General features: G+C 70.7%; 106 protein-coding genes and 2 tRNA genes (1 of these 108 only partly in view). 50 read left to right on the top strand and 58 right to left on the bottom strand.

The window, feature by feature from the left end:
- The 3 genes in view from ACFO0C_RS22420 to ACFO0C_RS22410 are tightly spaced (at most 1 nt apart) and all read left to right on the top strand, a layout consistent with a single transcriptional unit that may run on beyond the window.
- Positions 1-961, top strand: the 3' portion of a protein-coding gene (locus ACFO0C_RS22420) for an RNA ligase (RefSeq protein ID WP_378068629.1). The gene continues 107 nt to the left of window position 1, outside the view; the window shows 961 of its 1,068 coding nt (coding positions 108-1,068); the start codon falls outside the window, past its left edge; it ends in the stop codon at positions 959-961.
- Entirely contained in the window at positions 958-1,854 is an 897-nt protein-coding gene (locus ACFO0C_RS22415) for a phosphatase domain-containing protein (RefSeq protein WP_378068628.1), read from the top strand. The genes ACFO0C_RS22420 and ACFO0C_RS22415 overlap by 4 nt, the downstream gene beginning before the upstream one ends.
- A 1-nt stretch (position 1,855) precedes the next feature.
- Positions 1,856-2,473 (top strand): RNA ligase family protein, encoded by a 618-nt coding sequence (locus tag ACFO0C_RS22410; RefSeq protein WP_378068627.1) that lies wholly within the window; start codon positions 1,856-1,858, stop codon positions 2,471-2,473.
- Here ACFO0C_RS22410 and ACFO0C_RS22405 read toward each other — a convergent pair.
- From ACFO0C_RS22405 to ACFO0C_RS22385, 5 genes are all read right to left on the bottom strand, one after another.
- Entirely contained in the window at positions 2,457-3,617 is a 1,161-nt protein-coding gene (locus ACFO0C_RS22405; RefSeq protein WP_378068626.1) for a nitric oxide synthase oxygenase, read from the bottom strand. The two genes, ACFO0C_RS22410 and ACFO0C_RS22405, sit on opposite strands and share 17 nt — an antisense overlap.
- Positions 3,618-3,750: 133 nt before the next feature.
- Positions 3,751-5,748: a transcription termination factor Rho gene (gene rho, locus ACFO0C_RS22400; RefSeq protein WP_378068625.1), complete on the bottom strand. Its 1,998-nt coding sequence runs from the start codon at positions 5,746-5,748 to the stop codon at positions 3,751-3,753.
- A gap of 315 nt (positions 5,749-6,063) precedes the next feature.
- Positions 6,064-7,008, bottom strand: coding sequence for a homoserine kinase (gene thrB / locus ACFO0C_RS22395; protein WP_378068624.1), 945 nt, complete (start codon positions 7,006-7,008; stop codon positions 6,064-6,066).
- A gap of 20 nt (positions 7,009-7,028) precedes the next feature.
- Entirely contained in the window at positions 7,029-8,285 is a 1,257-nt protein-coding gene (locus tag ACFO0C_RS22390) for an MFS transporter (protein WP_378068623.1), read from the bottom strand.
- A 63-nt stretch (positions 8,286-8,348) separates the two neighbouring features.
- On the bottom strand, positions 8,349-11,609 hold the full coding sequence (locus ACFO0C_RS22385; protein ID WP_378068622.1) for an efflux RND transporter permease subunit: 3,261 nt from the start codon (positions 11,607-11,609) through the stop codon (positions 8,349-8,351).
- A gap of 153 nt (positions 11,610-11,762) precedes the next feature.
- Here ACFO0C_RS22385 and ACFO0C_RS22380 point away from each other — a divergent pair, with 153 nt between their 5' ends.
- Positions 11,763-12,242, top strand: a complete 480-nt coding sequence (locus ACFO0C_RS22380) for a MarR family transcriptional regulator (protein ID WP_378068621.1) — start codon at positions 11,763-11,765, stop codon at positions 12,240-12,242.
- Here the strand turns inward: ACFO0C_RS22380 and thrC are convergent.
- From thrC to argS, 4 genes are all read right to left on the bottom strand, one after another.
- Complete coding sequence (gene thrC, locus ACFO0C_RS22375) at positions 12,239-13,288, bottom strand: threonine synthase (RefSeq protein WP_378068620.1); 1,050 nt, start codon at positions 13,286-13,288, stop codon at positions 12,239-12,241. The genes ACFO0C_RS22380 and thrC overlap by 4 nt on opposite strands.
- 131 nt (positions 13,289-13,419) lie before the next feature.
- Positions 13,420-14,718, bottom strand: a complete 1,299-nt coding sequence (locus ACFO0C_RS22370; RefSeq protein ID WP_378068619.1) for a homoserine dehydrogenase — start codon at positions 14,716-14,718, stop codon at positions 13,420-13,422.
- Entirely contained in the window at positions 14,715-16,100 is a 1,386-nt protein-coding gene (lysA, locus tag ACFO0C_RS22365) for a diaminopimelate decarboxylase (RefSeq protein ID WP_378068618.1), read from the bottom strand. The genes ACFO0C_RS22370 and lysA overlap by 4 nt, the downstream gene beginning before the upstream one ends.
- Before the next feature lie 3 nt (positions 16,101-16,103).
- Positions 16,104-17,765, bottom strand: coding sequence for an arginine--tRNA ligase (argS, locus tag ACFO0C_RS22360; protein WP_378068617.1), 1,662 nt, complete (start codon positions 17,763-17,765; stop codon positions 16,104-16,106).
- An 86-nt stretch (positions 17,766-17,851) separates the two neighbouring features.
- Between argS and ACFO0C_RS22355 the strand changes: the two genes are divergently transcribed.
- The 3 genes from ACFO0C_RS22355 (at position 17,852) to ACFO0C_RS22345 (ending at position 19,468) form a co-directional block, all read left to right on the top strand.
- Entirely contained in the window at positions 17,852-18,646 is a 795-nt protein-coding gene (locus ACFO0C_RS22355) for a DUF3105 domain-containing protein (RefSeq protein ID WP_378068616.1), read from the top strand.
- A 3-nt stretch (positions 18,647-18,649) separates the two neighbouring features.
- Complete coding sequence (locus tag ACFO0C_RS22350) at positions 18,650-19,291, top strand: DUF305 domain-containing protein (RefSeq protein ID WP_378068615.1); 642 nt, start codon at positions 18,650-18,652, stop codon at positions 19,289-19,291.
- Between the two features lie 105 nt (positions 19,292-19,396).
- Positions 19,397-19,468 (top strand) — tRNA-Arg (locus ACFO0C_RS22345).
- Positions 19,469-20,054: 586 nt separating this feature from the next.
- On the opposite strand, the gene ACFO0C_RS22340 is transcribed toward ACFO0C_RS22345, so the two are convergent.
- From ACFO0C_RS22340 to ACFO0C_RS22330, 3 genes are all read right to left on the bottom strand, one after another.
- Positions 20,055-22,073, bottom strand: coding sequence for a capsular polysaccharide synthesis protein (locus tag ACFO0C_RS22340; protein ID WP_378068614.1), 2,019 nt, complete (start codon positions 22,071-22,073; stop codon positions 20,055-20,057).
- A 77-nt stretch (positions 22,074-22,150) separates the two neighbouring features.
- Positions 22,151-23,683: a serine/threonine-protein kinase gene (locus ACFO0C_RS22335; RefSeq protein WP_378068613.1), complete on the bottom strand. Its 1,533-nt coding sequence runs from the start codon at positions 23,681-23,683 to the stop codon at positions 22,151-22,153.
- Between the two features lie 91 nt (positions 23,684-23,774).
- Entirely contained in the window at positions 23,775-24,134 is a 360-nt protein-coding gene (locus ACFO0C_RS22330) for a nuclear transport factor 2 family protein (protein WP_378068612.1), read from the bottom strand.
- A gap of 62 nt (positions 24,135-24,196) precedes the next feature.
- Between ACFO0C_RS22330 and ACFO0C_RS22325 the strand changes: the two genes are divergently transcribed.
- The 3 genes from ACFO0C_RS22325 to ACFO0C_RS22315 are packed head-to-tail and all read left to right on the top strand — an operon-like array spanning position 24,197 to position 26,833.
- Entirely contained in the window at positions 24,197-24,655 is a 459-nt protein-coding gene (locus ACFO0C_RS22325) for a hypothetical protein (protein WP_378068611.1), read from the top strand.
- A 40-nt stretch (positions 24,656-24,695) separates the two neighbouring features.
- Positions 24,696-25,283, top strand: a complete 588-nt coding sequence (locus ACFO0C_RS22320) for a TetR/AcrR family transcriptional regulator (RefSeq protein WP_378068610.1) — start codon at positions 24,696-24,698, stop codon at positions 25,281-25,283.
- Complete coding sequence (locus ACFO0C_RS22315; RefSeq protein ID WP_378068609.1) at positions 25,283-26,833, top strand: MDR family MFS transporter; 1,551 nt, start codon at positions 25,283-25,285, stop codon at positions 26,831-26,833. The genes ACFO0C_RS22320 and ACFO0C_RS22315 overlap by 1 nt, the downstream gene beginning before the upstream one ends.
- 70 nt (positions 26,834-26,903) lie before the next feature.
- Here ACFO0C_RS22315 and ACFO0C_RS22310 read toward each other — a convergent pair whose 3' ends face one another.
- Positions 26,904-27,260, bottom strand: coding sequence for an STAS domain-containing protein (locus ACFO0C_RS22310; protein WP_364076990.1), 357 nt, complete (start codon positions 27,258-27,260; stop codon positions 26,904-26,906).
- Between the two features lie 295 nt (positions 27,261-27,555).
- On the opposite strand from ACFO0C_RS22310, the gene ACFO0C_RS22305 reads away from it, so the two are divergent.
- Positions 27,556-28,533 carry a helix-turn-helix transcriptional regulator gene (locus tag ACFO0C_RS22305; protein WP_378068608.1) on the top strand — a complete coding sequence of 326 codons (978 nt, stop codon included), beginning with the start codon at positions 27,556-27,558 and terminating at the stop codon, positions 28,531-28,533.
- Positions 28,534-28,540: 7 nt separating this feature from the next.
- Here the strand turns inward: ACFO0C_RS22305 and ACFO0C_RS22300 are convergent, their stop codons facing one another.
- The gene (locus tag ACFO0C_RS22300) at positions 28,541-28,870 is read right to left on the bottom strand and encodes a hypothetical protein (RefSeq protein ID WP_378068607.1); all 330 of its coding nucleotides are present in this window, start codon (positions 28,868-28,870) and stop codon (positions 28,541-28,543) included.
- 323 nt (positions 28,871-29,193) lie between these two features.
- A complete protein-coding gene (locus ACFO0C_RS22295) occupies positions 29,194-30,102 on the bottom strand; it encodes a Gfo/Idh/MocA family protein (RefSeq protein ID WP_378068606.1) in 909 nt (302 codons plus the stop codon).
- A 77-nt stretch (positions 30,103-30,179) separates the two neighbouring features.
- On the opposite strand from ACFO0C_RS22295, the gene ACFO0C_RS22290 reads away from it, so the two are divergent.
- Positions 30,180-30,545, top strand: coding sequence for a hypothetical protein (locus tag ACFO0C_RS22290; RefSeq protein WP_378068605.1), 366 nt, complete (start codon positions 30,180-30,182; stop codon positions 30,543-30,545).
- Positions 30,538-30,969: a hypothetical protein gene (locus ACFO0C_RS22285; RefSeq protein ID WP_378068604.1), complete on the top strand. Its 432-nt coding sequence runs from the start codon at positions 30,538-30,540 to the stop codon at positions 30,967-30,969. Before ACFO0C_RS22290 ends, ACFO0C_RS22285 begins: the two co-directional genes overlap by 8 nt.
- 202 nt (positions 30,970-31,171) lie before the next feature.
- Here the strand turns inward: ACFO0C_RS22285 and ACFO0C_RS22280 are convergent, their stop codons facing one another.
- From ACFO0C_RS22280 to ACFO0C_RS22255, 6 genes are all read right to left on the bottom strand, one after another.
- Positions 31,172-32,626, bottom strand: coding sequence for a glutathionylspermidine synthase family protein (locus ACFO0C_RS22280; protein ID WP_378068603.1), 1,455 nt, complete (start codon positions 32,624-32,626; stop codon positions 31,172-31,174).
- A 3-nt stretch (positions 32,627-32,629) separates the two neighbouring features.
- Positions 32,630-33,019 (bottom strand): hypothetical protein, encoded by a 390-nt coding sequence (locus tag ACFO0C_RS22275; protein WP_378068602.1) that lies wholly within the window; start codon positions 33,017-33,019, stop codon positions 32,630-32,632.
- A 48-nt stretch (positions 33,020-33,067) separates the two neighbouring features.
- Positions 33,068-33,829 carry a 3-oxoacyl-ACP reductase FabG gene (gene fabG / locus ACFO0C_RS22270; protein WP_378068601.1) on the bottom strand — a complete coding sequence of 254 codons (762 nt, stop codon included), beginning with the start codon at positions 33,827-33,829 and terminating at the stop codon, positions 33,068-33,070.
- A 62-nt stretch (positions 33,830-33,891) separates the two neighbouring features.
- The gene (locus ACFO0C_RS22265; RefSeq protein WP_378068600.1) at positions 33,892-35,538 is read right to left on the bottom strand and encodes an alpha-amylase family protein; all 1,647 of its coding nucleotides are present in this window, start codon (positions 35,536-35,538) and stop codon (positions 33,892-33,894) included.
- The gene (locus ACFO0C_RS22260) at positions 35,531-36,550 is read right to left on the bottom strand and encodes a hypothetical protein (protein ID WP_378068599.1); all 1,020 of its coding nucleotides are present in this window, start codon (positions 36,548-36,550) and stop codon (positions 35,531-35,533) included. Before ACFO0C_RS22260 ends, ACFO0C_RS22265 begins: the two co-directional genes overlap by 8 nt.
- Positions 36,547-36,897, bottom strand: a complete 351-nt coding sequence (locus ACFO0C_RS22255; RefSeq protein ID WP_378068598.1) for a PadR family transcriptional regulator — start codon at positions 36,895-36,897, stop codon at positions 36,547-36,549. Before ACFO0C_RS22255 ends, ACFO0C_RS22260 begins: the two co-directional genes overlap by 4 nt.
- Before the next feature lie 126 nt (positions 36,898-37,023).
- Here ACFO0C_RS22255 and ACFO0C_RS22250 point away from each other — a divergent pair, with 126 nt between their 5' ends.
- Positions 37,024-37,674, top strand: a complete 651-nt coding sequence (locus tag ACFO0C_RS22250) for a DedA family protein (RefSeq protein WP_378068597.1) — start codon at positions 37,024-37,026, stop codon at positions 37,672-37,674.
- A 1-nt stretch (position 37,675) separates the two neighbouring features.
- On the opposite strand, the gene ACFO0C_RS22245 is transcribed toward ACFO0C_RS22250, so the two are convergent.
- Positions 37,676-39,052: a carbohydrate-binding protein gene (locus ACFO0C_RS22245; RefSeq protein ID WP_378068596.1), complete on the bottom strand. Its 1,377-nt coding sequence runs from the start codon at positions 39,050-39,052 to the stop codon at positions 37,676-37,678.
- A gap of 126 nt (positions 39,053-39,178) precedes the next feature.
- On the opposite strand from ACFO0C_RS22245, the gene ACFO0C_RS22240 reads away from it, so the two are divergent.
- Both ACFO0C_RS22240 and ACFO0C_RS22235 read left to right on the top strand, forming a co-directional pair.
- The gene (locus ACFO0C_RS22240; RefSeq protein WP_378068595.1) at positions 39,179-40,333 is read left to right on the top strand and encodes a carboxylate-amine ligase; all 1,155 of its coding nucleotides are present in this window, start codon (positions 39,179-39,181) and stop codon (positions 40,331-40,333) included.
- Positions 40,334-40,602: 269 nt separating this feature from the next.
- Positions 40,603-41,823: a polysaccharide deacetylase family protein gene (locus ACFO0C_RS22235; RefSeq protein ID WP_378068594.1), complete on the top strand. Its 1,221-nt coding sequence runs from the start codon at positions 40,603-40,605 to the stop codon at positions 41,821-41,823.
- On the opposite strand, the gene ACFO0C_RS22230 is transcribed toward ACFO0C_RS22235, so the two are convergent.
- Complete coding sequence (locus ACFO0C_RS22230; protein WP_378068593.1) at positions 41,795-42,631, bottom strand: Fpg/Nei family DNA glycosylase; 837 nt, start codon at positions 42,629-42,631, stop codon at positions 41,795-41,797. The two genes, ACFO0C_RS22235 and ACFO0C_RS22230, sit on opposite strands and share 29 nt — an antisense overlap.
- 91 nt (positions 42,632-42,722) lie before the next feature.
- Between ACFO0C_RS22230 and ACFO0C_RS22225 the strand changes: the two genes are divergently transcribed.
- The 4 genes from ACFO0C_RS22225 (at position 42,723) to rocD (ending at position 46,276) form a co-directional block, all read left to right on the top strand.
- Positions 42,723-43,328, top strand: coding sequence for an ATP-dependent Clp protease proteolytic subunit (locus tag ACFO0C_RS22225; RefSeq protein WP_378068592.1), 606 nt, complete (start codon positions 42,723-42,725; stop codon positions 43,326-43,328).
- Between the two features lie 103 nt (positions 43,329-43,431).
- Positions 43,432-44,007, top strand: coding sequence for a hypothetical protein (locus ACFO0C_RS22220; RefSeq protein ID WP_378068591.1), 576 nt, complete (start codon positions 43,432-43,434; stop codon positions 44,005-44,007).
- A gap of 260 nt (positions 44,008-44,267) precedes the next feature.
- Positions 44,268-45,065 carry a dimethylargininase gene (ddaH, locus tag ACFO0C_RS22215; protein WP_378068590.1) on the top strand — a complete coding sequence of 266 codons (798 nt, stop codon included), beginning with the start codon at positions 44,268-44,270 and terminating at the stop codon, positions 45,063-45,065.
- Entirely contained in the window at positions 45,062-46,276 is a 1,215-nt protein-coding gene (gene rocD / locus ACFO0C_RS22210) for an ornithine--oxo-acid transaminase (RefSeq protein ID WP_378068589.1), read from the top strand. Before ddaH ends, rocD begins: the two co-directional genes overlap by 4 nt.
- Before the next feature lie 76 nt (positions 46,277-46,352).
- Here rocD and ACFO0C_RS22205 read toward each other — a convergent pair whose 3' ends face one another.
- A complete protein-coding gene (locus tag ACFO0C_RS22205; protein WP_378068588.1) occupies positions 46,353-47,501 on the bottom strand; it encodes an FHA domain-containing protein in 1,149 nt (382 codons plus the stop codon).
- Between the two features lie 141 nt (positions 47,502-47,642).
- Between ACFO0C_RS22205 and ACFO0C_RS22200 the strand changes: the two genes are divergently transcribed.
- Entirely contained in the window at positions 47,643-48,413 is a 771-nt protein-coding gene (locus ACFO0C_RS22200; protein WP_378068587.1) for a hypothetical protein, read from the top strand.
- Between the two features lie 17 nt (positions 48,414-48,430).
- On the opposite strand, the gene ACFO0C_RS22195 is transcribed toward ACFO0C_RS22200, so the two are convergent.
- The gene (locus tag ACFO0C_RS22195; RefSeq protein WP_378068586.1) at positions 48,431-49,471 is read right to left on the bottom strand and encodes a 1-acyl-sn-glycerol-3-phosphate acyltransferase; all 1,041 of its coding nucleotides are present in this window, start codon (positions 49,469-49,471) and stop codon (positions 48,431-48,433) included.
- On the bottom strand, positions 49,471-50,316 hold the full coding sequence (locus ACFO0C_RS22190; protein ID WP_378068585.1) for a patatin-like phospholipase family protein: 846 nt from the start codon (positions 50,314-50,316) through the stop codon (positions 49,471-49,473). Before ACFO0C_RS22190 ends, ACFO0C_RS22195 begins: the two co-directional genes overlap by 1 nt.
- A gap of 84 nt (positions 50,317-50,400) precedes the next feature.
- Here ACFO0C_RS22190 and ACFO0C_RS22185 point away from each other — a divergent pair, with 84 nt between their 5' ends.
- Both ACFO0C_RS22185 and ACFO0C_RS22180 read left to right on the top strand, forming a co-directional pair.
- Positions 50,401-50,763: a MerR family transcriptional regulator gene (locus tag ACFO0C_RS22185; RefSeq protein WP_378068584.1), complete on the top strand. Its 363-nt coding sequence runs from the start codon at positions 50,401-50,403 to the stop codon at positions 50,761-50,763.
- Entirely contained in the window at positions 50,745-51,092 is a 348-nt protein-coding gene (locus tag ACFO0C_RS22180) for a thioredoxin family protein (RefSeq protein WP_378068583.1), read from the top strand. The genes ACFO0C_RS22185 and ACFO0C_RS22180 overlap by 19 nt, the downstream gene beginning before the upstream one ends.
- Here the strand turns inward: ACFO0C_RS22180 and ACFO0C_RS22175 are convergent.
- The 7 genes from ACFO0C_RS22175 to ACFO0C_RS22145 form a co-directional block, all read right to left on the bottom strand.
- Complete coding sequence (locus ACFO0C_RS22175; protein ID WP_378068582.1) at positions 51,089-51,304, bottom strand: hypothetical protein; 216 nt, start codon at positions 51,302-51,304, stop codon at positions 51,089-51,091. The two genes, ACFO0C_RS22180 and ACFO0C_RS22175, sit on opposite strands and share 4 nt — an antisense overlap.
- A gap of 45 nt (positions 51,305-51,349) precedes the next feature.
- Positions 51,350-54,493 carry a cyclic nucleotide-binding protein gene (locus ACFO0C_RS22170; protein WP_378068581.1) on the bottom strand — a complete coding sequence of 1,048 codons (3,144 nt, stop codon included), beginning with the start codon at positions 54,491-54,493 and terminating at the stop codon, positions 51,350-51,352.
- A 229-nt stretch (positions 54,494-54,722) separates the two neighbouring features.
- Complete coding sequence (locus ACFO0C_RS22165) at positions 54,723-56,312, bottom strand: S1C family serine protease (RefSeq protein WP_378068580.1); 1,590 nt, start codon at positions 56,310-56,312, stop codon at positions 54,723-54,725.
- A 39-nt stretch (positions 56,313-56,351) separates the two neighbouring features.
- Positions 56,352-57,893, bottom strand: a complete 1,542-nt coding sequence (locus ACFO0C_RS22160; RefSeq protein WP_378068579.1) for a sensor histidine kinase — start codon at positions 57,891-57,893, stop codon at positions 56,352-56,354.
- Positions 57,894-57,958: 65 nt separating this feature from the next.
- Positions 57,959-58,672, bottom strand: a complete 714-nt coding sequence (locus ACFO0C_RS22155) for a response regulator transcription factor (protein WP_093619114.1) — start codon at positions 58,670-58,672, stop codon at positions 57,959-57,961.
- A 74-nt stretch (positions 58,673-58,746) separates the two neighbouring features.
- Complete coding sequence (locus ACFO0C_RS22150; protein WP_378068578.1) at positions 58,747-59,532, bottom strand: lysophospholipid acyltransferase family protein; 786 nt, start codon at positions 59,530-59,532, stop codon at positions 58,747-58,749.
- Positions 59,529-60,290 (bottom strand): GNAT family N-acetyltransferase, encoded by a 762-nt coding sequence (locus tag ACFO0C_RS22145; RefSeq protein ID WP_378068577.1) that lies wholly within the window; start codon positions 60,288-60,290, stop codon positions 59,529-59,531. Before ACFO0C_RS22145 ends, ACFO0C_RS22150 begins: the two co-directional genes overlap by 4 nt.
- Positions 60,291-60,383: 93 nt before the next feature.
- Between ACFO0C_RS22145 and ACFO0C_RS22140 the strand changes: the two genes are divergently transcribed.
- The 7 genes from ACFO0C_RS22140 to ACFO0C_RS22110 all read left to right on the top strand — a co-directional run bounded on the left by ACFO0C_RS22140 (position 60,384) and on the right by ACFO0C_RS22110 (position 70,242).
- On the top strand, positions 60,384-61,061 hold the full coding sequence (locus ACFO0C_RS22140; RefSeq protein WP_378068576.1) for a hypothetical protein: 678 nt from the start codon (positions 60,384-60,386) through the stop codon (positions 61,059-61,061).
- A 39-nt stretch (positions 61,062-61,100) separates the two neighbouring features.
- On the top strand, positions 61,101-62,021 hold the full coding sequence (locus ACFO0C_RS22135; protein ID WP_378068575.1) for an ABC transporter ATP-binding protein: 921 nt from the start codon (positions 61,101-61,103) through the stop codon (positions 62,019-62,021).
- The gene (locus ACFO0C_RS22130) at positions 62,018-62,824 is read left to right on the top strand and encodes an ABC transporter permease (RefSeq protein WP_378068574.1); all 807 of its coding nucleotides are present in this window, start codon (positions 62,018-62,020) and stop codon (positions 62,822-62,824) included. The genes ACFO0C_RS22135 and ACFO0C_RS22130 overlap by 4 nt, the downstream gene beginning before the upstream one ends.
- Positions 62,825-63,027: 203 nt before the next feature.
- Complete coding sequence (locus ACFO0C_RS22125; protein ID WP_378069118.1) at positions 63,028-66,741, top strand: multifunctional oxoglutarate decarboxylase/oxoglutarate dehydrogenase thiamine pyrophosphate-binding subunit/dihydrolipoyllysine-residue succinyltransferase subunit; 3,714 nt, start codon at positions 63,028-63,030, stop codon at positions 66,739-66,741.
- Between the two features lie 64 nt (positions 66,742-66,805).
- Positions 66,806-66,982, top strand: coding sequence for a DUF6104 family protein (locus ACFO0C_RS22120; RefSeq protein ID WP_173476669.1), 177 nt, complete (start codon positions 66,806-66,808; stop codon positions 66,980-66,982).
- 75 nt (positions 66,983-67,057) lie between these two features.
- Positions 67,058-69,130 carry a phosphate acetyltransferase gene (gene pta / locus ACFO0C_RS22115; RefSeq protein WP_378068573.1) on the top strand — a complete coding sequence of 691 codons (2,073 nt, stop codon included), beginning with the start codon at positions 67,058-67,060 and terminating at the stop codon, positions 69,128-69,130.
- Entirely contained in the window at positions 69,127-70,242 is a 1,116-nt protein-coding gene (locus tag ACFO0C_RS22110; protein ID WP_378068572.1) for an acetate/propionate family kinase, read from the top strand. Before pta ends, ACFO0C_RS22110 begins: the two co-directional genes overlap by 4 nt.
- On the opposite strand, the gene ACFO0C_RS22105 is transcribed toward ACFO0C_RS22110, so the two are convergent.
- Positions 70,231-70,392 carry a hypothetical protein gene (locus tag ACFO0C_RS22105; RefSeq protein WP_378068571.1) on the bottom strand — a complete coding sequence of 54 codons (162 nt, stop codon included), beginning with the start codon at positions 70,390-70,392 and terminating at the stop codon, positions 70,231-70,233. The genes ACFO0C_RS22110 and ACFO0C_RS22105 overlap by 12 nt on opposite strands.
- 125 nt (positions 70,393-70,517) lie before the next feature.
- Here ACFO0C_RS22105 and ACFO0C_RS22100 point away from each other — a divergent pair, with 125 nt between their 5' ends.
- On the top strand, positions 70,518-71,312 hold the full coding sequence (locus tag ACFO0C_RS22100) for an alpha/beta hydrolase family protein (RefSeq protein ID WP_378068570.1): 795 nt from the start codon (positions 70,518-70,520) through the stop codon (positions 71,310-71,312).
- 29 nt (positions 71,313-71,341) lie between these two features.
- Here ACFO0C_RS22100 and ACFO0C_RS22095 read toward each other — a convergent pair whose 3' ends face one another.
- From ACFO0C_RS22095 to ACFO0C_RS22085, 3 genes are all read right to left on the bottom strand, one after another.
- The gene (locus ACFO0C_RS22095; RefSeq protein WP_378068569.1) at positions 71,342-72,283 is read right to left on the bottom strand and encodes a zinc-binding dehydrogenase; all 942 of its coding nucleotides are present in this window, start codon (positions 72,281-72,283) and stop codon (positions 71,342-71,344) included.
- A gap of 76 nt (positions 72,284-72,359) precedes the next feature.
- Positions 72,360-73,691: an NAD(P)-dependent malic enzyme gene (locus ACFO0C_RS22090; RefSeq protein WP_378068568.1), complete on the bottom strand. Its 1,332-nt coding sequence runs from the start codon at positions 73,689-73,691 to the stop codon at positions 72,360-72,362.
- A gap of 144 nt (positions 73,692-73,835) precedes the next feature.
- On the bottom strand, positions 73,836-74,096 hold the full coding sequence (locus ACFO0C_RS22085) for a S24 family peptidase (RefSeq protein ID WP_378068567.1): 261 nt from the start codon (positions 74,094-74,096) through the stop codon (positions 73,836-73,838).
- Between the two features lie 133 nt (positions 74,097-74,229).
- On the opposite strand from ACFO0C_RS22085, the gene sodN reads away from it, so the two are divergent.
- Entirely contained in the window at positions 74,230-74,634 is a 405-nt protein-coding gene (gene sodN, locus ACFO0C_RS22080) for a superoxide dismutase, Ni (RefSeq protein ID WP_378068566.1), read from the top strand.
- A 136-nt stretch (positions 74,635-74,770) separates the two neighbouring features.
- Entirely contained in the window at positions 74,771-75,178 is a 408-nt protein-coding gene (locus ACFO0C_RS22075; protein WP_378068565.1) for an anti-sigma regulatory factor, read from the top strand.
- A 337-nt stretch (positions 75,179-75,515) separates the two neighbouring features.
- Here the strand turns inward: ACFO0C_RS22075 and ACFO0C_RS22070 are convergent, their stop codons facing one another.
- Together ACFO0C_RS22070 and ACFO0C_RS22065 are read right to left on the bottom strand one after the other, a co-directional pair.
- A complete protein-coding gene (locus tag ACFO0C_RS22070; RefSeq protein WP_378068564.1) occupies positions 75,516-76,208 on the bottom strand; it encodes a FadR/GntR family transcriptional regulator in 693 nt (230 codons plus the stop codon).
- A 38-nt stretch (positions 76,209-76,246) separates the two neighbouring features.
- The gene (locus tag ACFO0C_RS22065; RefSeq protein ID WP_378068563.1) at positions 76,247-76,621 is read right to left on the bottom strand and encodes a hypothetical protein; all 375 of its coding nucleotides are present in this window, start codon (positions 76,619-76,621) and stop codon (positions 76,247-76,249) included.
- A gap of 51 nt (positions 76,622-76,672) precedes the next feature.
- On the opposite strand from ACFO0C_RS22065, the gene ACFO0C_RS22060 reads away from it, so the two are divergent.
- A complete protein-coding gene (locus ACFO0C_RS22060; protein ID WP_378068562.1) occupies positions 76,673-77,623 on the top strand; it encodes a diacylglycerol/lipid kinase family protein in 951 nt (316 codons plus the stop codon).
- A gap of 412 nt (positions 77,624-78,035) precedes the next feature.
- On the top strand, positions 78,036-78,290 hold the full coding sequence (locus tag ACFO0C_RS22055) for a WhiB family transcriptional regulator (RefSeq protein ID WP_093619131.1): 255 nt from the start codon (positions 78,036-78,038) through the stop codon (positions 78,288-78,290).
- 415 nt (positions 78,291-78,705) lie between these two features.
- Here the strand turns inward: ACFO0C_RS22055 and ACFO0C_RS22050 are convergent, their stop codons facing one another.
- The 4 genes from ACFO0C_RS22050 to ACFO0C_RS22035 are packed head-to-tail and all read right to left on the bottom strand — an operon-like array spanning position 78,706 to position 82,032.
- Complete coding sequence (locus tag ACFO0C_RS22050; protein ID WP_378068561.1) at positions 78,706-79,431, bottom strand: sirohydrochlorin chelatase; 726 nt, start codon at positions 79,429-79,431, stop codon at positions 78,706-78,708.
- Complete coding sequence (locus ACFO0C_RS22045; protein ID WP_378068560.1) at positions 79,413-80,180, bottom strand: phosphoadenylyl-sulfate reductase; 768 nt, start codon at positions 80,178-80,180, stop codon at positions 79,413-79,415. Before ACFO0C_RS22045 ends, ACFO0C_RS22050 begins: the two co-directional genes overlap by 19 nt.
- Complete coding sequence (locus ACFO0C_RS22040) at positions 80,177-80,338, bottom strand: hypothetical protein (protein ID WP_378068559.1); 162 nt, start codon at positions 80,336-80,338, stop codon at positions 80,177-80,179. The genes ACFO0C_RS22045 and ACFO0C_RS22040 overlap by 4 nt, the downstream gene beginning before the upstream one ends.
- Positions 80,335-82,032, bottom strand: a complete 1,698-nt coding sequence (locus ACFO0C_RS22035) for a nitrite/sulfite reductase (RefSeq protein ID WP_378068558.1) — start codon at positions 82,030-82,032, stop codon at positions 80,335-80,337. Before ACFO0C_RS22035 ends, ACFO0C_RS22040 begins: the two co-directional genes overlap by 4 nt.
- A gap of 389 nt (positions 82,033-82,421) precedes the next feature.
- Between ACFO0C_RS22035 and ACFO0C_RS22030 the strand changes: the two genes are divergently transcribed.
- A complete protein-coding gene (locus ACFO0C_RS22030; RefSeq protein ID WP_378068557.1) occupies positions 82,422-83,915 on the top strand; it encodes a glycosyltransferase family 39 protein in 1,494 nt (497 codons plus the stop codon).
- 42 nt (positions 83,916-83,957) lie between these two features.
- On the opposite strand, the gene ACFO0C_RS22025 is transcribed toward ACFO0C_RS22030, so the two are convergent.
- Both ACFO0C_RS22025 and ACFO0C_RS22020 read right to left on the bottom strand, forming a co-directional pair.
- Complete coding sequence (locus tag ACFO0C_RS22025) at positions 83,958-85,502, bottom strand: sensor histidine kinase (RefSeq protein WP_378068556.1); 1,545 nt, start codon at positions 85,500-85,502, stop codon at positions 83,958-83,960.
- 26 nt (positions 85,503-85,528) lie between these two features.
- Entirely contained in the window at positions 85,529-86,563 is a 1,035-nt protein-coding gene (locus tag ACFO0C_RS22020) for an SIS domain-containing protein (protein WP_378069117.1), read from the bottom strand.
- A gap of 162 nt (positions 86,564-86,725) precedes the next feature.
- Here ACFO0C_RS22020 and ACFO0C_RS22015 point away from each other — a divergent pair, with 162 nt between their 5' ends.
- A complete protein-coding gene (locus ACFO0C_RS22015) occupies positions 86,726-88,267 on the top strand; it encodes a hypothetical protein (RefSeq protein ID WP_378068555.1) in 1,542 nt (513 codons plus the stop codon).
- 24 nt (positions 88,268-88,291) lie between these two features.
- On the opposite strand, the gene ACFO0C_RS22010 is transcribed toward ACFO0C_RS22015, so the two are convergent.
- Positions 88,292-88,513 (bottom strand): biotin/lipoyl-binding carrier protein, encoded by a 222-nt coding sequence (locus tag ACFO0C_RS22010; protein ID WP_360337668.1) that lies wholly within the window; start codon positions 88,511-88,513, stop codon positions 88,292-88,294.
- 125 nt (positions 88,514-88,638) lie between these two features.
- Here ACFO0C_RS22010 and ACFO0C_RS22005 point away from each other — a divergent pair, with 125 nt between their 5' ends.
- Complete coding sequence (locus ACFO0C_RS22005) at positions 88,639-88,713, top strand: 50S ribosomal protein bL37 (RefSeq protein WP_369700219.1); 75 nt, start codon at positions 88,639-88,641, stop codon at positions 88,711-88,713.
- Between the two features lie 44 nt (positions 88,714-88,757).
- On the opposite strand, the gene rsrA is transcribed toward ACFO0C_RS22005, so the two are convergent.
- The 5 genes from rsrA to ACFO0C_RS21980 form a co-directional block, all read right to left on the bottom strand.
- Complete coding sequence (gene rsrA / locus ACFO0C_RS22000) at positions 88,758-89,042, bottom strand: mycothiol system anti-sigma-R factor (protein ID WP_378068554.1); 285 nt, start codon at positions 89,040-89,042, stop codon at positions 88,758-88,760.
- A gap of 4 nt (positions 89,043-89,046) precedes the next feature.
- On the bottom strand, positions 89,047-89,844 hold the full coding sequence (locus tag ACFO0C_RS21995) for a sigma-70 family RNA polymerase sigma factor (RefSeq protein WP_378068553.1): 798 nt from the start codon (positions 89,842-89,844) through the stop codon (positions 89,047-89,049).
- Positions 89,845-89,919: 75 nt separating this feature from the next.
- Positions 89,920-90,528 carry an alpha/beta hydrolase family protein gene (locus ACFO0C_RS21990; RefSeq protein ID WP_378068552.1) on the bottom strand — a complete coding sequence of 203 codons (609 nt, stop codon included), beginning with the start codon at positions 90,526-90,528 and terminating at the stop codon, positions 89,920-89,922.
- 13 nt (positions 90,529-90,541) lie between these two features.
- Positions 90,542-90,937 (bottom strand): WhiB family transcriptional regulator, encoded by a 396-nt coding sequence (locus tag ACFO0C_RS21985; protein ID WP_378068551.1) that lies wholly within the window; start codon positions 90,935-90,937, stop codon positions 90,542-90,544.
- Positions 90,938-91,129: 192 nt separating this feature from the next.
- A complete protein-coding gene (locus ACFO0C_RS21980; protein WP_378068550.1) occupies positions 91,130-91,807 on the bottom strand; it encodes an SOS response-associated peptidase in 678 nt (225 codons plus the stop codon).
- Between the two features lie 193 nt (positions 91,808-92,000).
- Here ACFO0C_RS21980 and aroA point away from each other — a divergent pair, with 193 nt between their 5' ends.
- The 6 genes from aroA to ACFO0C_RS21950 all read left to right on the top strand — a co-directional run bounded on the left by aroA (position 92,001) and on the right by ACFO0C_RS21950 (position 97,449).
- Positions 92,001-93,293, top strand: coding sequence for a 3-phosphoshikimate 1-carboxyvinyltransferase (gene aroA, locus ACFO0C_RS21975; RefSeq protein WP_378068549.1), 1,293 nt, complete (start codon positions 92,001-92,003; stop codon positions 93,291-93,293).
- Positions 93,294-93,295: 2 nt separating this feature from the next.
- Positions 93,296-94,360, top strand: a complete 1,065-nt coding sequence (rsgA, locus tag ACFO0C_RS21970) for a ribosome small subunit-dependent GTPase A (RefSeq protein WP_378069116.1) — start codon at positions 93,296-93,298, stop codon at positions 94,358-94,360.
- A gap of 36 nt (positions 94,361-94,396) precedes the next feature.
- Complete coding sequence (gene hisN, locus ACFO0C_RS21965) at positions 94,397-95,197, top strand: histidinol-phosphatase (protein WP_378068548.1); 801 nt, start codon at positions 94,397-94,399, stop codon at positions 95,195-95,197.
- Positions 95,198-95,299: 102 nt separating this feature from the next.
- Positions 95,300-96,025 (top strand): anti-anti-sigma factor, encoded by a 726-nt coding sequence (locus tag ACFO0C_RS21960; protein WP_378068547.1) that lies wholly within the window; start codon positions 95,300-95,302, stop codon positions 96,023-96,025.
- A gap of 29 nt (positions 96,026-96,054) precedes the next feature.
- On the top strand, positions 96,055-96,612 hold the full coding sequence (locus tag ACFO0C_RS21955) for a DUF5709 domain-containing protein (protein ID WP_378068546.1): 558 nt from the start codon (positions 96,055-96,057) through the stop codon (positions 96,610-96,612).
- A 93-nt stretch (positions 96,613-96,705) separates the two neighbouring features.
- On the top strand, positions 96,706-97,449 hold the full coding sequence (locus ACFO0C_RS21950) for a family 16 glycosylhydrolase (RefSeq protein ID WP_378068545.1): 744 nt from the start codon (positions 96,706-96,708) through the stop codon (positions 97,447-97,449).
- Between the two features lies 1 nt (position 97,450).
- Here ACFO0C_RS21950 and ACFO0C_RS21945 read toward each other — a convergent pair whose 3' ends face one another.
- Both ACFO0C_RS21945 and ACFO0C_RS21940 read right to left on the bottom strand, forming a co-directional pair.
- Positions 97,451-98,686: a chitosanase gene (locus tag ACFO0C_RS21945; RefSeq protein ID WP_378068544.1), complete on the bottom strand. Its 1,236-nt coding sequence runs from the start codon at positions 98,684-98,686 to the stop codon at positions 97,451-97,453.
- A gap of 24 nt (positions 98,687-98,710) precedes the next feature.
- A complete protein-coding gene (locus ACFO0C_RS21940) occupies positions 98,711-98,935 on the bottom strand; it encodes a hypothetical protein (protein WP_378068543.1) in 225 nt (74 codons plus the stop codon).
- Positions 98,936-99,040: 105 nt separating this feature from the next.
- Between ACFO0C_RS21940 and malQ the strand changes: the two genes are divergently transcribed.
- Positions 99,041-101,038 carry a 4-alpha-glucanotransferase gene (gene malQ / locus ACFO0C_RS21935; protein ID WP_378068542.1) on the top strand — a complete coding sequence of 666 codons (1,998 nt, stop codon included), beginning with the start codon at positions 99,041-99,043 and terminating at the stop codon, positions 101,036-101,038.
- Here the strand turns inward: malQ and ACFO0C_RS21930 are convergent.
- From ACFO0C_RS21930 to ACFO0C_RS21920, 3 genes are all read right to left on the bottom strand, one after another.
- Positions 100,993-101,325: a hypothetical protein gene (locus tag ACFO0C_RS21930; protein ID WP_378068541.1), complete on the bottom strand. Its 333-nt coding sequence runs from the start codon at positions 101,323-101,325 to the stop codon at positions 100,993-100,995. The genes malQ and ACFO0C_RS21930 overlap by 46 nt on opposite strands.
- Positions 101,326-101,387: 62 nt before the next feature.
- The gene (locus ACFO0C_RS21925; RefSeq protein WP_378068540.1) at positions 101,388-102,551 is read right to left on the bottom strand and encodes a DUF1501 domain-containing protein; all 1,164 of its coding nucleotides are present in this window, start codon (positions 102,549-102,551) and stop codon (positions 101,388-101,390) included.
- Positions 102,552-102,649: 98 nt separating this feature from the next.
- Complete coding sequence (locus tag ACFO0C_RS21920; RefSeq protein WP_378068539.1) at positions 102,650-104,200, bottom strand: DUF1800 domain-containing protein; 1,551 nt, start codon at positions 104,198-104,200, stop codon at positions 102,650-102,652.
- Positions 104,201-104,282: 82 nt separating this feature from the next.
- On the opposite strand from ACFO0C_RS21920, the gene ACFO0C_RS21915 reads away from it, so the two are divergent.
- Together ACFO0C_RS21915 and ACFO0C_RS21910 are read left to right on the top strand one after the other, a co-directional pair.
- Positions 104,283-105,134 carry a spermidine synthase gene (locus ACFO0C_RS21915; protein WP_378068538.1) on the top strand — a complete coding sequence of 284 codons (852 nt, stop codon included), beginning with the start codon at positions 104,283-104,285 and terminating at the stop codon, positions 105,132-105,134.
- Between the two features lie 160 nt (positions 105,135-105,294).
- Complete coding sequence (locus ACFO0C_RS21910) at positions 105,295-106,209, top strand: translation initiation factor 2 (protein WP_378068537.1); 915 nt, start codon at positions 105,295-105,297, stop codon at positions 106,207-106,209.
- Between the two features lie 33 nt (positions 106,210-106,242).
- On the opposite strand, the gene ACFO0C_RS21905 is transcribed toward ACFO0C_RS21910, so the two are convergent.
- Both ACFO0C_RS21905 and ACFO0C_RS21900 read right to left on the bottom strand, forming a co-directional pair.
- Positions 106,243-107,454, bottom strand: a complete 1,212-nt coding sequence (locus ACFO0C_RS21905; RefSeq protein ID WP_378068536.1) for a TerC family protein — start codon at positions 107,452-107,454, stop codon at positions 106,243-106,245.
- 9 nt (positions 107,455-107,463) lie between these two features.
- Entirely contained in the window at positions 107,464-108,225 is a 762-nt protein-coding gene (locus ACFO0C_RS21900; protein ID WP_449191208.1) for a pentapeptide repeat-containing protein, read from the bottom strand.
- 225 nt (positions 108,226-108,450) lie between these two features.
- Between ACFO0C_RS21900 and ACFO0C_RS21895 the strand changes: the two genes are divergently transcribed.
- The 3 genes from ACFO0C_RS21895 (at position 108,451) to ACFO0C_RS21885 (ending at position 111,570) form a co-directional block, all read left to right on the top strand.
- Complete coding sequence (locus ACFO0C_RS21895) at positions 108,451-109,611, top strand: lamin tail domain-containing protein (RefSeq protein ID WP_378068534.1); 1,161 nt, start codon at positions 108,451-108,453, stop codon at positions 109,609-109,611.
- Positions 109,612-109,694: 83 nt separating this feature from the next.
- The gene (locus ACFO0C_RS21890) at positions 109,695-111,482 is read left to right on the top strand and encodes a sensor histidine kinase (RefSeq protein WP_378068533.1); all 1,788 of its coding nucleotides are present in this window, start codon (positions 109,695-109,697) and stop codon (positions 111,480-111,482) included.
- Between the two features lie 14 nt (positions 111,483-111,496).
- A tRNA-Met gene (locus tag ACFO0C_RS21885) sits at positions 111,497-111,570 on the top strand.
- Positions 111,571-112,404 lie beyond the last annotated feature (834 nt).

The raw sequence follows: 112,404 nt of genomic DNA, 5'->3' as shown, positions 1-112,404 counted from the left end.
CTACACCGAGGCCTGCCAGTACAGCGCGGCCTGGACGCCGGTGACGCTGGCCTGCCGCGGTCTCGTGGTGGACGCCGGCGGCCGGATCGTGGCGCGGCCGTTCCCCAAGTTCTTCAACCACGACCAGTCGCAGGCGCCCTCGCTCGACCCGGGCGCGCGGGTCACGGTGACCGACAAGGCCGACGGCAGCCTCGGTGTGATCTATCACGACGGGTCCGGTCTCGCGGTGGCCACCCGCGGGTCCTTCGCGTCCGACCAGGCACGGCACGCGACGGAGCTGCTGCGTACGCGCTACCCGTCCTTCGTACCGCCGGCGGGTCTGACCGTCCTGGTCGAGATCATCTACCCGGACAACCGGATCGTCATCGACTACCGGGGGCTCGACGACCTCGTGCTTCTCGGGGCGGTGGAGATCGCCACCGGCCGGTCGCACGGGCCGGAGGCGGTGCCGTCGTGGCCGGGCCCGGTGGTGGAGACGTTCGCGTACACCAGCTTCGCCGAGGCGCTGGCCGCCCCGCCGCGGGACGGCCGGGAGGGCCTGGTCGTCCACTTCACCGAGGCCGACCAGCGCGTGAAGATCAAATACGCGGACTACGTACGCCTGCACCGCCTGGTCACCGGGCTCACCCCGCGCAGCGTGTGGGAGATCCTCGCCAACGGCGGCGACCTGGGGGCGCTCACCGAGCCGCTGCCGGACGAGTTCCACGTGTGGGTGCGGGGTGTCGCCGACGGGCTGACCGCCGAGGTCGACGCGCGGGCCGCGGCGGTCGAGGCCGCTTACGAGACGATCATCACTTCGCTGCCGGAGGGCTGGAGCCGCAAGGACTACGCGGCGCAGGCTCTGCGCAGCGAGCACCGGGCCGAGCTGTTCCTGCGGCTGGACGGCAAGGACTACCGTCCCGGCCTGTGGCAGCGGGTCCGGCCGGCCGGCGGCCGGTCCGAGGGGGAAGACGATCAATGACGCGACTGCTCATCACCCGGGGCCTGCCGGCTTCCGGCAAGACGACGTTCGCCCGCAAGCTCCAGCCCGAGGTGGTCCGGGTCAACCGTGACGACCTGCGGCGGATGCTGCACGGGCGGCCGCTGTTCACGCAGCGCGCCGAGGCACAGGTCACCCAGGCCCAGCGGGCGGCCGTCGAGGCGCTGCTGCGTGCCCGCGGCAGCGTCGTCGTCGACGACACCAACCTGCGGGCCAGGACGGTCCGGGAGTGGGCCGAGATGGCCGCGCGGTACCACGCGTCGTTCGAGGTGCACGACTTCACCGACGTGCCGGTCGACGAGTGCGTGCGGCGTGACGCCGACCGGCCGGAGGACGTGCGGGTCGGCGAGGAGTCGATCCGCCGTATGCACGCGCGCTATCTGGCCGGGAAGAACCTGCCGCTGCCGATCCCGTTCGTCGATCCGGGCGGGCCGGGCGTGGTCTACCTGCCGGACCCGGAGCTGCCGGAGGCGGTGCTGGTCGACATCGACGGGACCGTCGCGCTGATGAGTGGGCGCAGCCCGTACGACTGGGGGCGGGTCGGTGAGGACGAGCCCAATCCGGCGGTCATCGCGGCGGTACGGGCGATGCACGCGTCCGGCCACGCGATCGTCTTCTGCTCCGGACGGGACGCGGTGTGCCGGCCGGAGACCGAGGCGTGGCTGGAACTGTTCGTCGGTGTGCCGTACGAGGGGCTGTTCATGCGGCCGGAGGGCGACAGCCGGAAGGACTCCGTCGTCAAGCGGGAGATCTTCGACCAGGAGGTCAGGGATCGATGGCGGATCGTGGGGGTGTTCGACGACCGTCAACAGGTGGTACGCATGTGGCGGCAACTCGGCCTGACGGTCTTCCAGGTGGCGGAGGGGGATTTCTAGGGTGAAGTACCCGCGGACGTTCCATCTGCCCGGCTCGCCGGGAGCGACGGCTGATGATCGTGTTCAGCATGATCTGTCCTGGCTGGACGGTGAGCTCGTCGTGACCGAGAAGATGGACGGCGGGAACCTCACCTTCACCCGCGACACCATGTTCGCCCGCTCGCTGGACTCCGGCACCCAGCCCTGGGACCGGCCGGCCAAGGCGCTGTGGGCGATGACGGCGTACCGGATACCCGACGACTGGCGTGTCTGCGGCGAGTCCATGTGGGCCCGCCGCAGCGTCGCCTACCGCGACCTGCCCGGCGTCTTCCTGGTCTTCGGCATCTGGGACGAGACGAACACCCTGCTCGGCTGGGACGACACGGTGGACTGGGCTCGCCGCCTGGAGCTACCGGTCGTCCCGGTCCTCTACCGCGGTGGCAGTCTCACCGAGGCCCGCGCCGCTTGGGGCGCCCAGCTCACCACCGAAGAGTCCGAGGGCTACGTGGTCCGCGCCGCCGGCCGCATCCCGGCGTCCGATTTCGATCACAAGGTCCTCAAGTGGGTCCGGGCCGGCCACGTCCGTACCGACGCCGCCTGGCGCCATCGCGACGACTTCGCCGTCAACGAGTTCGCCTAGGGCAGCCCTGGGCGAGGCTCGCCGCCTCGTCGTCGAGGTAGAACGCCGGCCGCTGGTCGAACTCGTCGTAGTAGCGGTGGAAGACCGGGGTGATGCCCCCGGAGATCGGTGGGACGATCCAGCTCCAGTCGGCCGGCACCCGGCGACCGGCCTTCTCCTCGTTGCGCAGGTGCGTGAGGAACCGCTGCGACTCGGTGTGGTGGTCGCTCATCTTGACGCCGGCCCGTTCGAAGCTGTGCAGGACCGCCAGGTTGAGCTCGACGAGGGCCCGGTCCCGCCAGAGTGTCGACTCCCGGCTGGTGTCCAGTCCCATCCGCGCGGCGACGAGCGGCAGCAGGTCGTAGCGATCGCCGTCGGCGAGGTTGCGGGCGCCGATCTCGGAACCCATGTACCAGCCGTTGAACGGGGCGAGCGGGTAGTGCACGCCGCCGATGGTGAGGCGCATGTTGGCGATCGCCGGTATCGCGTGCCAGCGCAGCCCCAGCTCGGCGAACCAGCCGAACTCGGGGTGGCTGAGCGGCACCTCACGGATCGCGCGCTCGGGCAGTTCGTAGACGCGTACCCCCTCGGCGGGCGTCTCGATGACCAGGGGCAGCACGTCGAACGCCTCCCCCTTGCCCTGCCAGCCGAAACCGCGGACCACCTGGGTGAACCCGACCTGCCTCGGGTCGCCGACCGCGCTGCCGTCCTCGGCGCGGTAGCCGGCGTAGCGGATCAGCTGCTCGTTCCAGACCCGGGCGTGCGGCTGGCCGGGCTGCGCCGCGGCGAAGACGCTGATCACCGGACGGATCTGACCGTCACCGGCGGTCTGCAGGTGCTGGACCAGCAGGGAGTAGATCTCGTCGGCGGTGCGGGCCCGGCGGCGATCCAGGACCATCAGGCTGCGCCAGTAGAGCCGCCCGATGCACCGGCTCGCGTTGCGCCAGGCCATCTTCGCACCGTGGGTCAGCTCGTCGGTGGTGTGCACGTAGGTGCCGGTCGCGGCGATCTGCGCCCGGATGATCGCCAGACGGGGCTCGACCGGCCCGAGACGGGGGTTCTCGAGGTAGCAGCCGCGCAGGAAGTCCTCGGCTTCACCGGGATCAACCGGTGAGCCCGGATCCCATGGCTCGGCCGGGCAGTCCCGGTAGCCGGGCACGATCATCGGGCGCCTCCGGAGTGTCGAGCGACGGGGATACCGGAGGTTCGCACGACCCTGGATGGGCCGAATCGGACAGGCGGTGCGACAAAAACGACGCAGCCCACCCGATTGGGTGGGCTGCGTCGTTTATGCGTGGTTACTCGCCAGGCGTGGACTTGGCGATCTGCATCAGGAACTCGATGTTGGTCCGGGTCTGCTTGAGCCGGTCCATCAACAGGTCCAGAGCAGCGCCGGACTCCAGTGAGCTGAGCACCTTGCGGAGCTTGTGGATGATCGCCAGCTCCTCCTTGCCCAGAAGGATCTCTTCCTTACGGGTGCTGGAGGCGGAGACGTCCACGGCCGGGAAGATCCGCTTGTCCGCGATCTTGCGGTCGAGCTTGAGCTCGGCGTTACCCGTGCCCTTGAACTCCTCGAAGATCACCGTGTCCATCATCGAGCCGGTCTCCACCAGCGCGGTCGCGAGGATGGTGAGCGAGCCACCGTTCTCGATGTTGCGCGCGGCGCCGAGGAAACGCTTCGGCGGGTAGAGCGCGGTCGAATCGATACCACCCGACATGATGCGGCCGGAAGCCGGCGCCGCCAGGTTGTACGACCGGCCGAGACGCGTCACCGAGTCGAGCAGCACGACCACGTCGTGACCCAGCTCGACCAGCCGCTTCGCCCGCTCGATGGCGAGCTCGGCGACCGTGGTGTGGTCCTGCGGCGGACGGTCGAACGTGGCCGCGATGACCTCGCCCTTCACCGTGCGCTGCATGTCGGTGACCTCTTCGGGCCGCTCGTCCACGAGCACGACCATCAGGTGGCACTCGGGGTTGTTGCGGGTGATCGCGTTGGCCAGGGCCTGCAGGACCATCGTCTTACCGGCCTTCGGCGGGGAGACGATGAGCGCGCGCTGGCCCTTACCGATCGGCATCACCAGGTCGATGATGCGGGTGGTGAGGATGTGCGGCTCGGTCTCCAGCCGCAGGCGCTCCTGCGGGTAGAGCGGGGTGAGCTTGTAGAACTCGGGACGACGGCGGGCCTCGTCCGGCTCCATCCCGTTGATGGTGTCGAGACGGACCAGCGGGTTGTACTTGTCCCGCCGCTGCCCGTCGCCGCCACCGTCACGCGGGGTGGACCGCACGGCGCCGGTCACCGCGTCACCGCGGCGCAGCCCGTACTTCTTGACCTGCGACATCGACACGTAGACGTCGTTCGGCCCGGAGAGGTAACCGGTGGTCCGCACGAACGCGTAGTTGTCCAGCACGTCCAGGATGCCGGCGACCGGGACGAGCACCTCGTCCTCTGCCACGTGCGGCTCCCGGCCCTCACGCTGGCCGCCGCTGCGCTCCTCGCGGGGGTTGTCGTCACGGTCACGACCGCGGCGACGGTCACGGAACCGGCTGCGCCGGCTCCGGCGGCCGCCATCACCGTCATCGTCCCCGTCGTCGTGACCCTGGCCGTCACGCGGGCCACGGTCGTTGCCGCGGTCGTCGCGCTGCTGGTTGTCACGCTGCTGGTTGTCGCGCTGACCGTCACGCTGCTGGTTGTCGCGCTGCTGACCGTCACGCTGCTGACCGTCGCGCTGGTTGCGCTGCCGGTCCCGGTTGCGCTCGGGACGCTCGCCCCGCTCGGGACGCTCGCCCCGCTCCGGGCGCTCGGTGGGCTCGGCAGCGGGCGCGGGCGCCTCAGCCGTCACGGCGGCGGGAGCCTCGGCTGCCGGAGCGGCCGCGGTCTCCTGCTGGCGCGGAGCGTTCTCCCGGGAACCACGCTCACGGCGGCTCCGGGACGGGCGCTCGGCCGGAGCGGACTCGGCCGGAGCGGCTGCGGTCTGCGGGGCCTCGGCCGGAGCGGCCTGAACGGGGGCCGGTGCGACGGCGTCGGAGCCGTTGGTGCGCGGGCGCGGAGCCGTCTCGGCTGCGGCAGCGGCGGGGGCGCCGCCGCTCTGGCGCTCGGTGATCGCGGCGATCAGCTCGCCCTTGCGCATCCGGGCGGTGCCGGAGATGCCGAGGGAGGCGGCGAGGCTCTGCAACTCGGGCAGCAGCATGGCGGACAGCCCGGTGCCGGCCCGGCGGCGCTTCGTAGCCGTCGCGGTGGTGCCTGCGCCGTCAGCGACGTCAGAAACACCCGACGTCACGTCGGTGGTGTCGCTCAATGGATTCCTTCCGTCGGAAAAAGCCCGAGTCCACCCGGAACTTGCAGCCTTGGGCCGGGTGCCCTCGGAACCCGCTTCGCAACAGCGGCGCGGGAGTTCGTGCAGCACGGCAGCTCGACGGTATCCCTGCCCGTCGACTGTCGGCGGGTAGGTCTCGGCGAGTGCAACGATCTATCGACTGCTGCCCGGCGTTTGCCTTGATGAGAATTGAGAAAGGCCAGAAGGCCCAGAAATCTCGGGGGTGCGCCGAACCGCTGAGATCGCTTGCTTCGCGGCTGTGCCAGGTCTTGAGCCGTGCTCAGAAGAAGAGCGTAGTCAACTCGTGCGACCTGCGGCAACAGGACCCCGCTCGGCGTGTTCCACCATACCCCCTTTCACACGAGCACCGGCGTCATCCACGCCCAGCACTTCGCTGTGCCAGTGCGCACCCGGCGCGAAATCGCCCGGGACCTCGGTCAGCGCCAGCACGGTCGGACCGGCACCGCTGACCACGGCGGCCACTCCGGCCGCACGGAGCGCCGCCACCAGAGCGGCCGTGGCCGGCATCCCCGCGGCACGATAGCCCTGGTGAAGCCGGTCCTCGGTGGCCGGGAACAGCAGCGACGGATCACTCGTGAGAGCGTGGGTGAGCAGCGCGGCCCGCCCGGCGTTGAACGCGGCGTCGTGATGCGGCACCTCGGCCGGCAACGCGGCCCGCGCGGACGCCGTGAAGCCCAGCTCCGCCGGAACGAAAACCGTCGGGCGCACGCCCTCGGCCGGGGTCAGCTTAACCGCCCGGGCACCACCCGGCTCGGTCCAGGCCACCGTGAACCCGCCGAGCAGGCACGGAGCGACATTGTCCGGGTGGCCCTCGATGCGTGCCGCGATGCGCAGCGCGGCCGCGTCGTCGATCAGGTCCAGGCCGCCGGCGATCAGACCGCGGGCCAGCTGCACCCCGCCGACGATCGCCGCCGACGAGCTGCCCATGCCACGGGCCTGCGGGATCCGGTTGACGCACTCGACGGCCAGGCCGGGCGGCCGCGCCCCCACCTCGTCGAAGGTGGTCAGCATCGCCCGGATCACCAGGTGGTCGGCGTCGGTCGGCAGCTCACCGGCGCCCTCGCCGCGCACGGTCACGACGAACCCGCCGTCGGTCACCCGCGCCGACAGATCGTCGTGGAGAGTCAGCGCCAGGCCCAGGGAGTCGAAGCCGGGGCCCAGATTGGCGCTGGTCGCCGGCGTGCTGACGGAGACCGTTTCGGTGACGAAGGTCAAGCCCATCGCCACATGCTAGGGCGTGATCATTTCGGCGGAAGCTCCCCGGTACCGGTAATCCCGAATGTCGGCTCGGCCGAGGGACGGAGCCGACGGGTGGCGATCCGCCAGCCGATCGCGTAGGTCAGGGTGATCGACGCGCACCCCGCGATGATCCAGGCCGGGTCGACGCGGTCGATCGCCGTGCCCGCGACCAGCTGGCTCACCGCGATCGCGAGCGTCGCCAGCATCATGTCGGTCGCGAACACCCGGCCACGCAGCGCGTCCGGCACCTCGCCCTGCAACGCGTAGTTGGACAGCACCCAGTTGCTGCCGCCGGCGAAGTGCGCGACGAAGACCAGCGCCGCCACCAGCGGGAACCACTGCGCGAACGCGACACCCAGGTAGCCGACGCCGTACAGGCCCATGGACAGCGCCAGGCCCGGCAGCAGCCAGGACGGCCGGTTCAGCACCGGGCGCATCACCAGCGGTCCGACCAGTGCACCGGCGCCGCGCAGCGCGAACAGCAGCCCGGCACCCAGCGCACCCACCCCGTGCGCCGCCGCGATCAGCGGGAACACGGTCAGCACCCCGTTGCCGAGGCCGACCGCGGACTTCACCGTCACCAGGGCGCGCAGCCGCGGCCGGGCGGCGATGTAGCGCAGCGATTCGAGGAGAGCGGCAAGGGCGCGGACCGGCTCGCCTCCGCCGCTGCGCGGCGCCTGCATCGGCCGTCGGATCAGCGTGGTGAGAAGGCTTCCGGTGAGCAGGCAGACGGCGGTCACAGCAAAGCAGATGTACGGGCTGAAAGCGCTGCTGACCACTCCACCGAGCGACGCGCCCACCACCGTCATGGTGCCCCAGGCGGAGCCCGCGATCGTGTTCGCCGCCGCCAGGTCCTCCGGGTCCACCAGGTTCGGCAGTGCCGCCGACGCCGCCGGGGAGTAGAACGCCTTCGACACCGCGATCGCCCCGACCGCGACAAGTGCCAGCGGGGCGGTGGCCTCGGAGCGGACCGCGAACAGCAGCAGCACCGACAGGAACGCCGCGGCGTTCGACACGATCAGGATCTTGCGCCGGTCCACCCGGTCGGCGACCGTGCCCGTCCACGGGAGCAGCAGCGCCAGGATTCCGGTGTCCACGGCCAGCACCATCGCGCCCAGGGTGCCGCCGCCGGTCAGCTCCGGGAGCAGTACGAGCAGCGGCACCATGACGAACCAGTCGGCGCCGAAGACCACCAGCTCGGCCGCGAACAGGCGGCGGAAGTCACGGTTGCGGGTAAGGACCGAGAAGGCTGCTGGCACGTACCGAACAATAACGGCGATGCCCGGCCCCACCGGGGACCGGGCATCGCTTCGCGTTACCGGCTACTCAGCCGGTTTGGCCGGCTTACGGGGCATCTTCAGGACCTCGAACTGGTCGGTGAACCCGCGCAGCGCGCCCCGGCTCTCCGACCGGGCCTCGTGCGCGCCACCGCTGGAGTCCGGCGCCGTCCCGGCCGGCACCAGGTCGTCGGCCGCGTCGTCGGCGGCGTGCTTCGGCGAGCCGGCCGCACCCTGCTTGCGCAGCCGCTTGGCCTGGCGCTTGGCCCGGCTCTTCTCCTTGCGGTTCTCCACCATGGTGTAGAGCGTCGGCACCAGCACCAGGGTCAGCAGCGTGGAACTGACCAGACCGCCGATCACCACGATGGCCAGCGGCTGCGAGATGAAACCGCCCTCGCCGGTGAGGCCCAGCGCCATCGGGATGAGCGCGAAGATGGTCGCGATCGCGGTCATCAGGATCGGGCGCAACCGGTGCCGGCCGCCCTCGATCACGGCCTCGCGTACGCCGTACCCCTCGGCCCGGTAATGGTTGATGAGGTCCAGCAGCACGATGGCGTTGGTCACCACGATGCCGACCAGCATCAACACACCGATCAGGGCCGGTACGCCGAGCGGGGTGCCGGTGATCAGCAGGAGGCCGATCGCGCCGGTCGCCGCGAACGGGATCGACACCAGCAGGATCACCGGCTGGAGCAGGCTGTGGAAGGTCGCGACCATGATGATGAAGACGATCGCGATGGCGGCCAGCACGGCCAGGCCGAGCTGCTCGAACGCCTCCGCCTGGTCGGCACCGACGCCGGCGATGGTGATCTCCGCGCCGGGCGGCGTCTCCAGGGCGTCCAGGGCGCTGGTGAGATCGGCGTTGACCTTACGGAGGTCGGAGCCGACGACGGCGCCGGTGACGCTGGCGGTGCGGTTGCCGTCGGTCCGGGTGATCGTCGGCGGACCGCCGACCTCCTTGACGTCGGCGACCTGGTCCAGCGGGACCACGCCACGGGGAGTGGTCAGCGGCAGGGCCCGCAGCGCGGCCGGGTCGGCCGGTGCCGAGCCGAACGAGATCACCACGTCCTCGCTGGCGCCGTCGACGCTGATCTGACCCGCCGGGACGCTGCGGAACATGCCGGCCACGGTCTGGCCGATCTGTGCCTCGGTGAGCCCGGCGGCAGCGGCGGCCTTGCGGTCGACCTCCACCTCGAGCCGCGGCACGCTGGCCACCAGGGTGGTGTCCACGTCGGTGACACCGGCGATGCCGGCCATCGCGGCCCGGACCTGCTCGGTGGTCGTCGCCAGCACCTCGTTGTCGGACGCGGAGACCTGCACGGCGAGCTGGCTGCTGCCCAGCCCCGAGCTCTCCTGACCGATCTTGACCTCACCGACCCCCACCAGCGCGGTGAACTGCTCGTTCAGCTCGTCGGTGACCTGCTCGGCGTCGGCGTCCTCGTCCAGCGCCACGTTGTAGCTGGCGGTGCCGGAACCGCCGCCACCGGCGAACGGGTTGGCCGAGTTGCCGCCGACGGTGACCTGGTAGGTGGTGATGTCGGCGCGGGCGGCGAGGACGCCCTCGACCTTCTTCGCCGCCGCGTCGGTGGCGGCCAGGCTCGTGCCGGGCGGCATCTCCTGGCTGATGGTCAGGCTGTCCTGGCCCGACTCGTCGAGGAAGTTGGTCTCCAGGCGGGTGGAGAGGGCGAACGTGCCGATCAGCACCGCGATGCCGATCATCACGGTGATCCAGCGCTTGGTGGTGGCGAACCGGATCACCGGCAGGTAGCCGCGCTGGAGCGGGCTGCGCAGTTCCTTCTCCTCGGCGGCCTTGCGGATCGCCTCGTTGTCGGCGCCCGCGGGCGGCGGCTTGAGGAACCAGTAGGCCAGCACCGGCACGATGGTCAGCGACACGAACAGCGAGGCCAGCAGCGCCACCGTCACGGTGATCGCGAAGGACGAGAAGATCTGCCCGACCAGCCCGCCGACCAGGGCGATCGGGGTGAAGACGGCGACCGTGGTGAGCGTCGAGGCGACCACCGCACCGGCCACCTCCTTGACCGCACCGAGGATGGCGTGCACCTTCTCCTCGCCGTACTCGAGGTGGCGCTTGATGTTCTCCAGCACCACGATCGAGTCGTCCACCACCCGGCCGACCGCGATCGTCAGTGCGCCGAGGGTGAGCAGGTTGAGGGTGTAGTCGCCGACCCACAGGGCGATCAGCGCGACCAGCACGGACAGCGGGATGGAGACCGCGGTGACCAGCGTCGAGCGGACGCTGAGCAGGAAGACCAGGATGACGATGACCGCCATCGCGAGGCCGAGCAGGCCCTCGGTGGTCAGGCTCTCGATGGACCGCTCCACGTAGGGCGCCTGGTCGGTGATGACCGTGAGCGTGGCGCCCGAGTCGGTCTGGAGCTCGGCGAGCATGTCGCGGACCGCGTGCGAGATCGAGACCGGGTTGCCGTCGGGACGGGCCGTCACCGCGATGCCGAGGCTGTCCACCCCGTCGGTCCGCGTATACGACTCGGCGGCCGGCAGCTTGCTCTCGACCGCGGCGACGTCACCGAGGCGGACCGGGCCACGCGAACCGGTGACGTAGACGTTCTCGAGCTGGTCGACCGTGGTGATCGGGGTGCCGACCTGCACGGTCAGCGACTTGTCGGCCTGGGTGACCGCGCCGGCCGGGATGGAGACGCCGTTGGCCTGGAGCACCGTGGTCAGCGACGCCGGGTTGACGCCGGCCGCGCCCATCTTCGCCAGGTCGGGCGTGATCACGACCTGCTTGGCACGGGCCCCGGTGATCTGGGTGTCGCGGACGCCCTCGATGCCGTTGAGCTCCGGCACGACGGTCTCGTTGAGCTTGCGGAGCAGGTCGGCCTCGTCGGTACCACCGGAGGCGGCCAGCACGATCGCCGGGATGTCGTCGGTGCCGCCGGCGAAGACCTGCGGGTCGACGCTCTCCGGGAGCTGCGCCTGGATCCGGTTGATCGAGGTGGTGACCTGGTTGACGGCGGACTCGATGTCCGTGCCGAACTCGAACATCACCACGACGCTGGACGCGTTCTCGCGGGAGGTCGACGTCACCGTGTCGATGCCGTCGATGCCTTTGACCGCGTCCTCGATCGGCTTCGTCACCTGTTCCTCGACCGTCTCCGGCGAGGCTCCGGGCAACACCGCGCTGACGAACGCGGCGGGCAACTCGATCGAGGGGAAGAGCTGCTGCTTGAGGGACGGGATCGCATAGAGCCCGAAGCCGCTGATCACGACCGCGATCAGGGCGACGAGACCTCGGTTGGCAAGGCTGAGCCGTGTCAGAGCTGACATGGGCGCTCCCCCGAGATTGGTTCGGTCGATACTGATAGTTTGCATGACACGAACAAATGGTTTTTCACCGGGGCCGCTGGTACCGTCCCGGAAACAGGAACGTGACAAAAGGAGCGGGCGCTGGGCCAGAAAGAGAAGCTCATCGCGGACATCATGGGTTCGTCGATCCAGCTCGAGCACCTGTTCGCCGACGACCGGTCGGACCCGCTCTTCTCGTCGCACCTGACGATGTCGCAGCTCAAGATCATGTTGCTGCTCTCCCGGCACGGAACGCTCGCCGGTGGCGAGCTCGCCCGGATGCTCGGCGTCGGCGCCGCCGCCCTCAGCGGCATGATCGACCGTCTCGTCGTGCAGGACCTGGTCACGCGCACGGAGGACATGAACGATCGGCGGGTTCGCCGGATCGGACTCACGAGGGCGGGCACCGAAGTCATCGAGGGCATCATCACGGCAGGAGTGGCGAAGCAGCGCGAACTCCTCAGCCGGCTCTCAGCGGAGGAACTCTCGATCGTGGCCCAGGCCATGGAGCTGTTGGTCCGCGAGGCGGGATGCCAGGCAGCTGAAGAGGCCGCAGCCAGTCTGTCAGACCATGCTGCGGCCGATCCGGAAACCGGTGAAACCCAGGCGCGTTAGGCCAGGTCGAGGGCCTTCGCGGCGGTGAGGGCGTCGTTCGGGATGACGGTCGGGGACGGGGCGGTCGAGATCGCCCACTCCGGGTCCTTCAGACCGTGGCCGGTCACCGTGCAGACCACCCGCGAGCCGGCCGGGATCAGCCCCGCCGCCGACTGCTGCAGCAGGCCCGCCACGCTGGCCGCGCTGCCCAGCTCGACGAAGACGCCGACCTCACGGGCCAGCAGGCGGTACGCGTTAAGGATGTCCCGGTCGGTGACCGCCGAGATCAGGCCACCCGACGCGTCCCGCGCGTCCAGCGCCTTGGTCCAGCTCGCCGGGTTGCCGATGCGGATCGCGGTGGCGATCGTCGACGGCTGCTCGACCACCGCGCCGTTCACGATCGGGGCCGCCCCGGAGGCCTGGAAACCGAACATCTTCGGCAGCTTCGAACTGTTCCCCGCCTCCTTGTCCTCCTGGTAACCCATCCAGTAGGCGGAGATGTTGCCGGCGTTGCCGACCGGCAGGCAGTGGATGTCCGGCGCGTCACCGAGCGCCTCGACGATCTCGAAGGACGCCGTCTTCTGCCCGTGCAACCGGAAGATGTTCACCGAGTTGACCAGGGCGACCGGGTAGTCCTGGGAGAGCTTCGAGGCCAGCGCCAGGCAGTCGTCGAAGTTGCCGTCCACCTGGAGCAGACGGGCTCCGTGGACCAGCGCCTGGGCCAGCTTGCCGAGCGCGATCTTGCCCTGCGGCACGAGCACCGCACAGGTGATGCCGGCCCGCGCGGCATAGGCCGCGGCGGAGGCACTGGTGTTGCCGGTGGACGCGCAGATGATGGCCTTCGCGCCGTCCTCGACCGCCTTGGAGACGGCCATCGTCATACCCCGGTCCTTGAAGGAGCCGGTCGGGTTGGCCCCCTCCACCTTGAGGTAGACGTCGGCGCCGACCCGCTGGGACAGCACCGGCGCCGGCACCAGAGGAGTGTTCCCCTCGTGCAACGAGACCACCGGGGTGGCGTCGGAGACCGGCAGACGGTCCCGGTACGCCTCGATCAAGCCCCGCCACATGGCCGTACTCCTCACCTACGTCGGGAAGTCGGGCACAGCGTGCCCGATCCATCCGGCCCCTGGGACCGGATGCCCATTATTCAGGACGATGACAGACGGCCTCGACATTGTCGCCGTCCGGGGGCCGAGCACTAGCCGGCTCCCCCCTCGACACGCAGCACGCTCGCGATCGACCGGACGATGTCCAGCCGCGACAGCGCCTCGACCGTGGCGGCCAGCGCCGCGTCCGGAGCACTGTGGGTGACGATGACCAGTTTCGCGTCGTCCTCCCGGCCGGACTGCCGGACCGTCGCGATCGACACCTCGTGATGGGCGAAGACCCCGGCCACGGTGGCCAGGACACCCGGCTTCTCGGCCACGTCGAGACTGATGTGGTAACGGGTCAGCGACTCGCCGATCGGGCGGACCGTCAACTCGGCGTAGTTGCTCTCACTCGGCGCGCGGGTCCCGGTCAGCTTGTTGCGGGAGGCCGCGACGATGTCACCGAGCACCGCGCTCGCGGTCGGGCGGCCACCGGCACCCCGGCCGTAGAACATCAGCGGACCGGCCGCCTCGGCCTCCACGAAGACCGCGTTGAAAGCGTCGCCGACGCTGGCCAGCGGGTGCGACAGCGGGATCATCGCCGGGTGCACGCGGACGCTCACCGAATCGGCGGTGCGCTGGGCGATGCACAGCAGCTTGATCGTGCAGCCCATCTCCCGGGCGCTGGCCATGTCACCGGCGGTCACCCCGGTCATGCCCTCACGGAACACGTCGGCGGCGGTGACCCGGGTGTGGAAGGCGAGCGAGGCGAGGATCGCGGCCTTCGCGGCGGCGTCGAAGCCCTCGACGTCGGCGGTGGGGTCGGCCTCCGCGTACCCCAGCTCGGTCGCCTCCTCCAACGCCTCGTTGAAGCCCGCGCCGGTCGCCGCCATCGAGGAGAGGATGAAGTTCGTCGTGCCGTTCACGATGCCGGTGACCGCGGTCACGCGGTCACCGTGCAGCGACTCGCGCAGCGGCCGCAGCAGCGGGATCGCACCGGCCACCGAGGCCTCGTAGTAGAGATCGGCACCGCCCTCGACCGCCGCGTCGTGCAGCGCCCCGCCGTCCTCGGCGAGCAGGGCCTTGTTGGCCGTCACCACGCTCTTGCCGGCGCGCAGCGCCTCGGTCAGCCAGGTCCGGGCCGGCTCGATGCCGCCGACGACCTCGATGACCACGTCCACGTCGTCGCGTTTGATCAGGCCCAGCGCGTCCGTGGTGAACAGCGACGGGTCGACCGGCAGGTCGCCGCGCTCCCGGCCGAGCCGCCGCACCGCGATGCCGACCAGTTCCAGCGGGGCACCGATACGGGCGGTCAGGTCCTCGGCCTGTTCGTGGAGCAGCCGAACCACTTCGGAACCGACGACTCCGCAGCCGAGAAGGGCCAGGCGGATCGACTTGACGGGGCTCATCCGACATCCAATGCAAGCAGGTCGTCCTCGGTCTCCCGCCGCACGATGACACGGGCGGCGCCGTCGCGCACCGCCACCACGGGGGGCCGAGGAACGTGGTTGTAGTTGCTGGCCATGCTCCGGCAATACGCGCCGGTCCCGGGGACCGCAATAAGATCTCCGGGCTGCACGTCGCTGGGCAGGAATTCATCCTTCACGACAATGTCCCCGGACTCACAATGTTTTCCCACAACGCGGGCGAGCAGCGGCTCGGCGTCACTGCGCCGGTTGGCCATCGTCGCCGAGTAGGAGGCGTCGTAGAGAGCGGTACGGATGTTGTCGCTCATCCCGCCGTCCACGCTCACGTAGGTGCGGATGCCGTCGACGTCCTTGACCGTCCCCACCTCGTAGAGCGTGAAGACCGCGGGGCCGACGATGGCCCGCCCCGGCTCGATCGACAGGTGCGGCTTGCGCAGCGAGGCCAGCTCGCACTCCGACTCGACGATCTTGTTGATCCGCTTGGCCAGATCGCCGGGCGTCGACGGGTCGTCCTGCGTGGTGTAGGCGATACCGAACCCGCCACCCAGGTCCAGCTCCGGCAGCTCCACCCCGCGCGCGTCCCGGATCTGCGCCTGCAGCTCCAGGATCCGCCGGGCGGCCACCTCGAACCCGCTGGTGTCGAAGATCTGGGAACCGATGTGCGAGTGCAGGCCGCGCAGGTCGAGCACGCCCTCGTCGAGAATCTGCGCCGCCGCCGCGAACGCAGCCCCGCCGGCCAGCGAGAACCCGAATTTCTGGTCCTCGTGCGCGGTCGCGATGAACTCGTGGGTGTGAGCCTCGACACCGACGGTGACGCGGAGCAGCACGCCGGGCCGCTTGTTCAGCTCTCTGGCCAGCTCACTCAGACGGGCGATCTCGTGGAACGAGTCCACGATGATCCGGCCGACCCCGGCGTCCAGCGCCCGGCGCAGCTCGGACACCGACTTGTTGTTGCCGTGGAAGCCGATCCGCTCGGGCGGGAACCCGGCCGCCAGCGCCACCGCCAGCTCACCACCGGAGCAGACGTCGAGGAAGAGCCCCTCCTCGTCGATCACCCGGACCACGGCCTTGCAGATGAACGACTTGCCGGCGTAGTAGACGTCCGCCTCGGCGAAGGCCGCCTTGAAATCGCGGCAGCGGGCCCGCAAGTCCTCCTCGTCGAGCAGATAGGCCGGCGTGCCGTAGTCGGCCGCCAGATCGGCGACGCTCACCCCGCCGATCTCCAGACCCCCGGCATCCGTCCTGGTCACGGTCCGCGGCCAGAGCTGCGGCACCAGGGCGTTGACATCCTCAGGGGTACGCAGCCAGGCCGGCCCGCGGCTGCCGAGGTCACCGTGCAGGGCCCCGGCCTCGTGTGCGCGCATGCCCTACATCCTCTCCGGCGCGGAGACCCCGAGGAGGTCCAAACCGTTGGCCAGCACCGTTCGGGTGGCCTCGGCCAGCCACAGCCGCGACTGGGCGAACTCGGAGGCCGGCTCGTCGCCCTTGGGCAGCACCTGGCAGGCGTCGTAGAACCGGTGGTAGTCGGTGGCCACCCGCTCCTCCAGGTAGACCGCGATCCGGTGCGGCTCGCGCAGCTCGGCGGCCGTGGCGACCACCGCCGGAAAGTCGCCCAGGGTCTTCAGCAGGTTGCGCTCGCGCTCGTGGGAGAGCAGCGCGGGGTCGTACCCCTCGCCGCGGTTGACCTTCTTCTCCTCGGCGTTGCGCAGCAGCGAACAGATCCGGGCATGCGCGTACTGCACGTAGAAGACCGGGTTGTCGCTGGAGTTCTTGGTGATCTCCTCGATGTCCAGCGTCAGCATGGAATCGGTGGAGGACCGGGCCAGCGAATACCGGGCGGCGTCCGGGCCGACCGCCTCGACCAGCTCGTCCAGCGTGATGATGTTGCCGGCCCGCTTCGACAGCCGGACCGGCTGGCCACCACGGACCAGGTTGACCAGCTGGCCGATCAGGATCTCGATGTTCTTCGCCGGGTCGTCGCCGGCACACGCGGCGATCGCCTTCAACCGGCCGATGTAGCCGTGGTGGTCGGCGCCGAGCAGGTAGATGCAGCGGTCGAACCCGCGCTCCCGCTTGTTGATGTAGTAGGCCGCGTCGGCCGCGAAATACGTCTTCTCACCGTTGGACCGGATCAGCACCCGGTCCTTGTCGTCGGTGAAATCGGTGGTACGCAGCCAGATCGCGCCGCCGTCCTCGAAGATGTGGCCCTGCTTGCGCAACTCGTCGATGGCGTGCTCGACCGCGCCGCCGTTGTGCAGCGTCTGCTCCGAGAACCAGACGTCGAAGTGCACGCCGAAGCGCTCCAGACTCTCCCGGATCTCCTTGAGCATCAGCTCGTAGCCACGGGCCAGGAAGATCGGCATGGCCTGCTCGGCCGGCTGCCCGACCAGGCCCGGGTCGGCCTCGGTGATCTCCTTGGCGATGTCGGTGATGTAGTCGCCGACGTAACCGTCCTCGGGGGTGGGCTCGCCGTTGGCCGCCGCGAACAGCGACCGGGCGAACCGGTCCACCTGCGCGCCCGCGTCATTGATGTAGTACTCGCTGGTCACCTCGGCACCGGCGGCGGCCAGCACCCGGCGCAGCGAGTCGCCGACCGCGGCCCAGCGGGTGTGGCCCAGGTGGATCGGGCCGGTCGGGTTCGCCGAGACGAACTCCAGATTCACCTTTTCGCCGGACAGGGCGTCGTTGTGGCCGTACGCTGAGCCGGCCTCGACCACCAGCCGGGCGAGCGCGCCGATCGACGCGTTGGTCAGGCGGATGTTGAGGAAGCCCGGCCCGGCGATCTCCACCGCCTCGATCCCGTCCCGGCGGCCCAGCTCCTCGGCGAGCCCCGCGGCCAGCTCACGCGGGGCGACGCCGGCCTTCTTGCCGACCTGCAGGGCCAGGTTGGAGGCGTAGTCGCCGTGCTCGGGGTTGCGCGGCCGCTCCACCGTCGTCGCGGCGGGCAGCAGCGCGACGTCGAGTCCGCGCGTCTCGAATACGGCACGAGCGGCTGAGAGAACGGTGTCAGCAAGGTTGGCGGGAGTCACTCAGCCATGCTATCGGGGGTAGACTTCGGCGTTCGGCGGCCACCCGAGCCCCGCCCCTTCCCGTTTTGACGAATCGACGAGGCACGATGAGCATGAGCACCCCGGGGCCCGAACGGGTCCCGTCCACCGTCAAGGTCGACAAGACCACCGGCCAGGGCAAGCCCCCGGCGGGTGGCTCCGGCGCCAACCGGCCCGGCGGTTCACGCCCGTCCGGCAACAAGGGTGGCAAGGGCAAGGGCCGCAAGCCGGTCACCCCGGTAAAGGTCGCAGGCGGCCGCAACTGGGGCCCGATCGCCGTCGCCGGTCTCGTCGTGGTCGTCGCGGTCGGGATCATCGGCTGGGGTGTGCTGGCCTCCGTCAAGACCGACAAGCAGAACGCCGTGCCGTGGGAGGAGCGGGCCGCCGCCATCACCGGCCTCGTCAACTACCGCGAGACCAACCCCGACCTGGTCAAGGGCAGCCAGCACAAGAGCGGCACCCTGACCTACGAGCAGTCCCCGCCGGTCGCCGGCGAGCACAACCCGACCTGGGAGAACTGCAACGGCGTCGTCTACACCGAGCAGATCCCCAACGAGCACGCGGTGCACAGCCTCGAGCACGGCACGGTGTGGCTCGCCTACCGCCCGGACCTGCCCGCCGACCAGGTGGCCACGCTCGCCGCCAAGGTCGAGGGCAAGGAGAAGACCATGATGAGCCCGTTCCCCGGGCTGACCAACGCCGTCTCCCTCCAGGCCTGGGGCTACCAGCTCAAGGTCGACACGGTGGACGACCCGCGGATCGACGAGTTCATCAAGTCCCTGCGGGTGAACGCGTCGATCGAGGGCCCGACCGCCCTCTGCGACCGTGGCGTCTCCGTCACCGGCAGCACCCCGCAAGGCTGATCCGTGTCCGACTCCCTGCCTGAGGGCGACCCCACGCCCGCGCCGTCCCGGTTCAGTTACTGGATCCCGGTGGCGCTGGTGGTGGGGCTTGCCCTCGGCGTCGCCATCGGCTTCCTGGTGCCGCGCGGGGAGGCTCTGCCCGCCGACGACTCCGCCGAGGCCGGCTTCGCCCGGGACATGACGACCCACCACACCCAGGCCGTCGAGATGGGGCTGATCGCGTACGCGCAGGCCTCCGACCCCGAGGTGCGGACCATGGGCGTCGACATCGCCCTCAACCAGCAGGGCCAGATCGGCATGATGCAGGCCTGGCTCCGCGAGTGGAATCTGCAGCCGACCGGCGACCAGCCCGCCATGGCCTGGATGCCGGACGGCGCGGAGAGCGTCGTCAACGGCCTGATGCCCGGGATGGCCACGCCCGAGGAGATGACGAAACTCCGCGAGTCGAAAGGCATCGAGGGCGACCGGCTCTTCCTGCAGATGATGATTAAGCACCACCTGGGCGGCGTCCACATGGCCCAGGAGGTCGTCGAGGTGAGCAAGGACGAGGAGGTCGTCGAGGCCGCGCAGCTGACCATCAACAGCCAGCAGCGCGAGATGACCGACATGAAGGCGCTACAGGAGAAGCTCGGCGCCGCCTCCTGACCAGGCATTACCGACGGGCCGCCGGGCTTACCCGGCGGCCCGTCCGTTTTCGGCGATACCGGTTGGCCCGTCCCGCAGGGGTACTGCTAGGCTCATCATCACTGAGCCCCCGTAGCTCAGGGGATAGAGCGTCGCCCTCCGGAGGCGAAAGCGCAGGTTCGAATCCTGCCGGGGGCACGAGCGACGAGTGATCTCTGTCCGCGGGAAGCGCGGACCTTGATCGCTCGTTTTCTTTTTCTGCTGTGGGGCCCGAGGCCCCAGACCCCGCGTCACGGCATGTTCCAGTGGCTGCTGTGCACCCGGGTTCTTACGCGGACATCGTGTTCGTCGGGGTGACTGCCGCGCATCCGGCAGGTCCGGCCCTGGTATCCCGGAACCCTCGTTGGCTCCGGCCATAAACGTTGATCGGCTTCGGGTCAGGGCTCGAACTGGGAGCCATCAGGACGGTCAGGCACCTCTCGTCGAATCTCGACAGGTCCGCAGGGGTCGTCGGTGGCGCCCAGGGAATGAAGAAGGGTTGCCAACCCGAGACCTCCGAAGAAGCCGTCAGCGACGGAGGTGAAAGCGCCTGGCCCGCCTCGGCGATAATTTTCGCGCATGGGTGCTGTACAGCATTGTTTACGGGGCGGCAAAGAGTCTGCCGGAACCAGTTCTCCCAACACAGATCGCTCATGCGATCAGGAGAGAATGGCGCACACCTTTTCAGGTGAGCTGGCTACCTGATCTGCACGATGCCGCTGTGCCGGGCGGGGCAGCCACGATGTCAGTGGTCGCCGCGGATGATGCGGGCCAGGTAGGACTCGCTGCCGCCGAAACCGGACGGGAGCTGGTGCCGGAGTTTGTGCACGAACGCGCCCTCCGTGATCGTCTGGAACATCTCCGGGTCGTACGGCCGGAGCAGCACCGACTGCAGCGCATGAGGTGGTGTCGCGTTGAGCCGGAGCCCGGACTCCCATTCGCCGCGGAACCGGTCGTCCAGGCGGTACAGCATCTCGAAGATGTGGTGGTGGAGCAGGAAGTCGACGATCTCCCCGCGTTTCTCCCACCACAGGAACGACGCGGCCCGCCACAGGTGCATGACGTAGCTGTCGGGCCGGCTCGCCAGGAACCAGTTGACCAGGTATGGGCCGGTGTAGTTGAACGCGAACACGCTGCCCTTGGCGAGTGCCCGGTCGATGTGCGGCCGCAGCGGCTCGGTGACCAGGCAGGTGGCGTCCACCCAGACGCCGCCGAACTTCTCCAGCAGCAGCATCCGCAGCAGGTCGGAGAAGTGGTAGTGGTCGCCCTCCAGTGCGGCGGCCAGGTCCTCCGGCACGTCGACGTACGCGCCGATCGTCGCCAGCGTCAGTTCGTGCACCGTCGAGTCCGGATTGTTGGCCCGCAGCGCGGCCAGGCAGGCCCGCACGACCGGCGGGGCGGCCTCGAAACCCTGCGCCCAGTAGACGAAGATCGGCTGGTCGAAGGTGGTCGGCACCGGCCGGGCCAGTCGCTGCTCGGCCTGCGTGCGGATCTGGCCGAGGTGCTCGGCGAGGAAGACGCCCAGTTCGCGGCGGGCGCCGAAGGACGTGACGTCGGAGTCGAGCAGGGCCGTCCCGTCGAACGGCAGTTTGGTGTCGTGGGCGAGTGCCGCGGCTGAGGCCTGCCGGCTGTCGTCGCGGCGTTTGAGCTTGTCGTAGGCGAGCGCCAGCGCGTAGCCCCGCTCGAACGCCTCCGGCCGTTTCGCCACCGCACCGCGCAGCAGCTGCTCGGCGGCCGCCCAGCGCCCCTCGGTGAGCGCGATGCGGCCCAGCTCCCAGGCTGCCTCGCCGTCCGGGTCGCCGGCCTTGACCACCTGGCGCAGCCCGGTGACGGCGGTCCCGGTGTCGCCCTCGGCCAAGGCCAGCCGGGCTGCGGCCAGCGGATCGCCGGCCACCAGCGCACGCAACGCCGCAACCTCATCGGGTGTCTGCGGAACGAAGCCGGACACCTGCCCAACGAAAGCGGACGCCAGCGGAACGAAGCCGGACGCCTGCGCGGAGCCGGACGCCTGCCCAACGAAAGCAGACGCCTGCGCAACTGAGCCGGACGCCTGCGCACCTGAGCCGGACGCCTGCGCAACGAAAGCGGACGCCTGAGGGAGGAAGGCCGACGCCGGCGGGACAAAGGTCGCGCGCATGGTCCGGCGTGACGGCGACGCGTCCGGCTCACCGGTCCACTCGTGGACGTACACGTCGTCGTCGGGGGTGGAACCGTCGAAGTGCCGGACCGGCGCCGTCGTGGCGGTGAGTGTGAAGTCGTACCAGATCGCCGCGCCCTGCCCGGCTCCGAGCCGGACCCGGACATCGCGGGCGCCGTCGGGGACGGTGAAGGTGATGTCGAGCCGGTGGTGCCCGTGCTCGTTGCGCGCCGGCCGGGAGCGGGCCGAGGCCGGCTCGTCGGTGGCCCATTCGGCGGCCAGCCGCGGCGGCGGGCCGGTGAGCGGTTCGGCCAGGAAGACCGACACGCTCGCGGTGTAGGTCCCGGGCGACGGGACGGTGCCGGCCGGGGTCACCGCGGCACCACCACGACCGGGAACGATCACCTTGAGGCCGGTCACACCGGGCCGGCCGGGCACCTCGGCGCGCTCGGCGGACACCGTCTCGGGCACGTCGACGCCGTCCGGGGCGACCCGGAAGCCGGGGTCGGGGGCGAGGTTGAGCAGCGACGGCGGAGTGGGGGCCGGCACGGGCTGCTGCTGCGGCGGGGTACGGCGGAGCACCGCCCGGAACCGGGTGAGCCATTCGTCGGGTGCGGTCGCCGTCATCGATGTCCCTTTCGCAGCGTGCCGCCGCAGTTTAGTCGGACATCCGACGCCGTCCGGCAGCGAGCGGACGAACGGAACTACAACGGCAGCACCACCGCGGACGGCTGCCCGCCGGCGCAGGTCACGGTCATCCGGTAGCGCGCCGTGTCACCGGCGAAGACCACGGCCACGGCGAGGTCCGGCCCCGGGTCGGCCCGCTCCACGACGAACCCGGCGCGCGGTTCCCAGGCGAGCAACTCGGCGCCGGCGGTCACGCATTTCGCCTGCACCGACCCGCCGGGCGACTCCAGACGGGTTCCCTCCGGCGGCCGCACCGATACGGACGGCGAGACGGACACCGTCGCACTCGGTTGTGGGGTGGTCTGTGAGGGCGCGGTCGATTCCGGGGCGCGCGACGGGGTGTTGCTGCTGGATCTGTTCGTGGGAGCCCGCTCGGGACGGCCCGTCGCCGTGGGTGAACGGGAGTGCGCCGGGGCGCCGGCATCGGCGGAATGCGTCACCGAGGGTGAGACGGCGGGCGGGGCGGCGACTCCGGGTGATCCGGCCGGGTCGCCGTCTCCGGCGGCGAGGGCCAACGGCACGACGGCGGCCAGCGTCGCGGTGACGGCTGCGGCGGACAGCCGCGCCTTCTTCGATGGATTCGGTACGCCCACCCGCCCCGTCCCCACGCGGGCAGCCGTTCCGCGCGCCCGTGGTGGAAGCGTCGTCCGGCCCTGGATCACGGGGCGGGTGTCCGCACCGGCTGCGAAATCGGGCGCGTCCGGCCGTACCGGATCAGGCTCGGTCGTGACGGCAGCGGCCTCGGCCGCGTCACCCAGCAGGTCTGCCACCTGCGCCGCGTCCGGCCGTGCGGCTGGGTCCTTGGCCAGACACCAGGTGACCATGTCGATGACCTCGGGCGGCACCCCGGGCTGGCCGCCCAGCGTGTCGGGCTCCTGGTAGACGTGCGCCTTGAGCATCTGGGTGGTGGTCTCGACGCTCCACGGCGCGACCCCGGCGAGCAGCCGGTAGAGCATCACGCCGAGCGCATAGACGTCGGAGGCCGGTTCGATGGCGCCGCCGGTGAGGCGTTCCGGCGCGAGGTAGGCGGGCGTGCCGAGCAGGGCGTCCTCGGGTGACGCGGGCCCGGCGACGGCCGCGATGCCGAAGTCGACGACCTTGGCCCCGGCCGGGGTGACCATGACGTTGGCGAGTTTGATGTCACGGTGCACGAGACCGTCGGTATGCGCGACGGCGAGGGCGGTGGCCACCTCGCCGCAGATCCGGAAGACGGTGCGCGGCGGAATCGGGCCGCGGGCGACACGTTCCTGGAGAGTGGGGCCGTTCACCAGTTCCATCACCACATAGGGGACCGGCTGCCCCTCTTCGTCGGACTCGCCGAAATCGTAGATCTGCGCGATGTTCGGGTGCGAGAGGGTCGCCGCGGCCCGCGCCTCGTGCAGGATCCGGGCCCGGAACCGATCATCACCGGCATAGCGTCCGGCCAGCACTTTCACCGCGACCGGGCGGTCCAGCACCTCGTCCAGCGCCCGCCAGACGACCGCCATGCCGCCACGGCCGAGTTCGTTCTCCAGCCGGTACCGGCCGCCGAGTTTCCGCTCCGCCTCCACCCGACGCAGTGTGCCTAAATACGCGCCGATCCGCACATCCGAGCACTCCTCCAATGCCATTCATGTTTCACGTTTCGCATTTCCTCCGCGATCATTCCCGCGGTTCCTGCATCCACCATTCGGTGAACTGGCGCGCCTGCCCGGTGAGGTCCAGGCGCAGCACCCACAGATTGCGGAAACTGCGCCGCGGATAGCAGGTGGACGCCTCGATCACCGACATCTCGCCGGTGACGATCAGCGGATGCCAGGCGAACTTCGTGCTGTGCGGCCGGTCCTGACGGTCCAGCCAGCCGGCGAGGATCGCCTCCCGGCCGATCCACGGTTTCGCGTAGGGCGCGGTGAAGTAGGCCGCGTCCTCGGCGAACAGCTCCCGGATGTCGCGCGGGTCGTTGGACTCCCACGCCTTGCGATATTTCTCCACCCAGGCGGTCACCGCGTCCAGGTCCGTCATGCCCGTCTCCCCTCCCGGTCCCCTCACCACCCTGCCAGGCCCGCGGCCGTAGGGTCTCCTCCATGACGGATAGCTGGCGGCATCTCCCCGCTCCGGCCCGCCCGATCGCGGCCGCGGCCACCGCCGGTGTCGAGGCGGTCCGGGCCGGCGATCACGCCGCGCTCGGCGAGGCGGTGGCCGATCTGGCGGCGCTCGACGTGGCGCGGACCGGGCTGGTGCTCGGTACGGCGGTCCGGTTGCTGCTGGAGGACGGGCATCCGGACGGGCTGGCCGCCGAGGACGTGCGGGCCGCCCTGGCGAGTTGTGTCCGGTCGTGGCCGGACGCCGATCCGCAGGTGGTGCTCTGGCTGCTGGCCGCGGCGCTGGGCGTGCTCGACGAGGACGGGGCACCGCCGCCGAAACCGGACGTGCTGGCCCGGCACGCCGCGGTGCTGCTGGCCGATCTGCTGGCCGGGCGCCCGATCGCGCCGTGGTGGACGGCGGCACTCGCCGAGATCGAGCGGGCCCAGCTCAACGATTAAAACTTTGCAGAAACTGCAAGTTTGGTTCTAACCTCTCCGCGTGCCCGTGGAGAACCCCACCCTGCCCGGACGCCGGGAACAGAAGCGCCTGCAGACCCGCCTCGCGCTGATCACCGCCGCGCTCCGTCTCGCCGACGAGCGCGGCGTCGACCGGATGACCGTCGACGAGATCAGCGCGGCCGCCGAGGTGTCGCCGCGCACGTTCTTCAACTATTTCGCCACCAAGGAGCACGCCCTCGTCGGCGACCCGCTGGAGGACTGCGCGGTCCCCGCCCTCGGGGACCTCCCACTGCTCGACGCCCTGCTGGACGCATTGCGGCCGACGTTCGAGCAGATTCAGCGCGACCGTGACCTGTGGCTGCTCCGGATGCGCGTGATCGCCGCCAATCCACAGCTGCTGCCTCTGCTCATCGCGGCCGCGTCCACCGCCGAGCAGCGACTGTCCGGGGCCATCGCCGCCCACGGGGGCCACCCCCCGGACCACCCGCGCCCGCAGGTCGTCGCCGCGGTGGCCAACGCCGCCGTCCGGGTGGCGCTGATCCGCTGGGCCGGGGCCGGCGACGCCCGCCCGCTGATCGAACACGTCCGTGAAGCCTTCGCCATCCTCCACGATCTGAAAGAAAGCTGATGACAGCAGTAGAACCCGAAACCGCCGAGGCCTCCGGCCGCATGTCCCACAAGGAGGTGGTGCAGGCGCTCTCCGGCCTGATGCTCGGCATGTTCGTCAGCATCCTGGCCTCCACCGTGGTCGCCAACGCCCTGCCCCGGATCATCGCCGACCTGGACGGTAGCCAGTCCGTCTACACCTGGATCGTCACCACCGAACTGCTCGCCATGACGGCCACCGTCCCGCTCTGGGGCAAGATGGCCGATCTCTACAGCAAGAAGCTGCTGATCCAGCTCTCACTCGGCCTGTTCGTGGTCGGTTCGCTGGTCGCCGGCCTCACCCCGAACGTCGAGGTGCTCCTGGTCAGCCGGATCATCCAGGGCGTCGGCGCGGGCGGCATGACCGCGCTCGCGATGATCGTGATGGCCGCGATGATCCCGCCGCGGGAGCTGGGCCGCTACTCCGGCATGTTCGGCGCGGTCTTCGGCGTCGCCACCATCGCGGGCCCGCTGATCGGCGGCGTCCTGGTGGACACGTCGTGGCTCGGCTGGCGCTGGTGCTTCCTGGTCGGCGTGCCGTTCTCGCTGATCGCGATCGCCCTGCTGCAGAAGACCCTGCACCTGCCGGTGGTCCGCCGTGAGGTCAGCATCGACTGGCTTGGCGCGCTGCTGATCACCGCGGGTGTCAGCACCCTGCTCGTCTGGTCCACCCTGGCCGGTCAGCACTTCGACTGGGCGTCCTGGCAGACCGCGGCTCTGGTCACCGCGGGCGTGGTGATCCTCGCGCTGGCCGTCTGGGCCGAGTCGAAGGCCAAGGAGCCGATCATCCCGCTCGGCATCTTCCGGCACCGCACGGTCACCCTCGCCATCGTCGCCAGCGTGCTGGTCGGTGTGGCGATGTTCGGCGGAACGGTCTTCCTCTCCCAGTACTTCCAGGTCTCGCTCGGCAAGTCGCCCACCGTGGCCGGGTTGATGGGCCTGCCGATGATCTTCGGGCTGCTCGTCTCGTCCACCGTGGCCGGTGCCCTGATCACCAAGTTCGGCAGGTGGAAGGCGTACCTGGTCGCCGGCTCGATCGTGATGACCGCCGGCATGCTGCTGCTCAGCACCATCGACGCGCACACCGCCGTACCGGTGATCTCGGCCTACATGGCGATCCTCGGTGTCGGGGTCGGACTGCTCATGCAGAACCTGGTGCTGGCCGCGCAGAACGACGTACCGGCGGCCGAGCTCGGCGCCACCACCTCGGCGCTGACGTTCTTCCGCAGCATGGGCGGCTCGATCGGCGTCAGCGCGCTCGGCGCGGTGCTGACCCATCGGGTCACCACGCTCTTCAGCGAGAAGTTCGGCGCCGCCGCCGGCGACGGCGAGGCGAAGGTCCCCGACCTGGAGACCCTGCCGCCCGAGATCCTCACGGTGATCAAGGAGATCTACGGTACGGCCACCGCCGACCTGTTCCTGGTCGGAGCGCCGATCGCGTTCCTGGCGGTGATCGCGGTGCTCTTCATCAAGGAGAAGCCGCTCTCCACCCTGTCGGGTGACGAGCGGCTCAAGCAGGAGTCGTTGCACTGACCCCGTCGTGGAGGCCGGTCGATGTCGGTCGGCCGGCCCTCCCCGCACGGGTGAATCAGGCCTCGGCAGGTCAGGACGGGCGCAGGCCCACCGACGTGCGAGGCGCCGGCGGCTCGGCACAACCGAGCAGGCCGACCAGACCGGACACCCAGAGCTGCCGGTAGACCGTGGCACTGGGGTGGCTGACCACCAGCTTCACGCCGCTCGCCGCGGCGGTGTGGAAGCAGGCGACCAGGATCCCGATCCCGATGCTGTCGATCAGCATGACCCGCTGGAGGTCCAGACAGATCCGGCTCGGCGTCATACCGGTCAGGACGTCGTTGACCGCGTCCCTCATGACGTGAGCGTTGTCCAGATCGATCTCGCCGCTAGGGGCGATCTCCACGGTGCCGTCGGCCAGCTGGCGGGTCGTGATCGGCAGATACACAGCTGCCCTCTTCCTGGCGTCCCGGCCTTCTGGGCCGACGCCGATCCTTCCGCGGGACACGGTGGCGCCGACCGGAGAAGAGGGGTCGTGCGCTGAGCGGCATTCGCGGGGAACGCCGACCGGAACCCGCGTTCCTACAACAATCCGCTGGTCTGCAAGTTACGCCACGTAGGCGCGGAACGCCAGAGTAGTTCATATGGCCGGAATGTGCTGGAACGGTCACTGCGTGGCGGGCACGTTGACTGTCTAACGACCTGACCGAATACTCACCGTATGCGTTGGGGCACAAGGCGGCATGGTTGATCCCCTGCCGCGCGCCGGTGCGGCGCCGGACACCGTCTACTTCGACAGCGTCGACGGCGATCGGGCCCGACAGGTCCTGAATCGTTTCTACCGCCCGGTGTCCGCCGACGGGGATCTCAAACTGGGCGTCGAGGTGATCCGACTCGGTCCGCTCACCGTCGGTCATCTCACCTTCGCCGGGAGCGCGACGCTGGACTTCCCGTCGCTGGCCGCCTACCACGTCACCGTGCCCACCACGGGGCTCGTCCGGGCGCGCCGGGACGAGCACGAGGTGACCGCCACGCCGGCCACCGCGCTGGCGTTCCGGCCCGGCGACCGGGTCCAGCTACGACCGGAACCGAACACCGCCGAACTCGACGTGCGGATCGGGAGCGCGGCACTCGAGGCGGAACTGATAGCGCTTCTCGGCCACCCGATCGACGGGCCGATCGACCTGCCGCCCTCCTTCGATCTCACCGAGGGCCCGGCGCACAGCTGGAGCCGGCTCGTCCGGCTGCTCCGCGACGAGCTCGACCACGAGAGCAGCCTGATCTTCGAACCGCTCATCGCGGAGCAACTGTGCAGCAGCGTGCTCAGCGGCCTGCTGCTCAGCGTGCCGCACCGGTACGCCGCCGAACTCGTCGCGCCGGCCGCCGCCGGGCCGCCCCGGTCCATCCGCCGGGTCCTCGACGCGATCTGCGACGAGCCGGAACGCGCCTTCACCGTCGGCGAGCTGGCGGCCGTCGCGGGCACGAGCGTCCGCTCGCTCCAGTCCGGGTTCCGCCGGCACGTCGGCAGCGCGCCCATGGCGTACCTGCAACAGGTCCGGCTGACCCGTGTCCACGAGACGCTCCGCACCGGCGACCCGGCGACGATCACCGTCGCCGACGTGGCACACCGCTGGGGGTTCGCACACCTCGGCCGGTTCGCGTCCGCCTACCGCAAGCGCTTCGGAGAGTCACCGTCGGAGACCCTGCGGACGACCACCTGAACGGGTGTCACTCCCCCGGGTCACCACAGCGCCGCGGCTGCGCCACCCCGTCGGCCCGGCGATCCGCGCCCGGCGCCCCGAACAGGTGCCCCCGTGGAGGGACCCAGTCACGCCAGGGGGCCAGCCGCGGCGGCACCGCGGCCGTCGCGCCGTCCCCGGCGGCACATTGCGCGCGCAGGAACGCCACGACGCGCTCGGCTGCCGCCCCGCCGTTCTCGGCCAGGCTCCGCAGCACCCTGGGGTCGGCGTCGTCACCCTCACGCAGCAGTGCGGCCAGGCCGGCCAGCGCCTGGACCACCTCGGAGGCGTCACGCTCGGCATCCCACACGCCGGTCACGCCCGCGCTCCCCCACGCCGGCCCGGCTCGTACATACCTCTGGCTGTGCGGTCGGTCATGCAGTGCATCCCCTCACCCCGACACGTACCCGGCAGCGTCGCGGGCCCGCGACGGCCACCACCGGGCGATTCGGCCCCCGGTGCACGTGACAAGGCGAAAATGTATTCGGCTCGCTACTATGCGTCCATCCGTAACGCGCAGGTTCTGTCCAGTTAGCGCTCAGTTCGACCGAGCCCCGATCAATACGCCCATTACCGCGCGTAGGCGACCGGGGATCTGATACCCACCGGGAGAGATCGACTCACCGTAACCACGAGATCGACTCAGCGATCGATCCGCCCGGACGTCACCGGCACGGTCGCCCGCTCGATGAGCGACCGCTCGGCGGCGGCCAGGATCGCCGTCACCGCGGCACCGAACCGGACGTCGCAGGCCGGCGACGGTCCGCCGGCCGCGGCGGCGAGCAGCTGGTCGAGAGCCCGGGCGAGCGCGTCCGGCGGCGACCATCGGCCGCACGGAACCTCCCGCACCCCGGCGTCACCGGAGAAGACGGCCTCCTCACGGGCCGCCGCAGCCGGCGCGTCCACCGCCAGGGCGAGCCGGCTGACCGCCCCGCCCTCGTGCTGGAGCAGCACGAACGTCAGGTCACGCGGACCGGCCACGGCGGTCACCGCGGTCACCGGGCCGAGCACCGGCAGCACCACGGCCAGCGCGTGCGGGCCGACGTCCCACAGGCCGCCGCGCTCGCGCCGCCACGGCGACGCGCCGAACGGGTTGTCCGGCACGAAGATCGAGCCGAGGTGGTCGATCCGCGCCTCGGCCCAGCCGCCGGCCGCCGCGGCCTCGGTCAGGAAGCCGTCCAGCTCCGGCGTGAACCGGCGGGTGAAGAACACCACCGAGGCCACGTCACCCGCCGCGGCGGCCAGGGCTTCGGCATCCTCGGTACGCAACGCGATCGGCTTGTCCAGCAGGAGGTGCTTCCCCGCCCGGGCGGCACGCAGGGCGATCGGCGCCTGCACGTCCGGCGGGAGCGCGATCGCGACCGCGTCGACGTCGGCGATCAGGGCGTCGACATCGGAGTAGGCGGGCACGTCGTAACGGCCGGCCAGGTCGGCCGCCTTCTGTGGATCACGCCCCCAGACGCCGGCGAACTCCACGCCGGAGTGCGCGGCCAGTGCCGGCGCGTGCGCCAGTTGAGCCCATGGTCCCGTACCGAAAAGTCCGAACCGCACCGGATCGCCCCGTCCTCGCGTTCTTGATCTCCGGGCCGGAAGTTACCAGGCCCGGAGGGCCTCAGTAACCTGGCCGGGTGAACGGAGCCCTGTCGACCGCGACGATCGTCGCCGCCCTCGTCCTGGCGGTCTGGTACCTGGTGAGGACAGCCCTCGACCGGGCACCGAACCGCGTCGATCTGATCGCCGCCGGGGTGCTCACCGCGCTCGTCGCGGTCCTCGTCGTGGTCGCCGTGGCCGGCCTCTTCGACGGCGAGCGCCCGGCCGACACCGCCACCTTCGCCGGCTATCTGATCACGACGATCGGGCTGGTCCCGACCGCGGCGATCCTCGCCAAGATGGAGCCCACCCGCTGGGGCAGCCTGATCCTCGGCATCGGCTGCCTGATCCTGCCCGTCCTCGTGCTGCGCCTGCAGCAGATCGCGTCGGTGACCGTTGCCTGACAACCCCTCCCCGGAGACCACCACCGTCCGCCCGGCCGACGCCGCCCTCGGCTCGGGAGTGGGCCGGGTCCTGCTGCTCGTCTACGGCGTCTTCGCCCTCTCCGCGAGCGCCCGGGCCCTGGTCCAGATCAGCACCCACTTCGCCGAGGCGCCGCTGGCCTACCTGCTCTCCGCCTTCGCCGGGCTGGTCTACATCGCCGCCACCGTCGGCCTGGCCCGTGGCGGCCCCACCGGCCGCCGCATCGCCCTGGTCAGCTGCACCATCGAGCTGATCGGCGTCCTCGCGATCGGCACCCTGAGCGTGGCGGACAGCGGCGACTTCCCGGACGCGACCGTCTGGTCGAACTTCGGCAGCGGGTACGGCTACGTCCCCCTGGTCCTGCCGTTCGTCGGCCTCTGGTGGATCTGGCGGCACAGAATCTGATTGCTTCGCTTCATCTAATTGCTCCGCTTCGCTCCGCGGCAAAACGCCTTGTAACCGGTGACGAGGCAGCCGGTTTTCCGACACCGCAAACCCCGCGGTGTCGGAAAACCGGTTGCCTCGTCACCGGCGGCGTTTTGCGGGCCGTTGGGTGACTACGCCCTCGCGGAGACCACGCGGCAAAACGCGGTCGCTCCCGCGCCGGTCAGCTGATCACGTGGGGGATGAAGTTGCAGGTGTTGGTGGTGACCAGGCCGGCCGTGCCGATCCCCTCACGGATGCCCATGCCGGCCGGCTCGCCGTCGATCAGCCACGCGCCGATCACCGGGTGGACGGTGCCCTCCAGCCCGTCGAAGGACGGTAGTTCGCACAGCTCCTGGACGATGTAGCGGCCGTCCGAGCCGTACTCGGAGGGCACGTCGGTCACCGGGACGCCGTCCCGGACCAGCGTGACCGACCCACCCTCGCGGCCCCAGACGGGTTTCTTCGCGTAGGAGGTCAGTTTCGCGGCGCCCGAGGACTCGGCGAAGTAGGCCGGCAGCAGGTACCTCCCCCGCTCCGGGTCGTCGCCGAAGAGTTTCCACAGGACCGGGAGCAGCGCCTTGTTCCCGAGCAGTGCGGCCTTGTACGGCGGCTCCATCCAGACGGTCCCGCGCTTCTCCGGATCGGCCATGTTGCGGAAGAAGGCCTTGCCGCCCTCCTCGTGCCAGAACCACTCCCACGGGTAGAGCATGAAGATGACGTCGATCGACTCGGCCTTGTGCTCCTGCCCGGGCCTGGGGACGAACAGCACCCGGTCACCGGCCACGTCCCACCCGATCTGGCTCATGGCGATCAGCTCGACCGGATAGCCCGCTTCCTCGGCGGTGGCCATCAGGTACGCGACGTTCATCCGATCCTCACCGGAGGTCTCGGACGTCTCGTACGCGAAGAAGATCTTGGGTTTCTCCGGCAGCCAGGGCCGGGCCTCCCGCAGTTTCCCGATGTTGCGCCGCCAGGCACCCGGGTCACCCGGCTCACCGGGCGCGTCCTCCCACCCGACGAGCCGCTCGTGGATCGAGTTCCACTGCCGCCACTCGTGCCCGGCGACACCGGTCTGGTCCATCCAGTGCCACTGGATGACCGCGGCCTCGATCAGCGAGGTCGGCGTCTGCGCGTTGAACTCGAGCAGCCGCGGGACACTGCCGGCCCCGTTGTACCAGAGGTCGAACCGGCCGTAGACGCTCGGTGACCAGTCCGGCGTCCCCATCGGCAGCCGTCCGTCCGGGTCCTTGTCCTGATGGGTCCACGTCTCGGCGTCACCGTCGAACCAGGTCCGGATGATCTGCTCGTGCGTGTACTCCGGGACGCCGATCCGGGTGAGGAAGCACGACTCGGCGGTGCAGATCGAGGTGAAATAGCCCTGGCGGCGGCCCTCGGCCGTGCGCCGTGGACACTGCTGGACGATCCAGTCGCCGGCCTCCAGGCACATGGCGTAGAGGGTCGTGCTCGCGGTCTCCAGCTCCTCGATCTCAGCCGCGGTGAAGTCGTAGTACGGCCCCTCCTGCCAGTACGAATACGTCGTCCCGTCGGGGAGGACGTCATCGTTGTAGGTCAGGCCGAGGCTGTAGTTGGTGAGCCGCCACCCGTCGCGCACCGGCCCGTGCGGAATCCGCCGCAAGTGTCAGCCCCCCGACGACGAACCGCTGCCGCCCTTGCCCACCACGCTGGTCTTGACCGTGCCGTTGCCGATCTTACCGCTGGAGGGCAGCCCGAACCGGGAACGCGAGGAAGCGTCGTTGTACGCGAACTTGGAGCCGCCGGCCGGCAGTGTCGACCCGACCGGGTAGCCCTTCTTGTAGCCCGACGAGTGCCAGATGAAGAAGCCGCCCCCACCGCCGCCGCCACCGTCGTCGTCACAGTTGTCCTCGTCGACGATCACTCCGTTGGCGTCGGCGCAGTAGAAGCCCTCGTCGACGTATTCATCGTTGTCGCACGCCGCCGTACCGCCCGCTGCCAGCAGGAGGAAGGTGCTGGTCAGCGACACGGTCCGGGAACTCATGCGTCGGTTCATGATTTCTTTGTAACTCTTCTCAGCAAGTTGCCAGCAACCATTAGCCTGTCAGTCCCTCGGCCCGCCGGCCACATAGACGACCTGACCGGAGACGAATCCGGCCCCTTCGCTGACCAGGAACGACACAGTATTCGCGACGTCCTCGGGACGTCCGGCCCGGGCGACGGGAATCTGACTCACGGTCGCCTTCTCGAAGTCGTCGAAGTCGACGCCGATGCGCGCCGCGGTGGCCCGCGTCATGTCGGTGACGATGAAACCGGGCGCGACCGCGTTCGCGGTGATCCCGAACTTACCCAGCTCGATGGCGAGGGTCTTGGTGAAACCCTGGAGGCCGGCCTTGGCGGCGGCGTAGTTGGCCTGGCCGCGGTTGCCGAGAGCGGACGTGCTGGAGAGGCTGACGACCCGGCCGTACTTCGCGGCGACCATGTGCTCCTGGACGGCCTTGGTGAACAGGAACGCGCCCCGCAGGTGGACGGCCATCACCGTGTCCCAGTCGTCCTCGGACATCTTGAAGAGCAGGTTGTCGCGCAGCACCCCGGCGTTGTTGACCAGCACGGTCGGCGCGCCGAGCTCGGCGACGGTCCGCTCGACAGCCGCCGTCACCTGCGCCTTGTCGGCCACGTCGGCGCCGATCGCGATCGCCGAGCCACCGGCGGCGACGATGGCGTCGACCGTCTCGGCGCCGGATTTCTCGTCGAGGTCGACGACCGCGACCGCCATCCCGTCGGCGGCGAGTTTGCGGGCGATCGCCGCCCCGATGCCGCGTGCGGCTCCGGTGACGACGGCGACACGACGTGCGGACTGCGACATTGCGGCCTCCGTGCTGCTGGCGAATGGTGATCCACGCTGCTCGGAGCCGATGCTAAACCGGGTCAGGCGGTTCTGCGCATCCGGATCCACCGGTATCCGTATCCGCCGACCTTGATCTTGTCCAGCCCGTCCGGCTCCGGGTACTCCTGGTCGGCGAGCACGTCGTTGGGGAACTCGGCGTCGCCGGCCAGGACGCTGAGGTCGACGACGGCCGATTCGTCGGTCAGATTGTGCACGAACAGCATGGTTCCGGTGTCGGCGTCGGCCCGGTGCGCCAGCACTCCGCGGGGCGCCGGGACGTCGACGTGTGTGCAGGTTCCGTCGCCGATCTCGGGCGCTTCCCGGAGCGTCCGGATCATCCGCTCGAACCAGGACAGCAGCGATCCCGAGTCGTGCCGCTGGAGGGTGGCGTTGACCGTCTCGTAGCCGAACTCGCCACCGGAGATCACCGGCCGGATCAGGTCCTCCGGAGCGGCCGCGGAGAATCCACCGTTCGGCAGCATGGACCACTGCATCGGGGTACGGATGGCGTTACGCCCGTCCAGCGAGAGGTCGTCACCCATCCCGATCTCCTCGCCGTAGCGCAGCACCGGTGTCCCGCGCAGGCTGAACTGCAGCGAGTAGGCCAGCTCGATGCGGCGGCGGTCGTTGCCGAGCATCGGAGCCAGGCGCCGGCGGATGCCCCGGCCGTACAACTGCATGTGGTCTTCCGGGCCGAACTGCTCGATCACGTCCTTGCGCTGCTCGGCGGTGAGCCGGGACAGGTCGATCTCGTCGTGGTTGCGCAGGAAGGTGGCCCACTGGCCGCCGGCCGGCAGTTTCGGGGTGTCGCGCAGCGCGTCGATGATCGGCTCGGTGTCCTGCCGGGCCAGCGCGAGCACCAGCTTGGCGTTGAGCATGAAGTCGAACAGCATGTGGATCCGGTTGCCCGACCCGCCCTCGTCACCGAAGTACGCGGTCAGTTTGTCCGGCTCCACATTGGCCTCGGCGAGCAGGACCGCGTCGCCCCGGCGCCACTGCACGTGCTGGCGCAGCTCGCTGAGGAAGCCGAAGTCCATCGGCGAGGACGGGTTTCCCGGCTCGGTCTTCTCGATGATGAACGGCACGGCGTCCATCCGGAAACCGGCGACACCGAGCTGCAGCCAGAACGCGCAGATCTTCTTGATCTCGGCCCGGACCTCGGGGTTCTCGATGTTCAGGTCCGGCTGGAACTTGTAGAACCGGTGGTAGTACCAGAGTTTCGCGGTCCGGTCGTAGGACCACGTCTCGTTCTGCTCGCCGGGGAAGACCATGCCCTGGTCACGGTCCGGCGGTGCGGTCTCGCTCCAGACATACCAGTCACGGTACGGCGAATCCGGCGACGATCGGGCCGAGAGGAACCACGGGTGCTGGTCGGAGGTGTGATTGACGACCAGGTCGATGATCACCTTGATGCCCCGGTTGGCCGCCTGGTGCAGCAGTTCGGCGAAGTCACCGAGCGTGCCGAACCGGGGATCGACGTTGTAGAAGTCGGACACGTCGTAGCCGTCGTCCCGGCCTGGTGACGGGTGGATCGGGTTGAGCCACAGGCAGTTGATCCCGAGCCGGGACAGGTAGTCGAGCCGTCCGATCAGGCCACGGATGTCCCCGCAGCCGTCACCGTCGGAATCGGCGAACGAGTCGATGTCGAGGCAGTAGACGACGGCCTTGGAATACCACCGGTCACTCATGCGCCCTTACATGTCCGTGGCCACGGCCGGTCAAACGCTCCCGGACGGCCAGCACGAGCAGACCACCGGCCAGGATCACCAGCGGTGCCAGCAGCAGCACCGCGAACCGGCCGGCCGCCCACCCGGCGTCGGCACCGCCCTCGATCAGGATGAACGAGAGACCCGGCACGTCCTGGACGACGTACACCGCGGTGAGCAGGGTCGTCGACAGGACCGCGATCCGGCCGCGCACCCACCGGCCGGTGGTCCACGCCGCGGCACCCAGGAGAAGAGCCGGCACCCAACCGGCCATGAACTCCGCCAGTTGGAAGGGGAGATCGTCGAAGTACGAGCCGAACCAGATGCCGTCCAGGGCGGGCGCCCGGGTCACCGCGGCCACGGCAGCACCGCCGGCGGCCAGGGCGAGACCGCGGGCGCTCAGCACCGGACGGACCCAGCGGCCGAACGCCGCGACGGCGAAGAGGACGGTGACCGCGATCGCGGTCACGACGCCCCACACCAGGGAGAGCCCTCGCAGGTACAGCGGCACCGACCACAACCACGCCACCACGACCTGGACCAGGATCGCCGCCGCGGAGAGCCCGATCGTGGTACGGCGCAGGCCCAGCACCGCCGCGACCACGACCATCGGCCAGATCAGGGTACGCAGCGCCGGGTCGAGCAGCATCAACCCGTCCACCCCGTGCAGGCGCAGCGGGTCACCGTCGCTCCAGAGCACGAGACCGGCGATCAGACGGTTGATCGCCGCGCCGGCCATCAGCAGGGCGGCGAACAGGGCGGTCACTCCGGCGGCGTCTCGCCACCCCGTACCCCTCTGGGTGTGGAAGACCTGGCCGAAACGCGCGGTGACGCCCGCGCGGATCAGGTCCACCGCATCGGCCGGGCTGGGGAACCGGCGACCGGGCTCGGCGCCGGACATCAGGACGCCGACCATCTCCTCCTCGTAGGCCGCACGGTGATCGGACGGATAGATCCGCATCAGGCGGCGGTAACGAATCTCCAGGCTGGTCACGTCGTGGCTCCCCCGAGTCTGGTGGTGTGCCGGGCGCGCAGACGGCGCTCGGCGATGGCGGCCTGGTCGCGCAGGCGGGCGGTCTCGGTGGCCAGGCTCTGCTCGCCGGCCCCCGTGAGCCGGTAGTAGCGCCGCAGCCGGGACTGCACCACCTCCTCGCGATCGACCTCGATCAGGCCCTCGGCCCGCAGCCGGTCGAGAGCGGCGTAGAGGGTGCCGGCACGCAGCCGCACCCGCCCGCCGGTCATGGCGGCGACGTCCTCGATCACGGCATATCCGTGTCGTGGCTCCTCGGCCAGGGCGGTGAGCACGAGGAACGTCGGCTCCCGCATCGGCGTGTCAGTCATGGCGGAAGCATATACCGATCATCGGCATATACGGCAGAGGGTTCGACGCCTCGCTCACGGGTAACTCTCAGAAACCGCCTGCACAGTGTGTGGGGACTGCACGGCGACATTTCGGAAGGCGGGCGCATGGCCGACGGTGATCTCAGCAATCTCGGTGGACTGACCGGCTGGGTCGCCTCGGTGATCGACTCACTGGGCGAGGTCGGCGTCGGCCTGCTGGTCGCGCTGGAGAACCTGATTCCGCCGATCCCGAGTGAGATCGTCCTCTCGATGGCCGGCTACCTGGCCAGCGAGGGCCGGGTCAACCTGGTCCTGGTCTGGGTCACGGCGACCCTCGGCGGGCTGATCGGCGCGATCGCGCTCTACTGGCTGGGCCGGGGCCTCGGCGAGGAGCGGTTGAAACACTGGCTGGACCGGATCCCGCTCGTCGACCCGGACGACCTGAACCGGGCCGATCGCTGGTTCGAGAAACACGAGCGGGCCGCCGTGCTCTTCGGTCGTTGCGCCCCGGTGGTGCGCAGTCTGGTCTCCATCCCGGCCGGCGCCAATCACATGCCGATGGGCCAGTTCATGCTCTACACCACGATCGGCAGCGGCGCCTGGAACGCCCTCTTCATCGGCGGCGGCTACGCGCTCGGCTCCCGCTGGGAGGACCTGGAGAAGTACGCACAGTGGTTCGACTACGCGATCTGGGCGTTCTTCGCGGTCGCCATCGGCTCGTGGGTGGTGAAGAAGGTGCGCAAGCGGCGGCAGCGCGCCGCCGCCCGCGCACGCTGACTCACTTGCGGAACTGGATCCAGTTGACGTTCACGAAGTCGGCCGGCTGGCCGCTGGTGAAGGTCAGGTAGACGGTGTGCGAGCCGGTCACGTTCGACACGTTGGCGGGGACCGAGGTCCAGGTCTGCCAGCCGCCGGTATTGGCCAGGGCGAAACTGCCGATCGGGGCGTTGCTGCGGCTGTCCAGACGCACCTCGACCAGGCCGCTGACCGCGGTGCCGGCACCGGACGCGACCCGGCCGACGAAGTCCTTCACCCCGCCGGTCCCGAAGTTGACGTTGTTGAACTGGAGCCAGTCGCCGTTCGCGACGTAGCTGACGTTCTGCCCGCCCTCGGAGCAGGTCTCCACCTGGACCCCGGCGGAACCGTTGAACGACTCGGCCTCGATCCGGGAGTACGCGTCCCGGCTCGTCCCGCTGGTCGGGGTCGGGGTCGGGCTGGTCGTCGGGGTGGTGCCGCCGCTGGACTGGTAGACGGCCACGTAATCGATCACCATCGGCACGCCGGACTGGGTGGCCGAGGTCGGCCCACCCCCGAAGGCCGCCGGGAACCCGCCGCCGATCGCCACGTTGAGGATCATGAAGAAGCCGTGGTGCAGGGCGTTGTTCCAGGTGGTCGAGTCGACCGCGTTCGAGGTGAGCGTGAAGTAGTTGTTCCCGTCCAGGTAGAAGCGCAGCTGCTCGGGCGAGGTGCTGCGGTCGTACTCCATGGCGTAGGTGTGGAACGCGCCGAGGCAGCCGCTGCAGGCCCGCTCGCCGCTGGTCAGGCCGGTCGTCTCGTTGCACGGCCCGCCGGGGTTGCTCCCGCAGTGCAGGGCCGAGAAGACACTGGACCGGCCGTTGATGTTCTCCAGGATGTCGATCTCGCCGATGCTGGGCCAGTTGGTGGCGCCGACCGGACGGGCCGCCGCGCCCAGCGCCCAGAACGCCGGCCAGTACCCGGCCGCGGCCGCTCCGGTCACATTGGGCTGCTGGATCCGGGCCTCCATGCGCATCCTGCCGCCGGCCGGGGCGGCGAAGTCGGTGCGCTGGGTCTCGACCCGGCCGGACGTCCACCGGCCGGCCGAGTCACGGATCGGCTTGATCACCAGGTTGCCGCCGCCGTCCTGGTAGACGTTGGCCGTCGAGTCGGTCATCGTCTCGATCTCGCCGGTGCCCCAGTTGGCGGCGCCGCCCGGATATCCGGTGCCGGTGGAGTACAGCCAGTTGGACCGGTTGAGCCCGGTGCCCGAGGCGCCGGTGAAGTCGTCACTGAAGACCAGCGTCATCCCGGCCGGCGCGGAGGGGACCGCGGCGTCGGCGGTGGCGACGAAGGTGACGGAGGCGCCGACGGCGACCAACGCGGTGGCCACCGCCAGCAGTTTCCTGGGGATTCTCATGGGGGACGCGCCTTTCCTGGGGAGTCGAGAGAGCGCTCTCAGAGATTGCACGCTTGTTTCCAGGGGTTGTCAATATGGAAGTACGCCGATCGTTTCCGGAGAGATCAGCTCGGGTAATCCGGGCCCATGGATACGGCGATCTCGCCCACACTCGCCGCGAAAGCCGAGCGTGACGACCTTCTCACCCTCGGCGTCGAGGAGGAGTACCTCCTCGTCGACGCGACCGAACCCCGGGCCGCGGAAGTGGTGGACGCGGTCTTCGCCGAGCTGCCCGGCGACCTGCGTGACGGCGTGCAGCACGAGTTCTACCGGACCCAGATCGAGGTGGCCAGCCCGCCACAGCTCGAACTGGACGGTCTCGCAACGGCCCTGCGCCGGCTGCGCGCCGGGGTCGCGGGGGCGGCACAGCGGGCCGGCGCCCGGCTCGTCGCGGTCGGCACCGGACCCGCCGCCGGCCACAACGCGCGGGTCGTCGACGACGAGCGGTACCACCGGATGCGGGAGCGGTTCGGTGACCTCTCCCCCGGCCAGGGCATGTGCGGCACCCATGTGCACGTCAGCATCCCCGACCCGGAGACCGGCGTTCAGGTCCTCAACCACCTGCGCCCGTGGCTCCCGGTACTGCAGGCGGCCACCGCCAACTCACCGCTGTCCGGCGGGCGCGACACCGGCTACGCCAGCTGGCGATCGATGCTGTGGGAACGCTGGCCGACCGTCGGCCCGGCACCCTACCTGCACTCGCACGAGCACTATCTGACACTGGTCAGCGACCTCGAAGCGAGTGGCGCGATGCTCGACGAGGGAATGCTCTACTGGTACGCCCGGCTCTCCGCGAACTATCCGACAGTGGAGATCCGGATGGGCGACGTGATGCCCACCGCCGACGACGCGGTACTCCTCGCCGGGCTGACCCGGGCGCTCGTCGCCACCCTGCTGCGCGAGGTGCGAGCCGGGACCGAGGCGCCCGATGTCGCCCACCCGCTGCTGATGGCCGCACACTGGCGGGCCGCGCACGACGGCCTGGAAGGCCTGAACATCGACATGGCGACCCGCGAGCCGCGCCCGGCGTGGCGGCTGATGCGGCAACTCTTCGACTACGTGCGACCGGAGCTCGAACGGCACGGTGACCTCGACACGGTGACCGTCCTGATGGAACGGCTGCGTGAGCAGGGCACCGGCGCGGCCCGGCAGCGGGCCCTGCTCGCCGGCGGGGCATCGATCGGCGAGGTGGTCGACTGGTTGGCCCGCGCCACCACCGATGAGCACGCTCCCACGGATTAGGTGACGCCCGAAGCGGCTTCAATCACAAATTGCACTTATCGGCATCACTGCGGGTGAGCAGCGGCTATCGCCCTATGTGATCGGTCGGTGACCTATTCGGTATCGCGCGAGATCTTGCGGCACGGTAGGCATGACGAATGTCGCCGCACGCCTCCCTCTCACCTGCGCCGACGTCCCGTGCTAAGAATTCCGTGGCCGGGCGGCACCGAGCGCCCGAGCCGCCAGCCGTCGAGTCCCCGGCACAGCCCGTGGTGGCCCGGCTCAACACCTTGCGCGCAGCGATCGTCACCGCCTCCGGCGCCACCATCCCCGCCCCTCGGGCGGCACGGCACCGCGCGGGGGCGTACGAATCGTATGGAACCTCCCGGACCGTCGCCCGCCGCGCGCAGAGCCGGCGGTCCGCAAAGGACCGTGCCACCGGCGGCGCGCACCGCGCGCCCTCGACGATGCCCGTCGAGGCCTGGGTCTCCGCCGCGAAGAGCCGTCCCCAGGTGCTGCTCGGCACCCTGGTCGCCGCGGGCCTGCTGCTCACCGCCCTGCCGACGATCCCGCAGGAGGACGGCGGCAGCGCCTCGGTGATGACCGCCGCCGCCGAGGCGGTCGGCGTGATCAGCAAGAGCGACAAGAAGAAGCCCACGCCCGACCGCGAGCCGGACGCCGTCGCCGGTGCGCCGGCCGCCACCCGGACGGCCGAGCCCGAGCCGTCGGCTCCACAGTCGACGCCGACCGTGCGGCCTACCGAGAACACGCAGCAGGTCGCGGTCCCGCCCGGGGACGGCCCGTTCGACTCGGTGCGCACCACCGGATCCGACGTCGTGATGCTCAGCTTCGACGACGGCCCCGACCCGGTCCAGACGCCGAAAATCCTCGCGCTCCTGGAGAAATACCAGGTCAAGGCGGTTTTCTGCCTGGTCGGCACGCAGGCTCAGGCGCACCCCGACCTGGTCCGGCAGATCGTCGACTCCGGTCACGCGCTCTGCAACCACACGTGGAACCACGATCTGAAGATCGGCGGCCGCAAGGTCAAGCAGATCCAGGCTGATCTGGAACGGACGAACGCGGCGATCCAGGCAGCGGTTCCCGGCGTCGAGATCCCGTATTTCCGGGCGCCCGGTGGCAACTTCACCGACCGGCTGGTGCAGACCGCCTACGGCGACGGCATGACCTCGCTCTACTGGCAGGTCGACCCGCGCGACTGGGAGCACCCCGAGGGCGAGACCTCCGAGCAGCACATCAAGCGGATCGTGGCGCAGGTCAAGAAGGAGACCCGGCCGGGCGCGATCGTGCTGTCCCACGACTTCAACCAGCCGGACACCACCGCCGCCTACGAGCAGCTGCTGCCCTGGCTGGTGGAGAACTTCCAGGTCGGTGTGCCCGGCGCCGCCGCCACACCGGAGCCCGCGCCCTCCACCTCCGCTCCCGAGCCGACCCCGTCGGTCACCCCGTCGGAGTCGCCGGCCGTCACGTCGAGCGAGGCCGCGACCGCGTGACCGGCGGCTGGCAGGACGGGCACCAGTAGAGATTGCGGCCGGCCAGCTCGTCCCGGGCGATCGGGGTGCCACAGACCAGGCAGGGCTGGCCGGGGCGGCGGTAGACATAGACCTCGCCGCCGTGCCGGTCGACCCGCGGCGCCCGCCGCATCGCCTCCGGCGTGTGCTGGGTGTGCACGGTGTCGATCCGGCCGTGCAGCACGCCCTCCTTCATCAGCGACCGCAGATCGTCCCAGATCGCCGTCCAACGGTCCGGGTCGATGGCGGTGCCCGGCGTCTGCGGTGACAGCCCGGCCCGGAACAGCGTCTCGTTGGCGTAGATCAGGCCACAACCGGCCACGATGGACTGGTCCATGAGCAGGGCGAACAATGGCTTCGTGCTGGACCGCACCCGGGACAGCGCGGCCGCCGGGTCGGCGTCGTCCCGCAGCGGGTCGGCACCCAGGCGGGACCGCAGCAGGTCGACGGCGCCCGGGTCGAGCACCTCGCAGGCGGTCGGGCCACGCAACTCCAGCCAGTGACCGGAACCGGTCAGGGTCATCCGGACCTGGCCGACCGGAGCCGGGGCGGGCAGCGCACCGTCGGCGAACTTGCCGTAGAGGCCCAGGTGCACGTGCAGTGTCTGCTCACCCTCGTAGTGGTGGAGCAGATGCTTCCCATACGCCTCCGTGTCGAGCAGCAGACGCCCGTCGATCAGTGCGGCGCCCGTGGCGAACCGGCCCTGCGGGCTGCCCGCGGTGACCGGATGCCCGGCGAAGAGCTCACGATGGCGGATCGCGAGGCGGTGAATGGTATGTCCCTCCGGCACGTACCAAAGGTAGCCGGGCATTATGCCGTGAGCGGATTCGCCCTGAGGCGAATCGCTGGGATCCACGGCCCGCCTGGGAGAAAGTGTTCCCATGAGCATTGAGACGACCATGCGGGGCGGCGGCGCGTCCTTCGACGACCAGGTGTTCGACCGGCTGCTGCGGGAGCGGATCATCTTCCTCGGCAGCGAGGTGAACGACGAGGTGACCAACCGCATCTGCGCGCAGATGCTCCTGCTCGCCTCCGAGGACTCCGAGCGCGACATCGCGCTCTACATCAACTCGCCGGGTGGCTCGATCAGCGCCGGTATGGCGGTGTACGACACGATGCAGTACATCAAGAACGACGTGGCCACCATCGCGATGGGCATGGCCGCGTCGATGGGCCAGTTCCTGCTCTGCGCCGGCACCCCCGGTAAGCGGTACGCACTGCCCCACGCCCGGGTGATGATGCACCAGCTCTCCGGCGGCATCGGCGGCACCGCGGCCGACATCGCCATCCAGGCCGAGAGCATGCTGCACATCAAGCAGGTGATGAACGAGCGGATCGCCTTCCACAGCGGGCACACCCCGGAGGAGATCGAGCGTGACTCCGACCGGGACCGCTGGTTCACCGCCCAGCAGGCCAAGGACTACGGTCTCGTCGACCACGTGATCGCCAAGGCGAGCGACGTCAACCCGGCGTCGTCGCTGGTCTGACCCGCTCACCCGAAAGGGCACGTCCTTCCTGGGCGTGCCCTTCGTGTCGTTTCCGGGCCGTGGGGGTATGTAGCCGTGTCAAACCTGCCAAGGAGGTTCAGACGTGAGGCTCCCTACCTTCCCCCGCCAGACCACCGTCGACGAAGCGAACACCGAGCGGACACCGGTGACCCCGCGACGCGACGAACCGACCACCGCCACGCTGCCGCCGGTCCGCTCGGACACCGTCACCCCGCCGCCGGCCCGCCCGCAGACGTTCCCGCCCCGTACCGGGACGGCTTCCTCGCGCTCCGAGATCGATCGGGCCAAGGCCGTCTCCGAGCCGGTCGCCGTCGTCCCCGCCACGCCCGCTCCGCGGGCCCGGGTCAGCTTCGTCGCGACCCTCGGCCTGGTCCTTTCGGTCGCCGGTGCGCTGCTGGTGCTGTCCGGACCCCTTCTGGGGTACGGCGTCGGTGTCTCCGCCGTGGCCCTGGTCCTCTCGCTCGCCGGCGTCTTCGCGACGCGTAAGCGGCACGTGGCCGGCAAGGGCGGCGCGCTGTTCGGCGTCCTGCTCTCGCTCGCCGCGATCGTCACCGGTGTGCTCGCGCTGGCCGGCCAGCTGTGGTGGCTGGGCACCGACACGCAGACGGTCACCGAACTCCGGACGTGGCTTGACACACAGTTTGAAACGCGGATTTGACGGGTATCTGACATTCACCGCCGATGATGTGGCGGCGGGATTACCCCTCGGAACCGGGACGGCGCAGGCCGGCCCGCCCCGAAATGCCTCCGGCGGTTCGCCGGAGATCGTCGAGGCCCCGGCAAGGGCGGCGGTTCGCCGTCCCGCCGGGGCCTTTGCAATGAATCGCCGCGGGCCCTGCTGATCACGCAACGATCCGCCACTACACGCAGCGTTGCACCATGGGAATCGTCGGTCACCGGCGCATACCGTTTCTCTCCATGAGCCTGAAGCGCCGCTACCTGATGTGCCGGCCCACCCACTTCGCCGTCACGTATCGGATCAATCCGTGGATGGACCCCACGGCGCCGTACGACAACGCCCTGGCGATCAGCCAATGGGAGAACCTGCGGCAGGCGTTCCTCGGACTCGGCCACACCGTCGACCTGATCGACCCACTGCCCGGGCTGCCCGACATGGTCTTCGCCGCGAACGGCGGCACCGTCGTCGGCGGGCGGGTGCTGGGTGTGCAGTTCCGTGACGCCGAGCGCGCCGACGAGGCCCCGGCGTACGCCTCCTGGTTCCGGGAGCGCGGCTTCGAGGTGCACGAGCCCAAGCACACCAACGAGGGCGAGGGCGACATCCTGCTCGCCGGTGACGTGCTCCTGGCCGGCACCGGGTTCCGGACCGCGCACGCGTCGCACGCCGAGACGCAGGAGTTCCTCCAGCGGCCGGTGATCACCCTGCAGCTCGTCGACCCGGCCTACTACCACCTGGACACCGCGCTCTGCGTGCTGGACGAGCGGCGTATCGCGTACCTGCCGCAGGCCTTCTCGCCGGGTTCGCAATCCGTGCTCCGGCAGCTCTTCCCGGATGCGATCATCGCAACGCCGGAGGACGCCGCCGTCCTCGGCCTGAACGCGGTCAGCGACGGCGAGACCGTCGTGCTGGCCGAGCAGGCCACCCACCTGGCCGCCGAGCTGCGCGCGGCCGGCTACAAGACCATCGGGGTCGACATGTCCGAGCTGCGTAAAGCCGGCGGCGGGCCCAAGTGCTGCACGCTGGAGGTCCGTCCATGACAACTGTGGAATTCCGTACCCCCGGGGCGCTCGCGGACGCCGAGCGCTGGACCGCCCACAACTACCACCCGCTGCCGGTGGTCGTCGCCGAGGCCGAGGGCGCCTGGGTGACCGACGTCGACGGGGTGCGCTACCTCGACTTCCTGGCCGGGTATTCGGCGCTCAACTTCGGTCACCGGCACCCCGGCCTGATCGCCGCCGCGCACGCCCAGCTCGACCGGGTAACCCTGACCAGCCGGGCGTTCGTGCACGACCAGTTCGGCACGTTCTGCCGCGGGCTGGCCGAGCTGTGCGGCAAGGACATGGTGCTGCCGATGAACACCGGCGCCGAGGCCGTCGAGACCGCGATCAAGGTGGCCCGCAAATGGGGTTACCAGGTCAAGGGCGTACCGGACGGGCAGGCCGAGATCATCGTGGCGGCCGACAACTTCCACGGGCGCACCACCACGATCGTCAGCTTCTCCACCGATCCGGACGCGCGGGCCGACTTCGGTCCCTACACGCCCGGGTTCGTGGTGGTGCCGTACGGCGACCTGGCCGCGCTACGGGACGCGATCACCCCGAACACCGTCGCCGTGCTGATGGAACCGATCCAGGGCGAGGCCGGTGTGCTGGTGCCGCCGGCCGGTTTCCTGGCCGGCGTCCGTGAGCTGTGCACCGGCAACAACGTGCTGATGATCGCCGACGAGATCCAGTCCGGCCTGGGCCGCACCGGTAAGACGTTCGCCATCGAGCACGAGGACGTCGTCCCCGACATGTACGTGCTGGGCAAGGCCCTCGGCGGCGGCATCGTGCCGGTCTCCGCGGTCGCGGCCGATCGGGCGGTGCTCGGCGTGCTGAAGCCCGGCGAGCACGGCTCCACCTTCGGCGGCAACCCGCTGGCCTGCGCGGTCGGGACCGAGGTGGTCCGGCTGCTGGAGACCGGCGAGTTCCAGGAACGCTCGGCCCGGCTCGGCGCCCGCCTGCACGCCGGCCTCGATGCGCTGATCGGCCGCGGCGTGATCGCGGTCCGCGGGCGCGGCCTCTGGGCCGGGGTGGACATCGACCCGGCGCTGATGACCGGCCGGCAGGCCTGTGAGCGGCTCGCCCAGCGGGGTGTGCTGGCCAAGGACACCCACGGGTCGACGATCCGGCTGGCCCCGCCGCTGGTCGTCACCGAGGAGGACCTGGACCACGCGCTGGCACAGCTCGCTGAGGTCCTGAAGGGCTGACCGCAATTGATCGGAGGGGCGCTACCGTCGGCGGCGCCCCTCCGGCGTCATCAGCGGCGGCGACCCTCCGGCGTCATCAGCGGCCGACCGGCCGGAACGCCATGGTGGGCGCCTCGCCCATCACCGACTCCGGCTGGACGTTACCGCCGCTGGCCCACAGTTTCGACCGGCCGATGAGCACCGCGTGGTAGAGCTCGACGATGTCGTCGTCGGCCAGCACCCGGCTCTCGTCACGCCGCAGGGTGACCCGGGCATCGTCGTCCATCGAGCCACCCGGGCGGATCCCCGACCCGTTCATGCTGATGTCGGTGACGGTCACCTGGCCACCGCGCAGCGTGAACTGGACGTGACCGCGACTGATCCATTTCCGGGCGTCGTCGGTCAGCCACTGGCCGAGCATGACGCCGGCGCCGCCCTCCGGCGCCCGGCCGACGACCATGCCACGGTCCTCCGAGACCACGAACCGCTGCCGGATCACCCCGTCGATACGGACCGAGAAGACCTCGGTCGCCGGGCGGGGCCCGACGTCCTTGAGCCGGTCACCGTGCCGCGGGCAGGTCGGCGCGCCGGCACGCAGGGTCGGCGGCGGCTGCGAGACCGGGCTCGTGTAGGTCCGCATGTCGGCGAACGGACTGTCCGAGTCGCCGCCGTCGCCGTAGCTGTTGCAGCTCAGCGACGGGCATCGCCAGACCCGGGCGAGCAGGCGCTCCCCCAGCGGCGAACGCGGCACCGGCGGTGTCGCCTCACCTCGGCCCACCCGGGCCACCAGGGTGGGCCCGCCCTGCGCCGACACCAGGGCCAGCAGCCGGCCAGGCTCGGCCACCCAGGGCCGGCTGGCCCGGAAACGGTCCTCCCGGTCACGGGTGAGCACCGGGAGGCCGAGCATCTCGGCCACCTCCAGCACCCGGTCCTCGACCTGGGGCACGACCTCGACCTTGCCGTCGTCGGCCCAGCGGCGGACCACCATGCGCTCGTTGGACGTGAGGTCGGTGTCGGAGAGCAGGCCACGCGGCGTAACCACGTAAACCGGGACGTTCTCCTCGGAGACGTAGCGGCCGAGCGCGTCGACCAACAGCCCGAGGCGGACGAGACTGGCCGGACGGCCACCGTCGAGGTCCGCATAACGGACGACTTCTGCCAGATCCACCACAGCCCGGGCGAGCGCCGGGTCAGTGGTGAGCCGGGCCTCGATGGCATCGAGGACCTTGCTGACCTCGAATCTCACGAGTCCCTCCCCTGTACGTACGCGTGCGGACTCCTCCGATCCATCATGCCCCTCTCATGATCGCCCAGGAAATCGGGCCGGGATTTGTCGCACCCGCCCGCTATGGTGGGCCCCGTTCAAAACATTGACAGGGAGATACACATGAGTTTCCAACGCTTGGCCGTCGCCTCGGTGACGATCGCCGCCATCGTCGGACTCGGCGGGTGCAACTCCGAGTCCAAGGATTCCGGTTCCACCGGGGCAGCGCCCGCCGCCACGACCGCGGCCGCCGCCACCCCGGTCGAGGAGTTCGTCGCCGCGTCGAAGAAGCTCGCCAACGAGACGATGAAGATGAAGATGTCGATGCCGGGCGGCATCGAGGCCAACGGCTCCGCCGACCTCGCCGCCAAGAAGCTCGACATGACCATGAGCATGGCCATGGGCACCGAGTCGCTGGACATCGCGGTTCGCCTGGTCGGCGAGACGATGTACATGAAGATGGACGCGACCGGCGACAAGTGGATGTCGCTCGACGTGTCGAAGCTTCCGGCCGGCAACTCGCTCAACCCGGAGAACATGGCTAACGCCGAGGCCTTCGCCGCCGCCGCGGTCGAGGTGAAGCGTGACGGCGACAACTTCAGCGGCACGCTCGACATGACCAAGTCGCCGACCGCCGACCCGGATTCGCTCAAGGCGCTGGGCAGCAAGGCGACCTCCGTCCCGTTCACCGCCAAGCGTGACAGCGAGGGCCGTCTCGTCGAGATGGTCATCGACATGAGCGGGATGGGCGCGGGCGCCGGCAAGATGACGACCACCTACTACGACTTCGGCACCAAGGTCGACGTCGCGGCTCCCGCCGCCGCCGATGTGACCCCGATGCCGGAGGAGATGCTCAAGGGCTTCACCTCGCAGGGCAGCACCGCCGGAGCGTAACGGCGTCCTGGTGGGCCCTATCGCGCGCGTGGCGTCCAGAGAGGACGAGGCGCAGGCCGGTTCTCGTCGATCCACGCATCGATGCGGGCCCACCAGTCGTAAAGCCACTCGGTCCGTTCCTGCTCGCCGGTGGGCACCTCCTCCGGTGGCACACTCCAGAAACGCATCACCAGGCGCTTGTCCATCGGCAGCTCCCGCCACACGTCGGCGACCGTCACCATCCGGTCCAGGCCGGTGTGGGCCACGAAGATCACGCCGGCGTCCGGGGCGGCGTCGATCGCGGCGAGCAGGCCACCGGGTTTCGGTGGCAGCAGATTGCGCAGACTCTCCGCCTTGACCGCCATGTCGTGCAGGCCACGGGCCCGCAGCCGGGCGATCGCACTGATCTTGCGGCGGGGAGTGAAGTTACCGCCCTCCGGGAAGATCACGAAGGCGTCGTTGTCGTCGAGACCGGTGGCCAGATCGCCGATCTGATCCTCCAGCGCCGCCGTCCGGGTGCGGCCCGGCGAGATGAACCGGTTGGGCAGGCGGTTCAGCAGCACATCGACCGCCGGATCCCATTGGAGCGCGGCTTTCAGCACGATCCGCGGCTCCCGGGCGAACCAGTTGACCAGTGCGTGGATCAGGGTGAACGAGTCACCCGGCCCGGCGTGCCGGCTCACCACGATCTCCGGGCGGCCCGGCTGGGCGGTGTCCGGATCGGTGCCGACCACGTCGATCTCCAGGTGCAGCGACCAGCGCGCGAACCAGAAGAGCACGCTCAGGAAACGGCCGGTCATCACGTAGTGGGCACGCTGGAACCGCGGGCTCCGGATCCACACACCGCAACCCGACGCGATCCACAGGACCCCCAGCAGGACCAGCGCGACCGCGTCCCACACCAGGTAGACGATCACCAGGAAGACCAGCCGGGGCACACGGAGCCGGCCCGGCACCAGCGGGGAGACCGCGAGCGCCAGGAACAGCCAGACCGGCAGCGTGGTGAGCAGGGCCGACGCCAGCAGCACCACGGCCGGGGCGATCACCAGCCGCCGCACCCAGACCGGAGGCAGTCCCATCAGGGCCCCGGCAGCGGGTTCACGTTCGCCGCCAGGTAGCGCCGGGAGGCGGTGTAGGCGCGGCTGATCCGGCGGCCGACCGCGGCCATGTCCCGGTACGCCCACGGCGAATCGTCCCGGCCCTCGCCACCGCCGCTCGGAAGGACATGGACCCGCACATCGTCCGGCAGACTCGCGAGCTCGCGCGCGAATCGGTGCCGGCGGGCGATCTCGAAGGCCACCTGCGCCACCTCCCATGGCCGTCGGGGCACGCTGAGCGGCCGCTCCACCCGCCCGACCTGCAACACGAAGATCAGTTTCGCCCCGATCCGCACCGCCTCGCCGATCGGGATCGAATTCACGATGCCACCGTCCACATAGTGCTCGCCACCGATCTCCATCGGCGGCAGCAGACCTGGCACGGCCGAGGACGCGAGCACCGCGTCGATGAGCGGTCCACTGTCGAACCAGTGCTCGGCGGCCCGCTCGATGCTTGCGGCGCAACAGTGGAACGGCACCTTGAGGTCGGCGAACGTGGCCGACTCCCCCAGCTCGCTCTCCAGCAGGCGGCGCAGCGGGCGGGGCGAGTGCAGGTGGGTGCGGGCCGCGAACCGGCGCATCTGCCGGCCGATCGAGTCGCCGTAGACGGCGGCCGCCTCCGGTGACGTCCAGAGCCGGACCAGCCGCTCGGTGACCGGCTCGGACGGGTCGGAGGCGACCAGGGCCCCGTTGACCGCACCGATCGACGTGCCGACCACCAGATCGGGGCGGAACCCGGCCCGGAACAGGGCCCGCAGCATGCCCACCTCGACCGCGCCGAGGACACCGCCGCCGCCGAGCACGAAAGCCACCGGACCGTCGACCATGCGTCCATCCTTGCACGATCTTGCGACCGTGCCGCTGGTCACGGCCTTGCCTTGACACCGGCGTCAGGGCCTACCGTCGGGTTCATGCTGATCGGAGAGCTGGCCGAGCGGGCCGGCACCAGCCCGCGCACGCTGCGCTACTACGAGGAGCACGGACTGATCCACCCGAGCCGGGACGCCAACGGCTACCGGCAGTACGACGACGGCGAGCTGCGCGTCGTGCACGAGATCAGGTCCCTGCTCGCCGACGGTTTCGGCGTGGACGACATCAAACCGTTCGTCGCCTGCCTGCGGGCCGGGAACAGCGCCGGTCACGTGTGCCCGGACTCGGCCGTCGTGCTGCGCCGCCGGTTGGCGGAGGTGGACGGCTACCTCGATCAGCTGACCGCGGTACGGCTACGCCTGCAGACCCAGTTGGAGGAGATCAAATGCCAGATGACGCCCTGATGACGGTCACCGACGCAACGTTCGCCGAGACGGTGCTGGCCGCGCCGGGACCGGTGCTCGTCGACTTCTGGGCGACGTGGTGCCCGCCGTGCGGACCGCTGGCCCGGGTCCTGGGCGAACTGGCCGAGGAGTTTCAGGGACGGATGCTCGTCGCCAAGATCGACGTGGACGCCAACCCGGACACCACGATCACCTACCGGGTGCACTCCATGCCCACCCTGCTGTTCTTCACCGGCGGCGTGGTGACCTCGACGATCATCGGCGCCCGGCCGAAGACGCTGCTCCGGCAGGCCATGACGAACGCCATCGGCCCCTACGTCAACAGCTAGTCCAGCTCGGGCATGGCGACCGGCTGTGGCCGGGGATGGCAGGCGCCGCACTGCACCGCGTCCTCCACCACCAGCGCCTCGGCCCGGTCACGCCGCGCCGACCGGGTCACCTCCAGCAGGTACGGCCCGAACCGCGCGTGTTCGGCGCACACGGCACGCCCACAGAACCGGCACGTCGCGCGGGCCATCTCGGTACAGAACCAGCAGAGCATGGGCGGCCACTCCTCACTTCTCGTCGGCGGGGCCGCCCATGAACGTCAGCTGGTGGACGGCTCCGTCGGTTCCTCGGGTGTGGTGGGCGAAGGGGACGTCGGGTCGGGACTCGGCGACGCCGACGCCGACGCGCTGGGACTCGGTGATGAGGACGTCCTGCTGGCACTCGGTTTCACCGACGGCGACGCCGACCGGCTGGCGCTCGGGCGTGCGCTCGGCGTCGTCGTGGTCGGGGAGGCGCTGGCCGGGGCGCTGGTGGTCTCGGTGGCCGGGGCGGATGACTCCACCGTAGTCGGAGAGACCGACGGATCCACAGAGGCCGAAGGGAGGGACTCCTCCGTGGGGACGACCTCCTCGGAGGGCTCCTCACTCGGGACCGCCTCGGTCGGGGGCTTGACAGTCACCCCGTCGCCGCAGTTCAGCTCCTTGCCGTCGGCCTGGCTCGCGCTGCCGCCGACGGTGACCGAACCGGACGAGACCGCGACGGCGCCCGGGTCGACCGAGTACCACGCGCGGCTGCCGCTGACGACGTCACCCTGGCTGCGCAGCACGGTCAGGGCGAGCGGCTCGAACGCGCCGCTCGGGCTGCTCGTGTCGGCCAGCAGCCGCCCGTTCTCCAGGGTCAGCTTCCCGGACGGGGTGGACGTCCGGCCGGCCTCCACACCGACCCCGTTGATCGCGACCCGCGAGTTGCCGCACAGCACCACGGCCGCACCGCCGGGGAAGGTCAGCAGGGCCACCCCCTTGCCGGGCACCTCGACCTTCGCCCCGGCCGCCAGGTAACGCTCCTCGCCGACCTGCAACGACACCGGGTCCTGGCCTACGTCGGCGGTGACCGCGCCGCGCTGGACGCTCAGCAGCACCCGCTCGGCGGGCATCTCGGCCCACGCCGGGCCGCTGCGCACGTTGATCAGCAGGCTGCCGAGCGAGAACACCAGCAGCAGGCTGACGAAACCCCACATCCGGCGTTCGAAGTGCCGGTCCACGTCGTACTGCTCGTCGGCGTCCGGCGGGCCGGGCGGGACGGCGAGAGGCGGGTGGGCCGAACCGGGCCGGGCCACCGCCGGAGTGCTCGGGCGCAGCGCCGGCATCGGGACGCCGGGGCCGTAGGCACCGATCAGCGGCGGCAGGTCGGAGGCGTCCGGGATGATCCAGAGCCGGACCGGGGTCCGTGCCTGTGCCACCATGCCGGGACTGCCGTCGCCGACCGGGCCGACCAGGGTGCCGCGGCGCAGCTCCACGCCGTCCGGCATGGCGATCACGCCCGACTCGACGACCACGGCGTGGGTGGGGCCGGGCAGGATGACCGGCGCTCCCGGGTCCAGGTCGACCGGGTGCGCGGCGGCGATCAGCGCGAGCCGCTGGTCCTCCTCCAGCGCGGCCAGCGCCGGGGTGTCGGCGAACAGCGCCTCGCCCTCGGCCCGCTCCTGCGGAGGCGGGCCGGGCATCGGCCCGACCACGGTCGCCACCGTCGAGGCGGGCAGGACCAGCAGGGTGACGGCGGCGGCGTGCCAGTCGAGATTGGCGGTACGCCCGGTGAGCGCCGTGGCCAGGCCGACGACACCACCGGGGCCGACGTGGTGCCGGATGGTGCCGCCCGGGTCGCCGGGGCGGCGGCCGTGCAGAGCGCCCTCGACCACCACGTGCACGGCGCTCGGGGTCTCACCGGCGAGCACCAGCTGACGGCCGGTCGGCGGGCGCATCCAGCGGGCCCGGTTGGCCAGGGCCTGCAGCGACGGCTCGGGCAGGCCACCCAGTTCGGAGGCGCGCAGAGCGGCCACCCGGCGGGGCAGGTCGGCTTCCCGGTCACGCTCGGAGGCCCGCTGCCGCATCCGGCGGAAGGCCCGGGCGATCCGGCCGAGCAGGAACCAGAGCGGCGGGGCGATCACACCGAGAACGATCACGGCCAGCAGGATCCGGGCACCGATGCCCTCGTACCAGAGGCCGACGGCGACACCGTGGATCCGGTCGGTCCAGAGGCGGTAACCCAGGCCGATCGCACTGACCAGCCAGAGCAGGCCGAGGATGCCGTAGAGGGCCACGAGCCGGCCCTCCCGGTCCAGCCGCCGCCAGCTGGGGCCGCGGCGGCGCAGGCGGCCGGAGAGCCAGGACAGGCCCCGGGCCCGTACGTCCGGGATCTCCAGCCAGTCCATCAGCAGGTACTTGCCGTCCAGCGGCAGCAGCGGGCTCAGATTGAAGAACGTGTGCAGGTAGAACAGGAAGGCCAGCTTGAAGGCGAGCCCGGCGAGAGCCGGCACGACGAAACCGGTGACCTGGAGCAGGCCGGCGAGGCCCAGCGCGGTGGCCGGGCCCGCGGCGGTGACCGCGATCCGGGCCCGGCGGCCGGCCATCCAGACGTCGCTGGTGTCGACGAAGACCGAGGGGATGCCGAAGTGCAGCATCAGGCCGGCGGCCGGCACCTCACGGCCGACCCGTTTCGCGGCGAGCGCGTGGCCGAACTCGTGCACACCCAGCACGAACAGGTTGAGCAGGACCAGGGTGAGCGCGCCGAGCAGGTAGGAGTCGCCCACCAGGAAGAGCGAGCGGCTCCCCTGCTGCCAGGCGCCCGCGAACAGGAGCAGGCCGGCCGCGGCCAGCAGCGCGCCGAGCCAGACGGCGACCCGGGTGAACAGGAACCGCCCCACCGTCCGGTACAGCCCCGCGACCAGCCCGTCCACCGGCACGGACAGCACCACGCGGCCACGGGCGGCGGAGGCCAGCGACTCGCCGACCCGGCGTGGCAGCGGCTCGCGGCGCATCTCGCGCAGTGGGCGGAAGGCGTCCATCGGGAGTTCTTCGAGCATCCGGTTGGCGGCCAGGTCGGCCACCACCCGGCGCACCTGGTCGGGCGCGAGCCGGCCGGCGATGCGGGCGAACTCGGCGACCAGCCGGGCCACCGTGCCCTCCCCGTCCATCATCAGGGCGAGTTGGTACTCCTCCGGGGTGAGCCGTAGGTACGAACTACGGCCGCCGTCCTCGGGCGAGCGAAGCATCACGTACCGGCCGCCGCGCACCGCGGTCCGGTGCCGGACCTCGATGCCGGAGCGCAGGATCGGGCGGGCGCTGGCCGGGTTCAGCCGGTCGGCGACGGTGTGCCAGAGCCCGGTGTCGGCCGGTCCCGACGGGACCCCGGGGGCCCGTCCGGCCAGGGCTTCCCAGACGTTCGTCCGGGTCTCGACATACGTCAACTCAGGGGGCCTTTCACTCCGCCGTGGCGAACACCGCGCGACCGCACCGACGGGGTTCGGCTACGCCCATGGCGAATGGAGATTAGGCGCTCGCCTGCGTGAACGCGAGTCCTGCGCGCGAAATCCGTCCCCTTCCCCCCAAAGGTCCGGAATCAAGGGCACACATGATTACGGCGGGTGACGTGCCCACCCCCGGGTCACGTCACCCGCCGTAGCGGAAGGGCAATGCTTACTCGGACTCCTGGAGCGTGACGGTGACCGTCTGCTCCGCGCCGTTACGGGTGAAGGTGAGGGTCATCTGCTGACCGACGGTGCCCGCCTGAACCGCCGCCACCAGGTCGTCGGAGTCGTCGATCGGCTTGCCGTCGACCTTGGTCACGACGTCGCCGCGCTGGAGCTTGGCCTTGGCGGCCGCGCTGTTGTCGACCACCGCGCTGACCGCGGCACCACCGTTCTCCGCGTTGGTGACGCTGACGCCGAGCGCCGGGTGGCTGACCTTCTTGCCCTGCATCAGGGACTCGGCGACCTGCTTGGCCTTGTTGCTCGGGATCGCGAAGCCCAGACCGATGTTGCCGGTGCTGGAGCCGGAGGTGGCGATCGCGGAGTTGATGCCGATCACCTCACCGTTGGTGTTGACCAGCGCGCCGCCGGAGTTGCCCGGGTTGATCGGGGCATCGGTCTGGAGCAGGCCGGTCATCGTGGTCGGAGCCGACTGCTGCTGTTGCTGCTGCTGGCTGCCCCACGGGGTCTGCTGCTGCTCCTGCTCGCTGGAGGACTGGATGGACCGGTCCTTGGCGCTGATGATGCCGGCGGTGACCGAACCCTCGAGGCCGAGCGGGCTGCCCAGGGCGAGCACCGTGTCACCGACCTCGATCTTGGAGCTGTCACCGAAGGTGGCGGCCTTGAGCCCGGACACGTTCTCCGCCTTGATCACGGCGAGGTCGGTCCGCTCGTCGGTGCCGACGATGGTGGCGGAGGTCTTGGTGCCGTCGGCGAAGATCACCGTCACGGTCGAGCCCTGTGCCGTCGAGACGACATGGTTGTTGGTGACGATGTAGCCGTCGGCGGTCAGCACCACACCGGAGCCCTCACCCGAGCCGGTGGTGATCGAGACGACGTTGTCCTGCACGGCGGCGGCGATCTGGGCCAGCGACGAACGGTCCACGACCCGGGTGACCGAGGAGTTGCCGGTCTGCACGGCCGCGGTGCCGTTGTTGTCGCCCGCCATGGCGACCGCGGTGGCCGCGCCGATCCCGCCGGAGGCGAGCGCGATCGCCAGAGCGGCCGCGCCGGCCAGGAAGATCTTGCGACCACGGCCCGGGGGCCGGCCGGAGCCCGCGCCGTGCGGCGGCGTCCAGCCGGGCGGAACCGTGCCGCCGCCGGAGGCCTGCGCCGCGGCGGCCGCGTGCCAGGCCTGGTAGGCCGCGTGCTGCTGCGAATAGTCCGGGTAGTCACCGGCCGGCTGCCCGTAGGCCGACTGCGGGGCCTGCGGCGCCTGGTAGGCGTAGTGCGGGTGACCGTAGGGGACGCCGCTGCCCGGCTGGGCGGTGACCGGCTGGGCCGACACCGGGTGGGCCGCACCCGGGACCGCCGACACGGGCTGGGTGGCGACCGGCTCACCGGTGGCCGCCTGCTGCGACTGCCAGGGCGACTGCTGCGCCCAGGCGCTCTGCTGAGTGGGTGCCGCGGACTGGGGAGCACCCGACTGCGGGGCAACCGGCGGCTGCGCAAGCGTCGGCTGCTCAGACTCCACCCGCTCCGCGCTGGTGATGTCAGCGGCGGCGTCCGCGGGCCGCGGGTTGGTCTCGTTCTCGTTCATGCGACTAACTCTGCCCCGTCGGACTCGTACCGAACTGTGTTACTCCTGGACGTTTTCTGTGAACCTTTTATCCTGATTTATGGTCGGCAAAGTAACCCGGAACGTGGCGCCCTGGCCCGCTTCCGAGATCACCTGCACGGAACCTTCGTGCGCCCGCACGATGGCCGCCACGATCGCCAGCCCCAGACCGGTGCCGGTGGCCTCCCGTTCGGTGTTACGGGTCCGTGCCTCGTCCACCCGGTAGAAGCGCTCGAAGACCCGCCGGGTCTGCTCGTCGCTCAGGCCGGGGCCGGAGTCCGACACCTCGATGACCGCGCGGTTCCCCTCGCCGGCATAGAGCCGCAGCGTCACCGACGCGTCCGCGGGGGTGTGCACCAGGGCGTTCGTCATCAGGTTGCCGATCACCTGGCGCAGACGGGCATCGTCCCCGTACGCCACCAGCCGCTCCGCCGAATCACGGACCTCCAGCTCGATCACCCGCTCGGGCGCCGTGGCCTGTGCCGCCTCGACCGCGTCCATGGCCAGCACCGGCAGCTCCACCGGGGCCAGCGTGAGCGGGCGCTCCCGGTCGAGGCGGGCCAGCAGCAGCAGGTCCTCGACGAGCAGACCCATCCGGGCCGCCTCGTCCTCGATCCGCCGCACCAGGGCGGCCACCTGCTCCGGATCGGAGACCGCACCCTGCCGGTAGAGCTCGGCGAACCCGCGGATGGTGGTCAGCGGCGTCCGCAACTCGTGCGAGGCGTCCGCGACGAACTGCCGCATCTTGCCCTCCGACTGGATGGCCCGCGACTCGGACTGCAGGGCGCGCGACTCCGATGCCAGGGCCCGCGACTCGGACTGCTGCGCCGCGTCGGCCGCGAACCGTGCGGCCTGCTCGGAGTCGGCACGTGCCTGGAACGCCGCCTCGATCTGGGCGAGCATCGCGTTCAGCGCCCCGGAGAGCCGGCCCAGCTCGGTGGTCGGATGGCCACCGGACTCCTCGGGGTCGGGCACCCGGCGGGTCAGGTCACCGGCCGCGATGGCCGCCGCCGTCCGCTCCACCTGGATCAACGGGATCAGGCTCTGCCGCACCAGCGCCGCGCCCACCAGGGCGAGGGTGATCAGCACGCCGACACCGACCAGGACATCCACCAGAACCAGCCGGGCGATGACGTCGTCGACGCCCCGCATCCGCTGGCCGACATGCATGATCGTGTCGTCGGGCAGGCGGATCACCAGCATCCGCCACATGTACTCACCGTTCTGACCGCGCTCGGTGTAGGGCTTGCGCTCTTTCCGGGAGATCTCGTCGGTCCCCTTGAGCAGCTCGGGCAGGTCCTTGTCGGTCAGGCTCAGGTCGCGGAACACCTTGCCGCCACCGCTGACCGCGGTGAAGGCGATGATGTACTCCGAGGGGGCGAACACCGCCTGGTAGTGGATGTCCTTCAGCCCCGGGGCGTTGCCGGCCATCTCCCACAGCTGGGCGTCGAGCCGGTTGACCATGTAGGAGTTGAGGAAGTAGGTGCTCGCCGCGCTGATCAGCGTCAGCGCCGCGAAGACCAGCACCAGCACCGACGCGACCAGTTTGGTCTGCAGAGACATCCTGCGCAGCCCGGGATTGCGGGGCATCCGCTCGCGGACCCGCTCGGTCAGTGTCACCGCTGGGCCTAGACGGCTGGCTTGCGGAGCACGTAGCCCACGCCGCGCAGAGTGTGGATCAGCCTCGGCTGCACGTTGTCGACCTTGCGCCGGAGATAGGAGATGTACGACTCGACGATGTTGTCGTCACCGCGGAAGTCGTATTTCCACACGTGGTCGAGGATCTGCGCCTTGGAGAGCACCCGGTTGGCGTTGAGCATCAGGTAGCGCAGGAGCTTGAACTCGGTCGGCGAGAGCTGCACGCGGGAGCCCGCCCGGTAGACCTCGTGCGTCTCCTCGTCGAGCTCCAGGTCGGCGAAGACCAGCCGGGAGGGTTGCTCGTCACCGGCGTTGGTGCGGCGCAGCACCGCCCGGATCCGGGCGGTGAGCTCCTCCAGGCTGAACGGCTTCGTCACGTAGTCGTCGCCGCCCAGGGTCAGGCCGCGGATCTTGTCGTCGGTGCCGTCGCGGGCGGTGAGGAACACCACCGGGGTGCGCTGCCCGCCCTCCCGCATCAGCCGGATCACCTCGAAGCCGTCGAGGTCGGGCAGCATCACATCGAGAACAACCAGGTCAGGGGTGGAATTGCGGGCGGCGCTGACAGCCGCGCTGCCGCTCATCGCGGTGGTCACCTCGAACCCGGCGAAACGCAGGCTTGCGGAGAGGAGCTCGAGAATGTTCGCATCGTCCTCGACGACGAGCAGCTTCGCTTCACTCTGCTTGGGCTGGGTCTGGGTGGCCATGGCGCCATTGTCGTCCCGCCCGCTGCGCCTTGCCTGCACACTCGCTGGAAATTTTCTGTGAGCGAACCTCGCGGTCATGCCGCCAGGTGATAGCCCCGCCCGGCCAGACTGGACTGGGCCGCCCGGGCCAGCGCCCGCCGGTCCGCCCCGGGGTCGGGCCGCAGCGCCGGTGCCGCCGCCAGGGTCACCGTGAGGCCGCGGGTCCGGGCGATCCTGACGATCGACTCGCCCAGCGTGTCCTCACCGACGAACGCCGCCTCGGTCGAGTCGTAGCCGATCGACACCGGCACCACCGGAGCGCCGGCATCGATCGCCGCCTGGAAGAGGGCGGACCGGAAGCGCCCGCTCTCGGGACCGCAGTAGGTCGTACCCTCCGGAAAGACGACGACCGAACGCCCGGCCCGCAGCGCGCCGGCGACCTCGGCCACCGTCTCCGGCAGCGCTCTCGGCCGCGTGCGGTCGATGAAGATCGTGCCGGCCCGCATCGCGGTGCCGCCGATGCCGGGCCAGGCCTGGACGTCGTGCTTGGCCACCATCCGCACCGGCCGGATCGCGGTCAGCGCGACCACGTCCAGCCAGGAGACGTGATTGGCGACCAGCAGGCTGCCCGGGCGCGGCTCGGCGCCGCGCCACACCAGACGCACCCCGAGGACCGCGAGGATCCCCCGGGACAGCGTCCGCAGCGCGGCACTGGTCAGCATCACCGCCAGGACACCACCGAGGAGTACGGCGGCCAGCGCCACCACACGCACCACGACGCTCACCGGGCCCCGCCGGCCGGTGGCCCCGTCCCGGCACCGGTCACCGCACCCCGAGGCCGGCTGCCACAGGGTGCCGGCCGTCGCGACGGGCGTGGTCATCGGGACGCGCCGAGGAAGTGCCGGCGGTACCGCGGGTCCAGCCGGTCCATCGAGAAGAGCACGTAGAAGTCGGCGCAGTCGAAGTCGGCGTCGTACGCCGGTTCGCCGCACACCCAGCTGCCGAGTCGCAGGTAGCCGCGGAGCAGCGCGGGTGGCGCCGCCTTCGGGTCGGCCTCCACGCCCACCGGAGGCGTCCACGGCCTGCGGGGCCGGACCCGCAGCGCGGGCGGGGACAGGTGCTTGGCGTTGATCCGCGCGCGCACGCCGGCCGCGAGCCGGCCACCGTCACCGAGCGGCACCGAGGCGCAGCCGCCGAGCCAGCGCAGGTTGTTGAGGTGCAGGTAGCGGGCGATCCCGGCCCACATCAGGTTGACCACGGCGCCGGAGCGGTGGTCGGGGTGCACGCAGGAGCGGCCGATCTCGACCAGGTGGTCGCGCAGCGGGCGCAGCGCGCTCAGGTCGAACTCGGTGTCCGCGTAGCGACGGCCGGCCAGTTCGGCGGCGCGGGGCGGCAGCATCCGATAGGTGCCGACCACGTCACCGGTCGCGTCGTCGCGCACGATCAGGTGGTCGCAGAAGGCGTCGAACTCGTCCGCGTCGATGCCCTCGGCGGTGGAGGTGAGCCGGGCTCCGAGCTCCCCGGCGAAGACGTCGTGGCGCAGGCGCTGCGCGGCCTCGACCAGACCGGGTTCGTCGGCGAGGAGAAGCGAGTAGCCGCTGGTCCCGGTGGGTGCGGCGGCCGTCATGAGAACTCCCATGTGATCTGTGTAAGGCTGACGTCTGCCGATGGCGTGTCGCTGTAGGTGGCGATGCGTGACCGGTTGATGAACGACGTGTGCGAAGGTCGGGGAATGCGTATCCCGGCTCGCTTCAACGGCCCGCCCGGCTCCGGAAACGGGGGCTGGTGCGCGGGTGTCTTCGCCACCGCCGCGGGCGCCCGGATCGGCGGCCCGCCGGTCCAGGTGACCCTCCGGGTGCCGCCTCCGCTCGACACCGCTCTGGCCTTCCGCGACGGATCGGTGCTGGCCGGCGACACCCTGGTCGCCGAGGTCGCCGAGATCGCCGAGGTGGAGGGCGCGGGCGGGGCGGTGCCGCCGGTTCCGCTCGCCGAGGCGGTCGCGGCCTCGAAGGACTATCCCGGCTTCGTCACCCACCCGTTCCCGGGCTGCTTCGTCTGCGGGCCGGACCGCGCGCCCGGCGACGGCCTGCGGATCTTCCCGGGCCCGCTGCCGGACGGCCGGACGGCGGCGCCGTGGACCGTGCCGGACGACGTCACGGCCGAGACGATGTGGGCCGCGCTGGACTGCCCCGGCGGCTGGACGGCGATCGGCCCGGCCGGCCGGCCCTACCTGCTCGGCCGGATCGCGGCGGCCGTCACCGCGCTGCCCGCGCCGGGTGAGGATTGTGTCGTGGTCGGCGCGCTGTCGGAGGTCAGCGGCCGCAAGGCCATGGTGGACTCCGCGGTGTACGGATCGGACGGCCGGCGCCTGGCGCGGGCGCGGGCCACCTGGCTCTCCGTCGTCCAGTAAGTTGATCGTTTCGAGCTGACGGGGGAAGGAGCCGCGACGATGAGCCGGCCCAACTACGCGGAGATCAGCGTCGAACGCCTCACCAAGCACTACGCCAGGGTGCGGGCGGTCGACGACCTCTCCTTCACGGTCAACGCCGGCCGGGTCACGGGCTTCCTCGGTCCCAACGGCGCGGGCAAGACCACCGCGCTGCGGATGATCCTGGGTCTGGTCACTCCCACCTCCGGCACCGCGACCATCGGCGGGGTGCGGTATGTGGACATGCCCGACCCGCTCCGGCAGGTCGGCGCGGTCCTGGAGGCGTCGAGCGCGCACCGCGGCCGCAGCGCCCGCAATCACCTGCGGATCATCTGCCGCGCCGCCGGCCTGCCCGATCAGCGCGCCGACGAGGTGCTCGCCATGGTCGGGCTGAACACCGTGGGCACCCGCAAGTTCAAGGGCTACTCGCTCGGCATGAAGCAGCGTCTCGGCATCGCCGCGGCGATGCTCGGCGACCCGCGGGTGCTGATCCTGGACGAGCCGACGAACGGTCTCGACCCGGAGGGCATCCGGTGGATGCGCGACCTGCTCAGGGCGCTCGCCGCCGAGGGCCGTACGGTGCTGGTCTCCAGTCACCTGCTCGGCGAGATGCAGCAGCTCGCCGACGACGTGGTGATCATCGCGGCCGGCCGGCTGATTCGTCAGGGCCCGGTCGCCGAGGTGCTCGGCGAGACGGCCGGGGTGGCCCGGGTCCGGGTCCGCACGCCGCAGGCGGAGCAGTTCGCCGCCGCTCTGCGTGACGCCCGGCTGCAGGTCGACACCACACCGGACGGTCTGTTGCGGGTCATCGGCGCGGACGCCGCCCAGGTGGGGCACCTCGCCTTCACCGCCGGTGTGGAGCTGCACGAGCTGACCGGGGAGAGCGCCGACCTGGAGCGGGCCTTCCTCGATCTGACGGCCGGAAAGGCGGGGGCGCGATGAACCTCATCAGTGCCGAGCTGCTGAAACTGCGTACCACCTCGCTGTGGTGGATCTTCGCGATCACCCTGGTGCCGTTGTACGGGCTGGCGCTGGCCTTCAACTGGCTGACCGCGAACGCGATCGGTGACCTGGGCACGGCCGAGGACGGCTCGTTCCGGATCTTCAGCGTCGAGCAGATCGTCAGCAACCTCTACACCAGCGGGCAGTTCGGCGGCGTGCTGCTGGTGCTGCTGCTCAGCGCGATCCTGGTGACCAACGAGTTCTTCCACCTCACCGCGACCGCGACGTTCCTCACCACCCCGCGCCGCGAGCTGGTCGTGCTGGCCAAGATGGTGGTGTCGATCCTGATCGCGGTGACGGTCTGGCTGTTCACCACCGTGCTCAACCTGATCTTCGCCCCGGTCGCGCTCAGCTCGGTGGACAGCGAGTCCTTCCTCGGCGAGTCGTTCGTCTGGCAGGCGATCTCGCTCAACCTGCTGGTCCACCTGCTCTGGGGGCTGGTCGGCATCGGCTGCGGCGTGCTGATCCGCAGCCAGATCGGCACGACGATCACCCTGACGGTCCTCTATGTGATCGGCACGCAGATCTTCACCGCCGTCTTCGTGCTGCTCGCCAACACGATCGACGAGTCGTTCCTCAAACTGCGCGTGATCGTCCCGACGCTCGCCTCTGACCTGCTGGTCTCCGGCCCGCAGAGCCCGGACGACCTGCCCCGCTGGGTGGGAGCCGTGGTGCTGCTCGCCTACGCCGGGGTGGCCGGGGTCCTCGGGACGCTGATCACCAAGCGGCGGGACATCGCCTGACCGTGGCGGCCCGGCGATGTACTCTCGCCGGGTCGCGACGGGGCGGCGAGGAAAGCGGCAGGCTCAGGGTCTGATTGGCCACAGAGCGGACGTCCGCACCGACAGCGCCTGCGCACGGCGTAGCCTGGACACCGAATCCTACCCGTCCCGCGTGACGGAGCAGTCACGTGATGACAAAAACGGTGAAAGAGGCGAACGCGGCAGTGTCGACGCAGCAGACTTCGCAGGACAATCCACTCGCGGACTTCGGTCCCAACGAGTGGATCGTCGATGAGATGTACCAGCGATACCTGGCCGATCCGACCAGTGTCGACCCTGCCTGGCACGATTTCTTCGCCGACTACAAGCCGGCGACGTCCCAGGGCTCGATCGTGACGCCGGACGAGGCGACCGCGGCCAACGCGACCGCGACCGCGGCCAAGGCCGGCACCGACGCCCCGGCCGCCGCGACGGTCGCCCCGGCCAAGCCGGTGACCCCGCCGCCCGCCGCCAAGCCGGCGCCGGCGCCCGCTCCCGCCGCGAAACCCGCCGCCAAGCCGGCGCCCGCGGTCGAGGCCCCGGCCGGTGCCAAGACCGTCGTCCTGCGCGGTGTGGCCGGCAAGATCGTGCAGAACATGGAGGCCTCCCTCCAGGTTCCGACCGCCACGTCGGTGCGCTCGGTCCCGGCCAAGCTGATGGTCGACAACCGCATCGTCGTCAACAACCACCTCTCCCGCGGGCGGGGCGGCAAGGTCAGCTTCACCCACCTGATCGGCTGGGCGCTGGTCCGGGCGGTCGTCGCCCACCCGGAGATGAACAACATCTACGCCGAGATCGACGGCAAGCCCACCCTGGTCCAGCCGGAGCACGTCAACCTGGGCATCGCGATCGACCTGGTCAAGAAGGACGGGTCCCGCACCCTGGTGGTCCCGTCGGTGAAGAACTGCGAGACCCTCGACTTCCGTGGCTTCTGGCAGGCGTACGAGGACATCGTCCGGCGCGCCCGCCGCAACGAGCTGACCATGGAGGACTATTCCGGGACCACGATCTCGCTGACCAACCCCGGCGGTATCGGTACGGTCCACTCCATCCCGCGTCTGATGAACGGGCAGAGCGCGATCATCGGCGTCGGCGCGATGGAGTACCCGGCGCCCTACGCGGGGATGAGCGACGAGACCCTCACCGACCACGGCGTGAGCAAGGTCACGACACTGACCAGCACCTACGACCACCGGGTCATCCAGGGCGCGCAGTCCGGTGAGTTCCTCAAGGTGATGCACGAGCTGCTGCTCGGCCAGCACGGCTTCTACGACGAGATCTTCACGTCGCTGCGGATTCCGTACGAGCCGGTTCGCTGGGTGCGTGACGTGGCCCGGACCTCCGAGGGCCAGATCGACAAGGCCGCCCGGGTGGTCGAGCTGATCCACGCCTACCGGGTGCGCGGTCACCTGATGGCCGACACCGACCCGCTCGAGTTCACCATCCGCAAGCACCCCGACCTCGACGTGCTCCAGCACGGGCTGACCCTGTGGGACCTGGACCGCACCTTCCCGGTCGGTGGTTTCGCGGGCAAGCAGCGGATGAAGCTGCGTGACGTGCTCGGTGTCCTGCGTGACACCTACTGCCGCCGCGTCGGCATCGAGTACATGCACATCCAGGACCCGGAGGAGCGCCGCTGGGTCCAGGAGCGCATCGAGGTCAAGTACACGAAGCCGGACGCCGACGAGCAGAAGCACATCCTGCACCGGCTCAACGCGGGCGAGGCCTTCGAGACCTTCCTGCAGACCAAGTTCGTCGGCCAGAAGCGGTTCTCGCTGGAGGGTGGCGAGTCGCTGATCCCGCTGCTCGACGCGGTGCTCCAGTCGTCGGCCGAGGCGGGGCTGGACGAGATGGTGATCGGCATGGCCCACCGCGGCCGGCTGAACGTGCTGACCAACATCGTCGGCAAGCCGTACGAGAAGATCTTCAACGAGTTCGAGGGTCAGATGGACCCGAAGACCGCGCACGGCTCCGGCGACGTGAAGTACCACCTGGGCCAGACCGGGAAGTACACGACGCCCGACGGCGAGTTCTCCACCACCGTCAGCGTCGTCGCGAACCCGTCGCACCTGGAGGCCGTGGACCCGGTCCTGGAGGGCATCGTCCGGGCCAAGCAGGACCGCCTCGACCTGGGCCTGCACGGTTACACGGTGCTGCCGGTGCTGGTGCACGGCGACGCCGCGTTCGCCGGCCAGGGCGTGGTCGCCGAGACGCTCAACCTGTCCCAGCTGCGCGGTTACCGCACCGGCGGCACGGTCCACGTGATCGTGAACAACCAGGTCGGCTTCACCACCGCCCCGGAGTACAGCCGGTCCTCGATGTACTCGACCGACGTCGCCCGGATGATCCAGGCGCCGATCTTCCACGTGAACGGCGACGACCCCGAGGCCGTGGTCCGGGTCGCGCGGCTCGCCTTCGAGTACCGCCAGGCGTTCAACAAGGACGTCGTGATCGACATGATCTGCTACCGCCGACGCGGTCACAACGAGGGCGACGACCCGTCGATGACCAACCCGCGCATGTACCAGATCATCGACACCAAGCGCAGCGTGCGGAAGCTCTACACCGAGGAGCTGATCGGCCGCGGCGACATCACCGTGCAGGAGGCCGAGGAGCAGCTGCGCGACTACCAGGGCCGTCTCGAGGAGGTCTTCAAGGCCACCCGTGACGCCGCGGGCACCCCGCCCCGGCCGCACATCATCGCCGAGGAGCCGGAGCCCGAGGTCGAGTCGGCGATCGACCCGAGCGTGGTCCGGGCGGTCGGCCAGTCGCACGTCGAGCTGCCCGAGGGCTTCACCCCGCACAAGCGGGTCCAGCAGTTGCTCGACCGGCGGGCCAAGATGTCCACCGACGGTGGCATCGACTGGGGCTTCGGTGAGCTGATCGCGTTCGGCTCGCTGCTGGCGCAGGGTGTCACCGTCCGGCTCGCCGGGCAGGACTCACGGCGGGGCACCTTCACCTCCCGGCACGCCGCCATCGTCGACTCGGTCACCGGCAAGGACTTCCTGCCGATCGGCACGCTGGCCACCGGCAGCGCCCGGTTCTTCGTGCACGACTCGCTGCTCAGTGAGTACGCCGCGATGGGCTTCGAGTACGGCTACTCGGTGGAGAACCCGGACGCGCTGGTCCTCTGGGAGGCCCAGTTCGGTGACTTCGTCAACGGCGCCCAGTCGATCGTGGACGAGTTCCTCTCCTCCGGCGAGGTGAAGTGGGGCCAGCAGTCGTCGCTGGTGCTGCTGCTCCCGCACGGCATGGAGGGCCAGGGCCCGGACCACTCGTCCGGCCGCCCGGAGCGGTTCCTCCAGCTCTGCGCGCAGGACAACATGCGGGTGGCCAACCCGACCACCCCGGCCAACTACTTCCACCTGCTGCGCCGCCAGGCCCTGTCGGCCAAGCGCAAGCCGCTGGTGGTCTTCTCGCCGAAGTCGCTGCTGCGTCACAAGCTGGCGGTCTCCGGGGTGAACGACTTCACCCAGGGCGCCTTCCAGCCGGTGCTCGGCGACGCCGGGGTCAACGGCCAGCCGCTCGACGGCAACGCGGTGAAGCGGGTCCTGCTCTGCTCGGGCAAGGTCTACTACGACCTGTTCCAGGCGCGGGCCGACCGGGGTATCACCGACACGGCGATCATCCGGATGGAGCAGATCTACCCGCAGCCGGTCGAGCAGCTGAAGGCGGAGCTCGCGAAGTACCCGAACGCCGAGGACTTCGCGTGGGTCCAGGAGGAGCCGGCCAACCAGGGCGCCTGGTCGTTCGTGGCGCTCAACCTGCTGGAGCACCTGGAGGGTGTCCGGCTGCGCCGGATCTCCCGCCCGGCCGCGGCCGCCCCGGCGGTCGGCTCGGCCAAGATGCACGACGCCGAGCAGTCCGCGCTGATCGAGGCCGCGCTGCCGCGCCCGTGACCGTCTGAGCGATCGTGAGAGGGGCCGTTCCGGGAGACCGGGGCGGCCCTTTTACGATCCAGGCATGTACTTCACCGATCGTGGCATCGAGGAACTGGTCCAGCGGCGTGGCGAGGAGACCGTGACGCTGGAGTGGCTCGGTGAGCAGCTGCGCACCTTCGTCGACATGAACCCGGAGTTCGAGACCCCGATCGAGCGTCTCGCCACCTGGCTGGCCCGCGACGACGAGGACGACGAGTGATCCGGTGATCCGGGTCATCCGCTGATCGGGACTTTCGGCCCGGCCCGCCAGGTTCCGGGCCGGTAGGTTGAAGGCGTGGCACGCAGTGTGTACGTCGCGGGCTTGGGCCCGTCCGTCGGCAAGGGGACAGTGGCACTCGGCATCGTCGAGCTGCTGTCCCGTCAGGTCGCCAAGGTGGCCGTCTTCCGGCCACTGGTCGCCGGGACAGGGCAGGATCCGCTGCTCACCGTCCTGCGCGCCCGCTATCCCGGCCCGGTCGGTGTCGAGGAGTCGTCCGGCGTCACCGTGGCCGAGGCGTCCGCGCTGGTCGCCGACGGGCGGCGGGAGGAGCTGGTCGGCCGGATCGTCGAGCGTTATCGCGAGGTCGAGCGGCGCAGCAGCGCGGTCGTGGTGATCGGCAGCGACTTCAGCGACAAACCCGAGGAGGGCCGCGAGGAGCTGCCGCGGGAGCTGGCCTTCAACGCACGGCTCGCGACCGAGTTCGGCAGTGTCGTGGTTCCGGTGGTCAGTGGTGAGGGGCGGTCGGCGGAGTCGCTGGCGGCGGCCGCGCGGAGTGCGTACCACTCGCTGGTGGATCTCGGCGCGACGGTCGCCGCGGTGATCGCGAACCGGGTGCCGCAAGGGGTCTCTCTGGCCCGGCCCGAAGGGCTGCCGGTGCCGTTCTGGGCCATGCCGGAGGTGGCGGCGATCGCCGCGCCGACCGTGGGTGAGGTGGCCGCCGCGCTGGACGCCGAGGTGCTCGCCGGTTCGGCCGGCGCCCTGGAGCGTGACGTGCTCGACTACGTCGTCGGTGCCGGGCAGGTGCCGACCGTGCTGGGTGCGCTGACCGACGGGGCGCTGCTGATCACCGCGGGCGACCGGGCCGACCTGCTGGTGGCGGCCAGCGCGGCGCACGCGGCCGGCAATGTGACGCTGGCCGGGCTGGTCCTGACTCTCGGCGAGCCGGCCGACGAGCGCGCGGTCCGGGTGATCGAGCGGCTCAACACCGGGCTGGCGATGCTGGTCACCAAGACCGACAGCTATCACACGATCGCCGCCGCCGACCGGATCACCGCGCAGCTCAGCACCCCGCGCAAGATCGAGGCGGCGCTCGGCGTCTTCGAGGAGAACGTGGACACCGCCGAGCTGTCCCGGCTGCTCGACGTGGCCCGGTCGAGCCGGGTGACGCCGCTGATGTTCGAGAACGATCTGATCGACAAGGCCCGTGCCGACCGCCGCCACCTGGTGCTGCCGGAGGGGACCGAGGAACGGATCCTGCGGGCCACCGAGACGCTGCTGCGCCGGGGCGTGGCCGATCTGACCCTGCTCGGCGACCCGTCGGAGATCAACCGGCGGGCCCGCGAGATCGGTGTGGAGATCGGCGGCGCCCACCTGGTCGACCCCGGTTCGAGCGAGTTGCGGGAGCGGTTCGCCGAGCGCTACGCGGAGATCCGCAGACACCGCGGGGTGACCCTCGATCTGGCGTACGACGTGGTTCGCGACGTCAACTACTTCGGCACCCTGATGGTCGCGGCGGGGCTGGCCGACGGCATGGTCTCCGGCGCCACCCACACCACGGCGGCCACGATCCGCCCCGCCTTCGAGATCATCAAGACGGTGCCCGGCCTGACCGTCGCGTCCAGTGTGTTCTTCATGCTGCTCGCCGACCGGGTGCTGGTCTACGGCGACTGCGCGGTCAACCCCGACCCGGACGCCGAGCAGCTCGCCGACATCGCGTTGTCGTCGGCACAGACGGCGGCCGCGTTCGGCATCGAGCCGCGGGTCGCGATGCTCTCCTACTCGACCGGCAGCTCGGGTGCCGGTGCCGATGTGGACAAGGTCGCCGCCGCCACCGCGCTGGTCCGCGAGCGCCGGCCGGACCTGCCGGTCGAGGGCCCGATCCAGTACGACGCGGCCATCGACCCGGCTGTCGCCGCCGCCAAGCTGCCCGGCAGCGCGGTCGCCGGCAAGGCCACCGTCTTCGTGTTCCCCGACCTGAACACGGGGAACAACACCTACAAGGCCGTCCAGCGGTCGGCCAACGCGGTCGCGGTCGGTCCGGTGATGCAGGGCCTGCGGGCACCGGTCAACGACCTGTCGCGGGGCGCCACCGTGAAGGACATCGTGAACACGGTCGCCATCACGGCGATCCAGGCGGGAGCGAGATGACCCGGGTACTCGTCCTCAACAGCGGCTCGTCGTCGCTGCGTTACCGGCTCTTCGACGGCTCGGAGGTGCTGGCCAAGGGCCTGATCCAGCGGATCGGCGAGGCCGGCGGCGACGCGGCCGACCACGGGGCCGCGCTGCGGCGGCTGATGGACGAGCTGGACCTGTCCGGTCTGGCCGCGGTCGGGCACCGGGTGGTGCACGGCGGTGACCGGTTCACCGCGTCGACGGTGGTCGACGACGAGGTGCTGGCCACCATCGAGGAACTGATCCCGCTCGCCCCGCTGCACAACCCGGCCGCGCTGACCGGGCTGCGGGTGGCCCGTGAGCTGCTGCCCGACGTCCCGCAGGTGGCCGTCTTCGACACGGCGTTCCACTCGACTATCCCGCCGGAGGGTGCGCTGTGGGCGATCGACCGGGACGTGGCGGCCAAATGGGGGCTGCGGCGGTACGGGTTCCACGGGACGTCACACGCGTACGTGTCCCGCGAGACCGCCCGGCTGCTGGGCCGCCCGGCCGGCGAGACGAATGTGATCACCCTGCACCTGGGCAACGGGGCCAGCGCGACGGCGGTGCGCGGCGGCCGCAGCGTGGCCACCTCGATGGGTATGACGCCTCTGCCGGGCCTGGTGATGGGCACCCGGTCGGGTGACATCGACCCGAGTCTGATCTTCCACCTGCACCGGGTGGCCGGGCTGCCGATCGACGAGATCGAGGAGATGCTGACCCGGCGCTCCGGACTGCTCGGGCTGGCCGGTGACAACGACCTGCGGACGGTGCAGGAGCGTTACGAGGCCGGCGACCCGGACGCCACGCTCGCCTTCGACGTCTACTGCCGGCGGATCCGCGAGTACACCGGCTCGTACCTCGCGGTGCTGGGCCGGGTGGACGCGATCACCTTCACCGGCGGAGTCGGCGAGAACTCGCGGCCGGTCCGGGCGAAGACGCTCGCCGGTCTGGAGCCACTCGGCATCGCCGTCGACCCGGACCGCAACGAGCGCAACGCCACGGTCATCTCACCGGACGGTTCGCCGATCACGGTGTGCGTGGTGCCGACCGAGGAGGAACTGGAGATCGCCTCGGAGGCGCGGAAGGCTATCGGGTCAGCGGACTAGCAGCACCACGATCACCGCGATCAGCACGACCGCGACGAGTCCGCCGATCAGATAGGGGATCTTGGAGGGCGCCTCGGCCTCCGGCCCCGTGCGGGTGAACGCCCGGAACGCCTCGGTGTTGCCACTGGGGTCGACCTGGTTATCCGACATGGGCAAGACCCTAGCCAACCGGGTCCCGACGCGCTAAGCGCGGCACCTGTTCGGCGGACCCCGTGTGATGTCGGCAACCCCGCTCTACCAGGGTTTTCTGATCTTCGGACGGCACAATGGCCCGCGTGCTGCGCCGTTCCTTCCTCACCCTGTTCGCTGCCGCCGCCGGGCTGAGCGCCTGCTCGTCGTCGCCGGCCTCGCCGCCCTCGCCGGCCGCGTCGGCACCCGCCCGGGAGTTCGCGTTCGACCGGGGCGGCGACCGGCCCCTGCCGACGAAGGTCTGGCTGCCCGCTGGGAGCGGCCCGCACCCACTGATCTATTTCAGTCACGGACTCACCTCCCAGCCTGATGACTACGCGGACCTCCTGGCCGCCTGGGCGGCGGCGGGTTTCCTGGTGGCCGGTCCGAAATATCCACATACTTGGTACGAAGCACCTGATTACGACGCGGATGACGTGGTCAACCAGCCCGCCGACGCGCAACACGTGATCACCGAGCTGCTCACGGCGCTCGGCGACCGGGTCGACCCGCAGCGGATCGCCGCCGCCGGGCACTCGGCCGGCGCCATCACCACGGTCGGCCTGTTCAGCGGCACCCGCGACGCCCGCCTCAGGGCCGGCCTGATGATCGCCGGCCGCCAGATGGAGCAGCCCTCCCCCTTCACCGGGCCGGCCGCGCCGCTGCTGTTCGTGCAGGGCAAGAAGGACGAGACCGTCACCTACGAGCAGGCGTACGGGGCGTACAACGAGGTCCCGTGGCCGAAGGGCTTCCTGGAGATCCCGGACGGCGGCCACCTGCCGCACCGCGACGAACCGGCCCTCGTCGCCGCCACCACCACGGATTTCTGGCGCTGGACCCTCAACGGCGACCAGGCCGCCAGGCAGCGACTGCCGCAGGACGGCCTGGTGAGCACTTTCTAGCGCCCTCCGAGTGATCTCCCGGCGTCCCTCTAGGGCTCGACCACGATCTTGCCGAAGACGTCGCCGCCGGCCAGCCTCGCGAACGCCTGGCCGGCCTCGGCCAGCCGATAGGTCGAATCGATCACCGGGCGCGCCTTTCCGGAGGCCACCAGGTCCAGCAGGGCGGCCAGCTCGTCCGGGGTGCCCATGCTGCTGCCCAGGATCTCCAGCTGCATGGCGAACACCCGGCGCAGGTCGATCTCGGCCCGATGCCCGGCGGTCGCACCGCACACCACGATCCGGGCGCCGGGGGCCGAACACTTCATCGAATGGTCGAACGTGGCCGCGCCGACCGACTCGATCACCAGGTCGACGCGCTCCGGCAGCCGGGCACCCGGCTCCACGGCGGTCGCACCGAGCTCGGCGATGCGCTCCCGCTTACGGGGGTCGCGGCTGGTCGCGTACACCCTCTTGCCCAGACCCGCGGCGAGCGCGACCGCCGCGGTGGCGACGCCGCCGCCGGCACCCTGGACCAGCACCGCGCCGGCGTCGGCGACCCGGCCCCGGGTGACGAGCATGTGGTACGCCGTGAGCCAGGCCGTCGGCAGGCAGGCGGCCTCGGCGAAGGACACCCCCGCCGGCTTGGGGATCAGGTTCTCCCGGGGCGCGGCCAGGCGCTCGGAGAGCGTCCCCGGGTGCCGCTCGGAGAAGAGCGAGAAGCCGCGTGGGTCCGCCTTGTCCTCGACCACCGGATAGACGACGACCTCGTTACCGTCCGGGTCCACACCGGCCGCGTCGCAGCCGAGGATCATCGGCAGCCGGTCGGCCGGCAGCCCGACCCCACGCAGGGACCAGATGTCGTGGTGGTTGAGGGAGGCGGCCCGCACGTCGACGGGCACCCATCCGTCCGGGACGGCGAGCGGCAGCTCGCCCAGGGTCAGGCCGCTGAGCGGCTCCTCCGGGTTCAGGGCGGAAGCATAGGCAGCGCGCATCTCCCGACCTTAGCGACCGTTAACGCAACGCGCCGCCTCGCCGGGCGGGCGAGGCGGCGCGACGTGCGTCGATATCTCAGGCGCGCTGAGCCTTACCCGAGACCGCCGAGACCGGGGCCGCGGAGTCCGGGGCCCCGGTCATCGGGGCCGCGGAGATCGGGGCCGGAGAGACCGGGGCCGGGGCAGCGGTGACGGCCGGGGCCGCCGGGGCGACCGCGCGGCGGGCCACGCCGTCCTCGATGGCAGCGGCCGCGACGGCGGCAGCCACCGCCGGGGCGACCCGCGGGTCCAGCGGCGACGGCACGATCGCCTCCGGGCGGAGGTCGTCGGCGACGATCGCGGCGATCGCGTCGGCCGCCGCCACCTTCATCCGGTCGGTGATGGTGCCGGCCCGGACGTCGAGGGCCCCGCGGAAGATGCCGGGGAACGCCAGGACGTTGTTGATCTGGTTGGGGAAGTCGCTGCGACCGGTCGCGACGATCGCCGCGTACTTGTGCGCGACCGTCGGGTGGACCTCCGGCGTCGGGTTGGCCAGCGCGAAGATGATCGCGCCCGGCGCCATGCCGGTCAGGGCCTCCTCCGGGATGTTGCCGCCGGAGACGCCGACGAGCACGTCCGCACCGATCAGCGCCTCGGCGATCCCACCGGAACGCCCGGAGACGTTCGTGGCCGCCGCGATCTCCGCCTTCATCCCGCTCAGGTCGCCACGCTCGGCGTGGATGATGCCGCGCGAGTCGACAACGATCATGTTGGCGCCCTCGACACCCGCCGCGATCAGCGTGTTCGTGATCGCGACACCGGCCGCGCCGGCCCCGCTGATCACGACGCGCAGGTCACCGAACGAGCGTCCGAGCAGCTTCGCGGCGTTGCGCAGAGCGGCCAACGTGACGACGGCGGTGCCGTGCTGGTCGTCGTGGAAGACCGGGATGTCGAGCTCGGCGTCGAGACGGCGCTCGATCTCGAAGCAGCGCGGCGCGCTGATGTCCTCCAGGTTGATGCCGCCGAACGACGGGGCCATCGCCTTGACCGTCGCGATGATGCCCTCGACGTCCTGCGTGTCCAGGACGATCGGGATCGAGTCGACGCCGCCGAACTGCTTGAACAGGACCGACTTGCCCTCCATGACGGGCATGGCGGCCTTCGGCCCGATGTTGCCGAGGCCGAGGACGGCGGATCCGTCGGTGACCACGGCGACCGTGTTCGACGTCCAGGTGTAGTCGGGGTAGAGCGCCTCGTCCTCGGCGATCGCCTCACAGACCCGGGCGACACCGGGGGTGTACGCCAGCGACAGGTCGTCACGACTGGCCAGCGGGACGGTCGCGCTCATCGTCATCTTGCCCCTGCGGTGCAGGTCGAAGACGGGGTCGGCGGCCAGGGCGGGATCGAGTTCAAAACTGAAGTAAGACACGGTGAAACTCCACAATGCATCGACATTGATACGTGGCACCTGCTGGAATCCCGGTCGCGAGTATGCGCCGGAACCGCGGTGCGATGCGGGGATCACCCGGTACAACCACCTCCAGCGCGGGTGTGCGCTGGGGATCAGAGGACACTAACTTAACCGGAACGGTCTCGGGTAGTAGCGAAATATCACACGCCCGATGACATCGGCGACGCCGTGAGCACGCGAATCGTCATGGACGAATTCGTTGTCACCCAGAAGCCACCACCCTCCGTCACGCTCGGCGACCGCGCGTTTGACGACGAGCAGGCCCGGGCGCGACCGGAACTCGGCCACGACGACGTCACCGGCACGCACCCGGCCGCCCCGGCGGACCACGAGAGCGTCCCCGGCACGGAGCGTCGGGACCATCGAGGGCCCGTGGACGAGCACGGCGAACAGTGGTAATTGCCACCTCACGGCATCAAGCCTCCGTCGCGTTACGGCATGGGCGTAAGGGGTAGTGTCAACCTCGGATCATCGCAAACTCTATGGAGGAGTCCTGATGCGACTTCCGCGTTTCCTCACGCCGCGTACCGTGGTCAGCGCCCACTGCGACCTGCCGTGTGGTGTTTACGACCCGGCCCAGGCCCGGATCGAGGCCGAGTCGGTCAAGGCCATCGCCGAGAAGTACCAGGCGAACACCGACCCCGAGTTCCGCACCCGGGCCATCCTCATCAAGGAGCAGCGGGCCGAGCTGGTCAAGCACCACCTGTGGGTGCTCTGGACCGACTACTTCAAGGCCCCGCACTTCGAGAAGTACCCGCACCTGCACCAGCTCTTCAACGAGGCCACCAAGCTCGCCGGCGCCGCGGGCGCCAAGGGTCAGGTCGACCCGGCGGTCGCCGACCAGCTGCTCGGCAAGATCGAGGAGATCTCCAAGATCTTCTGGGAGACCAAGCAGGGCTGACCGTGACGGCCACCCGGCGGCCGGAGCGCTCCTTACCGAGCACCGGCCGCCGACGGCCGGACCGGCCAGTCGGTCACCAGGTGGTTCCGTTGCGTCGTTCAGCCGCTACAGTCTCTCCATCGGGAGGAGGGCTCGGGTGACCCAGTTGACGGAGACAGAGCCGGACGTCGGAGACGATGTCGTACTACTGACGGTGCCCGCCGACGGCGGCTACCTCGGTGTCCTCCGGACGGCCACCGCGGGCCTCGCCGCCCGCCTGCACTTCGCCCTCGACGAGATCGAGGACCTGCGCATCGCCGTCGACGAGGCGTGCGCCATGCTGCTGGCCATCGCCACCCGTAACGCCGAGCTCGAGTGCCGCTTCGCCGTCACCGACGACGCCCTCACCGTCGAGGTGACAGTGGCGACCGTCCGCGGCGCGCGCCTGCCATCGGAGTCGTCGTTCGCGTGGAAGGTGCTGACCGCCCTCACCACGTCGGCCGCCGCCGAGGCCAACGGCCGCCACGCCACCATCCGCCTCCTCACGAGGCGCACCGAGTTCTAAACCCCGCGGTGGTACGCCGTCCGCCACCTCAAGCGCACCCACACCTCCCGTGGCGGTCCCGCACGGGAACTGCCCACTCTCGGCCGCAACGCGACCACCGGGGCAAGGCCGCTGGTCACCGCCTTACAGACTCGAACCCGCAAGCCGGGACCGCACCCACAGAGCTGGCCCCACTGGGATTCCGTGCCGGCCGTGAGCCGTTTCGCCGGATCAGCCCGGCGGTCGCGTCGCGGCCGGGAGTGGGCAACCTCTCGCGGGGACTGCCACGGGAGGCGTGGCTGCGGTTGGGGGCGGCCGACGGCGTACCGCAAAGGGATTATCGAAATCGGACACGCCGTCAGCGCACCGCCTGCGCTATGTAGTCGAGGTGGGCGGCCGCCGCCCGGGTGGCGCCGTCGGCGTCGCGGACGGTGAGGCAGTCGATGATCGCGCGGTGATCGACGTCGATGCGGAACCAATAGTCGTCGGGGAGCGTGCCGATCACGTCCTCCCCGTAACTGGCCTGGTAGATGGGTCGCCCCACCAGTTCGAAGAGGGGGTTTCCGGAGGCCTTGGCGATCGCCTTGTGGAAGATCGCATGGGCGGCCAGCATGGTGGTGAAGTCGTCGATGGTGGGGTCGAAGAGCGCGCTGCGGAGTTCGGTGAGGTGGCCCTCGTCGCGGCGGATCGCGGCCAGGCCGGCGGCCGGGACCTCGAGGGCGCGACGCAGCTCCAGCAGGTCGGCGAGACCGACCGCGGCGGAGTGCGTGAGCAGGGCGAACCCGGTGGACAGACCGTCGGCCAGCTGTTCGGCGTCGGGATGGGCGACGAAGCTGCCGCCGGTGACGCCACGGGTGGTGACGATGAGGTGCTGGCTGGCGAGCAGGCGCAGCGCCTCCCGGACCGTGCTCCGGCTCACGCCGATCTTGACGCAGAGCTCGGGTTCGGGTGGGAGTCGCTCGCCGGGTTGCAGACGGCCGGACGTGATCTCCGCGCGCAACTCGTCCGCTAGCTGCTGATACGCGGGTGGGCGCACCGTTGAACCGGTCACCCGTCCAGGTTAGGCCCTGATCCGCTTCCCTAGACCCGCTAATCGACGCCCAACGCTCGGCTACTGGGTGGAACCAGGATCAGGGCGGCCGTCAGGGTCCCGAGGGCGAGCAGCGTGACCCCGGCCCAGATGGTGCCGTACTGGATCAGGAATCCGCCGGTGGCGAGCAGGAACAGCTGCACGACGACGGCCGGCCCGCGGGCGCGGACGGAGCGGCGGCCGAGGGCCCGTGCGACGAGGAAGACCGCGGCCGCGGCGAGGGCGGCCATCACGGTGAGCGACGCGGCGACGGCGATGACCACGTTGTCGCGGGTCAGATCAAGGACGATGAGGTACGCGGTGAGCGCGGCGAGTCCGGCGCTCTGCAGGTAGAGCAACCGGACCCCCCATTCGAGGGTGGGAACGCTGGGCACCGCTGCACCATACGGCAGCTTTATCGGGTTCCGGCGGGTACAGTCCCGCGCATGCGCGCACTGCTGGTGGTGAACCCCCGGGCGACGACCACCACGGAGCGCAGCCGTGATGTGCTGGTGCGCGCGCTGAGCAGTGCCGTGGAACTTTCGGTGGTGCACACCGAGCGCCGCGGCCACGCCACGCGGCTGGCGCGGGATGCTGCGGAGAGCGGCGTCGACCTGGTGGTGACACTGGGTGGTGACGGCACCGTGAACGAGGCGGTGAACGGCCTGCTCACCGCGCCGGCCGCGCTCGCCGGGCTGCCGGGCCCGATCGCGGACCGCCTTCCGGCACTCGCCGTGGTTCCGGGTGGATCGACGAACGTGTTCGCCCGCGCGCTGGGCATGCCGCGGGACTGGGCGGACGGGACGAGCGTGATCCTCGACGGGTTGCGGGACGGCCGGCACCGGGTGATCGGGCTGGGCCGCGCCGACGACCGCTACTTCACCTTCACCGCCGGCCTGGGCTGGGACGCGGCGACGATCCGGCGGGTGGAGCAGGCCCGGCTGCGGGGCCGCACGTCGACGCCGGCGCTCTACATGCGCTCGACGGTGAGCCAGTTCTTCCTGGGGATGGACCGGGGCGATCCGCCGCTGACCCTGGAACGGCCGGGTGAGACTCCGGACACGGCATTGAGCACGGTGATCGTGCAGAACACCGCGCCCTGGACGTACGTCGGTGAGCGCCCTGTCCAGTTGAATCCGGACGCCTCGTTCGATCTCGGGCTCGACGTGGCGGCGCTGCGACGTCTGACGATCGCTCGCAGCGCGCGGACGGTGACACAACTCGCGTGGCGGGCGGCAGATCCGCGAGGTAAACAGGTGTTACGTCTGCATGACATCGACGAGTTCACCGTGGTGTCGTCCCGGCCCCAGGCATTCCAGCTGGACGGTGACTATCTGGGTGAACGACAGAAGGTGCACTTCGTGTCCGTCCCATCTGCGCTACGTGTGATCTGCTGACTCGGGGGTACGTGTTCCGGGACACGTGCTCACGATCCGTTACAGAAACACGGGCAAAAGGTCTGCGAAGTGGCCGGGACCGTACTACATTGATGGGAGCGTTCGTCAACCGGCTCTGGCAGCAGCGGCGGAACCGGACATATGGGTGCGTGAGCCAGCTCACCCACCGGGAGAAACTTCCGGCGCTACCCTTGACAACGCGTGAGTTCGTGAAAGCATTCACAAGCGATAAGAAGTAACCGGTTGCCACATGTGCGCGTTCCTAATCAAGAAGCGCAGAACGGCGCCAACAACAAAAGCTTGCTGACGCACCGGTGAGCGTACGGGCACAAGCCGTCGCCAACCACTGCGCTCGCATATAGGTAAACAGCACTGTTTTCATTACCCCATCCGAAACAAGGAGTTTGCCGCCATGGACTGGCGTCACGATGCGATCTGCCGCGACGAGGACCCCGAACTGTTCTTCCCGATCGGGACGAGTGGACCGGCGCTCCTGCAGGTCGAGCAGGCCAAGGCCGTGTGCCGGCGGTGCCCGGTGACCGAGGAATGCCTCTCGTGGGCACTCGAGTCTGGACAGGACGCCGGCGTATGGGGCGGGATGAGCGAAGACGAGCGGCGCGCGGTCAAGCGTCGTGGCGGCCTCCGGGTCGGAGCTCCTACCGCCTGAAATCAATCCCCCACACAGCATTCGCGCCCCGGGCCTTACGGCACCGGGGCGTCTTGCTGTTTCGGAGTCCTCACAGCGCGCTCCACTCCATTGTGCGCCAATTCGATCACGGTACGTTTCCACGAACCCGCTTAATGATCTCGAAATGCCGCACCTGACGCTTTGAGTCGCGACTCCCGCACACTCCGCATTGGACGATCGTCTTCTCGATGCGAATCCCGCCGAATGTCGCGTAGCGCAGAGTGGTCGTTACCCAGAGCTACGAAGTCAAGTGAATATTGCCAGCCATCTCTCAGGAAGAGATCCGGGGCACTGAGACGGCGGTGACGACCAGCCGGGTTCAGTGACCGCGACGAGAACCAGGCGGGGCATCAAGCGCGGGGATCGGGCGGGAAATCAGGCGGGACGGCCGGCCTCAGGCCGCGGCGGCCAGCGACCCGGACAGCACCGACTCGACCCGGGAACCCACCAGCCGTACCAGCTCGGGCACGTCCCCCAGCGGCTCGGCGACCGCGACCGCCCCAGCCTCCCGGGCGGCCCGCACCGACGCGTCGTAGAGCAGCCCGGGCGCCAGGAAGTAGGCAGCCATCCCGATGCGGCGCGCACCGGCGCCCCTGAGCCGCCGGACAGCCTCGTCAGCCCGCTCTCCGGGCCCGGAGGCGCAGGAGGCGGCCGACGGCAGACCCAGACGCCTCCCCAGAGCCGCGGCGGCATCCACGACGGTCTGGCGGGCGGCGTCGTCCCGGGTGCCGGCGGCGGCGAGCACGACGGCATCGAGAGAGTCCTGCGGAAGACGGCGGGCGACCGCGGCGAGGAGGAGCGGCGACGCGGGCCCGAGGACGTCGGTGGCGGCCACCAGGACCGGCAGGGACGAGGCGTCCCGGATCACCGCGGGCAGATCGACCCGTCCGTGGTAGGCGGCGGTCAGCAGCAGCGGGACGAGCACCGCCCGGGACCCGCCGGGCAGGGCCGCCAGCACGTCCAGCGGCCGGGGCCCGGCGTGGTCCAGGTACGACGCCCGGACCCGCCAGTCCGGCCGGGCCCGGGCGACCGCCCGGGCCAGCGACGAGGTCGACGCGGCGGCGCGGGGATCACGGCTGCCGTGGGCGACCAGGACGACGGTCAGACGTGCAGACCGCATTCGGTCTTCTCGAACATCGCCCAGCGACCGGCACGCGGGTCCTCGCCGGCCTTGGTGCGGCGGGTGCACGGCCAGCAGCCGATCGACCCGTAGCCCTTCTTGAACAGCTCGTTCACCGGCACGTTCCACCGGCTGATGTAGGCGTCCACGTCGTCCTGGGTCCAGGCGGCGATCGGGTTGACCTTCACCTTGCCCTTCTTGGCGTCGAAGGCGACGACCGGGGTGTTGGCCCGGGTCGGCGACTCGTCGCGGCGCAGGCCGGTGGCCCAGGAGTCGTACTCCGCGAGGGCCCGCTCCAGCGGCTCCACCTTGCGCAGGAAGCAGCACTCGTCGGGGCTGCGGGCGAAGAGGCGGGGGCCGTACTCGCCGTCCTGCTGGCCGACGGTGAGGCGCGGCCGGATCGAGCGGACGTTGACGTTCATCGTGCGGATGACGGTGTCCCGGACCTTGAGGGTCTCCGGGAAGTGCAGGCCGGTGTCGAGGAAGACCACGTCCACACCGGGGGAGACCCGGGAGAAGAGGTGGGCCACGACGGCGTCGGCCATCGAGCTGGTGACACAGAACCGCTCACCGAAGGTGTCGGTCGCCCACTTGGCGATCTCCTCGGCGGGCGCGCCCTCCAGATCCGCCGCCGCAGCGACCGCGAGAGCCTGGAGTTCGGCAGGTTTACGACGTTCGGGATCAGCGCTGACGACGGGCCCGCCCAGGTTGACCAGGCCCAGACCGGAGGCGTTGAGGAGGCTGCTCATGTGCTGCTCACTCCCTTGGACAGAAGGCCGATGAACTTGACGGAGAAGACGCGGACGCAGGAACGGCACTCCCAGGCGCCGTGCGAGGCCTCGTTGGGACGGAGGTCCTCGTCACCGCAGTAGGGGCAGTACATGGGTGGCTGCCTGGTCTCGCTCATTTCAGGAGCTCCTCGTCGGCGCGCAGGACCCAGTTGGCGAACGTCTCGGCGGAACCGTCCCGCCCGTCCAGGTAGTTCTGGGCGACGCGTTCCACGTACTCCGGAAGCTCCTCGGCCGTGGTCTTCAGACCGCGGACCTTGCGCCCGAAACCGGCGGTCTCGCCCTTGGCCATGCCGAGGGCGCCGCCGAGGTGGATCTGGAAGCCCTCGACCTGCTCGCCGTGCGAGTTGAGGACGAGCTGGCCCTTCAGACCGATGTCGGCGACCTGGGTGCGGGCGCAGGCGTTGGGGCAGCCGTTGATGTGGATCGACAGGTCGCTGTCGAAGCCCTTGAGCCGCTCCTCGAGCCGGGCCACCAGCTCCTCGCCGCGGGCCTTGGTCTCGACGATCGCGAGCTTGCAGTACTCGATGCCGGTGCAGGCCATCGTGCCGCGGCGGAACGCCGACGGCCGGGCCTCCAGCCCGATCGCGCGGAGACCTTCGACGAGCGGTTCCACCTGGTCGTCGGCGACATCCAAAACCAGCAGCTTCTGGTACGCGGTGAGCCGCACCCGCTGCGACCCGTGCTTCTCCACCAGGTCGGCCAGCTTGGTCAGCTGCTCGCCCGAGGACCGGCCGACGACCGGCGCCGCCCCGATGTAGTTGAGCCCGTCGCGCTGCTTGTGCACGCCGATGTGGTCGATCGGCTTCTCCGGCAGGTCCGGCGACGGCCCGTCGATCAGCGCCCGGCCGAGGTACTCCTTCTCCAGGACCTCGCGGAACTTCTCCACGCCCCAGTCGGCGAGCAGGAACTTGAGGCGGGCCCGATGGCGCAGCCGGCGGTAGCCGTAGTCCCGGAAGATCCCGACGACGCCCTCCCAGACGTCCGGGATCTCGGCCAGCGGCACCCACACGCCGAGCCGCTCGGCCAGCCGCGGGTTGGTGGAGAGGCCGCCGCCGACCCAGAGGTCGAAGCCGGGGCCGTGGTCGGGGTGCTCGACACCGACGAAGGCGATGTCGTTGGCCTGGTACGGCCCGTCGGGCAGCCAGGAGATGACCGACTTGAACTTGCGCGGCAGGTTCGAGTAGCGCGGGTCACCGACGTACCGCTTGACGATCTCGTCGATCGCGGGCGTCGCGTCGATCACCTCGTCGACCGACACCCCGGCGACCGGGCTGCCGAGCACGATGCGCGGGCAGTCGCCGCACGCCTCGGTGGTCTGCAGCCCGACCGACTCCAGGCGGCGCCAGATCTCCGGCATGTCCTCGACCCGGATCCAGTGCATCTGGATGTTCTGCCGGTCGGTGATGTCGGCCGAGTCACGGGCGAACTCGGTGGCGATCCCGGCGATCACCCGCAGCTGGGCCAGGCTGAGCGCGCCACCGTCGATGCGGACCCGGAGCATGAAGTACTCGTCCTCGAGCTCCTCCGGCTCCAGCACCGCCGTGCGGCCGCCGTCGATACCGGCCTTGCGCTGAGTGTAAAGGCCCCACCAGCGGAAACGGCCACGCAGGTCGGCGGGGTCGATCGAGGAGAAGCCGCCGTGCGCGTAGATGTTCTCGATCCGCGCCCGCACGTTGAGAGGGTTGTCGTCCTTCTTGCTGCGCTCGTTCGGGTTGAGCGGCTCGCGGTGTCCGAGCGCCCACTGACCCTCGCCACGCGCCTTGCGGGGGCGGGCGGCCGGCCTTGCAGCGGGAGTGTTGCTGGGCGCCATTTCGGCGTTCCTCCGGGTTTCGTGGGCGCGCGGTGCCGCTCACGGCCCTTCAGGAGGCTCGTGACGTCTGTGTCAGGAGTCGGGCCCGGCGGTCGCACACCCGAACGGGAAATCGGGCGTCGTCAGGAAGCCGGACACATCGCGCTGCGGACACGGCCGTAGTCAACGTGGCGGCGGGCCACGAAGCGGCGGTCAACTGCAGCGGTCATGTCGATAAGACTCTCACGGGAACGTAAAGTCGGCTAGAGAGGTCCAGATTCCGGGAGTGTGGCCAACCGCACCACGTCGTTCACCGGCGTTCGCCCGCGCGTCTCCGGGTTCTCATCCATCGACCAGCGCCCGGTAAGGTTCGCTTCGCATTACCCCCGGACGCACGCCGAAGGTCGGAGATGGCTGTTCAAACCCTGAGCGACGACTCGCCGCCCCGGACCCTGGCCGGCCCGGCTCCCCGTCGCCTGCCGACCGTCTCGACGCTCCGGGCGCTGATCCCGTCGCTGGTCCCGGCGCTGCTGATGCTGCTGGTCGGCCGCTTCCGGATGGGCAACCCGTCACTGGGGCGCGACGAGAGCGCGACCTGGCTGGTGAGCCAGCGGACCCCGGGCCAGATCGTCGACCAGGCCGGCCACCTGGACGGGGTGATCGCGCCCTACTACATGTTCATGCACTACTGGACGGCTGTCTTCGGCGACTCGGAGATCGCGATGCGGACGCCGTCGCTGATCGCGGTGGCCGTCGGCGTCGGCGTCGCCGGTGAGCTGGGCCGGCGCCTGTTCGGTTCCGGTGTCGGCCTGCTCGGTGGCCTGCTGCTCGTGGCCGTCCCCCAGCTGAGCTGGTATGCGCAGGAGGCGCGGGCCTACGGTCTGGCGTTCCTCTTCGCCACGACCGCGACCCTCCTGCTGTACAACGCGGTGGACCGGCACCGCTGGTGGCGCTGGCTGCTGTACGGGCTGACGGTCACGCTGACCGGCCTGGCCCACATCTTCGCGCTGCTGATGTTGGCCGCCCACTTCTACATCGTGGTGTCGCGCTGGTGGCTGAGCCGGGAGAAGCCGATCTTCTGGTGGTTCCCCACCACCTTCGCGGCGCTGCTGCCGCTGGCGCCGTTCGTCTATCTGGGCGCCACCCAGCGCGGCGGTCAGCTGTCCTGGATCGAGGAGATGAGCGTCCGGACGGTGCTGGGTGCGCCGGCCGCGATGTTCGGTACCGCGGTCGGGAGCCTGGTGATCATCGGGTTGGCGCTGGCCGCCCGCTGGCCGGACCGTGCGCTGATCCGGGAGCTGGGAGTGCTGGCGGTGGTCCCGCCGGCGGCCCTGATCGGTGCCTCGTTCTTCACCGACCCGGTCTGGGTGCCCCGTTACGTGCTGTTCGTCCTGCCCGCGTTCGCCCTCTGCGCTGCGGCCGCGCTGCACGGCCTCCGCGTCCGTGCCGTCCTGGTGCTGGCCCTGGTCGCCGCGACCGCGGTGCCGGACCAGCTGACGATCCGTGGCCCGGCCACCCACATCGGCGCCGACTACCGTGCCCTCGCGCGGATCATCTCCGCGAAACAGCAGCCCGGCGACGCGATCGTGTACGCGGAGGTCGGCAACTGGGGTCTGCGCGCCGGCATCGAGTACCAGCTTCGCGGCAAGCCGAAGCCGATCGACGTCCTCGCCCAGACCCCGGCGGACGTGGCCGGCCAGCTGGCACCGCTGGAGTGCGCCGATCCCGCCCCGTGCCTGGCCGGCGTGCGACGGGTCTGGTATTTCCGTCAGTGGCAGACCGGGAAGCCGCTGGACGACGCGGGCCGGCTGGCGCCGACGCTCAGCACCGACTACCGGCAGATCGGTATCTGGAAGAAGACCAAGGGCACGCTGGTCCTGCTGGAGCGCGAGCCCGCCCGCTAGGGCTCGCCCCCGTTCGTCGTCGATCAGGGGAAGCCGGGCATCTCAGCGCTTGCCGAGCGGGACGACCAGGACCGCCTCGGTGCCGCTACCGGCCCGGTTGCGCAGCTCGATGCTGCCGCGCAGCTCGCCGGTGGCCAGCGCCCGCACGATCTGCAGGCCGAGCCGGTTGCTGCCCTCGAACTTGAAGCCCTCCGGCAGGCCCCGCCCGTTGTCGGCGACGGTCACGTGCAGCTGCTTGCGGAACCGGTGGGCGGAGACGACCGCCTCGCCCCCGCCGGTGGCCGTGGCGGGCTCGGCGTCCTCCTCGGGCTCCGGGAAACCGTGCTCGACCGCGTTGATCAGCAGCTCGTTGAGGACCATGACGAGCGAGGTGGCGATCTCGGCGGGCAGCACGCCGAAGGTGCCCTCCCTGCGGATCTTGACCGGCACGCCGGTGGTGGCCACCTCGGTGGCGGCGGACGCGACCCGGTCCACGATGCCGTCGAACTCGACCGCCTCGTCGCTGGACATCGACAGGGTCTCGTGGACGAGGGCGATCGACGCGACCCGGCGCACCGACTCCTCCAGCGCCATCCGGGCCTCCGGGGCGTCCACCCGGCGGGCCTGGAGGCGCAGCAGCGCGGCGACGGTCTGCAGGTTGTTCTTCACCCGGTGGTGGATCTCCCGGATGGTGGCGTCCTTCGTCATCAGGGCCCGCTCCCGGCGGCGCACCTCGGTCACGTCGCGGACCAGCACGAGAGCGCCGATCGGGACACCGGCCGGCAGCAGCGGCAGCGCCCGGGTGAGCACGGTGGCCCCACGGGCCTCCACCTCCATGCGGGCCGGGAACTCGCCGCGCAGGGACGCCAGGATCCGCTCGGACGCGTCGTTGCCCTCCAGAGGGTCGCCGGAGAGCCGGCTGGAGAGCTTCGCCAGCTCCTCGCCGACGAGGTGGGCGTTGAACCCGAGCCGGCGGTAGGCGGACTGGGCGTTGGGGCTGGCGTAGGTCACCTTGCCGGAGGCGTCGAGCCGGATCAGGCCGTCGCCGACCCGTGGCGCCGAGGTGATCTCCCCGGGCAGACGGGGCGGCGGGAACGTCCCGTCCGCCACCATCTGCGCCAGGTCGTCGGCGGTGGTCAGGTAGTTGAGCTCCAGCTGGCTGGGCGTGCGCGCGGTGCTCAGGTTGGTGTCGCGGCCGATCACCGCGATCACCTCGCTGAGCGCCTCCTCCAGGTCGGTGGCGTCGCGCAGCCGGACCGGGATGGCCTCGTGGCGGGCGGGGGTGTCGCCGTACCAGACCGGGTCGCCCTCACGCCAGATGCGCTCCTGGGTGATGGCGACGTCGAGGTGTGCCACTTCCGGCCCGCCGACGATCTTGCCGACCTGGTCGTCCTGGTACGCCGTGGGCGCGGTGGTGGGCCGCACCTGCGCGACGCAGAGGAACTCCCGCGGCCGCCGCGGCTCGCCCTTGATCGGCACCCAGAGCAGCAGGTCCGCGAACGAGAGGTCGGACAGCAGCTGCCAGTCACCGGCGATGCGGTGCAGGTGGTCGATGTCGGCCGAGCTGAGGCTGGTGTGTTCTTCGACGAGATCGCGCAGGGTGGACACGGCCCCAGCCTGCCATGTCCGTGTTTCTAAAGAGTCGTGGTGACCTTCTTGAGCCCACGGGGCGCGTCCGGGTCCTCGCCGCGGGCCAGCGACAGGGCCAGCGCGAGCTGCTGCAACGGCAGGATGTCGAGCAGCGGCCCGTAACGCTCGTCGACGGCCGGGACGGCGAGTCGGCCGGAGGCGCCCTCGACGTCGGAGCCGCCGATGGTCACCACGTCGGCGCGGCGCTCACCGAGCCGGGCCACCACGTCACGCATGGACCGGCCGCCGGGGCCGTCGCCGACCACGGCCAGAACCGGGACGTCCGGGTCTGCCATGGCGAGCGGGCCGTGCAGCAGGTCGGCGCCGGAGAAGGCGAGCGCCGGGAGGTAGGACGTCTCCATCAGCTTGAGGGCGGTCTCCCGGGCGGTCGGGTAGGCATAGCCCCGCCCGGTGGCGACCAGGCTCGCGGCGAACCGGTAGCGCTGCGCCAGCTCGGTGGCGGAGCGGTCGGCCAGCACGTCGGAGGCGAGCTGCGGCAGCTTCTCCAGCGCGGCGCGCTCCTCGGCCGGCAGCCGGCCGTCACCGGCGCGGATGCCCTCGACCAGGATGAGCAGCGCGAGCAGCTCGGCGGTGTAGGTCTTGGTGGCGGCGACGGCACGCTCGTGCCCGGCGACCACGTCGATGGAGAGCTCGGCCGCCCGCGCCAGCGGCGAGTCGGGGTTGTTGGTGAGCGCGAGGGTCAGCGCGCCGGTCTCCCGCGCGACGCTGAGCACACCGGTGAGGTCGGGCGAGCCACCGCTCTGGCTGACGCCGATGACCAGGGTGCCGGTGAGATCGGGGCGGGCGCCGTAGAGCGTGATCGCGCTCGGGGAGGCGCTGGCCACCGGCAGGCCGAGGCGGATCTCGGCCAGGTAGGCGCCGTAGAGGGCGGCGTGGTCGGAGGTGCCCCGGCCGACGAACAGGACGCTGCGCGGTGCCCGGCGGGCGACCTCCGCGGCGACCTCGGCGATGGCCGCGGACGGCCCGTCCTCCAGGAGCCGTGCGAAACCGGCGGGTTGTTCCGCGATGTCCTGCGCCATCCCCTGGCCTCGCTGTGTCACGTGATCCTCCCCTTCTCGCGCGCCTCATGCGCATTCTGTGCGCAGTCTTGCAAGAACAAGCTTACTTGGTCAAGGTTTCGTGCACGAATGAGCAAACGTGAGGACTGACAATCGGCGTCTCTTCCCCTAGGGTCTTCACTCGTGGATTCCCGCCCATCGGCCCGCCGTGACCTCGCGCGCGCACGCGCCGCCCTGGACGCCGGCGAGACCGTCTCCGCCGCCGGGCATCTCGCCGCGGCACTGGCCCACGCACCCACCCTGCCCGAGATCCACGAGCTGCTCAGCCGCTTGGCCGCCGGATCCGGAGGCGGGCTCGACCTCTTCCCCGTGGAGCCGCACCCGCCGGTCGGCCGGCTCGCCGCCCGGGCACATCTGCTCGCCGCCGCCGGTCGCCCCGAGGAGGGTCTGCCACTGCTCGCCGCGGCCAGTGGGCACACCCCGGCGCTCGACTGGGCCGGCGTGCCGTGGGTGGCGGAGCCGGCACTCGGCGCCCGCATCGATCCGGGGCAGCTGGCGCGTACCGTCATGCGTCTCTGCACCGCCGTCGGAGACCCGGCGCCGACCGAGACCGTCGGACCACTGCGTCCCTATCTGTCGGTCGTCCGCCACGCCGTCGCCGCCCACGGTGAGCACGCCATGCTCCTCGGCGCCGGTTCGGCGCTCGCGCGCCGGCTCGGCGAGGTCCGCCTCGCCGTCGAATGGGCCGGGCGAGGCGCCCGGGCGCAGCCGTCCAAACTCGGCGAGATCTGGCTGGGGTACGCGTTGCGCAGCGCCGCCCGGATGCCGGAGGCGCTCGCCGCCCTCCGCCGGGCCGTCGCCTACGACCCCGACGACCTCTCGGTCTACGCCGACGTCGCCGCCACCCTGGCCGATCTGGGCCGCCTGGACGAGGCACTGCGCTGGACCGAGCTGGCCCTCGAGCGCGACCCGGCCTTCGACTGCGTGGTGCACACCGCCCACCGGCTGCGGTACCGGGCCGACGGCGACGTCCGGCACCTGGTCGACCTGGCCGACTTCATCCGCGACCACCCGGACGACGCGCACGAGCACACCGACCTCGAGGAGTGCTGCCGGAACACCCCGTGGCTCGGCGGGCTCCCGGCCGGTACACCGCTGCCCGCGGGTCGGGCGCCGGTCAACGCCGAACCGTCCGCGGACGCGCTGCGCCGTCTCCAGCGGGTCGCCGGGCAGACCTGGCCGCACCCGCCGGGCGCCTACGACCGGGCCCTCGGCCTGGTGCTGGTCGAGCCGTGGGAGCTGCTGGCACTGCTCGCCCACCCGGAGACCGCGCGGCCGGAACAGCAGAGCGGCCTGGAGGTGTGGGCCTGCCTCGGCCTGCTGCACCACGGCACCGAGGAGCCCTGGCTCGAGTCGAGCCGCCGGCGCCTGCTGCTCGGGCTGCTCGACGGCGACGTGGACCGGGTGACCCAGGCGGCGATGTTCGCCCTGGTCGCCTACGCCTGGGTGGACCCGGAGGCCCGCGCGGACATCGCCACGGCGGTCGCCGGCCGGGTCACCGAGACCACCTCCGGCCCGTCCGCCCGCGCGGTGGCCGAGCTGGCGCTGGCCGCGCCCGGCCTGGACCGGCCCACCCGGGAGCTGGCCGCGGCCACGCTCCGGGTGCCGGCCGTCCCCCGCCAGCGAGGCCGGGGACGGTCACTGCTGCGCTGGCGGCGGGACTAGGCCGCCTTTCCCTGGACGCCGCGCCTAGGAGATCACCGCGATCAGATCGCCCTCCTGCACCACGTCTCCCTCGTTGACCGCGAGCTCGGACACCGTGCCGTCGCTCTCGGCGATCACCGGGATCTCCATCTTCATCGACTCGAGGATGACCAGCGTGTCCCCCTCGGCGACGGTGGCGCCGGGCGCCGTCACGACCTTCCACACATTGGCCACCATCTCGGCACGGATCTCGTCCGCCATGGTCAGTGCCTCCCTCGTCAGCTTTCGGTGACGCCATCAAACCACGGTTGTGGTGCGGGCGAGTCCTGCCCGGCCGGACGCGCCCATTACGATCGGCAGCGAGTTCAAGCACCACGGACAGGAGAGCCGACATGGCGAAGAAGGCCCGCAAGAAGAAGGCCCGTAAGAAGAGCGGCGCCAACCACGGCAAGCGCCCCAACAGCTGACAACGAAAAGGCCCGGCGATCACGCCGGGCCTTTCGCATGATGATCAGGCTAGGAACTCGCGCGTCTCGGTCTGGACCTCCAGCTGGCCGAGTTTGCTGCGCAACCGCTCGCGCAGCTCCATCGGCGCCCGCTCGTCGCCGCAGCACCTGCCGACCAGCGCCTTCACCTCGTGCTCGATACCGAACTCACGCAGGCAGCCGGAGCACTCGTCGAGGTGCTTCTGGATCAGCAGCCGCCGCTCCTCGGAGCACTCCAGGTCCAGGTAGAGGTAGACCTCGCTGAGGACGATGCTGCAGTCGGTGTCGTGCTCGTTGGATTCGTGGCCCATGTCGTCACGCCCCCTGCGACTCGGAGGTCGTGGTCCGGGTGATGCCCCGGTCCACCGCGTACTGCTCGAGCAGCTTGCGCAGGTTACGCCGGCCGCGGTGCAGGCGTGACATGACCGTTCCGATGGGCGTGCCCATGATGTCGGCGATCTCCTTGTACGAGAAACCCTCGACATCGGCGAGGTAGACGGCGAGCCGGAAGTCCTCCGGCAGGGACTGGAGCGCTTCCTTGATGTCGCTGTCCGGCAGCCGGTCCAGCGCCTCGGTCTCGGCCGACCGCAGACCCTGCGACGTGTGCGACTCGCTCGACGCGAGCTGCCAGTCGGTGATCTCCTCGGTCGGCGCCTGCACGGGCTGACGCTGCTTGCGCCGGTACGAGTTGATGTACGTGTTCGTCAGGATCCGGTAGAGCCAGGCCTTCAGATTCGTACCCTGCTCGAACTGGTGGAACGCGGAGAACGCCTTGAGGAACGTCTCCTGCACCAGATCCTCGGCGTCGGCAGGGTTACGGGTCATCCGCAGGCCTGCCGCATACAACTGGTCGACGAACGGCAACGCCTCACGCTCGAAGCGCGCCCGGCGCTCGTCCGTTCGTTCCTTCTGGGCCACCCTGGACTCTCCCCTCGACCGCCCCGCCGAGGATACGGGTAGTGCCCCTGTAACGCTCTCGAAAACCGCCGGTGTGCTCACGCTCACCGGCTGCGCCACCGGCGTCGTCTCCACCGCGGGCCACTCGGGGGAACCCAGAAGGTCCCGCACCCGGACCGCCTCCCGGCCGTCGCGCTCGACGCTCCCGACACCCACTGGCCAACCCCTTCCGCTGACGTCTGTCCAGCTGGATAACGTCTGCGGCCGGTCCGTGCATTCCCTTCACGTTTCTCAGCGCGCCCAGGAATGGCGGCGCAGCCACTCCAGAACGATCTCCACTGTGCCCGGGAGATCCTTTCGCAGATCGTGAACAGCGCCGGGACGAACGGCCACCTCGACGGTCCCGCCCGGGGACGGCACACCGAACGGATCCCGGTCCCCGTTCACCGCGAGCGTCGGCACGGCCACCGGCAGCTCGCCGGCCCGGCTCTTCTCCGGCTTGCCCGGCGGATGCAACGGGAAGGCCAGCGCGAGAACCCCCGCGGCACCCAGCGTTGTCGCGGTCCGGCACGCGACGCGCGCTCCACTGGAGCGGCCACCGACGATCAACGGCAGACGGGGTACGCGCAACGCGCCCACGATCGAGAGCCAGGCCTCGTCGAGATGCCCGGCCGGTGCGGGCGCACGCCGACCGGCCACCCGGTACGGCTGGGTGACCAGGGCGACGCGCACGCCGGCCGCCACCGCCGCGTCGTGCACCGCGACCAGGTCGGGCGCGTCGACGCCGCCCCCGGCACCATGACCGAGGACGAGCAGGCCGTGCGCCCGCCCGGACGGGACGGTGACGACCGCGGCGGCGGGGCCGCGTGGTGTTTCCAGTGTTATCTCGGAGCGCGACACGCGCTCCGTTCTATCAGCGGCTCACCGGTGTGAGCGTCAGAAGACGGCGATCCTCGTCGTCCGGCGAGTCGTCGACCTCCTCACCGTTGGCCTGGATCCGCTCCCGCCAGGCGACGAGCATGGCCCGGCGCTCCCGGGGCGTGGTGCCGCCCCAGACGCCGTGACAGTCGCCGACCTGCAGCGCCCAGGCCAGGCATGGCCCTTGCACGTCGCACGTGCCGCAGAGCGCGATGGCTCCACCGGACGGCTCGTTGGGTGCTGGAAAAAACGTCTCGGGATCCACGCTCCGGCAGGCGCCGCGTGTGCGCCAGGCCTCATCGGTGCTGCGTTGCGCGATCGCCTCGAGCAGCCGCGGGTCACGTCGCGCGATAGCAACCTCGTGCGGACGCGGCATGCGTGCTCGTGTCATCAGCCCACCTCCCCCGTGGGACCGGAACTGCATGTGGCGGCCGGGCCGCACCTTACGGTCCAGCACCACTCCGGCGCAGTTTTGTACCGCAGGCTACAAGATCAGAACAAGGGGTTGATCGATCTGGAAACAAAGTTGCCGGTTTAGAATGACCACATATCCCGACAAATATTCCTGTGGATCTTCGAGATTTCAAAAAAGCGTAATGTTGGCCGCCGGCTCGATCAGCTCGGGACTGTTGTTGCGCACATTGCCGACCGCGGCACCGACCGGGCGCACCTCGATGGCCTCCAGATCACGCTCGGAGAGCGGGCTCAGCAACCGCTCGGCATCACCGCCGCCGGCCAGCCAGTCGGCCCAGCGATCGGCCGGCAGAATCAGAGGCATCCGGTCGTGCACCTTCCGCAGCCCGCCGAGCGCGGCCGTGGTGATCACGCTGCACGTGAGCACCGACTCCGGGCCCCAGGCCGACCAGAGACCGGCGAAGGCCAGCGGCTCACCATCGGCCGGGGTCATGTAGAACGCCTGCTTCTCCTTGCCGTCGCGCACCCACTCGAACCAGCCGTCGGCCGGGATCAGGCAGCGCCGCTTGGCGAACGAGCTCGCGAACGACCGCAGCTCGGTGACCGTCTCGGCCCGCGCGTTGATCATGCGGGCGCCGGCCTTCAGATCCTTCGCCCAGTGCGGCACCAGGCCCCAGCGTGCGGTGTCCAGCACCCGGGCCTCGTGCTCCTTCGACATGCGCACCAGCGGAACCGGATCGGTGGGAGCGACGTTCCAGCTGGCGCGCAGGGGCTCGGCGACGTCGACGGCCTCGAACAACTTGCTGAGGTCGGCGTTGCTCTTGGTCGTCGCGTATCGCCCGCACATGCGCAGGAGATTACGCCGCCCACCGGACATCCGTCCGCCCCGAAACACCCCCCAAGTGGCTGGCGCTGCCCGCCCGGCCACGAACCGCCGCCCACGCCGAAGGCGCGACGTCTTCACACGGGTGGGGGTATCGCGCCGGAAATGTCCCGCGGGGCGGGAACTCGGGGCGGGAATGTCAGAGGGCGACGGCAGAATGTCGGGCGTGACTGCTGAACTCCGTCCCTGGCTCGCCCCGTCCGCCACCGGCCCGGTCACGGCGACCGTGCGGCTGCCCGGCTCGAAGTCGATGACCGCCCGCGCGCTGATCCTGTCCGCCCTGGCCGACGGCCCCTCGGTGATCGAGGCCCCGCTCCGGGCCCGTGACACCGTGCTGATGGCGGCCGGCCTGCGGGCGCTCGGTGTCGAGGTGGACACCTCCGACGACACCCGCTGGGTGGTGAGCCCGGGTCCGCTGCGTGGCCCGGCCCGGGTCGACGTGGGGCTGGCCGGCACGATCACCAGGTTCCTGCCTCCGGCCGCGGCGCTGGCCGACGGGCCGGTCGAGTTCGACGGTGACCCGCACATGCGGAAACGGCCACTGCGCCCGATCGTCGAGGCGTTGCGGGCGCTGGGCGTCACGATCGACGCGTCGCCGATCGACGGCCTGCCGCTGACCGTGCACGGTTCCGGGGTGGTCGCGGGTGGCGAGGCGGTGATCGACGCGTCGGCGTCCAGCCAGTTCGTGTCCGGGCTGCTGCTGTCCGCGGCCCGGTTCGCCAAGGGGCTGACCCTGCGGCACGAGGGCCCGCCGGTGCCGAGCGCCCCCCACCTTCGGATGACGACGCACATGCTGCGGGCGGCCGGCGTGGTGGTCGACGACAGCGTGGCCGACGTGTGGACCGTCGAGCCGGGCCCGCTGAGCGGCCGGGTCTGGACGATCGAGCCCGACCTGTCCGGTGCGGCTCCGTTCTTCGCGGCCGCGGCGGTGACGGGTGGCGCGGTCACCCTGGCGGGCTGGCCGGCCGACAGCTGGCAGCCGGTGGCCCAGGCGGTGGGGATCTTCCGGGCGCTGGGCGCCGAGGTGACCCAGTCGGCCGAGGGGCTGACCGTGCGGGGCACCGGCACGCTGCGCGGCATCACCGCCGACCTGTCCGAGGTGGGCGAGCTGACTCCGGTGGTGTCGGCGCTGGCGGCGCTGGCCGAGGGCCCGTCCGAGCTGCGCGGCGTGGAGCACATCAGGGGTCACGAGACCGACCGGATCACGGCGCTCGCCACCGAGCTGGGCAAGGTCGGCGCGCGGGTGGCCGAGTTCCCGGACGGTCTGCGCATCGAGCCGGGCGAGCCGTGCGGCGCCGATTTCGAGACCTACGCCGACCACCGGATGGCACACGCCGCGGCCGTGATCGGACTCGCCGTGCCGGGGGTGAACCTCACCGACGTAGGTTGTACGTCGAAGACGTTGCCCGAGTTCCCCGAACTCTGGGCGGGACTCGTGGCGAGGAGCTGACACTGCCGGCGCGTAAACGGGAGTATGACGAGGACGATGTCCGGATCCGGCCGGGCAGGTCGTCCCGGCCACGTACCCGGACTCGCCCGAAACACGACGATGCCGTCGATGCCCTGGTCATCACGGTGGACCGGGGGCGGTACGGGTGTGTCCGCGAGGACACCGGCGGCCTCGACGTGATCACCGCGATGCGGGCCCGCGAGCTGGGCCGCAAGTCGGTGGTGGTGGGTGACAGGGTGGCGTTGGTCGGCGACTCGTCCGGCGCGGCGGGCACCCTGGCCCGGATCGTCCGGATCGGCGAGCGCACGTCGGTGCTGCGGCGGACGGCGGACGACGACGACACCACCCCCGAGGGCCGCCTCGAGCGGGTGGTGGTGGCCAACGCCGACCAGCTGGTGATCGTGAGCGCGCTGTCCGACCCGCCGCCCCGGACCGGGTTCATCGACCGATGTCTGGTGGCGGCGTACGACGCCGGCATCGAGCCGCTGCTCTGCCTGACCAAGGCGGATCTGGCCGGCCCGGAGCAGGTGCTGGGCTACTACGCCGAGCTTGATCTGCCGCATGTCCTGGTGCGCCCGGGCAGCGACCTGGAGGAGCTGCGCGACCGTCTGGCGGGCCGCATCTCGGTGCTGGTCGGCCACTCCGGGGTGGGCAAGTCGACGCTCGTCAACCGCCTGGTGCCGGATGCTCTGCGGGCGGTCGGCGCGGTCAGTGCGATCGGCAAGGGCCGGCACACGTCGACCAGCGCGGTGGCGTTGCGGCTGCCCCCGGCCGGCCGGTCGCGCCGGACGGATCCGGGCTGGATCATCGACACGCCGGGCATCCGGAGTTTCGGGCTGGCCCACGTGAGCGCGGAGAGCCTGCTGCACGGGTTCCCCGACCTGGTCGAGGGGACGCTGGAGGACCAGCCGAACTGTGGTCACACGGCCGCCGACAGCGACTGCCGGCTGGACGCCTGGGTGGCCGAGGGGAAAGCCGACGAGCGCCGCCTGGTGTCGTACCGCCGCCTGCTCTCCTCTCGTGCCGGTGAGGGTGACGTGCGGGACAACGTCGCCGACGAGGTCTGAAAGCGGGAAGCCCGGTTGATGGACTAGCTTTCTGGCATGGCCGGATATGCCGACGATCTTGCGCTTGCCCACGTTCTCGCCGACTCGGCCGATGCCATCTCGATGGCGCGGTTCCGTGCTCTGGATCTGAAGGTCGAGGAGAAACCGGATCTGACCCCGGTGTCGGACGCCGACACCGCGGTGGAGAAGGCGATCCGCGCGACCCTGGCCCGGGCGCGGCCACGCGACGGCGTGCTCGGTGAGGAGTTCGGCCGGACGGCGGCGACCGCCGGCCCCGGTAACCGGTATTGGGTGATCGACCCGATCGACGGTACGAAGAATTTCGTCCGCGGCGTGCCGATCTGGGCCACCCTGATCGCGCTGATGGAGGGTGACACCCCGGTGGCCGGCCTGGTGTCGGCGCCGGCGCTGGGCCGCCGCTGGTGGGCCGGGCGCGGGCTGGGCGCCTTCGCCGGCCGCAACCAGCACTCGGCGACCCGGATCAGCGTGTCGTCGGTGCGCAAGCTGACCGACGCCAGTTTCTGCTACGCGAGTCTGAACGGGTGGGCCGACAACGGCCGGCTCGACCAGATGATGGACATCCTGCTCGGTGTCTGGCGCAGCCGGGCCTACGGCGACTTCTACGGTTACATGCTGCTGGCCGAGGGCGCGCTGGACGCGATGGCCGAGCCGGAGCTGTCGCTGTGGGACATGGCGGCGCTGATCCCGATCGTCACCGAGGCGGGCGGCCGGATCACCGACCTCGACGGGCGGCCGACGGCGGACAAGAGCTCGGTCATCGGCACCAACGGGCTGCTGCACGAGAGCGTGCTGACCGCCCTGGCCCGTCGCCCCTGACGACCACGCGTTCCGGCATGACCACCCCGTTACGGGGTAACCCGCACATGCCCGTGTCCTCGACATGCGCACGGGTCACGGGTTATGCACAATGGAGCGATCATGCCGAGCGAGGTTCGTCACCGGGTGGAGCACGGTCAGGCCTACCCTCTGGTCCGGCTGGCCGGGGTGCTCGACGGCGCGACGACCGGCCCGGTCCGGTCCGCGCTGCTCGATCTGCTCGCGGCCCAGCCCGAGGCGATGGTGGTCGACGTCGGCGATCTGCGGGTGGTCGAGCCCGGCGCGGTCGGGGTGTTGCGCCAGTTGCTGGACGAGACCCGCGAGTGGCCGGCCACCCGTCTGGCGTTGTGCGGGCCGGCCGACACCACGGCCTGGGAGCCGAGCGGCTGGCCGCTGTGGCCCGATCCGGCCGGGGCGTTCGCGGCGCTCGGCACGCCCGGCCCGCTGCGGGTCGGCATCGAGCTGGAGCCGGTGGTCGGTGCGGCCCGGCTCGCCCGTGAGGTGATCACCGAGGCGTGCGGGCGGTGGGACCGGCCGGAGCTGATCGGTAACGCGTGCATCGTGGCGACCGAGCTGGTCAACAACGTGGTGGCGCACGTCCGTACGCCGATGAGCCTGCTCCTGGCCCTGCACGGCGACGCGGTGAGCGTGGCGGTCCGGGACTTCTCGCCGGCGCTGCCCCGGTTCGGTGGCCCGGTGCCGCCGACCGCCTACGGGGGCCGCGGCCTGCTCCTCGTCGACGCGGTGGCGGTCCGGTGGGGGCATCTGTCGCTGGACGGTGGCAAGGTGGTCTGGGCCCGGCTGGACAGCGGCTCCGGTCCGGCATGATCGACCCCGCTGGTGGGTAGTCAGCGGACATGCGAGACAACGACTACCCGGCCGAGGTCACCGATCCGGAGGCGTCGGGACTGCCGGACACCGCTGATGACGATTCCACCGCGTACGACGAGGTGAACAGCCCGCGGTGGGCCGATGGGCCGGACCCGGCCGCGCTCGCCGGTGTGGGGCCGGGCGGGTCGAACCGGTTCGGTGACACCGCCGAGGAGCAGCGGCGCGGCGAGTCCCTGGACCGGCGGCTGCGGCAGGAGGAGCCGGATTTCGGCGCCGAGCCCGCGAACCCGGAGCGCCGCGACCCGCTCGACGAGACGGTCGACGATTCGGAGCGGCGCGAATTCGACCGGGACGTGTGGGAGCCCGGTCCGACGTCGGATCCGTCGTCACCGGTGTCGCTCTACGACGACGGTCAGCTCGACGGTGACTCGCCGCGCCCGGTGGGGCGTCTGGTCGCACCGGACGAGGGTTCGGGCTGGGACGACGAGGCGGAGAGTGTCGCCTACGACGCGGGCGCGGCCGGTGGTGGCGCGAGCGCCGAGGAGCTGGCGATGCACGAGACGACCGCTCCGGACTACCGCTGACCGGACGTCCGGTCACAGTCCCGTAAAAACTATTGCCGGTAGCGCTCCCAGTTCAGCAGAGTGCCTCCACCGATCTTCGAGGTGGAGGAGAGCATGAGAGGGCGCGCTCTGACGGCGGCCGCGGTGATCCTCGCCGGCTCGCTGGCGGCGACGTGGACGACCGGGCGCGACGATGCCGCGGAGGCGGCCACGGTGAACCGGACCGTGCTCAGCGACTCCTTCTCCGGCGACCGCGGCGACCGCCCGGACGACGATGTCTGGGCGGTCGCCGGCGGTGGGCGGCGGAGCACGGCGGTGCTGGACGGCAACGGCCGGCTGGCGCTGGGCGCGGTGCTGCGCACCGGGAAGACCTTCACGCAGGCGTACGGCCGTGCCGAGGCCCGGATCAGCATGTGGCGGCAGGACGGCGCCTGGCGGGCTCTGGGTGTGCTCGACGACCAGGGCCGGATACCGGCCGGGACCGTGGAGACGCTGGCCTCGGACCGGGTGGACGAGAACTTCCACACGTACGCCGTCGACTGGACGCCGACGACGCTGACCTGGTCGGTCGACGGCCGCAAGGTCATCCGGTTCACCCGGGCGGAGAAGGGCACGCCGCTGGTGTTCGTGCTCAACCTGGCGTCCGGCGGCTACTACTCCGGCGGCATGCTGGTCGACTGGGTGACGGTCCGTACGCCGGTGCAGGTCCGGGACGCCGCGAAGTGGAAGCCGTTCACCGCGTACAAGGCCGGTCAGCTGGTCGGGTACCGGAAGGTGGTCTACCGGGTCCGGGAGGCGCACACGTCGCTGCCCGGCTGGCAGCCCGACCTGGTGCCGGCCCTGTTCGCGAAGGACTGAGTCAGCCCGTCACGGTGTACCGGTCGCCGTAGACCTCCCACGTCAGCGGGGTGGCCAGGTCGAGGTTGCCGGCGTTCAGGAACACCCGCTGGGCGGTGTCGACCCGGCTGGTGTCGGTGTGTGCCGCCTCGTCGCGCATCTCGCCGGCCCGCACGTCCAGGAACGCCGTCAGGTAGGCGATCTCGTCCCCGCCCTGCACCGGCGTCCGCTGTCGGGCCACCACCTGTTCCCGGATCGCCCGCAGCCCGGAGACGCCGTGCATGACGGCGGCGTCGTAGTAGGCGAACTGGCCGAGCGCACGCAGCCCGTCGGCCTCGGCCAGGCGCACCGCCGGGGAGAAGTACATCCGGTCGCGGGCGTCCTCCTGGACCTTGCGGAACACCGGGTCACCGGCGGCCGCGGCCCGCCAGGCGTCCGGGAAGTCCGGGTCGAGGCCCTCGTGGGAGTCGGTGCCGTCCACGGCACGCAGCGCCGGCAGGTAGTCGGCCAGCACGTTGCCCGGTCTGCGGCGGGTGTACTCGGTGACCACGGCCAGCAGGTCCGAGGTGCCGGAGCAGAAGCCGACGATCCCGGCGGTGTAGCCGCGGCCGTCGCGCAGGTCCTCGATGTAGCCGTATTCCGACCGCCATTCGAGTGTCGAGTTCTCCGCGCTGGAGACGAGCTTGAGCGCGATCTCCTTCTTGGTGCCGGTGTTCAGTCCACCGGCGACGGGCGGGACCGCGGCGGTGGCGGCCGACATGGCGGCGGGAGCGGCCCGGCCGGGACCGTAGGCGCGGACGTCCCACAGCGAGTAGCCCTCCGGGGTGCCCCGCTGGACGCCCAGGATCCGCAGGTGCCGGCCGGTCGCGGAGAGGCCGCGGATGTCGTCGACCCCACCGTCGCCGGTGGACGTCCGGTACAGGTCGTGCCACGTCGCGCCGTCGTCGGACAGCTGGATCCGGTACGCCTTCGCGTACGCCCTGGCCCAGTGCAGCCGCACCCGGCGGACCTCCTGGGCCGTACCGAGATCGATGTCGACCCATTGGGTGCCGGTGCCTGCCGCACCGCTGGACCACCGCGTCCCGGAGGCGGTGTCGGTGGCGCCGGAGGCGGTCCACGCGATGCTCTCGGTCGCCGACGCGAGTGTCGGCCGGTCCCTGGTGAGCACCACGTCGGAGGAGGCACTGGCCGCCACCGAGATGGCGAGGGGCACGCAGAGCACCGCAGCGATCCCGCCGCCCAGCACCACAGATCGCATGCGTCAACGCTAGGCCGGGCGACCTCAGCGACGCCTGCGGTTCCGGGAAATCAGCATCACGACGACCACGATGATCGCGACGACGGCGACACAGCAGACGAGTCCGAGGATGCCGAACACGCCGAAGCCGCCGCGCCGGGATCTGGTGGCGGCCTCGATCAGCGGGCCGGCGCCGTTACCGGCGGCCCAGGCCTGCGCCGGGACCAGCACACCGAAGGTCAGTCCCGCGAGGGCCGCCGTGAACCACATGCGAAGTCTTCGAGCCATGTCACCCATGTGCCCCATGCTGACCGATGTACGCAATGAGCAGAGCTGTTTGGGTAGAGCATCGGGTACCGAGGGGATGGGAGAGGCATGGACGCGGATCTGGTAGCGCTGGCCGAGGCGCACGGAGTGGCCACCCGGTACGAGAACTGGCAGCGCCAGGACACCGAGGTGGCGGCCGAGGCGGTGATCGGCGTGCTGGGCATGCTCGGCGTCGACGCGGGCACCCCGGCCGCGGTCCGGGCGTCGCTGGCCGAGGCCCGCCGCCGGGCGGACGACGACCGGCTGCCCGGGACGATCGTGCTGCGCGCCGGGACCGCGCGGGCGCTGCCGGGCCCGGCCGAGGTGACGCTGGAGGACGGCACGGTCCGGCGGCTGGACCGGTTGCCGGACGATCTGCCGCTCGGCTGGCACCGGCTGCGGCGAGGGGACCAGGAGGTCACCCTGGTGGTGGTGCCGGAGCAGCTGCCCGAGCCGCCGGACACCTGGGGCTGGATGGTGCAGCTCTACACGCTGCACTCGGCCGGTTCGTGGGGGCTGGGCGATCTCGGGGACCTTCGTGACTTCGTGGCCGGTTCGGCGGGGGCCGGGCTGGTCGTGCTGAACCCGCTGCACGCGATCACTCCGGTGGCGCCGGTGCCGGCGTCGCCGTACTCGCCGTCGAGCCGGCGTTTCGCCAATCTGCTCTACCTGCGGATCACCGACACCGCCGAGTACCGGGCGGCCCCGGCGGAGCTGCGGGAACGGGTGGACGCGCTGCGGCCGGCACCCCCGGCGGACGGGCTGATCGACTACGACGCGGTGTTCACCGCCAAGCTGGCCGCGCTGGAGCTGCTGTGGCCGCTGGCCGGGACCGTCGATCTCGACGAGGATCCCGGGTTGACCGATTTCGCCCGCTTCTCCGTGCTCGCCGAGGAGCACGGCGTCGACTGGCGGGAGTGGCCGGCGGAGCTGCGCCGCCCGGACGCCCCGGCGGTGCGGGCGCTGGACTCCGGCCGGGTGGCCTTCCACGTCTGGATCCAGCGGCTGCTGGAGGAGCAGTTCCAGGCGGCTGATCCCGGTGGCATGCCGGTGGGGATCGTCTACGACCTGGCGGTGGCCGTGGAGCCGTCCGGTGCCGACGGTTGGCTGCTCCAGGACGTGCTGGCGATGGAGGCGCGCACCGGGGCGCCGCCGGACGCGTTCAACCAGCTCGGTCAGGAGTGGGGTGGCGTGGCGTGGCGGCCGGACCGGCTGGTCGAGACCGGCTACGCCGCCTACCGGGACATGCTGCGGCGGATCTTCCGGTACGCCCGGGGCCTGCGCGTCGACCATGTGATGGGACTGTGGCGGCTGTGGTGGGTACCGGCCGGCCTGGGAGCGGCGAACGGCACGTACGTCCACTACGACCCGGAGGCCATGCTGGGGATCCTGGCGCTGGAGGCGTACCGGGCCGGGGCCGTGGTGATCGGCGAGGACCTGGGCACCGTCATGCCGGTGGTGACCGAGGGTCTGCAGCGGACCAACATGCTGGGCTCGGCGGTGCTGTGGTTCACCCGTGACGACGAGGGCGGCTACCGCCCGTCGGCCGGCTATCCGCGGAACGCGCTGGCCAGCGTCTCCACCCATGACCTGCCGACGGCGGCCGGGTTCCTGGCCGGGGAGCAGGTCGAGGTGCGGGCCGCGCTGGGCCAGCTGGCCGGGCCGGTGGAGCAGGAGAGGGAGTCCTGGCGGGCGGACCGGGCGCTGCTGGTGGAACGGCTGCGCGGGGAGGGGCTGCTCGGCGCGGAGCTGCCCGGTCCGGAGGGTGTCGTGGTGGCGATGCACGAGTTCCTGGCCCGGACGCCGTGCCGGCTGGTGACCGCCTCGCTGCACGACGTCCTGCTGGAGCGGCGGCAGCCGAACCTGCCGGGCACCTTCGACGAGTACCCGAACTGGCGCATCCCGCTCGGCCGGGACCTGACCGAGGTGGTGGCCGACCCGCTGTTCCGTAAGGTCGCCGGGATCCTCGCCGGCCGGTCGCGGCCGCTGCCCGGACGGCACCCGGGCACGGAGCGGGCGGATCAGATCGCCAGTGGCGCCGGCGGCGGGTCGTCGTCCAGCGCGTAGAGCATCGGGTGCAGCGGCAGGTAGGTGTGCGGCTCCCGGCAGCGCGCCGGCGGCAGCAGTGAGGAGCGGTGTTCCGGGTGCTCGTGGCAGTGCCGCAACGCCCGGGTCACCGCGTCCTCGTGGTGCCGCCCGCCGCCGTACTCGCCGCAGCCGGAGCAGTCCCACCGCCAGTACGGCGCGCCCTCGTCGGAGGTGTGCCGCCGGATCAGCAGGGGTGGGCCGGACCGGCCCACCCGGGAGGGCTGCCGCTGTGTGCCGATGATCTCGGCGAGCGAGTTGCTGGACATGCGAATCAGTGTGGAACGCACCTATTACGGCTTATGCGGTTTTTGCGGGAATATCGCCGCTTTCAGCGTGCGGCCACGATCCCGAGGCCGGACGCCGTCACTCCCGGGAACACGCTCGCCAGGTCGCTCACCCCGCACCGGGCGCGCAGGATCTCCCCGATCACCGCACGGTAGTCGGTGGTCACCGCCAGGTCGCCGTCACGCAGCTGCTCCGTGGTCAGGCCGGGCCATCGGCCGTACACCTTGCCGCCCCTGACCCCACCGCCCAGGACGAACATGGCGTTGCCGTAGCCGTGATCGAGCCCGCCGGAGCCGTTCTGCGTCACCCGCCGGCCGAACTCGCTGATGGTGATCAGGGTGACCCGGCGCAACCCGTCCGGGCCGAGGTCGGCGGCGAACGCGGCGAGCGCCGTGGCGAGCGCCTTGAGCTGGTCGAACATCCGCCGGCCGGCGACCGCGGAACCGAGGTTCTCGTGCATGTCCCAGTCGCCGGAGTCGACCGTCGCGCTCTTCAGCCCGACCCCTGCCTTGATCAGCCGGGCCACGTCACGCAGAGCGGCCCCCAGGTCGGTGGCCGGATAGACCGCGCCGTTGGCCGGCTGGTATCCGGCGGCCCGCAGCTTCGCGGTCTTCTGCAGAGCGCCGTTGAGCTGCCCGGCGGTCGCCTTGAGAGCCGCCGGCGCGCCCTCGTAGAGCTTCGCCATCGTCGCCGAGATCGGCCGGCCGTCCTGCTCACCGGTGAGCGCCGTCTTGTCGATCGAGGTCACGCCCAGGTAGGGCGCCGGGCCGCCGAGCACCCGGGCAGGCATGGCGGTGCCCATCGCGACCGCCTGGAGCGGGTCGGTCGAGGCACCGAGGCCGAGCATCCGGTTCAGCCAGCCGGTCCGGATCGAGGTGCCGGGCGCGGCCCGTTCCAGATCCTCCATCGCCGAGAAATGCGACCGGTTCGGCGCCGGCTGCCCGACGGCCTGCACCGCGGCGAGCTGCCCGCCGGTCCAATACGGCAGCAGCGGCGAGAGCGCCGGGTGCAGACCGAAAAAGGATCCACCCCCGATCAATTGCGTTTTCGGTACGGCTATCGAGGGCCGGGCCGCGTAATAGGCGGCGTCGCCCGCCGGTACGACGGCGGAGAGCCCGTCGAAGCCACCCCGCAGCGACAGCAGCACCAGCACATCGCCCGTGTATCCGGGGTCGGCCGCGTACGCGAGACTCGTGTCGAGAGTCACGCCGGCCACCCCCGCGAGGGCCCCCGTCAGGAGCAGGCGCCGGCTCAGAAGGTTGTTCTCCGAACATCCACACTGTTCGCTCATGGTCACCTCAACGGTCATCTCAACGCGAAGGAAGGGGAGTTCAGCAGCATCCCCATCAGGTACGGGTACATCCAGCCGGCCGCCGGGTCGTTCGTCTTGAGCGGCGACGCCGGTGTCCTGCCGTAGAACTCGGCCAGCGCCGTGATCTGCTGCGCGGTCGGCACGATCCCGTTCAGCCGGGTCGCGGTCCGCTCGATCAGCGCGCCGTAGGTGGCCGGCAGCGCCCCCACCATGCCGGTCAGCAGGTTCGCCGGCCGCACCAGCGTGTCCGGCCACCACCCGGCCGCGATGGAGAGGTGGAAGTTCCACCGCACCAGCAGTCCCGACGGCGAATCCCAGGCGGCTGCCACGTCCGGATAGCCGTTCGGTGGCCCCCAGTTGAGCGGGGCATGCCCGGCGTCACGGGCCATCCAGTAGAGGCTCTCCAGGAACTTGGTGCCACTGGCCGCCGGCCCGTAGCCGAGGGTCCGCACGGTCGCGGCCAGGTCCTCCATCGGCGTGCGGGTCTTGGCCCCGATCGACGCCGCGAACTCGGCCGAGGTGAACAGGGCCCGCAGCACCGGCGCGATCGCGGTCCGGTTGTCCAGGTAGACCTTGATCAGCGTGGTGATCAGCGACGCCGGGGGCTCGTCGGCGACGAACCGCACGCACAGCTTGGTGACGATCCGGCGGGCCGTCGCCTGGTGCATGGCCAGGTAGTCGAGCAGTTCCAGGGCGGCCGCCTCGCCACCGGCGGCGGTCGTGTTGGCGTGCTGGAAGGCCAGCACCCGGACCGCTCCGACGGCGTGGACCGTCCCGTCGTAGCGGTACCGCCCGGTCGCGTTGTCCACCGTCAGCCCGGTGAGCAGGCGGGCGGCGTCCTTCACGTCCGCCTCGGTGTACGCCAGTCCGACCGTGTGCAGTTCCAGCAGCTCACGCCCGTAGTTCTCGTTCGGGGCGGCCTTGCCGGAGAACCGGTTGTCCAGGTACGTCAGCATCGCCGGGTGCCGGGCCGACGCCTTCAGCAGGTCGGAGAACCTCCCGAGGGCGTGCTGCCGGATCGTCGTGTCGTAGTCGATCCGGCTGTCCCAGACGTCGCCGTGCGGGCACGTCACGTTGAGGTGGTTGCTCCAGAAGTCGGCCATCACCTCGAACAGCTGCCGTTCGCTCCAGATCGCCCGGGCCACGGCGGCCCAGCCGAGCTGCCACATCGGGTCCCAGCTGTACTGCTTGAGCGTGCCGGCGCCGACCCGGGAGCGGATCTCGGCGATCGAGAGGCGGGCCAGCGGCAGCCGGGCGACCACGCCCTCGGCCACCGGGTCGGCAATCGACGACGGGTTGAGCTGCCGGTCCAGCCAGGCCGTCGCGCCGAGCCTGCGGATCTCCGCGATCGACGCCGGGCCCGGACCGTAGGTGGCCCGCCGCAGCAGGTGCAGCAGCGGGTCGGCGGGCAGGAAGGTGGCGGGTGCGGGGCTCGCGGCCGCGGCAGCGGCGGGTGTGCCGGTGGTCAGGGTGGCGGCGGCCCCCGCCGCGGCGATCCCGCCCACGACACTGCGCCGCGTCATCGTCTGCTTCAGTGCACTCACGGGGATAAACGTCGGAAGTTTCCGCTGTCACTTGTGCGTTACCGTCTCCGCGCTACCGATCTGCTACCTGGATACTGGCGCGATGGCACAGCGCAGGGCATCGCGGACACGGGTCGAGACGGTCGCCTCGGGCGTCGCCGAGCTGGTGCCCGACCCCGATCGCGACACCGCCTGGACGCTGCTGCTCGACGGGGCCCCGCAGTCGCACGTCGACCTGGCCGACCCCACCCACCTGGAGTTCGAGTACATCCGGCGGATGGCAGCGGCCATCGATCTGGCCGCCCCGCCCGGCCGCCCGCTGCGGGTGCTGCACCTGGGCGGCGGCGCGCTCACCCTGCCGCGTTACGTCGCGGTCACCCGGCCCGGCTCGGCCCAGCGGGTGGTCGAGATCGACGGCCCGCTGGTCGAGCTGGTCCGGCAGGCGCTCCCACTGCCGGGCAACAGCAACATCCGGGTACGGGTCGCCGACGCCCGGGCCGCGGTCGAGGGCATGCGTGACGCCGGGTACGACGTGGTGGTCCTGGACGTGTTCGCCGGCGCGCGCACCCCGGCACACCTGGCGTCGGCCGAATTCGCCCAGCAGGTCGCCCGGGTGCTGGACCCGGCGGGCCGGCTGATCGCGAACGTCGCCGACGGGCCGCCGCTGCGGTACGCCCGGACGCAGGTGGCCACGATCCGGGCCGCGCTGCCCGAGGCGTGCCTGGTGGCGGACTCGGCGGTGCTGCGTGGACGGCGTTTCGGCAATCTCGTGGTGGTCGCCGGGCGTACCCCGCCGCCGGTCGCCGAACTGACCCGGCGGGCCGCCGGGGACTGGTTCCCCGGGCGGGTCGAGACCGACCTGGATCGGTTCACCGGCGGAGCGTCTCCCGTTCGCGACGAAGCGGCGGTACCCTCTCCCCTACCGCCCGAAGGGCTATTCGGTAACCGTAAGTAATCGCCGAGTCGGCCGTTGGTGTATCGCTGATCACCGTCCTGTGTCGATTTCGCGAGTTCCGGTGTGATTCACGCCCGGTGACTGGCGACGCCGCCGGGACCCGGTTGTAATCGTTGCGGCCGTTGTTCATGAGATCGCGGCAGGCACGGGGAAGGCAACCATGTTCCACCAGCACTTCCTGTCCCTCGCGGGCACGGACCTCGGACCGCTGGACGGCGGTGAGCGCGTCCTGTGGCGCGGCCGCTGCGCCGTCGCCGAGTACGCGTTCGACGAGGCGTCGTCGCTGCCCCGGTGGACGATGCCGGAGGAGACCGACGTCATCGTCACGGACCGCCGGGTGCGTTACGTCCACGACACCGAGGACACGCACCGTAGTGGTGAGCTGTTCTGGCTCTGGCCGCAGCACCTGCGCGTCCAGCCGGGCAACCGCGAGACCGGCCGTAACGGGACGGTCACCCAGATCCAGCTGGTCTGCAAGGGGCCGGACGGCACCTTCCCGGCCCTGGTCTTCGCCGGTGGCGAGCTGACCAAGATCAGCGCCGCGGATCACCTGGCCAACACGATCCGGCAGGCGATCGCCCGGTTCCGGGTGGAGAACGCCGATCTGATCGGCGTACCGGCCGTGCAGGCGCGGATGCTGTCCCGGCTGGTCATCGGCCCGGAGTTCAGCAACCACCTGGGCGGTCAGGGCCAGACCGTGACGCTGCTCGGCGAGGTCCAGGTGCCCGCTCCGGACGTCAAGGAGCCGGATCCCGTGGACGAGGCGCCCTACCAGGAGACGCCCTACCAGGAGACGCCGTACCAGGAAGCCCAGTACCAGGAGCCCCGGTACCAGGAGGCGGCCTACCAGGAGCCGGTCTCCAGCCCGCACGGCTGGTCCGACCGCCCCGGCGTGGAGGCCGACGCGATGCGGGCCGAGGAGGCCCTGCGCGCCGAGCTCGACTCCCGGCAGTCCGAGCCGGACCTGGCGTCCCGCGCCGCGACCCTGGCCGCCCGGGTGGCGAACCTGGTCTCCCAGTCCCCCGACGACGGACAGGCGACGAACCTCTCCGCCTACCTCAACCGGGACCGCTGAAACCGAGACCGCTGAAACCGGAACCGCTGACGATCACGTCGCCGCCGGCACGAAACAGCGCCCGGCGGCGACCCGCTCCTCGTGCACCCGGTGCGCGCGGGCCAGCAGCTCCATCAGCTGCGCCTCCTGCCGGAGCAGGGCGCGCTGCTTCTCCGGCAGCCGCTTGAGGTTCTCCTCCTCGGCGAGCAGCCGATGGTAGATCTCGTCGCAGTACTCCGGGTCGGTCTCGACGTCGAGGAACTCCGTGGCCGACCGCCGGGCCGCGGCCGCCGCGGTGCGGGCCTGGCCCTTGGGGCTGAGCAGCGACGCGACCACGGTGATCAGCAGGACACCGACGATGGCCCCGAGCGAGACCGTGGTCGGGATCTCCACCACGTCCACCGGCTCACCGCCGTTGATGAACGGCACATTGTTCTCGTGGAGGGCGTGCAGCACCAGCTTCACGCCGATCAGCCCGAGGATCGCGGCCAGCCCGTAGGACAGGAAGACCAGGCGGTCCAGCAGGCCGTCGATCAGGAAGTACAGCTGCCGCAACCCCAGAAGCGAGAAGGCGGTGGCGGTGAAGACCAGATACACGTTCTGGGTCAGCCCGAAGATCGCCGGGATCGAGTCCAGCGCGAACAGGATGTCGGTGCCACCGATCGCCACCATCACCAGCAGCATCGGCGTGAGCACCCGCTTGCCGTCCTGGTAGGTGAAGAGCTTGTCCCCGTCGTACGTCTCCGAGGTCCGCAGGAAACGACGCGCCAGACGGATCACGATGTTGTCCGGAGCCTCGCCCTCCTCGTGCTTCTCCTTCAGCAGGTTGCCCGCGGTGACCAGCAGGATCAGCCCGAACAGGTAGAAGATCCAGGCGAACGAGTTGATCAGCGCGGAGCCGAGCAGGATGAACCCGGTCCGGGCGATCAGCGACACCACGATCCCGAACAGCAGCACCTTCTGCTGGTCGGCGCGGGGCACCTTGAAACTGCTGAGCAGCAGCAGGAAGACGAAGAGGTTGTCGACCGACAGCGCCTCCTCGGTCACATAGCCCGCGAAATACTCCTGGCCCATCGTCGAGCCGCCGAAGATCCACACGCCGACGCCGAACAGGATTGCGATCGAGACGTAGATCGACGTCCACAGTGCCGCCTCACGCAGCTTCGGCACATGGGCCTTGCGCACGTGGAAGAAGAAGTCGAAGAGCAGCAGGCCGACGATGCCGGCAACGGTCAGGACCCACACCACACCGGACACCGGTTGCATGCGCCCATCCTAAGGGTGATCGACCCCGGTCACAGCGGCACGCAACTGGGACGGAGTCAGGAAGATCGCGCCATCCAGGTTCGCGCCGCGCAGATCCGTACCCCGCATGTCGGCTCCGGTGAAATCGGCCCGCCGCAGATCCGCGCCGCGCAGGTCCGCGCCGATCAGCAGCGCGCCGCGGAAACTCGCGCCGCGCAGATCGGCGCCGCGCAGGCGGCGGCCGATCAGCCGCGCGCCACTGTGATCCGGGCGACGGCCACCGATCCGGGAGCGGACCGTCTCACTCACTCTCCGCAACAACGGCACGATCTTGACGCGGTACGCCTCCACGTCCAGCCTTCGCAGGTCAGCCGGATCCCCACCGGCCAGGGCGTCGGTCTCGTCGAGAGCGGCCCGCAGCTCCGGGTGCAGCCTCCGCGCCTCGTCCAGTTTCAGCGCCTCGGTCAGGTACCACATCAGCTCGTGCAGCTGCCGCACCACCGGGAGCAGTGCGAACATGTCACCGGACAGCTCCGGGGCGGACCGCCAGTCCCGCCCGCCGAAGGTCTCCTGGGTGATCCGCTGGCCGGCCCCGAAACAGTCGAACACCACGCAGCCCGGAAAGCCGCGCCGCGGCAGCTCCTCATGAATGGTGCAGCGAAAATCGTCGCCCAGATTACGGCAGGGCCGCCCCGCCGGTTTGTCGACCGCGAAATCGGACGACTTGGCGAAGGCGGGGGCAACGCAGCACAACGCGGCGCACCGAGAACAATCGGCGGCTAGTTCCGTCATTTCTTGCACATTCCCTCGATCGGCACTGGGGACAACTTTACCGACCACCGCTCGTACCCCCTCCACCTGCAACTTTGATCACGGCCACCTCGGCGGCACTTGCGGGTAGGGTGCGCAGGCGGGAAGAACGATGACCACGTCGATTCGCATTCGATAGCCTCGTCGCTCGGCCGCAAAATGGAGGATTTCTCAACCATGTTCAGACGACCGAAAACAGTTTTCGGAATGGGTTCCGCCGTCGGCGTGCTCATCGCCGGCACCGGAGTCCTCGGGACCACTCCCGCCTGGGCCGCCGCGCCGACCTTCGACACCCCCGCCGCCCAGGTCGGCTACGGCGAGGTGACATTGACCGGCACCGCCACCGCGAACGCCACCGTCACCCTGCGCGAAGCCGCCTACAAGTGGGGCAAAGACGCCACCCAGGGCTCCGAGCTGTCGCCCGCCACCCAGTTCGAGGCCGACATGCCCACCACGGTCACCGCCAACAGCAGCGGCCGGTGGACCATCCACCGGATCATGGACTCCGGCTTCGTGTGGGCCGTCGAGTCCGGAGGGCAGTACTCACGGATCGTGCAGGCCCCACTCAAGGTCGGTGCCACGTTCACCGTGCTGTCCACCGGGGCCGACAGCATCAGCTTCAACGTGCACACCAGCCCCGACCAGCCGTACTTCCCGGTCCGGGTGGAACGGCAGAGCGGCGGCTCGTGGGTCTCGGTCGCCTCCGGCGTCACCGACGGCCCCGCCGGCGAGGGCGGAGCCACCCCGCCGAACGACGACGGCGACACCAACGCCGAGTTCCAGGGCACCGCCAGCGGGCAGCCGGGCGGGCAGCAGACCTACCGGGCCGTCATCGCCGAGACCGGGAACGCGGCGTACGCCTCCGCCGAGAACCTGATCACCAGCAACACGTACACGCAGACCGTCAACGTCGGCGGTACCGGCGGCGGCACCACGCCGCCGACCACCACGCCCACCACCCCGCCGACCACGACCCCACCGGTCACCACCCCGGCTGTCGGCTCGGTCCAGTTCACCCGGATCCAGTACAACGCGCCCGGCACCGACTCCCGCACCAACAAGAGCATCAACGGCGAGTACTTCCAGCTCACCAACAAGAGCAGCAAGAACCTCAACCTCAAGGGCTGGACGGTCCGCGACGCCGCCGGCAACCTGTACCGCTTCACCGGCGACTACACGCTCAACGCCGGCAAGTACATGACCGTCCGCACCGGCAAGGGCACCAACACCGCGCACGTCCGCTACTGGGGCAAGACCTACCACGTGTGGAACAACGGCGGCGACGCCGCGGCCCTGCGCACCGACGCCGCGAAGACGATCGACACCTGCAAGTGGACGACGGCCGGCAAAGGTCACACCACCTGCTGATCCGCGGACAACGGCCCTCACGGAACCCTCCTGAGGGCCGTTTTCGCTGCTCCCGGGCGTTTCCCGCGGGGTAACGTCGGAGCATGGGGGCCGGCCGGCATCGTTCCGTTCTCGTCATCGGCCTGGTGGTGCTGCTCGGGGTGATCGGCACAGCGCTGGCCGCCGTCACGCTGCACCTGTCGGCACGCGCGTGGACCGAGCGCGCCTTCACCCAGAAACAGGACGTCATCACCAAGGTCGTGTACGCCGAACTCGTCCAGTACGGGGTGGCCCTCGCCGACCTGTCCGCGTCCCTCGGGGCGCAGCCCGCCCTCACCGGTCCCGCCTTCTCGGCCATCACCGCGGCGATCAACGGCGAGCGGCTGCCCGGTGCGGTCGAGGTCACCTACGTCGTACCCGCCACCGCCACCACCACCGCCGACATCCGCGCCGACTGGCGATCCCGTGGCGGCACCGACATCACCCCCGACCTCACCGCCGACGCCGACGGGTCTTTCTACCTGCCGGTTCTCGGCCGCCCCCTGGACGGCGGGGCCGGTGACGTGCACGGCGGCACCCAGACCACCCAGGCCATCGCCGCGCTCCAGCGCGCCCGCACCAACGGCGGCGTCACCACCAGCGCCACCTTCCACAACGACGCCGACCGATCGTTCATCATGGCCGCCGCCGTCCACGCGACCACACCCGCCACCGAGGCCGGACAGTTCCGCGGCTGGGTGACCATGACCTTCCGCGGCAGCGGATTCCTCGGCACACCCGTCGGCCTCATCGGCGGCGACCAGGTCGACGTCGAGTTCGCCGACATCTCCGGCGGCACCCCCGTCACCCTCGCCACCTGGCAGTCCGGTGCGCCCACCGACCACGGGCTGCCGGCCCGGTCCTTCGTGATGCCCTCCGAACACCCACAATGGCAACTCACCATCCGCCCCACCGTCCGGCTGCTCCCGTCCGGCCAGTCCTGGCACGCGACCGCGGCCGTCACCGTCGGCGGCGTCATCACCGTGCTCCTGGCCACCCTCACCGCCGCGGTCGTCACCTCCCGCGACCGGGCGCTGCGCCAGGTCGACCAGGCCACCTCCGCCCTGCGCCACGACATCCAGCGCCGCGAATCCGTCGAACAGCAGCTCCGCCGCCGCGAAGAGGAACTCGTCGGCTTCGCCGGAGTCGTCGCCCACGACCTGCGCAACCCGCTCACCAACGTGATCGGCTTCGCCGAACTCATCTCCGTCATCGACGACGGCGACCTCTCCGACAAACAGCACCACTACCTCACCCGTGTACGCGGCAGCGCGGCCCTCATGCAACACCTCATCGACGACCTGCTCGCCTACGCCACCGCCGACAACACCGCGCTGCGCATCACCGACGTCCACCTGGACGACCTCGTCGACAGCATCCTCGAAGAACGCGTGGGCCACGGCACCGGCGGCACACCACCGGCCGTCGAACGCCACCCGCTGCCCACGGTCCTCGGCGACCCCACACTCGTACGCCAGGTCCTCGACAACCTCATCGGCAACGCCATCAAATACACGCCCACCGGCCGCGCCGCCGAAATCACCATCCGGGCCACCACACCCGGCCCCACCAGCTGCCGCATCGAGATCGCCGACCGCGGCATCGGCATCCCCGAAGAACAACGAACCGACGTGTTCAACGCCTTCACCCGGGCCGACGGCAGCGAACGCTACGCCGGAACCGGCCTCGGCCTGGCCATCGTCCAGCGCATCATCGAACGCCACGGCGGCACGGTAGGGGTCGACGCCCACCCCGGCGGCGGCAGCATCTTCTGGTTCACCCTGCCCACCCCCGCCCACCGCCCCGCCGCCCTCCCGGGGGCCGTTTTGCACCCCGCGAACCCGGTGCGCTAGGGTTAAGAAACCGACGCGGGGTGGAGCAGCTCGGTAGCTCGCTGGGCTCATAACCCAGAGGTCGCAGGTTCAAATCCTGTCCCCGCTACGAGTGCAGGGGGCCCTTGTCCGCGGAAAGCGCGGACCTGGGCCCTCTTCGCGTTTCCCGGGGGGCCGAGCCCCCCGGACCCCCGCGTTACGGCTGGTGGCGGGTTGGTCTGTGGCTCGGGTTACACCATTGCGGTGGCTTCGCCCGCCCGCTCCCCTCGGCTCTCTCGGCCGCTCGGTTCACTCGGCCGCTCGGTTCACTCGGCCGCTCGGTTCACTCGGCCGGTCGGTTCACTCGGCCGGTCGGTTCACTCGGCCGCTCATTTCTCTCGGCCGCTCATTTCTCTCGGCCTATCGCCTCTCACCCTTTCGCTTCTCCCGCGCTCTCACCCTTCGCTTCCTTGTTCTCACTCTCCCGCCGCGTGCCCTCTCGCTTCTTCTCTGCCGTGCAGCCTCACCCTCTCGATCGCTCGCCCTCGCCTTCTCGTCACCTCGCCCTCCCGCCACGTCGCTCTCTTGGTCCCTCGCCCTCTTAGCCCCTAGCCACCTCGCCTTCTCCCCTACTCGCCGCCCCGCCTTCACACCGCCTCGCCCTCCCGCTCCCTCACCGCCTCGCCCTCCCGCCTCCACCGCTTTGCCCTTCCGCCCCCTCGCCGCCTCGCCCTCCCGCCTTCACACCGCCTCGCCCTCCCACCCTCTCGCCGCCTCGCCCTCCCGCCTCCACACCGCCTCGCCATCCCACCCCCTCACCGCCTTGCCCTCTCGCCGCCTCGCCCTCCCGCCTCCACACCGCCTCGCCCTCCCACCCTCTCGCCGCCTCGCCCTCCCGCCTCCACACCGCCTCGCCCTCCCACCCTCTCGCCGCCTCGCCCTCCCACCCCCTCACCGCCTTGCC

Origin of the sequence: Actinoplanes subglobosus (genome assembly GCF_042650585.1) — a bacterium.
In the GTDB taxonomy this organism is placed as follows: Bacteria; Actinomycetota; Actinomycetes; order Mycobacteriales; family Micromonosporaceae; genus Actinoplanes; species Actinoplanes subglobosus.
This window is presented reverse-complemented; position numbering and strand designations above follow the sequence as displayed.

Excerpts from the sequence above, each read along its gene's own strand:
- ACFO0C_RS22415 (WP_378068628.1), top strand. The coding sequence starts at position 958 with ATGACGCGACTGCTCATCACCCGGGGCCTGCCGGCTTCCGGCAAGACG.
- ACFO0C_RS22405 (WP_378068626.1), bottom strand. The coding sequence starts at position 3,617 with ATGATCGTGCCCGGCTACCGGGACTGCCCGGCCGAGCCATGGGATCCG.
- thrB (WP_378068624.1), bottom strand. The coding sequence starts at position 7,008 with ATGGGCTTGACCTTCGTCACCGAAACGGTCTCCGTCAGCACGCCGGCG.
- ACFO0C_RS22385 (WP_378068622.1), bottom strand. The coding sequence starts at position 11,609 with ATGTCAGCTCTGACACGGCTCAGCCTTGCCAACCGAGGTCTCGTCGCC.
- ACFO0C_RS22380 (WP_378068621.1), top strand. The coding sequence starts at position 11,763 with ATGGGTTCGTCGATCCAGCTCGAGCACCTGTTCGCCGACGACCGGTCG.
- thrC (WP_378068620.1), bottom strand. The coding sequence starts at position 13,288 with ATGTGGCGGGGCTTGATCGAGGCGTACCGGGACCGTCTGCCGGTCTCC.
- ACFO0C_RS22370 (WP_378068619.1), bottom strand. The coding sequence starts at position 14,718 with ATGAGCCCCGTCAAGTCGATCCGCCTGGCCCTTCTCGGCTGCGGAGTC.
- lysA (WP_378068618.1), bottom strand. The coding sequence starts at position 16,100 with ATGCGCGCACACGAGGCCGGGGCCCTGCACGGTGACCTCGGCAGCCGC.
- ACFO0C_RS22355 (WP_378068616.1), top strand. The coding sequence starts at position 17,852 with ATGAGCATGAGCACCCCGGGGCCCGAACGGGTCCCGTCCACCGTCAAG.
- ACFO0C_RS22340 (WP_378068614.1), bottom strand. The coding sequence starts at position 22,073 with ATGACGGCGACCGCACCCGACGAATGGCTCACCCGGTTCCGGGCGGTG.
- ACFO0C_RS22330 (WP_378068612.1), bottom strand. The coding sequence starts at position 24,134 with ATGACGGACCTGGACGCGGTGACCGCCTGGGTGGAGAAATATCGCAAG.
- ACFO0C_RS22325 (WP_378068611.1), top strand. The coding sequence starts at position 24,197 with ATGACGGATAGCTGGCGGCATCTCCCCGCTCCGGCCCGCCCGATCGCG.
- ACFO0C_RS22315 (WP_378068609.1), top strand. The coding sequence starts at position 25,283 with ATGACAGCAGTAGAACCCGAAACCGCCGAGGCCTCCGGCCGCATGTCC.
- ACFO0C_RS22305 (WP_378068608.1), top strand. The coding sequence starts at position 27,556 with ATGGTTGATCCCCTGCCGCGCGCCGGTGCGGCGCCGGACACCGTCTAC.
- ACFO0C_RS22275 (WP_378068602.1), bottom strand. The coding sequence starts at position 33,019 with ATGAACCGACGCATGAGTTCCCGGACCGTGTCGCTGACCAGCACCTTC.
- fabG (WP_378068601.1), bottom strand. The coding sequence starts at position 33,829 with ATGTCGCAGTCCGCACGTCGTGTCGCCGTCGTCACCGGAGCCGCACGC.
- ACFO0C_RS22265 (WP_378068600.1), bottom strand. The coding sequence starts at position 35,538 with ATGAGTGACCGGTGGTATTCCAAGGCCGTCGTCTACTGCCTCGACATC.
- ACFO0C_RS22255 (WP_378068598.1), bottom strand. The coding sequence starts at position 36,897 with ATGACTGACACGCCGATGCGGGAGCCGACGTTCCTCGTGCTCACCGCC.
- ACFO0C_RS22250 (WP_378068597.1), top strand. The coding sequence starts at position 37,024 with ATGGCCGACGGTGATCTCAGCAATCTCGGTGGACTGACCGGCTGGGTC.
- ACFO0C_RS22245 (WP_378068596.1), bottom strand. The coding sequence starts at position 39,052 with ATGAGAATCCCCAGGAAACTGCTGGCGGTGGCCACCGCGTTGGTCGCC.
- ACFO0C_RS22240 (WP_378068595.1), top strand. The coding sequence starts at position 39,179 with ATGGATACGGCGATCTCGCCCACACTCGCCGCGAAAGCCGAGCGTGAC.
- ACFO0C_RS22225 (WP_378068592.1), top strand. The coding sequence starts at position 42,723 with ATGAGCATTGAGACGACCATGCGGGGCGGCGGCGCGTCCTTCGACGAC.
- ddaH (WP_378068590.1), top strand. The coding sequence starts at position 44,268 with ATGAGCCTGAAGCGCCGCTACCTGATGTGCCGGCCCACCCACTTCGCC.
- rocD (WP_378068589.1), top strand. The coding sequence starts at position 45,062 with ATGACAACTGTGGAATTCCGTACCCCCGGGGCGCTCGCGGACGCCGAG.
- ACFO0C_RS22200 (WP_378068587.1), top strand. The coding sequence starts at position 47,643 with ATGAGTTTCCAACGCTTGGCCGTCGCCTCGGTGACGATCGCCGCCATC.
- ACFO0C_RS22195 (WP_378068586.1), bottom strand. The coding sequence starts at position 49,471 with ATGGGACTGCCTCCGGTCTGGGTGCGGCGGCTGGTGATCGCCCCGGCC.
- ACFO0C_RS22190 (WP_378068585.1), bottom strand. The coding sequence starts at position 50,316 with ATGGTCGACGGTCCGGTGGCTTTCGTGCTCGGCGGCGGCGGTGTCCTC.
- ACFO0C_RS22185 (WP_378068584.1), top strand. The coding sequence starts at position 50,401 with ATGCTGATCGGAGAGCTGGCCGAGCGGGCCGGCACCAGCCCGCGCACG.
- ACFO0C_RS22180 (WP_378068583.1), top strand. The coding sequence starts at position 50,745 with ATGCCAGATGACGCCCTGATGACGGTCACCGACGCAACGTTCGCCGAG.
- ACFO0C_RS22175 (WP_378068582.1), bottom strand. The coding sequence starts at position 51,304 with ATGCTCTGCTGGTTCTGTACCGAGATGGCCCGCGCGACGTGCCGGTTC.
- ACFO0C_RS22165 (WP_378068580.1), bottom strand. The coding sequence starts at position 56,312 with ATGAACGAGAACGAGACCAACCCGCGGCCCGCGGACGCCGCCGCTGAC.
- ACFO0C_RS22160 (WP_378068579.1), bottom strand. The coding sequence starts at position 57,893 with ATGTCTCTGCAGACCAAACTGGTCGCGTCGGTGCTGGTGCTGGTCTTC.
- ACFO0C_RS22155 (WP_093619114.1), bottom strand. The coding sequence starts at position 58,672 with ATGGCCACCCAGACCCAGCCCAAGCAGAGTGAAGCGAAGCTGCTCGTC.
- ACFO0C_RS22150 (WP_378068578.1), bottom strand. The coding sequence starts at position 59,532 with ATGACCACGCCCGTCGCGACGGCCGGCACCCTGTGGCAGCCGGCCTCG.
- ACFO0C_RS22145 (WP_378068577.1), bottom strand. The coding sequence starts at position 60,290 with ATGGGAGTTCTCATGACGGCCGCCGCACCCACCGGGACCAGCGGCTAC.
- ACFO0C_RS22140 (WP_378068576.1), top strand. The coding sequence starts at position 60,384 with ATGCGTATCCCGGCTCGCTTCAACGGCCCGCCCGGCTCCGGAAACGGG.
- ACFO0C_RS22135 (WP_378068575.1), top strand. The coding sequence starts at position 61,101 with ATGAGCCGGCCCAACTACGCGGAGATCAGCGTCGAACGCCTCACCAAG.
- ACFO0C_RS22130 (WP_378068574.1), top strand. The coding sequence starts at position 62,018 with ATGAACCTCATCAGTGCCGAGCTGCTGAAACTGCGTACCACCTCGCTG.
- ACFO0C_RS22120 (WP_173476669.1), top strand. The coding sequence starts at position 66,806 with ATGTACTTCACCGATCGTGGCATCGAGGAACTGGTCCAGCGGCGTGGC.
- ACFO0C_RS22110 (WP_378068572.1), top strand. The coding sequence starts at position 69,127 with ATGACCCGGGTACTCGTCCTCAACAGCGGCTCGTCGTCGCTGCGTTAC.
- ACFO0C_RS22105 (WP_378068571.1), bottom strand. The coding sequence starts at position 70,392 with ATGTCGGATAACCAGGTCGACCCCAGTGGCAACACCGAGGCGTTCCGG.
- ACFO0C_RS22095 (WP_378068569.1), bottom strand. The coding sequence starts at position 72,283 with ATGCGCGCTGCCTATGCTTCCGCCCTGAACCCGGAGGAGCCGCTCAGC.
- ACFO0C_RS22085 (WP_378068567.1), bottom strand. The coding sequence starts at position 74,096 with ATGGTCCCGACGCTCCGTGCCGGGGACGCTCTCGTGGTCCGCCGGGGC.
- sodN (WP_378068566.1), top strand. The coding sequence starts at position 74,230 with ATGCGACTTCCGCGTTTCCTCACGCCGCGTACCGTGGTCAGCGCCCAC.
- ACFO0C_RS22060 (WP_378068562.1), top strand. The coding sequence starts at position 76,673 with ATGCGCGCACTGCTGGTGGTGAACCCCCGGGCGACGACCACCACGGAG.
- ACFO0C_RS22055 (WP_093619131.1), top strand. The coding sequence starts at position 78,036 with ATGGACTGGCGTCACGATGCGATCTGCCGCGACGAGGACCCCGAACTG.
- ACFO0C_RS22050 (WP_378068561.1), bottom strand. The coding sequence starts at position 79,431 with ATGCGGTCTGCACGTCTGACCGTCGTCCTGGTCGCCCACGGCAGCCGT.
- ACFO0C_RS22045 (WP_378068560.1), bottom strand. The coding sequence starts at position 80,180 with ATGAGCAGCCTCCTCAACGCCTCCGGTCTGGGCCTGGTCAACCTGGGC.
- ACFO0C_RS22040 (WP_378068559.1), bottom strand. The coding sequence starts at position 80,338 with ATGAGCGAGACCAGGCAGCCACCCATGTACTGCCCCTACTGCGGTGAC.
- ACFO0C_RS22035 (WP_378068558.1), bottom strand. The coding sequence starts at position 82,032 with ATGGCGCCCAGCAACACTCCCGCTGCAAGGCCGGCCGCCCGCCCCCGC.
- ACFO0C_RS22030 (WP_378068557.1), top strand. The coding sequence starts at position 82,422 with ATGGCTGTTCAAACCCTGAGCGACGACTCGCCGCCCCGGACCCTGGCC.
- ACFO0C_RS22020 (WP_378069117.1), bottom strand. The coding sequence starts at position 86,563 with ATGGCGCAGGACATCGCGGAACAACCCGCCGGTTTCGCACGGCTCCTG.
- rsrA (WP_378068554.1), bottom strand. The coding sequence starts at position 89,042 with ATGGGCCACGAATCCAACGAGCACGACACCGACTGCAGCATCGTCCTC.
- ACFO0C_RS21985 (WP_378068551.1), bottom strand. The coding sequence starts at position 90,937 with ATGACACGAGCACGCATGCCGCGTCCGCACGAGGTTGCTATCGCGCGA.
- ACFO0C_RS21980 (WP_378068550.1), bottom strand. The coding sequence starts at position 91,807 with ATGTGCGGGCGATACGCGACGACCAAGAGCAACGCCGACCTCAGCAAG.
- aroA (WP_378068549.1), top strand. The coding sequence starts at position 92,001 with ATGTCGGGCGTGACTGCTGAACTCCGTCCCTGGCTCGCCCCGTCCGCC.
- hisN (WP_378068548.1), top strand. The coding sequence starts at position 94,397 with ATGGCCGGATATGCCGACGATCTTGCGCTTGCCCACGTTCTCGCCGAC.
- ACFO0C_RS21960 (WP_378068547.1), top strand. The coding sequence starts at position 95,300 with ATGCCGAGCGAGGTTCGTCACCGGGTGGAGCACGGTCAGGCCTACCCT.
- ACFO0C_RS21955 (WP_378068546.1), top strand. The coding sequence starts at position 96,055 with ATGCGAGACAACGACTACCCGGCCGAGGTCACCGATCCGGAGGCGTCG.
- ACFO0C_RS21950 (WP_378068545.1), top strand. The coding sequence starts at position 96,706 with ATGAGAGGGCGCGCTCTGACGGCGGCCGCGGTGATCCTCGCCGGCTCG.
- ACFO0C_RS21945 (WP_378068544.1), bottom strand. The coding sequence starts at position 98,686 with ATGCGATCTGTGGTGCTGGGCGGCGGGATCGCTGCGGTGCTCTGCGTG.
- ACFO0C_RS21940 (WP_378068543.1), bottom strand. The coding sequence starts at position 98,935 with ATGTGGTTCACGGCGGCCCTCGCGGGACTGACCTTCGGTGTGCTGGTC.
- malQ (WP_378068542.1), top strand. The coding sequence starts at position 99,041 with ATGGACGCGGATCTGGTAGCGCTGGCCGAGGCGCACGGAGTGGCCACC.
- ACFO0C_RS21930 (WP_378068541.1), bottom strand. The coding sequence starts at position 101,325 with ATGTCCAGCAACTCGCTCGCCGAGATCATCGGCACACAGCGGCAGCCC.
- ACFO0C_RS21915 (WP_378068538.1), top strand. The coding sequence starts at position 104,283 with ATGGCACAGCGCAGGGCATCGCGGACACGGGTCGAGACGGTCGCCTCG.
- ACFO0C_RS21910 (WP_378068537.1), top strand. The coding sequence starts at position 105,295 with ATGTTCCACCAGCACTTCCTGTCCCTCGCGGGCACGGACCTCGGACCG.
- ACFO0C_RS21905 (WP_378068536.1), bottom strand. The coding sequence starts at position 107,454 with ATGCAACCGGTGTCCGGTGTGGTGTGGGTCCTGACCGTTGCCGGCATC.
- ACFO0C_RS21900 (WP_449191208.1), bottom strand. The coding sequence starts at position 108,225 with ATGACGGAACTAGCCGCCGATTGTTCTCGGTGCGCCGCGTTGTGCTGC.
- ACFO0C_RS21895 (WP_378068534.1), top strand. The coding sequence starts at position 108,451 with ATGGGTTCCGCCGTCGGCGTGCTCATCGCCGGCACCGGAGTCCTCGGG.
- ACFO0C_RS21890 (WP_378068533.1), top strand. The coding sequence starts at position 109,695 with ATGGGGGCCGGCCGGCATCGTTCCGTTCTCGTCATCGGCCTGGTGGTG.